Here is a 114,502-nt window from a genome sequence, read left to right on the forward strand (position 1 = left end):
AGGGCTTCCTCAAGACGAGCGACGAGTTCGGCAATGTGCTGCTGCGCGTGAACAGCGACGGTTCGCGGGTGGTTCTGAAGGACGTGGGCCGCGTCGAAGTGGGCGGCGATTCATACGGCATGACCTCGCGCCTGAACGGCAAGCCCGCTGCATCGATGGGCATTCAACTCGCCAGCGGCGCGAATGCGTTGACCGTTGCAAAGGCCGTGAAGGCGGAACTCGCCGTGTTGCAGAAACAGATGCCGGGCGGCGTGAAGGTCACCGTCGCACACGATACGACGCCGTTCATCTCGGCCTCCATCTCCGAAGTGGTGAAGACGCTGATCGAGGCGGTCGTGCTGGTCTTTCTCGTGATGTATCTGTTCCTCGGCAATCTGCGCGCGACGCTGATACCGACCATCGTGGTGCCCGTCGCGCTGCTCGGCACCTTCGCGCTGATGGCAGCGGTGGGCTTCACGATCAACGTGCTCTCGCTGTTCGCGCTGGTGCTCGCCATCGGCTTGCTGGTGGACGATGCAATCGTCGTCGTGGAGAACGTCGAGCGTCTGCTGAGCGCGGGTTCGACGCCGCTCGAGGCCACCGTGCAGGCGATGAGCGAGATCGGCGGCGCGCTGGTCGGCGTGACGGCGGTGCTGACGGCCGTGTTCATTCCGATGGCCTTCATGTCGGGATCCACCGGCGAGATCTATCGGCAGTTCTCGCTGACGATTACCTCGGCGATGCTGCTATCAGTGTTGCTTGCGTTGACGCTCACGCCTGCGCTGTGCGCCACGTTGCTGCGTCCGGTCGATCCCGGGCATCAGCGGCGCGGCTTCTTCGCGTGGTTCGAGCGGACCTTCGAGAAAGGGACGCGCCGCTATGAACGTGCCGTCACGAAGCTCGTGGCCCGGCCCCTGCGTTCGATGCTGCCTTATGCGCTGATATGCGGCGTCGCCGCGCTGCTGTACTGGAACCTGCCGTCGTCGTTCCTGCCGGATGAAGACCAGGGCACGCTGATGACGCTCATCACCCTGCCCGCAGGAAGTTCGAGCGTGCAGACGAACGTCGTGGAGAAGCAGGTCGAGTCGTATTACACGTCTCTCCCGGATGTGGAGGACATCATCATGCTGGACGGTTTCAGTTTCTCCGGCGAAGGTCAGAACATGGCGATGGCCATGGTGCGCCTCAAGAACTGGAGCCAGCGCACGGGCCGGGGCCATACGGCAGCGGAGATCATCGGGGCCGCCAACCGCCACTTCGCGGGCAACCACACCGCACAGGTCTTCGCGATGAATCCGCCCGCCGTGCATGGACTCGGCACCTATAGCGGCGTGGACTTCGAATTGAAGGACATGGCGGGCCTCGGTCACGCTGCATTGACGGCGGCGAAACAGAAGTTGATTGCAATGGCATCGAAAAACCGGAACATTGAAGGCATGCGGGCCGCCGGCATGGCCGACGAACCGCAATACGAAGTGGACATCGACTATCTGAAGGCAGCGGCGCTCGGCGTGAGCGCGCAGAACATCGACAACACGCTGCAGACCGCGTTCGGGTCTTCCTACGTGAACAACTATGTGGATTCAGGCCGTATCCAGAAGGTCTACGTGCAGGCATTGCCACAGTACCGGATGATGCCCGCGGATATCGGCAAGTGGTTCGTGACGTCGGCCAATGCAGCGGCGACCGCAGCCACGACGACCACGACGACCACCACGAGCTATGACGGCCAGATGGTGCCCTTCTCCGCCTTCGCAACCGGACACTGGACCACTGGCGCACCGCAAGTCGAGCGCTACAACCGCAGCCTCTCCATGGAAATGACCGCGCAAAGCCCCGAGGGCATCAGCAGCGGCGACACGATGAAAGCCGTCGAAACGCTTGTGGCGAAGTTGCCGCAGGGTATCGGCATGGAATGGACGGGCGAGTCCTATCAGCAGCAACTCGCGGGAGCGCAGGCCACTTATCTTTACGCACTGTCCCTGATCGTCGTGTTCCTGTGCCTTGCAGGTCTCTATGAAAGCTGGTCCGTGCCGTTCTCTGTGATACTCGTGGTGCCGCTCGGCATCGTGGGCGCGTTGATCGCGGCACATGTGCGCGGCTTCAGCGACGACATCTACTTCAAGGTCGGGCTGCTGACGACCATCGGCCTGGCGACGAAAAACGCGATTCTGATTGTCGAGTATGCGAAGTCCCTGCTCGAGCGCGGTCATGGCTTGCGGCAGGCGGCTATCGAAGCAGCGCACCTTCGCTTGCGGCCAATCGTGATGACGTCCCTGGCTTTCGGCTTCGGCGTGTTGCCGATGGCGCTCGCCAGCGGCGCGGGCGCCGCGAGCCGCGAGAGCCTCGGCACGGGCGTGCTCGGCGGCGTGATCGCGGCGACGCTGCTGGCGATCGTCTTCGTGCCCGTGTTCTTCGTGCTGGTGAAAGGGATGGGGCGCGATGAATAAGCTCTTCACATGCGTTGCGGCCTTTGCACTGTGCCTCTTGAGCGCATGCACGCTCGAACCGCATTACGAGCGCCCTCAGGCGCCGGTGCCGTCAACCTACCCTCATTACGGCACATCCGATGCCACGCAGGCATCCACGGACATCCTCACTGACTGGCGTCTCTTCGTGCAGGACGATCAACTGCGTACGCTGATCGACCTCGCACTGGACAACAATCGCGATCTGCGCCAGGCTGCCTTGCAGGTGGCGCAGTATGAAGCGCAGTACCGCATCGTCCGCGCGGAACTCGGGCCTTCGATCGCCGTGACGGGCGCGCAGAGCGCGTCGCATACAGCGGGCGTGACGACCCACGCAGCGAGCCTGGAGCTCGGCGCGAGCGCGTGGGAGATCGACTTTTTCGGGCGCATTCGAAGCTTGAAGGATCAGGCGCTCGAACAATACCTCTCCACCGATGCAGCCCGGCGCAGCACCGAGCTCAGCCTCATCTCGACCACGGCAACGGACTACCTCACATGGCTCGCCGACCGCGCGTTGCTGGCGAACACTGAACGCACGGTGCAGTCGTATCGCGATACCTACGAAACGACGCTGCATGCCGCGCAGCTCGGCGGCGGTTCGATGGAAGACGTGCAATCGGCGCGTACCTCGCTCACCAGCGCGATGGCAAGCGTCGCGTCCTACACGCGTGCGGTGGAGCAGGATCGCAACAATCTGATTGCGGTGATCGGCTGTCCGCTGCCTGCGGCTTTTTCCGACACACGCCTGCTGCCGGAATCGCCGCTGTTTGCGACGGTGCCGGAGGGTTTGCCGTCGTCCCTGCTCACACAGCGTCCCGATATCGTCGAAGCGGAACACACGTTAAAGGCCGCGAACGCTTATGTCGGCGCGGCGCGCGCGGCGTTTTTCCCGAGCGTATCGCTGACAGCGGCCGGCGGTTCGGCCAGTGCTTCGCTGTCTTCGCTCTTCAAGGCAGGGAGCGGCGCGTGGTCGTTTGCGCCATCGATTACGGTGCCGATCTTCGAATCCGGCAGTCTGCATGCGACGCTCGATGCCGCGCAGATCGCGAAGAACATTCAGGTCGCGGCCTACGAAGGCACGATTCAGACGGCGTTCAAGGAAGTGGCGAACGCGCTGGCCGCGCGCTCGACTTACATCGATCAGACGGCAGCGGATGCGCAATACGTCGATGCCGCGCAACGCTACTATGACATCGCGAATGCGCGTTATCGCGGCGGGCTGGACAGTTTCCTGACGCTGCTGACCGCGCAACGCACGCTCTTCGCCGCGCAGACGCAGATGATCACGGACCGCGCGGCGCAGCAGTCGAACATGGTCACGCTTTATACGGCGCTGGGCGGGGGATGGAGGAAGGACGAATAGCGGGTTCGCCACCGCGCGGGCATACGCGATTAGAATCGCTGTCTTGCCGACGCGCCGCGACGACTTGATGAAGGCGTCGTGCCCACTGAAGCGACCAGAAAAATCGAGACCATGTTCAGAAAAAAAGTCTTACCGCTCGCTTTCACATTTCTTTGTCATGCATTGCCGGCAGCGGCCCAACAACCGCCGAACCGCGACGAATTCTACTGGCTCGGCGAGATCAACAAGGCCAGTGCGGTCATCAATACGCAAGAGGGACTGCTGGACAAGTCACTGGCACCCGGCATCGCGGCGGGCCTCGCCAAGGTCCTTCACGATGGCGATCAACCCGGCGGCAAGCGCCCGTCCACGGTGATCACCTTCGAGCCGCTGATGATCCAGGCGGCCGGCATGGATGTGACGCTCCTGCACGCGGGACGTTCGAGCCAGGACATGCACGCAACTTACCGTGCCGCGATCCTGCGCGACGACATGTTGCGTCTTGCCGCCCAGCTGAACCAGACCTCCACGACACTCGTGGCGCTCGCGCAGAAACACGAACACACCATCGTGCCGAATTACACCAACGGCGTGGCGGCGCAGCCGAACAGCTATGGTCACTATCTGCTGGGCTATGCCGCCGCGCTCGATCGTGACGCGCAACGCATTCGTGAAGCCTACGCGCGCATCGATTTGTCGCCGATGGGGACCACGGTCCTGAACGGCACGAGCTGGCCGCTGGATCGCACGCGCATGGCGGAGTATCTGGGGTTCGCTGGCATCGTCGATAACGCCTACGATGCTCATCAGATCGCCGCAGTCGATCATCCCGTCGAAGCAGGCGCGATCGTCACGAGCATCGCGCTTCATGCGGGCAGCTTCATCGAGGATGTGATGACGCAGTATGCGCAGCCGCGTCCATGGATCCTGTTGCAGGAGGGCGGCAACAATACCTATGTGTCCAGCGCGATGCCGCAGAAGCGCAATCCGGGCTTGTTGAACTCGACCCGCGCCGATGCCTCCACCGCCATCACGCTCGCCATGGGACCGGTGATGCGCGCCCACAATCTGCCGCCAGGCATGCCCGACGCGAAGGAAGTCCGCGACAACAAGGAGATGGTGAACAGCGCGATCACGGTCTTGCGAAAGTGGAATGCAATCCTCAATGCGCTGGTGATCGACCAGGGCCGCGCACTGGAAGAGTTGAACAGCGACTGGACCGCATCGCAGGAAGTCGCCGACGTGCTGATGCGCAAATACAAGCTGCCGTTCAGACTGGGGCATCACTTTGCTTCGGAGGTCGTGGAATACGCGAGAGCGCACGACATCAAGCCCAGCGACTTCCCTTATGACCAGGCACAGAAGATCTATGCGGACACCACGCGCGGCTACGGCAATGGCGCGCTGCCGATGAGCGAAGCGGAATTTCGTGCGACGCTCGATCCGGTTGCCATCGTCAATAACCGGCGGACCGTGGGCGGGCCTCAACCGGCCGAGATGACGCGCATGCTCACCGAGGCGAAAGCAAAACTCGCGCAACAGGATCAATGGATCAAGGAAAAGCGTGCGCGGATCGATGCCTCGCTGAACAAGCTCGACCGGGATTTCGACACGTTGCTGAGCAGCCGCTGAAGCGACTTCAGGATGCTTGACGCCGCCCTGTCAGCGCGAACTCCGTCGTTGTGACGGAGTCGGCCAGATAATCGACGAACGAGGCGATCCGTGCCGAGATCGCCGTATTGCGGTAGTAGACCGCGTTGATCGGCTGCCGCACTTCCTGCGTGTACCGCGCAAGGATCTGCACGAGCTTGCCTTCGCGCCGGTCGCGCAGGGTCATGAAGTCCGACAGGCACACGATGCCCTGACCTTCCAGCGCGAGATGCCGCAGCGTCTCGCCGCTCGACGACGCGATAGCAGGTGTGACCCGATACGGCTCGCTGTCTTGTGCCGAAAGCGGCCACACGTTGAGCGACTCGGGCTGGGTGAAGCCGAGCAGCGTGTGGCCCGCCAGTTCATCGACGCGCTTCGGCTGTCCATGCGCTTCCAGATACCGGGGCGACGCGAGCACACGAATCCGGCTGCTGCCGATCGAGCGGCTGTGGAGCGTCGAATCCTTCAGCCTGCCGATGCGGATCGCCACGTCGGTGCGGCGTTCCAGCAGGTCGATCACGCCTTCATTGCTGTTCAGTTCCAGCTCGACGTGCGGATAGCGTTCACGATAGTCCGCGAGCAGCGGCACGATCACGTGCAGCATGAACGGCGTCGCGGCATCGATGCGCAACAGACCGGAGGGCCGTTCGCGCCGCGCAGCAATCTGCTCTTCCGCGCGCTCGACGGAATCGATAATTTCACGTGCGTTCTGAAGAAAACTCTTGCCTTCGTCCGTCAGTTCCAGCCGGCGCGTGGTTCGCCGCAGAAGCGTGGTCTGGAGTTTTTCTTCCAGCCGGCCCAGGGTACGACTCGCCCCGGAGACGGTTTGATCCAGCTGTTCCGCGGCGGCGGTGATGGATCCGGTGTCGACCACGGCGGCAAAGGTCTGAAGCTCGTCGAGCGTGACTTTCATCATTGATTATTTTTCAAGGATGTTCCGGTTATAGACTAGCTTCCTCGCAAAAGTAAAGCCGGTCCGCACGCCGCCGATTCAGGAAAAAAGCGGAAAATGGCGTTCCACCCGGAAAGCGCCTCGCACGGTACGCTTCGACGGCGGCCCACTCTTCGATCCCGAACATGCTCAAGTCTTTGCTGACGAACCTTGTTTCCGGAACGCACCCGCCCAACGAAGACCGTTTGCTCGATCGCAAGATCACCTGGCGCATCGTGCCATTCCTGTTCGCGTGCTTTGTCGTGCTGTTTCTGGAACGGATCAACGTGGGCTTCGCGCAGCTACAGATGAAGCACGACCTCGGCTTCACCGACGCCATGTACGGGCTCGCGGCCGGCGTCTTCTACCTCGGCTATGTGATCTGCGAAGTGCCGAGCAACATGCTGCTTGCACGCTTCGGTGCCCGCAAGACGTTCTCGCGCATCATGCTGTTTTCCGGAATCATGGCGATGAGCACGATGCTGGCCTCCACGCCATCGGCCTATTTCGCGCTGCGCTTCATGCTCGGCGTGTTCGAGGCAGGATTCTTTCCAGGCATCATCCTGTACATGACGTACTGGTTTCCCCCGCATCGGCGCGCCGGCATCATGTCCGTGTTCATTGCGGGCGTCGCGACCGCCGGCATGCTCGGCGGATTGTTCTCGGGATGGATCATGCGCGACATGAACGGCATGCTCGGACTCTTCGGCTGGCAATGGATGTTCGCGCTCGAAGGCTTGCCGGCGGTGGCGCTCGGCCTCGTCGCGCGGGTATGCCTGGCGGATTCGCCGGCTGAAGCGAAGTGGCTCTCGGAGGCCGAGAAGACGCGTCTGGGCGCGCTGCTTGCCGCGCCGGCGTCAGCCGCGCGTGCGAGCGGCGCACGCGGTACACACTCCATCGCCGCGAATCCGATGGTGTACCTGTTCGCGTTCGTCTACTTCACGCTGACCTGCGCGTCGCTCACGCTCAACTTCTGGCTGCCGCTGATGATTCGTGACTTCGGCGTCGACGACGTCGCGCTCGTCAGCCTGTATTCCGTCGTCCCGAATGCGATCGGCGTCGTCGGCCTGATCGTCATTGCAAAGCATTCGGACCGTACCCGCGAACGCCGCTGGCATTTCCTGCTCTGCACAGCCGGGGGCGCGGTCGCACTCGGTGCACTGACCCTGCATCCGCACAGTCTTGTGGCCTTGCTGGGGTGGCTCACCGTTGCGTGCGTGTCCATCTACGCGGCGTTGCCGGTGTTCTGGGCCGTCCCGCCGACGCATTTCGCGGCACGCGACACGGCGGCAGGCATCGCGCTCGTCAGCAGCATCGGGATTACGAGCGGCATCGTCAATCCGTGGGCGCTTGGTATCGTCCGCAGCAGAACCGGCAGCCTCGATGACGCCATCTACGTCCTCGCCCCGCTGCTCCTGCTGAGCGGCATCGTGCTGCTGGCGGCCGTGAAGCCTGCGCGTCGAAGCGATAAGGCCGCTTGATTCCGGCAGATGCGGCAATGGAATCGGCGTGCGTAGCTGGCCGCTTTTTATCGCGCTTCCATTCCGTTTTTTTTCGGAACCACGCGTCTCTTTGAAAAGCGGAATGCCTGGAAGCTCTTTTCTGACGACTTGCGATAACGCACGGACCCCACGACCCGAGCAGTGAAGCACGCTAGCCTGTACGAAGGCGTCGGGCTTCTGCGGCGCCTGCCATGGATCGCGCGTTCTTGCGCATCGAAGCGGAGGAGCGTCGGATGGAACATCAGCACGAAAATCCTCGGAACCGGCTTCATGGCGGACACGCGCCTCTGAACCATGGCCGGCGCGTGCTGATGATCGCCGCGGCAGGATCGATGTTCACGCGCGTCAAGGCGCAAACGCAAACGCAGAAGCTTCAGACCATCACGCTCGGACAGATATCGCTCAGCTTCTATGCAGTGAGCGGCGGCGTGGTGCAGGAGGTGCTGGAGCGGCTGGGGCATGCCGTCGTGGTTCGGGAAGGTCCGCACGAACGCATGTTTCCCCTGCTCGACGCAGGCGCTATCGACCTGATGGCGGCAGTCTGGCTGCCGGAAGGACACAACGAATACTGGACCGAGTACGGCCGGAACGCACAGGAAGTCGCGGAGCTGTATCAGGGCGCGCGCTTTTTCTGGGCTGTGCCGGACTATGTTCCTGCGACGGAGATCCGCTCCATCGCCGATCTGGCCAAGCCGGACATCATGAAAACCATGAATCCGTCGATACAGGGAATCGGTGCCGGCGCGGCGATCACGAGACTCTCGGAAATCGCCATGGACGAGTACAACCTGGAGGAGCTGGGCTATCGCTTCCAGCCCGGTACCCAAGGCGAATGGATCTCTGCTCACGACACCGCGCTCGCCCAGCGCCAACGTTTCATCTTCCCGACGTGGACGCCGCAGTACCTCAACAACGGTGGCCGCTTGCGGCCGCTCGACGATCCGCTGCACGTGCTGGGCGGCGAGAATCGCGGCTCGCTGGTGGCGCCGCAAGCGCGCTTGCAGACGCTTCCGGCGCGAACGGTGCGTGTGCTTTCACGCATCCGGTTGGGTATCGACGGCGTGACGCACATGGACTGGCTGGTGAACGTTCAGAAAAAAACGCCGCTGGAAGCCGCGCGTGCGTGGATGCGAGCCAACGATGCGCTCGTCTCCTCATGGTTCGCCGCTTGACCAGGAGCACGGACCCAGGCTCACTCTCCCGACCCGGATAACGGCTTCGTCGCCATCGCGCGCGTCAGGCCGTGTACCGGCCGCCGCACGGCGACATCGAACGGATTGATCTGCTGGCCGAGCGCCTGGGCCTGGCGTCGCAGCAGCTCGACCACCATCGGCAGACGGTCTTCGCCCAGCCGCGTGGACAAGGTGCCGACGCTCAATGCGCCGATCGCAAGACCCGAGCGGTCGAGAATCGGCACCGCGACGCCCGCCATGCCGTCGATCAGACCGCTGTTGCGTCCCGCGTAGCCTTGCGTCCGCACGCGCTCGATTTCGGTGCGCAGATAGACTTCGTCGAACACGCCATAGCTGTGCAGACGCGGCACATTGAAACGAATGATCTCTTCACGCTCCGCCTCGGGCTGGAACGCGAGTATCGCGAGGCTGCCCTGTCCCACGCCCAGGGCCACGCGTCCGCCCACGTCGCCCGTGAAGGAGCGGATGGGAAACGGACCTTCGCAGATGTCGAGGCACACCGCATCGAAGCTGCTCTTCACCAGCAGGAAGATGGTTTCGCCGAGTCCCGAACACAACCTCAACAGTGCCGGCCGGCACAGCGCGCGCATGCGGCTCGGGTTGCCTGCCTGCGCCGCGAGCGAAAAAAAATCGACGCTCAACCGATAGCGCTTGCTGCCCTCGTCCTGCTCGACGACCCCCTCAGCAATCAGCGCATGAAGAATCCGATGCACGGTGGCCTGAGTGAGGCCGACGGCTTTTGCAAGCGCCGTGACGCGGCTTCCTTCCACTTGATCGCTGCCGAGCGCCCGGATCACAGCGAACGCCCGCTGCAGCATGCCCACGCCGGGTGTTCCGTTTTCTTCGTCCAATACCCGCATTCTCGCCTCTCACATTCCATTAAACGGAATAACCGCGCCGCTCATCAAGTACACCGATGCAGACGGACAACCAATCCCGAAGCGGCGCTCCGGGATTACCCACATACCGCCCAGCGAAATTTTTTCCAGAACATCGCAATGATAATTTCATCAATCGAAATCCAAACGCAGATTCTAATCAATGGATGGAATTTTAAATTGACCGGGCGAAATTTGGCTGGCTAGAGTCGCTCCATCGCAATCAAACGGATGTCGCCGCGCAGGCGCACCGAAGGGGCTCGCCGTGTCGTTTCTCACCTTGACGGATCTGTCGAAGTCGTTCGGCGATCTGAACGCCGTCGCCGACGTCAACCTGTCGGTCGAGAAAGGCGAATTCGTTTCGCTGCTCGGGCCGTCGGGCTGCGGCAAGACCACGACGCTGCAGATGATCGCCGGCTTCATCGAGGCCACACGCGGACGCATCATGCTCGATGGCCGCGACATCACCCACATGCGGCCGAACCGGCGCGGTCTCGGCATCGTGTTCCAGAGTTATGCGCTGTTCCCGCACATGAGCGTCGAACAGAACGTGAGCTTCGGCCTGGAGATGCGTGGCATCGACCGCGCCGAGCGCCGTGAGCGCGTGAAAGAAGCGCTTTCGCTCGTGCGCCTCGATGCCTTCGCGCACCGCTTCCCCCGCGAACTGTCCGGTGGCCAGCGTCAGCGTGTGGCGATTGCGCGCGCCATCGTGATCGCGCCGCCGGTGCTGCTGCTCGACGAACCCATGTCGAACCTCGACGCCAAGCTGCGCGAGGACATGCAGTTCGAACTGCGCGGCATCCAGCGCAAGATCGGCACGACGACCATCATGGTCACGCACGACCAGTCCGAGGCCTTGTCCATCAGCGATCGGGTGGTGGTGATGGAAGCAGGCCGCATCACGCAGGTGGACTCGCCCTATCGCGCCTACGAACGGCCCGAGACGAGCTTCGTGTCGCAGTTCATCGGCAAGGCAAACATGCTGCACGGAAAGATCATTGCGCGCGATGGCGATGCGATTCGCATCGACCTCGGTCACGATCTCGCGGAAACCGGCACGACCTCTCAATTACCGGAACGCGAGCGCGGCATCGGCGTCGGCGCCGCGGTCACGGTCTGCATCCGTCCGGAAAAGCTCCGGCTTGGCGCGGCGGGCAGCGGACGTCTGCCGGGCCGCGTGACGAGCCGCTTCTTCCTCGGCAGCCAGTGGCTCTACCGTCTCGACAGCCGCGCCGGCGAAATGCTCGTGTGTTGCCAGAACCACGGCGACGACCCGCTCGAGGAAGGCGCGCAGGTCGGCATCGACTGGAACACGGAATCGATCCGCTTCATCCAGCAGGAGGCCGCCCGTGGATAGCACGCTGCGCTCCTCCAACCCCGCCGCCGCGCCCGACCCGCAAACCACGCGACGTGCGCCGTGGCATGCCTATCTGCCCTTGTGGCTGATGAGCGCGCCCGCGCTGCTGCTGTTCTGCGTGCTGGTCATCGTGCCGCTCGGCATGACGCTCGCGCTGACGTTCTATCGTTTCGATCCGTCGCTCGGCCCAGTAGCCGCATTCGATCTGCATAACTACGCCGAGGTGCTCGGCTCGTCTTACTTCCACACGATCTTCCTGCGCACCTTCGGCATCGCGGCCCTCGTGACGGTGCTGTGCATCGCGATCGGCACGCCCGAGGCCTACATCCTGTCGCGCATGGGCGATCCCTGGCGCTCGCTCTTCCTGCTGGTGATCCTTGCGCCGCTGCTCGTTTCGGTGGTCGTGCGCGCGTTCGGCTGGAGCATGTTGCTCAACGTGAACGGTCTCGTGAACCAGTTGCTCGGTGTGTTCGGCATGGGGCCGTACAAGCTGCTCTACACGACCTTCGCCATCGTCATCGCGCTGGTGCACGTGATGTTGCCGTTCATGGTGATTCCGGTCTGGACCGCGCTGCAACGGATCGATCCGCAAACCGAGAACGCTGCGCTCTCGCTGATGGCCTCGCCCGCCGTCACCCTGCGGCGCATCGTGCTGCCGCAATTGGTGCCGGGGATCCTGTCGGGCAGCCTGATGGTGTTCGGTCTCTCCGCGAGCGCGTTTGCGATTCCGGGCCTGCTGGGCGGACGGCGCCTGAAGGTCGCAGCGACCACCGTGTACGACCAGTTCCTCAGCTCGATGAACTGGCCGCTCGGCGCGACCATCGCGGTGCTGCTGCTGATCGCCAATCTGGTCGTGATGCTCACTTATTACCGTGTGCTCGAGCGGCGCTATGCGCGCAGCATGGGCTGAGCGAGACGAATCATCATGCGTAAAAACGGTCCCATCGCCCTGGCGTTCCACACCATCGTCATTCTTTTCGTGCTCGCGCCGCTCGCCGTCGTCGTGCTGGTCGCGTTCACGCCCGAAGAGACGCTCACGCTGCCCACGCATGCGCTGTCGCTGCGCTGGTTCCGCGCGATCCTCGATTATCCGGATTTCATTTCGGCTTTTTTCAACAGCATCAAGCTTGCTTTTGCATCGGCGACGCTTTCGCTCGTCATCGCGTTGCCGGCGGGACTCGCGATTGGCCGCGCGCGCTTTCCGGGCAGAAATTTCCTGAACGCGTTGTTGCTTTCTCCGCTCGTGATTCCCGGACTCGTGCTGGGCATCGCCATGCTGCGTTTCTTCGCGATGATCGGCGCAACCGGTTCGTTCGCGTGGCTGATTCTTGCGCACATGATCGTCATCACGCCGTTCGTCATGCGGCTCGTGCTGGCTTCGGTGACCGGCATGGACCGCAGCGTCGAGCATGCGGCGGCGTCGCTGGGCGCGGGCGCATGGACCACCTTCCGCCGCGTCACCTGGCCGATGATCCTGCCTGGCATCACCGGCGGCTGGCTGCTCGCCTTCATCAACAGCTTCGACGAGCTGACCATGTCCGTTTTCGTCACGTCACCCCAGACCATCACGCTGCCGGTGCGCATGTACATGTACGCGACCGAATCGATCGATCCGATGATGGCCTCCGTGTCCGCGCTGGTGATCTTCATCACCGCCGGAGCCATGCTGATCCTCGATCGCGTGTATGGGCTCAACCGCATTCTGATCGGCCAGCACTGAACGACATTTCATGACTACCCCGACGTCCCGTTGCGCCCCGCAATTCGTCCGTCTGGCGGAAGCCGGACGCGCGCCCGTTCCCTTCATTCTCGACGGCAAGCCGGCGCAAGCCCTCGCGGGCGACACGCTCCTCACCGCGATCCTTGTGCAGCAGCGGCACGTGCGCCACAGCGAGTTCAGCGGCGCGCCGCGTGCGGGCTTCTGCCTGATCGGCGCGTGTCAGGACTGTTGGGTGCGCGGCGAGGACGGCACGCGCATGCGCGCGTGCTCGACACGCATCGAGGCGGGCATGCGCATCGTCACGCACGCACAACGCACCTTGAACCCGGAGGATGCGCAATGAGCGACGAGCGCCGTGTGGTGATCGTCGGCGCGGGCCCAGCGGGGATTCGCGCGGCGCAGACGCTGGTGGGCGCCGGCGTCCGGCCCGTGGTCATCGATGAAAATCCGCGCTGGGGCGGACAGATTTATCGCCAGCCGCCGGCGGACGCGGGCTTCACGCGCGCGAAGTCCACGCTGTACGGTTTCGAAGCCCGCAAGGCCGATGCCGTGCATCGTGCGTTTGCCGCGCTCCTGCCCGAGATCGACTATCGTCCCGGCACGCTGGTCTGGTCATGCGAAGCGAACCGGCTCGATACGCTCCACGCAGGTCGCGAAGCCAGCGTGCCGTTCACGCATCTGCTCATCGCGAGCGGCGCGACCGATCGCGTCATGCCGCTCCCCGGTTGGACCCTCGCAGGCGTCTACACGCTCGGCGGCGCGCAGGTCGCGCTGAAGTCGCAAGGTTGTGCGATCGGCGCGCGCATCGTGCTGGCGGGAACGGGGCCATTGCTCTATCTCGTCGCCTATCAATACATGAAGGCAGGCGCGCAGATCGCCGCCGTGCTCGATACCAGTCCGCTCGCACGGCAGGCCGCCGCAGCGCCGCGCATGCTCAGCCAGCCCGCAACGTTCGCGAAGGGCCTCTATTACGTTGCATGGTTGCAGGCGCGCGGCGTGCGTATCGAGCGCGGCGTGACGCTCGATGCCATCGAAGGCGAAGACGCCGTGCGTGCGATACGCTGGCGCACACCTCGCGGCGAGGCGCGCACGCTGGACTGCGATGCAGTCGGCATCAGTTTCGGTCTGCGTCCGGAGACTCAACTCGCCGATCTCGCCGGTTGCCGCTTCCGTTTCGATGCGCTCAATCGCTGCTGGATTCCGGAACGCGATGCGGCCGGCCGCAGTTCGGTGCGCAACGTGTATCTCGCGGGCGACGGCGCAGGCATCGCCGGGGCGGACGCCGCCGAACTCGCGGGCCAACGTGCGGCGCTCGCGCTGATCGAAGACTCCGGCATCATGACGCATCGTCATAGCCAGCCCGATGCCGCGCGACTCGAACGACAACTCGCGCGCATCGGCGCGTTTCGCGTCGGGATCGAGCAGGCGTTCGCGCCGCCCGATCATGCCGCCCAAAGCTGGCCCGATGATCTCGTGATCTGCCGCTGCGAGGACGTCACCGCGGGCACGCTGCGCGCGTGCGTGCGCAGCGGCCTCGCCACCGAAGTGAACCGGCTGAAGGCGCTTACGCGCATCGGCATGGGCCGCTGCCAGGGGCGCATGTGCGGCGAAGCGGCCGTGGCGCTGCTCGCAGCCGAAACCGGCAAACAGGCTTTCGAAGTCGGCAGATTGCGCAGCCAGGCGCCCATCAAACCCATTCCCATCACGCCGATGCTCTACGACGACGGCGTGCAGGTCCAGCCTGAGGAAGCCCACGATGAGTGATGCGCGTCACTACGATATCGTCATCGCGGGCGGCGGCCTTGTCGGGTCATCCACGGCGCTTGCGTTGGCATTGCAAGGCCTGCGGGTTGCGCTGATCGAACGACGCTTCTGTGGCGCGCAGGCGAGCGGCGTGAACTATGGCGGCGTGCGCACACAAGGCCGCAGTCCCGAGCAGATGCCGCTCGCGGTGCGCGCGCGACGCGTTTATGCCCGCTTGCCCGAGCTGATCGGGATCGATGGCGAGCTGGTGGTGTCGGGTCATCTGCGGCTCGCACGCCGCGAAGCCGATCTCGATGTGCTCGACCAATGGTCCGCGATGGCACGCGAGCACGGCGTCGAATCGCAGGTGTTGCGCGGCGCGGAGTTTCGCAAGCGTTATCCGTGGCTGGGTCCGGCGGCGATCGGCGGATCGCTTTGTCCGAGCGATGGTCATGCGAATCCGCGTCTCGTCTCGCCGGGCTTTGCGCATGCGGCGCGTCGCGCCGGTGTCGACGTGCGCGAGCAGACCGAGCTCGCCGATATCGTCTTCGACGGCACGCGCTTCCAGATGCGCGCGGGCGACCGCCGCATCAGCTCGGACTGGCTCGTCAACAGCGCGGGCGCGTGGGCCAATCGTATTGCGGGCAGCTTCGGCGAGACCGTGCCGATGAAGCCCATCTATCCGAACATGTGGGTGACCGAGCCGCTGCCGCGCTTCATCGGCCACAGTCTCGGCGTAGTAGGCGGCGGGGTGTATGCGCGGCAGGTGGAGCGCGGCAATTGCGTGATCGGCGGCGGCCGCGGTCATGGCGACGGCGAGTATGCCCAGCCCTCCACCGCGACCACGCGCGCTGTCATGCGCGATGCCTGCGCGCTGCTGCCCGCGCTGCGCGATGCGCTGTTGATCCGCACCTGGAGCGGCGTGGAAGGCGAAACGCCGGACAGCAATCCGGTCATCGGCCTGAGCCGCACCACGCCGCGTCTGCTGCATGCATTCGGTTTTTCGGGCGGAGGCTTTTTGCTTGCGCCCGGCGTCGGCGAGGTGCTCGCCGAACTCGTCACGCAAGGCGAGACCCGCACGCCGATCGACGCGTTCTCGATTCAACGCTTCACCCGGATGCCGCTCTCCGCTGCTCACTAACCCCAAACGCAATCGCCATAACAAGGACAATCACGATGAACCTGCCCCGCACACTCGCCTCCGTTGCCGCGCTCGTCGCGTTCGGCGTCACGTCGCAAGCCTGGTCGCAGAGCAAGACGATCTACATCGGCATGAACGGTGGACCGATGGAGAAGGCCTACACCAGCCAGGTGCTGCCCGACTTCGAGAAAGCCAACAACGTCAAGGTCGTGGTGGTGCCCGGCACGTCGTCGGACGTGCTTGCGAAGCTGCTCGCGAACCGCAACAGTCCGCAGATCCACGCCGCGTTCCTCGACGACGGCGTGATGGCGCGCGCGGTCAGCATGGGCGTCTGCCAGAAGCTCGACGACGCGCCCGTGCTCAAGGAACTCTATCCGTTCGCGCGTCTGAAGGATGACATGGGCGCGGGCGTGCAGCTCGGCATGACGGGCATCGGCTACAACACTAAGCTGTTCAAGGAAAAGGGCTGGGCGCCGCCGACTTCGTGGATGGACTTCGCCGATCCGAAATACAAGGGCAAGGTCGTGTTCCAGTCGGCGTCCAGCAGCACGTTCGGCCTGCATGGTTTCCTCGCGATCAACCGTCTGCTCGGCGGAAGCGAGAAGAATGTCGAGCCGGGCTTCAGCAAATGGGCGTCGACGGTCGGCCCGAATGTCGTCGAATACATTCCGAACTCGGCGAAGCTCTCCGAGATGATCACGACGGGCGAAGCGGGATTGTTTCCGCTCACGCCGACCGCCATCGGCGACCTGAAGGACAAGGGCCTGCCGGTGGCCTACGTCGCGCCGAAGGAAGGCGCGGTGTTGCTGCTGGTCGATCTGTGCGTCGTGAAGAACAATCCCGATCCGGCGCTTGCGCAGAAGCTCGCGCAATATCTGCTGTCGGCGCCCGCGCAGACCAAGGCGGCCGAAGCCGGCAAGCAGATCCCCACGAACTCGCACGCGAAGATGACGCCGGATATGGAGAAGAATCTCGGCGACCTGAATACGCTCGTGAAGAAAGTGACGGTGGTGGACTGGGACACCATCAATGCGAACCGCGCGCAGTGGGATCAGCGCTGGAATCAGCAGATCGAGAAGTAAGCAGGTTCGGGCTGGGCGGCGGCGCGGCAGCGCTTTCCCTTCTCGAGTCCTTGCATGATTCAGGACCGAACGGAGGCTGCTGTAGTCGCTCGTCCACGGACTGAAGACGCTTGCGGAACGACCGGTTCCGCTTTTTTTTTGCAACAGCGGGTGCTTCGTGAGCGAGACGTCGCGATCGGGCACGAGCGCCCGTGCTTCGCTCGCCTCTTCCGGCGCGCTTCCGTACCGCCTCAAAGACCTGAGCGGTCAATTCCGATAAAAAGCTGAACGCGTTTCGCGAAATACTCGCGAATTGCGGATCGGTTTCGTAAAGCCCTTATACAGCTGCCGGGGGTTCAAAAGCGCGCCGTCTGATGGGCACGGAGACAGTCGGGTACGCGCGATCCGCCGTGCGCCGTATGCAGAGCGCTTCATTGTGCCCGGCCAACAGCGGCTGAATCCCACCATGCCGCGGTTTCATTGGACGCGATTCTTTCGGCCACCGACAATGAGGCAAAACGCGCCAGAACCTCGCGCATCTGCCTCTCAATCATTCCGAACGCGCCCTCATGAACTTCCAGCACTCCAACCCCTCGCGCGGCACCCGCGGCATGGCTGTCGCGCCGCATTCGCTCGCGACGCAAAGCGCCCTCGCCGTGCTGCGCGAAGGCGGCAATGCAGTCGAAGCGATGATCTCCGCCGCCGCCACCATCGCGGTGGTCTATCCGCACATGAACGGTATCGGCGGGGACGGCTTCTGGCTGATCTCGCGTCCGGGCGAGCCGCCCGTCGGCATCGAAGCGTGCGGGTCCGCCGCCTCGGCCGCGAGCATCGAACGATATCGCGCGCTCGGACTCGACCGCATTCCGCATCGCGGCGCGCTGGCGGCGAACACGATGGCCGGCACCGTATCGGGATGGAAGACCGCATTCGACTGGTCCGCGAACACGCTCGGCGGCCGCCTGCCGGTCGCGCGCCTGCTCGACGACGCCATTTCCTACGCCACCCACGGCGTGCCCGTCACCGACAGCCAGGCGCGCTGCGTCGCGGCCAAGCGCAGCGAACTGGAGAACGTGCCGGGCTTCGCCGAAACCTTCATGCCCGACGCACTCGATAGCGCCCCGCCACGCGCCGGCGCCCGCTTCACGCAGCCGCGCATGGCCGCGACCCTCGCGCAGCTTGTTCGTAACGGTCTCGACGACTTCTATCGCGGCGATCTCGCGCGCACACTCGCGCAGGAACTGGGCGCACTCGGCAGCCCGCTTGCGCTGGAGGACTTCGAGCGGCATCGCGCGCGCCTGGTGACGCCGCTCGCGCTCACGCATTCGCTCGGCACGGTCTACAACATGCCGCCGCCCACACAGGGACTCGTGTCACTGCTCATTGTCGGATTGCTGGACCGCGTGTTGCGCGACGACATGGATCCGCTTGGCCCCGAGTATGTGCATGCGTGCGTCGAAGCGACCAAGCTCGCCTTCAGGATCCGCGATGCGCACATCACCGATCCCGATCACATGGACGTCGATCCGCAGACTCTGCTCGATCCCGCCCGCCTCGACACCCTCGCCGCGCAGATCTCTTCCACGCAGGCCGCGCCGTGGGGCAACGGACGCGGTCCCGCCGATACCGTATGGCTCGGCGTCGTCGATGGTGATGGCGTCGCCGTGAGCTTCATCCAGAGCATCTATCACGAGTTCGGCAGCGGCGTCGTCCTGCCGGGTTCGGGCGTGAACTGGCAGAACCGCGGCTGCAGCTTCTCACTCGACGCTGCCTCGCTCAATCCGCTGATGCCGGGCAGGCGTCCGTTCCACACGCTGAATCCCGCCCTGGCGCGCTTCGCCGATGGACGCGTGATGGTCTACGGCAACATGGGCGGCGATGGCCAGCCGCAATCGCAAAGCGCGGTGTTCACGCGCATCGCGCGGTATGGCTGGAATCCGCAATCGGCCATCGACGCGCCGCGTTGGCTGCTCGGCCGCACTTGGGGACAGGCAAGCGATTCGCTGAAGCTGGAAGCGCGTTTCGGCGATGCAACCGTGGCCGCGCTGCGCCAGCTCGGTCATGAAGTCGATGTCCTGCTGCCCTACGACGAAACCATGGGTCACGCCGGGGCCATCATCCGCTACCCGAACGGCTGCTTCGAAGGCGGCCACGATCCGCGCAGCGACGGCGCGGCGATTGGTTGGTAAGTCTCCAAGCAAGGCAGTGCACCAGTTTCTTCCGGTGCACTGGAGCAAGATGCATCGACAAACCCAAGGCCTCGACTTAATCCCGCTACCTCCGGGTTCGCGGCGGTTGGCAAGGCGTGCCGTCTTCGGATCGTCCTCGCGCCCTTACCCGGTCGCTTGAACCGGTACGCGCCGCACACACATACCCAACACCACAATCAAGCTGTAACGCAATCAGAAAAATTCGATTTCTGAAGCTTCGTTGCACCCTTACAAAGCTTGACATTCTTTGACGTTCACAAAGGACGGATCGTGGGACTCTCGCGCGGGATCGATTCGTCTGAAAACGGAGAAGAAGAGAAAATGGATTTCATCGATGAAGTGAGGACTTTGGCAGCACGCATCGCAACTGCAAAAGATATGGTGCAAACCGAAGAGGCAACCAAGAATGCCATGGTGATGCCGTTCATCCATCTGCTGGGATATAACGTCTTTGATCCTCTTGAGGTGACGCCTGAACTGATCGCTGATGTTGGCACGAAGAAAGGCGAGAAGGTGGACTATGCGATCCTGAAAGACGGCAAACCAATCATGCTGTTCGAGTGCAAAAAATCCGGCGGCGATCTGAACATCAATCATGCGAGCCAGCTTTTCCGCTATTTCCACGTTACGGAAGCACGATTCGGGGTATTGACAAATGGTCTCGTCTATCGGTTCTTCACTGATCTTGAACAGCCGAACAAGATGGACGAGAAGCCGTTTTTCGAATTCAATATCGTTGACTTTCGTGACCAGGATGTCGATGAGCTGAAGAAATTCGCCAAAGCTGCGTTTGACCTCGAAAATATCCTGACCACGGCAAACCACCTCAAATATACGCGTGCAATCAAGAATACCCTGAACGAATGGATGGCTGAGCCTCCCGAGGAATTCGTCCGGCTCGTGTCTGCGGAATTCCTGGCCGGCAAACATTTCAGGACCACAGTGAAGGATCAATTTACGCAGATCACGAAACACGCTTTTCAGCAACTGGTGGCTGACAAGATCAATGGTCGTCTCAAGGGAGCAATGACGCCGGAACCGGCGTTGCTTCCAGCGGCTCCACAGGCAGGGAGCGACACGGCGTCCGGTGATGCATCCGAGCCGACTGCTATCGAGGTCGAGGCATTCCAGATTATCCGGGCAATCCTGCGGCCGGTCATATCGCCAAGGATGGTGGCGATGCGCGGCGCGGCAAGCTATTGCGCGATTCTCTTTGACGATAACAATCGCAAACCCATCTGCAGATTGCGGTTCAAGAATGAAAGCCGGCTTGTGATCGGCGTGTTCGACGACAAGAAGGAAGAGGATCGGGTGCATCTGGAGAATCTGGATGCCATTTTTGAGCTTTCCGATAGATTGAAAGCCTGCGCGAGCTCATACACAAAACCTGCCCGCGAGGACGAAAGCGCTGTCGCATAGTTGTCTCGATGTTTGAGCCGGCGCCGCCGTCGTGCAGGACGATAGCGGGCCGGTGTACAAAAACACCCTCGTCTTCAGGCGTTCGCGCCGCCATCCACCGTGAGCGTCGCGCCGGTGATGTAGCCGGCGTTCGCGCTCGCCAGGAAGACCACCGCCTGCGCGATATCCTCGCCCGTGCCGTAGTCGCCGGTGGCCGTCAGCGCTTTCAGCGTCGGCCCGAACGGACCTTCCACCGGATTCATGTCCGTATTGATTGAGCCGGGCTGCACGAGGTTCGCGGTGATCCGCTGCGGACCGAGTTCTCTCGCCAGGCCCTGCGTGAACGCCACGAGCGCGGACTTCGACGCGGAATAGACGCCAAGCAACGAAGCGGGAACCCGGTCCGCGAAGTAGCTGCCAATCGAAATCACGCGGCCACCCGCCTTCAGGTGCGGAATCGCCGCCTTCGCTGCAAGGATCGGGGCGCGCACGTTCACGTTCAGCGTCGCGTCGATATCTTCGAGCGAAATGTCCTTCACATCGCCCATGCGCAAGATGCCGGCGTTGTTGACCAGGATATCGAGCCCGCCCAGCGCCTCCGCCGTCTTCTGCACCGATGCGTGGATCGCCGCCGCATCCGCGCTGTTCGCCTGAATCGCGACGCCACGGCGGCCTTCCGCCTCGATCGCCTGCACAACCTGCGCGGCCTGTTCCGCCGACTTCTCATACGTGATTGCAACGTCCGCGCCGGCCGCCGCCAGAGCCTTCGCAATTGAAGCGCCGATACCACGGCTTGCGCCGGTCACCAGCGCGCGTTTTCCTTCGAGCATCATGTCCTTCTCCAGAGTGGTTTATTGAATGCAACATCGCGAAGGGCGTGGTTCCGCCCCTGCCGATCCATCAGTTGAACAATCCTTGAATTTCGCCGTACGGCAGGGGCGTGTCGTCGAGCGCCTCGGAACGGCCATGCGCGAGGAAGTCCACGGCCAAGGCCTTCGTCCTGCCGAGCACCACTTGCGCGATGCCGCTGCCCGCGCTGAGCCGTCGCACGCCGAGTGTCCCGAGCGTCGCGGCATCGGGCAGGCCCGGCAGCGCCATCACGTTCAACGGCAGCCGGATGTCCCGCACAACCGTCTCGATGTCGGACGGCCGCGTCAGCGCCGGAACGAACAGGCCGTCCGCACCGGCTGATGCATATAGGCCGCCGCGCGCAATCGCCTCCTGCGGCTGCTTCGCCGGTTCGACGAGGCTCGCAAGAAACACGTCGCTGCGCGCGTTGACGAAGAGGTCCAGGCCGGCGTTCGTCACGGCTGCCTTGATCGCCTCGATCTTCGCGGCCAGCAGCGACGCCGGGTCCGGTCCGTCTTCGATGTTGATGCCCGCAATCCCCAGATCCGCCAGCCGCAGCACGTGTTCCGCGACGGTCTTCGGATCGTCGGCATAGCCGTGTTCGACATCCACCGACAATGGCACCGCGAGGACGCGCACGATCCGTCGAACGGAGGCGAGGACTTCATCGAACGGCAGCATGCGGCCGTCGGGATAACCAAGCGCCCATGCAAATCCCGCGCTGGTCGTTGCAATCGCCGATGCTCCCTGAGCCTCGATGAGCCGCGCGCTGCCCGCATCCCATGCATTCGGCAATAGAAGGGGCGTCGATTGACTGTGCAAGCTGCGAAACGTCTCTACCTTGGACATGACTGTTTCCTCAGAAGTGAATTTTGAATGTCGAATGCAAAGAACTTGATTGAATCTTGAATGCAAAAAACCTGCATGAAAGCGGTGGCCGGATTCAGGCCGCCGCCGTGCACTTTGAACCTGCGAACGATGCGATGCGGCGCGTCGCCAGCCCGGAGACCAGGATCGCGATCACCACCGGAACCGCGGCGAGATAGCCCAGGCTGTGGCTCCCCGTCAGCGGGATCACGGCGGCGCCCAGCGTACCGGCAATCGACACGCCCACATACGTCGCCGACGTGTTGAGGCCGACCAGCACGGCGGTCATCGGCGGGTTGAGGCTTGCGAGGCGGAATTGCTGCGGCACCAGCACGCCCCACGCACAGGCGCCCCACACCGTCACCGCGAGCGCAGCACTCCACAGATGCGCGCTGGTGAACGGCAAAGTGAAGATGACCAGCGCGACGATCGTCAGCTTGATCACCACCACCTTGTGCGAGCCGATCCGGTCCAGCACGCGCCCCGTCAGCAGGTTCGAGAACGTCCCGGCCAGGCCCCAGAGCACCAGCAGCCCGCCCAGCACCAACGGGCTGTGGCCGGTCGCACGGTCGAACACCACCGCGAAGTAGCTGAAGATGATGAAGGTGCCGATCTGCGCCAGTACCGTTGTTGCAAGTGTCAGTCCGACGCGCGCATCGGTCAGCGGCGACAGTCGTTGACGCAGCGAGATGGCCGGCGGTAGCGGCACCTCGGGCATGAACGCGAGAATGCCCACGAATGCCCCGGCGCCGAGCGCAGCGACCAGCACCATCGTCCAGTGCCAGCCCGCCAGGCCGCCGATGACTGCGCCGATCGGCGAGCCGAGTGCGGTCGCCGTGGTCAGGCCCGCCACGATGATCGACAGTGCATAGCCGCGCCGCTCCGGGGGCACCAATGCTGCGGCGGTGCCGCTGGCGGTCGGCGAGAACATCGCCGCGCCGAGTCCCGCCAGCGCGCGCGTGGCCAGTGCCAGCCCCAGGTTCGGTGCCACGATGGTGCCGAGGTTGGCCACGACAAAGAGCCCGATGCCGCTCAGAAGCAGACGTTTGCGGCTGACGTTCGCGGCCAGTGCGGCGATGGTCGGTCCCAGCAGTGCATAGCTAAGCGCATAGACGCTGATGAGCTGTCCCGCCGCGCCGATGCTCACGTCGAACGAACGGGCGATTTCAGGCAGGATGCCCGCGAAGACGAAGCTGTCCGTGCCGAGCGCGAACATGCCGAGCGCGAGCGTAAGTAGACGACGATCCATTTCGATGTCTCCCGAAGGAAGTGAAGCCCTGGAGAAGCGGCTCTTGAATGCATTGCGTTGCGTTGCGTGACGAAACTATAGGAGAGTCGACTGTCCCGCACTACCGCCCCGAAGTGGGAAGCTGTTCCCCATGAGGCGGTGAAGTGCGGGCAATCAGTCCTGCGCGGCCAGCTTCTCTCCCGACGCATCCCAGCCGCCGCCCAGCGCACGGAACGTCCTCACGGCGGCACGCGCCACGTCGGCCCGCGTCGCATCGAGATCGTCACGCGCGACGAGCAGTTGCCGGTCCGCGTCGAGCACGTCGGTGAGCGTGATCGAACCCGCGCGATACGCCTTCTCCGAGAGATCGCGAGCTCGCGTCAGCGCATCGACTTCCTGTTGCACTTCCTGCGCACGAAGGCCGGTTTGCGAGAGCGTCATGAAGGCGTCCTCGACGTCCTCGGTCGCCTTCAGCGCCGCTTCCCGGTATTGCGCCAGCGCTTCCGCATACGCGCCGCGCGCGCTCTTCACTTCGGCGTCCACCTTGCCGAAGTCGAACAGACGCCAGCGCAGCGCGCCCGTGCCCATCGGCTGAAACGCCTTGGCGCTGAGGAAGTGACCGGCCGAGATACTGTCGAAACCGAGTGCGCCGGCCAGCGAGACCTTCGGGTAATACTCGGCCAGCGCCACGCCGATGCCCTCGTTCGACGCGGCCAAATGCCGCTCGGCCGCGATGATGTCGGGACGACGCCGCAACACATCGAGCGGGGCATCGTTGCTGCTGACCGCCGGAACATCGGGAATCGCGCCGGCATGCGCGCCGAGTTCCGCCGCGTAGGTGCCGGGCTGCGCGCCCAACAGCACATCGAGCCGGTTCAATTGCGCTTCAAGCGAAATCCGCAGGCTCGGCACGCGCGCACGCGCCTGTCGCAGCAGCGCTTCCGCCTGCGCCACTTCGCGTTCGTCGGATGCACCGGCCTGCCTGCGCGCCTTCACCAAATCGAGCAAGCGTGCATCCGTGTCCACCTGATCCTGCGTGACCGTCAGTTGCGCCTGCAATCCGCGGATCTGCAAGTAGGCATCGGCGGCATCCGCGGCGACCGTGACGCGGGTGCCAAGCTGCGCGGCTTCGGCGGCCTGTGCTTCGGCCGTGGCGGCCGCATGGGCACGCCGCAGACCGCCCGCGAGATCGATTTCCCAACTTGCGGTCGCGCCCGCGACGTATTGCTTCTGATCGCGGCTATAGTTCGGGAATGCGCTGGCAAGCGTGCCAAGCGGACTCCGTACGCTTTGATGCTCCGCCGTGTACGACGCGTTCAGATCGACGGTCGGCAGCAACTGCGCCCCCGCTGCCTGCGCCGCCGCCCGCGACTGCGCGACGCGCGCCATCGCGGCCTGGATGCTGAGGTTCTGGGCCAGCGCGCGCTGCACCACGGTGACCAGTTCGGGATCGTTGAAGCCGGTCCACCAGCTATCGAGGCTCGGCGCGGGCAGCGTGGTCGGCCGTTCGGCGACGCGCTGCGCGTGATGAAACGGCTCCATGTGCGTGTCCGGCGCGACATAATCCGGACCCACCGCGCAAGCCGCCAGAAACGCGCTGACGAACAGGCTGCCCGCAATCGCCTTGGAGGTTCTCAACGAGAAGCTGTTCATTTCGTTTCTCCACTGCTGAGTTTGCGCGGCAGCGCGCGCACGTCGTGTGCGCCCACCTTGCGTACGAAGGCATAGAACGCGGGCGTGAAGGCAAGACCGAAGAGCGTGACGCCGAGCATGCCGAAAAACACCGTCGTCCCGAGCGACTGCCGCATCTCCGCGCCCGCACCGTGAGCGATGGCGAGCGGCGCCACCCCGGCGATGAACGCAAACGACGTCATCAGGATCGGCCTCAGGCGCACGCGTGCAGCCTGTGTGGCGGCGTCTTCCGCATTGCGACCGTCTTCTTCCTGACGTTGCCGCGCGAACTCGACGATCAGGATCGCGTTCTTCGCCGCGAGTCCCACGAGCACCACGAAACCGATCTGCGCAAGAATGTCGATCGGCATGCCGCGCATGTTCAGACCGATCGCCGCCGCGAGCAGACACATCGGCACGATCAGCACGATTGCAAGCGGCGTCTTCCAGCTTTCGTATTGCGCGGCCAGCACGAGGAACACGAACAGCGCCGACGCGGCGAAAATCACCAGCGGCGACATGGTCTGCTCTTTCTGCTGATGAGCGAGGTCGGTCCATTCATACGTGATGCCGTTCGGCAGTACCTGCTGGGCGAGTTGTTCCATGCGTTCGATGGCATCGCCCGATGACAGCCCCGGACCCGCCGCCCCCATGATTTCCGCTGCCGGATACATGTTGTAGCGCGGCACGCGATACGGCTGCGTGTCACGCTGGAAGGTCGCCACGCTGCTGATCGGAACCATGTCGCCGCTGGCATTGCGCACCTTGAGCCTGCCGATGTCCTCCGGCGTCCGGCGGAACGCCTCGTCGCCCTGCACCCGCACCTGATACGTGCGCCCCATGAAGTTGAAGTCGTTCACATACTGCGAGCCGAGATAGAGCTCCATCGTCGAGAACACGTCTGTCGGCGTCAGGCCGATCTTCTGTGCCTTGAGACGGTCGACATCCGCATAGACCGACGGCGCGCCTGCATCGAACAGCGTGAACACGCCGCCGAAGGTCTTGTCCTTGTTCGCCGCCGCCACCAGCGCATGCGCCGCGTCCGCGAGCGCTTGCGGACCGAGGCCGCCACGGTCTTCCAGCATCAGCTTGAAGCCGCCCGCCGCGCCCAGGCCCTGCACCGGCGGCGGGTTCACCACCACGACCACGGCGTCCTTCACCCCGGCCACGCGCTTGCGCAACTCGACCAGCATCGAGGCCGCATTGACGCCCGGCACATGCTTGCCATACAGCGAAGGCAGACCGTAGAACAGCGTCCCCACGTTCGGCGCGATGGTGCCGGTCGTCACATCGAAACCGGATACCGGCGAGGTGTGCGTGACGCCCTTGAGTCCCGGCGTATCGAGCACGATGTCGTTGATCTCGCGAATCACCTTGTCGGTGCGTTCGAGACTCGCGCCCGGCGGCAGGAACGCAATGACCGCCTGATAACCGATGTCCTGCTCGGGAATGAAGCCCGTCGGCATTCTCGACATCTGCAACCCGGTTGCCGCGATCAGCCCCGCGTAGACGACCAGCATCACCGTGGTCGCACGCACGGCGCGGCCGGTCATCATCCCGTACTTCGACGAGAGCCATTCGAACGATGCGTTGAAGCGGCCGAACACCGCATGATGCAGACGCCCCAGCGCCGTGGAACCACCATGCGTCTTCTCCATCTCATGCGGCCTGAGCAGCACGGCACAGAGCGCCGGGCTCAGCGTCAGCGAGACGAAGCACGAGATGACCGTGGAGGCGGCGATGGTGATCGCGAACTGCTTGAAGAACAGGCCCGAGATGCCGGACATCAGCGCAGTCGGTCCGAACACCGCGCACAACGTCAGCGCGATCGCGATGATCGCCGTCGACACTTCCTTCATCGTCTGGTGCGCGGCTTCGCGCGGACTCATGCCGAGCGCCATGTTGCGCTCGACGTTCTCGACCACCACGATCGCATCATCCACGACGATGCCCACCGCCAGCACCAGTCCGAACAGCGACAGGTTATTGATCGACGCACCGAAGAGGGACAGCACGGTGAAGGTGCCCACGAGCGACACCGGAATGGCGACCACCGGAATGAGCGTGGCGCGCCAGTTCTGCAGGAACAGATACACGACGCCCACGACGAGCAGGATGGCAATGCCGATCGTCACCGCCACTTCGTGAATCGATTGGGACACGAAGGTCGTCGGGTCATAGATCCTGATGTAGTCGACGCCGGGAGGAAAGCTTTTCTTCAACTCGGCCATCTTCGCCCAGACGTCGTGTTCCACTTGCACGACATTCGCATCGGGCGTCGCGATCACGAACCACGGCGTGGATGCATAGCGGTCGGCATAGGCTTTCGAGCCGTAGTCCACGGAACCCAGCTCGACCCGGCCGATGTCGCGAATCCGCGTGACACGTCCCTGTGGATCTGATTTCACCACCACGTCGCCGAACTGCTCAGCCGTGCTCAAGCGGCCCAGCGCCTCGACATTGATCTGATACGCACCCGTGCCCTGGTTCGACACAGGCGGTTGATTCAGCACGCCCGCCGACACGGCGGCGTTCTGCGCACGCAGCGCCGCGAGGATCTCACCCGCGCTGATACGGTATGAAGCGGCCTTGTCCGGATCGATCCAGATGCGCATCGCATACTGCCGCTCCCCGAACAACTGGAAGTCCGACACGCCCGGCAGTCGCGCAATCTGATCGCGCACCTTGAGCATGTAGTTCGACAGATACTCCGGGCTGCGTGAACCATCGGGCGAATAGACGTGGACGCCGAGCAGCAGCGCCTGGATCGTCTTCTTGACCTGGACGCCCTGCAATTGCACATCGGCGGGCAGGCGCGACAGCGTGTCCTCCACGCGGCTGCGCGTGAGCAGCAGCGCCGTGTCCGGATTCGTGCCCACCTTGAAGATCACCGTGATCGTCAGTTGCCCGTTGCTGGTCGACTGGCTCGCGATGTAATCCATGTTCTCGACGCCGTTGATGGACTGCTCCAGCGGCGTGGCGACCGTGCGCGCGATCGTATCCGCCGATGCGCCGGGATACGAGGTCGTGATCTGAATCGTCGTGGGCACGATGTTCGGATACTGCGCGACCGGCAGCTTGAACATCGTCGCGAGGCCGACGAGTACGACGAAGATATTGAGCACCGCTGCAAAGCGCGGATGCTCGATGAAGAAGTGCGTCAGTTTCATGATTTCGCTCCATCGGCATGCGGCTCGGCCGAAAACTGGATCGTCCCCGTGCGCGGGTTGATCTTCGAACCGGGGTGAACGGACGGAATGCCGTCGATCACGACACGGTCGGTCGGCGCCAGCCCGGAACGGATCACGCGCAAGCCGTCGCGCAGGTCGCCGACCTGCACCTTTCTCGGCGTCGCCACGTCGTCCGCGCCGACCACGTACACCATGTGATCAGTCTGATCGTCGAGCACGGCGGCGTCGGGCAAGAGCAAGGCCGGTTGCGGCGCGGTCGTCGCCAGCCGGACCCGCGCGAAGCCGCCGGGCGTCAGCGCGAGATCGCGATTCGGGATCGTCGCGCGCGCGTGAATGGTGCCGCTCGAACGGTCGAGCGCGTTGTCGATGAAGTCGAGCTTGCCGGTGCGCGTGAAGCCGCTGTCGCCGGTGGGAGACAGGCTCACCGTGTCGGACAGCGGCCCTTGCAGATTGCCGCGCGCCCGCTGGAACGCCGCGTAGTCGTTCTCGCTGATGTCGAAGTCCAGATAGACCGGATCGAGCGACACGAGCGTCGCAAGCAGCGTCGTCGGGCCGCTGCCGGCGCGGCTGCCTGAAACCAGATTGCCCGTCGAGACGAGATGCGTGCCCATGCGCCCCGTGAACGGCGCCACGATCCGGCAGCGGTCCAGGTCGAAGCGTGCATCGCGGACCCGCGCGGTGGCGCCGTCCACGGCGGCCTGCGCGGCGCGCTGCTCGGCCACTTTCTGATCGACGTTCTGCGCGGTGCCCGCTTCCGCGCGTTGCAGTTCCTGTGCGCGGGCCAATTCGCGGGTCGCCAGCGCCAGTCGCGCATTCGCTGCGCCGAGTTCGGCGGTCGTCTCCGCGAGCTTGATCTGATACGGCTCGGGATCGATCTCGAACAACAGATCGCCCTGATGCACGACATCGCCGTCCTTGAACAGGATGCGCGTCAGCGTCCCGCCCACCTGCGCACGCAGTTCCACACGATTCACCGCCGAGAACTGCCCGAGAAACCCGAGCCGGCCTTCTATGTCGCGCTGCAACGGCGTGCTGATCGTCACCGAAGGTGGCGGCGCCACCGTGACCGGCGCCGCGCCGGAGCGGTGCAACTGGAACGCCGTCGCGGCCACCGCAACGACCACCAGGCCCGCCACGCCCTTGCCGATCCATCGTATCGAAGGCGGCTTCGGTTTTGCTGTCACGTCTGGAGCGGGAACACCCGCCTCGACCGGATCAATCTGGTTTTCCATGGCTATCCTTGGCTGGTTGTCCACAAAGTTTCGTGACGCAACTATAGGCAAGGCAACCGGCCCACGGTACGGGCTGAAACCGGGAAGCTGTTCCCCGTAAAATGGTTAAGTTGCGTGATGAAACTTGCGATAGGATGGGCGCATCATGTATAGAAAACGCTTCGACGGAATGGATTGCTCGATCGCTCGCGCCCTCGATGAGGTCGGCGAGTGGTGGACGCTGCTGATCGTGCGCGAGTGCACGCAGGGCAGCCGGCGCTTCGACGAATTTCAGAGCGGGCTGGGCATCGCCAGGAATGTGTTGACGGCCCGGCTCGAACGCCTGACCGAACTGGAAATCCTCGAACGCTTCCCGGTTGCGGAACGCGCGAATACCTTTGGCTACCGCCTGACTTCAAAAGGCGAGGACTTGTATCCGGTGCTCGTCGCGCTGATGCAATGGGGCGACAAATGGCTGCGGCCGAATGGCAAGCCGCCTATCGCGCTGGTCGAACATGCGAGCGGCAAGCCGGTCGAGCCGCTGGAAGTGCGCGGGACGAGCGGATGTTCGCTGGGTTATCGTGACGTGCGCTTCGCGGCCGGTCCTGGCGCGACGAGAAAGACGCGTGCCGTCATCGACAACCGCAATGTGCGCGTGCTCGGCGATCCCGAAGAAGAAGGCTGAAGCTCAGCGCCGCTGCTGCTTGCCGAAGCGCGACAGCGACTCCCGCAGCTTCGGCGCGGCAAAGTCGATGAAATGCCGCAGCTTGATCGCCATCAAATTTCTCGACACATGCACCAGATGCACCGGCACCGGTTCTATCTCGAACTGCGGCAGGAGGACTTCGAGTTGTCCGCTGCGCAGCGCTTCGTCGGCGTCGTGCTCGAAGACGAAGGTAATGCCCGCGTCATCGGCGGCGGCGCTGACGGCCGCATCCGGCGACGTCACTTCGAGCCGCGCCTTGACGTCCAGCATGTAGACCTTGTCCGTCGACGGCAGCCGGAAGCGCCACGGCGACAGATAAGGGCTGTTGAAGACGACGCACGCATGCTTCAGGAGTTCGTCGGGTTCAGCGGGCGGCGCAATACGGGCCAGAAAACGCGGACTTGCGCACACCACCGGGCGCAATGAACCGATACGCGTCGCGATCATGTTGCTGTCCGGCAATTCGCCGATGCGCACCGCGAGGTCGGCGTGGGCGTCGATGAGATCGACGTTGCGGTCGGAGAGCAGCAGCCGCACCGTGATGTCCGGATATTGCGCCAGGAACTGGTTGATGACCGGCAGGACGTGAAGGCGCCCCAGTTGCACGGGCGCGGTGACGACCAGTTCACCGCGCGCGGTCGCGAACTCGCCGGTGGCTTCGTGCTCCTGTTCCCGCACCAGTTCGAGGATGCGGCGCGCGGCAGCGACATACGCCGTGCCGGCGTCGGTCAGCGTGAGCTTGCGGGTGGTGCGAATCAGCAGCCGGGTGCCGAGCAGTTCTTCGAGATCGGCGACCTTGCGCGTCAGCGTGCTGACGGGAATCTTCAGTTCACGCGCGGCCGCCGAGAGACTTCCTCCGTCCACGGCGGTCACCAGCATCTGCATGGCTTCGAGTCGGTCCACCGCATGGGCTCACAGGAATGGGGTCGCGGTATTGTAGGGGAAGTGGACCGGGAAGGCTCGTTGCAAACCTCTGTTACGGGAGAACGGCAATGTATGCACGGGCTATCGCGCAGTGCGCGGAAGCAGTCTGGACGATGGACACTTATCTGGACCGCGCCGAACGCTTCGCGCAGGCGAAGAAGTTCGATGTGGCCGTATTGCTCTCTACACGGCTCGCGCCCGACATGGCGGGATTGCTGTATCAGATCCAGAGCGCCTGCGACTATCTCAAGGGCGGCGCCGCTTATCTGTCGGGACAGCAGCCTCCACGGCATGAAGACAACGAACAGACGCTAGCCGAGGCACGCGAACGCATCCGCACAACACTTGCGTTCGTCGGGAGCGTGACGGCAAGTCAATATGATGACGCGGCCCGCCGGATCGTGAAGGTGTCGTGGGTGCCGGGCACGCTGGCAGGCGAGCACTACCTGTTGCAAATCGTGATTCCGAACGTGTACTTCCACGTCGCGATGGCCTATGCCATTTTGCGCGCCAATGGGGTCGATGTCGGCAAGCTGGACTTCATCGGCAAGGTGCATGCGATCGAGGATTGAGCGGCGGCGATAGCGCCCGCGATGCACGCTTCGTATCGGGTTGACTAATGACGGGTTGTGTACCAATACTTCAGAAGCCGTAACCCAGACATAAAGGGCATAAAGGGCGCAAAGTGTGTCCTGACCCGAATCTTCACGCCGGCATCAGATTCGTAGCGGATGAGTGCGAGGGGTCCTCATGGACGATGTCGAATGCGCAACTTCATCGCACGCCCCCTCTTCGCTCGGTGAAAGCACGCTGGAGCAAGTGCGTGCTGCGATCCTTCGACACTGCATCAAGTTCAGCGAGAGTTTCACCCGTGATGGAAGGCTGCTCGACTGGTGCATCGATCTGAGAGAACTGCTGTATCGGCCCGTTTTCAGCGCGCTGACTGGACGGCTGCTCTGGGATCGCATCCGTCAACTGGACCCCGATTTCATCGGCGGCATGACGCTGTCCGCCGAACCGGTGACACTCGGCATCCTGCATGCAGCGCTCGCGGAAGGACGCAACGTCAACGGCTTTTCAGTGCGCAGAAAGCCGAAGGCTTACGGCCGGCGCCGTCAGGTCGAAGGCATGCAACCTGCGCGCAACGCACGGGTCGTCATCGTGGATGACCTGTTCGACGGCGGCCAGACCGTCGCCGATGTCATGTCGGCACTGCAACCGTTCAACGCCGCCGTGATCGGAGCCGCTGCGGTGGTGGACTTCTGCAACCCCGCGTTCGGCAGCCGGGTGAATCACACGATCGCGCGAAGCAGCCTCTTCACACTGGGCGATCTCGGCTTGCAGGCAGCGCCGGCGCCGGCGGCTCAGCCGCTGTTCGTGTTCGGTCCATTGAATCAAGGCGACTACACGGCCCCGCATTCCACGCCGTTCATGGACGAAGCGGGCATCGTCGCGGCCAGCGATACCGGCTATGTGATCGCACTGGACACGCTCGGGAACGAACGCTGGCGCATCCGTATTCGCGAGCACGTCAAAGGCGTGCGCACCGCGCTGTTGCCTTGCGAAGAAAGCATTGTGTTCGGCGGTTATGACGGCTTTTTCTATCGCGTCGACCGGCACACCGGCGCACTGCGCTGGGCCACCTGCCTCGGCGCTTTCATCGGTGCGTCGCCGGTCATCGACATGACGCGCGGCGTCGCTTTCGTGGCCGTGAATAACGGTAATCGCCGCAGCGACGTGGCGGCGATCGATCTCGCGCACGGCGCCGTGATCTGGAGAACACCGGCGGCCGCGGAAAGCTATGCCCGCCCCGCCCTGTGCGAGCCCGATCATGTCATCGTCGCCGCCAACGATGGCGTGGTGCGGAGCCTGTCGCGCACGGACGGATCGGTGCGCTGGGCGGTCACATTGCCCGCGCAGGTCAAGGGCTGGATCACCGTCGACGGTCCGACGTGTTTTGCCGGTTGTTTCGACGGCTGCCTTTATGCCTTGGACGCAATGACCGGCAAGACGCTGTGGCGCAGAAAACTGGCGAACTGGCTGCTGGTGCATCCAGCAGCGGTCCGCGATCAAGTACTCGTATCCAGCACGCAGCATGTGTGCTCGCTGTCCCAGGCAGACGGCTCGATCACCTGGATGGCGCCCGCCGACGGCCGCGTCACCGGCGTCGGCATCGACCCCGAAGGCCGCAGTTGCGTGTGCGCGAGCGACCGCGGCAGCGTCTATTGCATGGACGTTTCATCCGGCCGACGCCGCTGGGAATATCACGCACAAGGCGCGTTTCGCGTCACGCCGGCCATGTCGGGCACGCGCTGCGCGTTGCCCGGCTATGGCGGCGCGCTGTATGCATTCAGCCTTTCAGGCCCGGCTCATCCGGGCGGCGAGGTCGTCGCCGATCGCTGAGCGTCCTGCTTCGACGTTGAGTGAGCGACCCGTCTTCGCCGCGGATAGCCATTGCACGTTTTCCTTCATGGAGAATTCGATGAACAGCCCACATGAATCGCCGATTCTTAGACGTGTTGCGACGGTGCGACGGACGGATGCCCTGTTTCAGGCGATGTCGAATGATTTCCTGCTGCGGCAGCAGTTCATCACCAATCCCTCGCAAGTGCTGCATGAGTATGTCTTTGGAAACGAGCCCCCTGCCGACAACACCTCGGCCAGCAACCAGCTGATCTACGCGGTTCTGTCCGATCGCCCGTTGCTCGCCTGGCTGCACGGCTATGCGGACGAGCATCGTGACGAGGTTCCATCCGGCCCGCAATTCATGCGCGATCTGGCCGAGGCCATCGCGGAAAACGGCAGCCGGCATGCCATCTTCGCGCTGCTGCGGAGTTCACTGGAAGGCAATGCGCTGGTTCGCTTCGACGAAGATCTGCTGCATTTCTTCATCAATCTCCGTGCACTGGCTGAAGTCGCCGGCGGTGACGGTGACGGTGGCGATGGCGGCGATGGCGGCGACGGCGGCACCGGGGATGGCGGGACCGGCAGCACCTTGACGGCGATCACCTGGAAGACCTACCTCATCACGCACCCTCAGATGCAGGTGGATGACCGTTTCTCGGCTGAACAAGCCAGGGAGTTCGCACCGCGTTACGTGATGGTGACGCTCGACGAACTCGCGCAGTATGCAGCCGGACTCCGCAACAGCGGCGCGCTCGATGTGTCGTTTGCGGAGCCTGCGCAACGGCAACGCCCCTGATTGCACCGGTCAGCGAGGCACGGTCGAAAACGTCCGTTCACGGGAGGGTGACATGGATGCACCGCAAGAAGCGTCGGGGCATGGGCCGGCATCGCCGGCCGAAGTCGCGCGATTGCTGCAACTGGCTCGCCGATCGTTCGAGCGTCAGCGCCATGCCGACGCCGAAACGCATCTGACCACGGCGCTGGCGCTCGATGCCGGTCATCCGCTGCTCCAGCATTACCTGGGCAGACTGCGCGAGATGCAAGGCAGGCGCGAGGAAGCCGTGCGTCACTTTCAGGCGGCGCTTGCCGTGGACCCTTCACGCTCCGGCACAAGACAGCAACTCGCCGTGCTGCTCGTTCAACTGGGCCGCGAAGAAGAGAGCCTGCCGCTCTGGCGGGCCGAAGCGGACAGCAAGGAAGGCGTGGCGTGGCTTGCGCAACGGGTCAAGGAAGCCTTGTGCTGCCGCGACCTCACGCTCGCGGGCCGCTATGCGGCGATCGCGGCCGAACTGCGCTGGGGCCGCTCGGGAACCGCAACGCAGGATGGCGCACCGGTCCCGACTTTGCCGCCCATTCCCCTCTCCATACCGAAACTGCGTCACGACATCGCGCAATTTGAGTACTTGCGCGAACAGGGCTTGCTGGAAGCGGACTTCATCCAGACGATTGCCGCCTATCAAGCGGTGGTCGAACGCATGGCGGCGCGCGGCGAAGACATGCGCGCGCCCATCGACGGCGAGGAGCATGACGCCATACGCGACTCGTACAATCGCCTGGTTCACCTGTGTCCGGCCGGCCGCGTGACGCGGGCGCTGTCCGGCGGTTGGGACCGCCGGCACGCCGAACGCCAGTATCTCGAGCATCGGCCGGGCATGACGGTCGTGGACGACTTTCTGTCCCGCGAGGCACTCGACGGATTGCGCAAGTTCTGCCTCGAATCCACGATCTGGTTTCACAATCGCTATGCGCATGGCCGGCTGGGCGCGTTCTTCCAGGACGGCTTCAACTGCCCGCTTCTGCTGCAGATCGCGGAAGAGCTGCGCGATGCGTTGCCGCACGTGATCGGCAGCCGCTATCCGCTGCGCCAGATCTGGGGCTTCAAGAACACGCAGCCGCTTCCTGCCGGCGTCACGACGCACGCGGACTTCGCCGCCGTCAACGTGAACTTCTGGATCACACCGGACGAGTCCAACCTGGACCCGGCGTCAGGCGGCCTTGTCGTGTACGACGTGGATGCGCCCCTGCAGTGGGATTTCGATACCTACAACGGTTCGGACAGGATCGCGCCGTTCCTGCAGCGACAGCAGTCGTCCGCTGTCACCATTCCGTATCGGCAGAACCGCGCGGTCATCTTCAACTCCGATCTGTTCCACGCAACCGCGCAGGTGACGTTCCGCCCCGGCTACGCGCATCACCGCATCAACGTCACCCTGCTCTACGGCGATCGCGAGGACGACGCGCATCATCGGCAGCTGGCCAGGCCCGATGCCGTGGACGGCGGTGCGTCGTCATGGCGCCCCGCTTCGCTCGCCGCCCTGCGCAAGGCCCGCTCCCGGCATGCCTGAACCGATACGAGGCCGCAACGTCAGCGCGGCCGCCATCAGCACGACGAGTGTCGTGTGATAACGGCTCAGAAAACGCCGCCGGGCGGGCGTATCGTCCGCGGCGTGCAGGAAGCTTCCCGCGCCCTCCGGCCCCGCCACCGAGCCGTCCGGCATCTGATGCGCCAGCACCGAAGACAGCAGACGCGTCGACACGTCGGATGCGTCCGGTGCATCCGCTGCGTCGTTTCGGTGCAGACAGGCCGACACCATCGCGAACTCGGCGGTCAGGTCGTCGTCGCCGTCTGCAAGGAATCGCTCTGCCCAATACGGCGTCCATACCCGCAGATAGTCATCGACCTCCGAGTTCTCCAGTCGACGGAAGCCGAAGTCGGTCAGATAGAACACTTCATGGGTGATCGCGTAGGCCACTTCGCCCGACACCACCCACGGCTCCGGCCGCGCTTCGACATACAGATCCAGCGCGCGCCCGCACGGCCATTGGGCCAGTCCGAGCTGCCACAGGTTATAGCGCATCGCAAGCATCGACCACGGCGCCAGCGGCAGCGCGCGCGCCATGTCCGACCGGGCAAGCATCCGCAGCACCGCATCCAGCGCCGCGCACCGGTAGCCGAGTTGATGGAGCGGTACGTAGAGCGCGCAGGCGGGCAGGAAGTCGTTCCGGGCAAGCAGCAAGCGGGTGAGGTCGCGGCCCTGACGGCATTCGCGCCATACCCAGTCAGCGGCGCTGTCGAGAAACGGCACGCGCAGGCCGCATCGCTTGAGCATGGCAAGCGTCAGTGCGAGCTCCGAGACCGGCTTCAGACGCGCGACACTGCGCTTCGACAACGCGCGCTCGCCCTCCTGCGGGTGCGTGACCGCGAATTGATCGAGGTTCTGGCTGATCCATCCGAGGCCCAGCAACAAGCCTTGCGCGATGGCGTCAGCGGGCAGGCACGCTGTCATGCGCCGGCCCGCAGCGCGCTGAGAACGTGCCTCTCATGAAGAAGACGTTCGTCATCGGAGAGCCGCATGAGCATGAGCCACGCGCGTCGGCTCTGCTGCAACAGCCGCGCGCTGGCGCTCGTCCAGTCACGCTCGGCCGACATCGCTCCGAGTACGATACGCCAGCGCATCACGTCGAGCGCCGACGCCGCCGCGACGGCTCGTGCGAGTGCATACATGCATTCGTGGACCGGGTGCGCCAGAACCCACCCGCGCGCGGTCAATCGCGCTGCCATGTACGCATGCGGTGCGAGCGGTGCGAGCGGTGCATGCAGCAGAGCGATGGCCGGTGGCCGGGACCGGTCCACGTCCTCGCACAGCACGGCGGCGTAGAGCCGCGCCGAGGACGCGGACGGCAGTGTCGTCAGGAACGCCAGCCGTTCCTCCATGCCGGCGTCGCTCAGGACGAGACGGTCGGCCGTGCGTTGCGCGGTCTCATCGACGGCCGGTGCGGACACCGTCGCTGCAGGCATCCCGGACGTCACGTGTTGAGGCCGGCGCCCGCATTCGGCAAGGCCTCCAGCTTCACGCAATGCAGACAGAAATCGCACGCGGTGGCGGACAGCACGCCTTGCGTGCCGAGGCGCACGCCAAGCTTGCGGATGCTCTCGAACTCGGCGGGCGTCAGATGCTTGCTCGCGGGGCCTTCCCGGCCTGCTTCGCGCGCGGCCACGTGTTCGCCATCGGCGGCGACGACGACAGGGTTCTGGCTGAAGAGCTTGCGCACGATGGCGTCCTGCTCGGGCGTCATGTCGACCGTGGCGAGATCGAAGGTGAGCGTGGCATTGCCGACGCCGCCCAGCGTGACGAAGTAGGATGTCCGGGTTTGCAGCCGCGCATGCAACGACGATTGCGACAGGGTCTCGCGTTCCATGGAAGCACCTCCATCAGTCTGCTTGCGGTTCCGGGGAGTGGGCCATGCAACAGAGTAACGACGATGCGGCATGGCCGCGTTGATTGAAGCGTTATTCACTATAGGCGCTGTCCAATGAAGCCGCAAACTGCCGGATGACGATTGACGGATGCCGGGCGCAGCGGTCACGTGCGAGTCACACGACACATGACCCTGCCGTGAGCATCGCTGAAGATCCGAATACTTTGTTACAGCAAAACCATCCGGCGATAGGCACACTGCGCACTGGCCCGCGAGTCTCCGCCTTGCGCAGTGCGCGGAACACCGCTTGCGCGCCTTGCACGTTTCGAATGCCACGGCCCACCCCTTCCCCGCCCGATGAACGCCCGCCTGCTCAGTCTCACCCGTATTCCGTTCTTTCTGCCGCTGTCCGCCGCGACGCTGATGCTGGGCATCGCCATGTCGTTCACTGCGCCCTATCTGTCGCTCTTCAGCGTCGAGCAGGCTGGCATGACGCCGCTGCAACTCGGCCTCTTCATGACGATGATCGCGGCAAGCGGCGTCGTGGCGAGCGCCTTCGCGGGCAAATGGACGGATCGTCGCGGACATCATCGCGAGTTGTTGCTGGCGGCGCTCGTCGCCTCGGCGCTCGGCTTCCTGCTGCTGTGCCTGGTGCGCAACTACGCGGGGCTGATGAGCATCGGCATCGCGTTCCTCGGTGCGGGCGGCGCGGCCATGTCGCTGGTGTTCTCCTTCGCGCGCGCCGCGCTGCCCATCGAAGACGCAGCCCAGCGCGCCTTCGCGCTCGCCACGCTGCGCACGATGCTTTCCATGGCATGGGTGTTCGGTCCGTCGGTAGGCGCGCTGGTGCTGGCCGGCGCAGGCTTCTATGGCCTCTTCCTGTTCGCGGCGGCCTGCTTCGCGGCATGCGGCGTGATCGTCTGGCGCATGCACGATTCGCCGAAGGGCGACCCGCACAGCGCCCCCGCGCATTACGCCGGCGACCCTTCGTCGCTGCTGGAAGTCACCGCGCCCGACACGGATACGCTCGCGCCGCCTCATGCCGGCATCTCGCATCCGCGCGCGGACATCTGGCGCGCCACGGTGGCGCTGACGCTCATCGGTCTCGCCGCCAGCGCGACCATGATCGTGCTGCCTCTGTATGTCGTGCATGGCATGCATGGCACGCGCATCGACGTGTCCATCATGCTGGGTCTCGGCGCCTTCCTCGAAATCCCGATGATGCTGGCGCTCGGCGCGCGCGGCTCGCGGCTCGACAAGCAGCGCTGGCTCGCCGCCAGCGCAGCCGTGCACATGGTGTATTTCGTCGCGGTGGCGGCGTCGCCCGGCATTCACATCCTGATTCCGATGCAAGCGTTCAGCGCCTTCGTGGTGTCGGTGACGTCGTGCCTCGGCATGACCTACATGCAGGACCTGATGCCGCGCAGTCCGGGCGCCGCAACGGCGTTGTTTTTCAATGCATCGCGCGTCGGCTCGATCCTGTCCGGCGTGCTCTCGGGTGTGCTGGTCGCGGCGCTGGGCTATCGCGGCACGTTTCTCGTGTGCGGCGCATTGACGCTGGGCGCATGGGTGCTGTTCATCAACCCGCCGTTTGCGGACTACGCAAGGCGCGCGCATGGCCGTTGGAAGGCGAGCCGCAGCGAACGGTTGGTGAAATGAAAGACAGGGGCTCAGACAAAAAAAACGTCGTGCCGCATGACGCGGACACGACGCTGACCAGCAGAAGCGTCATCGCCTCCTCATCAGGCCCATCACCAGCGTGACGAGGAAGATCACGAGGAAGATGAAGAACAGAATCTTCGCGATGCTTGCCGCTCCCGCGGCAATGCCGCCGAAGCCGAGCGCAGCGGCGATGATCGCGATGATGAAGAAGACCAGCGCGTAGTAGAGCATGACGGTATCTCCCGGGTTATCGGATGTTCGTGCTTCGCCTGTCGCACGGAACGTGCCTGTCAGCAAATCATGGACAAGCAAGCAGTATTCCTTACCGGATGGAGCGGACAGTTTTGCCGTGCTATCCTTGCCTCCGCCCTTGCGTACGCCATCGAACCTGCATCGATTTGCGAGCGTGGAGCGCCCGCCTGCGAACGGCCGTTAAATTACGCGGACCGTTTGCCGTTAAATAAAAACAGGACGTTAAATCAACAAGGCGCGGGCCCGCTCCCGTCCCTCGTGCCGTTCCGTGTGTCTGAATGGTCTGCAATACGGGCGCCATTCCGGCGGAGCCTCTCGAACAGGGCATGCCCGCATGGCTGACGATCTGCGGTTCAAGGTCGATCGCCTTGCCCTCTGAAGCGCCCCCGACTCGCGGCGCGCACGGCAGGCATCCCGCCACCGTGAGCACGAGCCCGGCACGCCCGGATGTCTCAGTCCCCGACGAAAGCTTCAAGTGCGGCGCCATCGCGGCCCCATTAGGAACACATTGATGAAACCGGTAAGGAATTCGTTGCGGTCGCGCGTCGGCCGCCTTGTCGCGTGCGGCGTGCTCGCCGCCGCGCTCGTGGCCACCGTGGGCTTTCTCCATTGGCGGCACGAACAGCGCCTCGCAGCGCCCTCGGCCGCAGCCCTGACCGGCGTCGCGCATCAGATGCGGCATGACGCGTCGGCGTGGTCGCATCAGGAAAAAGATGCCTCTGCCATGCTGGCGGATATCCGCGCCGGCCAGGTCAAAGCCATTGGCGTGAGCCGCGAGGCGATCCTTGTCTCCACGCTGAACGGCGCCCAATACTATGTCGCCGATCACAACGGCGCGTTTTCGAATTCCCTGCTGCTCGGCGAGCTGAAGCCCGGCAGCGCCACGCCGTATCAACTGGTCTGGCTGCCGGACGCGGACGTGCGCACCGGCACGGCGCGCTGGGGCGAAATGTTCGACCGTTCGCGCGATGCGCTGAGCCTGCTGCTGCCGCTGCTGATGATCGGCGGCCTGCTGTGGTTCATGCGCCGCGAGATGCGCGGTGGCGCGCAGTTGCTCGGCAAGTCGCCGACGCTGCGTTTCGACGACGTGATCGGCGCCGGCGAAGCGAAAGCCGCGCTCACCGACGTCCGCGCCTTTCTCTCCGAGCCTGCGCAGTTCAGCGGCATGGGTGTGCGCGCGCCGTGCGGCATCCTGATGACGGGCGGTCCGGGCGTCGGCAAGACGCGTCTCGCGCAGGCGCTCGCGGGCGAATGCGGTGCGAACTTCATCGCCATCACGGGCAGCTACTTCAGCGCGAAGTACTACGGCGTCGGCATCCAGAAGGTCAAGCATCTGTTCGAACTGGCGCGCAAGAATGCGCCGACCGTCATCTTCATCGACGAAGCCGACGGCCTCGGCAAGCGCACCGACACGGGCGGCGGCCCGGTCGAAGCGGAAAGCAACCGGATCATCAATCAGCTGCTCGCGGAGATGGACGGTTTCGCGTCGAATGAAGGCGTGATCATCGTCGCGGCGACCAATCATCCGGACAATCTCGACGAAGCGCTGCGCCGTCCCGGCCGCTTCGACCGCACGGTGCAGGTGCGCCTGCCGAGCCTCGAAGACCGTTCGGAAATCCTGCGCTTCTATGCGGACAACCTGAAGAAGAAAAGCGCCGACATCGACTTCGAACAGCTCGCGCGGCTTACCACGGGCCTTTCGCCGGCGTCGCTCTCGATGATCGTCAACCAGGCGGGCCTCGTCGCGCGCAAGGCCGGCACGCGGGAAGTCGCGGCCGCGCACTTTCTGGAAGCGATCAAGATCGCGCGGATCGGCGACATCAACGGCGCGGAGCGCGCGCTCTCCGACGACGAACGCACGCGCATCGCGGTGCACGAGGCGGGTCATGGACTCGTGGCGGCGCTGCTGGGCACCGGCGTGCTGGAGGAAGTCACGATCCTGCCACGCGGCGGCGCGCTCGGCGTCGCGCTGATCACGAAGATGCAGGACAAGCATCTGTATCGCGAGACCGAACTGCGCAACGAGATCCAGGTGCTGCTCGGCGGACGCAATGCCGAACTGCTGATGTTCAACGAAGCCTCGAGCGGCGCCGCGCACGACTTGCAGGAAGCGTCGCGCATCGGGCTCGACATGGTGTCGAAGCACGGCTTCAACAGCGACGGCAACCTCTTCAGTCTCGCGGCGCTGCCGCAGCAGTACGCGGGGCTGCAACTGAAGGACTCCATCGAGCATGCGAACACGCTGCTGCACGAGCTCAGCGCCGCCTGTTTCGCGCTGTTGCAGGCGAACGCGCCGGTCCTGCGGTCGATCGCGGAGCAATTGCTCGACGAGGAGACCGTGCCGGGCGAAACGGTGTACCGGCTGATCCGCGAGCACGCGGACTCGCTCGCGAACCTCGAAACCGACGACGAAGCGCTGGCGGCGTAAGCGCAGCATCGTCGGACGGCTCTCACGGAGCGATGGCACACTAGGCGGCAACGCCGTCGCTCCCGGTCCTCCATGCCCGTCCGCCTGCCTCCGCTTAATGCGCTGCGCCTCTTCGAGTGCGCCGCGCGCCATCGCAGCTTCAAGCTCGCCGCCGCCGAACTGAACGTGACGCCGGGCGCCGTGAGTCATGGCATCGGCGCCCTGGAAGACATGCTCGGCGTCGAGCTGTTCGTGCGCGAGCCGCGCGGCCTGGCGCTCAGCGCGGCCGGCGAGCTTTATCTGCCCTATATCGCCGAGGCGTTTTCGCTGATCGCCATCGGCACCCGTTCGCTGCCCGACCGGCGCAACCGCCGCTCCATCTCCGTCACCTGCGCGCCAACCCTCGCGGCCCGCTGGCTGGTGCCGCGTCTCGCGGACTTCCGCGCGCGCTGGCCGGACATCGACGTGAGCATCGATACGTCGCGGCGGCAGGCCGGCTTTCCCGTCGATGGCTTCGATTTCGGCCTGCGCCTGAGCCGCGGCCCGGTCGACGGCGCCGCGTGGCTGCGCCTGTTCGGCGAGCGGCTCGTGCCGCTGTGCAGCCCTGCCTGCCGCGCAACGCTCGCCATGGGTGGCGATGCACCGGATCTCACGCGCGCGACGCTGATCCACGTCGATACCGCCAGCCAGGACTGGCAGGCGTGGCTGGACGGCGCGGGCGTGGCGCAGCTCGATCTGCGCGGCGGCTTGCGCTTCGACACCGTGCAGCTGGGCTTCGAGGCGGCCGCGGCCGGGCTGGGCGTGGTGATCGGCCGGCTGCCGCTGGTCGAGCGTGAACTGGCGCAGGGCACGCTGGTGCAGGCATCGGAGAAGGTGGTCGAAACGCAGACCGCCTACTGGCTGTGCGACACGCCGCAAGCCCGCGAACGCGCCGATCTCGCCGCGTTCAAGGCCTGGCTGATCGAGCAGGCGGCCGGGTTCGACGTGAGCGAGCCGCCTGCTTGAACGGCGGTTGAACTCCGCTCACCCGCCGACGAAAACTTTTCGTTTGCCAGCACGCCTGTTCGCCTGCGACGATGCCCGGCAAGGAGGAATACCGTGCATGTCGTCACTTTCGTTCGATGGAAACCGCTCACGCATCGCGGCCTGGGCGCTGATCGTTGCGGCCGGGCTGATTCTGAGCGCCGCCATGGGCGTGCGCCAGACCTTCGGGCTGTTCATCGGCCCGTTTTCCTTCGACCGCGGCCTGCCGGTCACGCTGATCGCCTTTGCGATTGCGCTGCACAATCTCGTCTGGGGCTTCGCGCAACCCTTCGCGGGGGCGGCCGCCGACCGCTACGGCGCCGCCCCCGTGGTCGCCTTCGGCGCCGCGACCTTCGCCTGCGGACTGGCCATCGCGGGCGCGGCCACGTCCGGATGGATGCTGATGCTCGGGCTCGGCCTGCTGGTCGGCATCGGCATCAGTTGCACGAGCTTCGGCGTCGTGCTCGCGACGGTGGGACGCGTCGCGTCGCCGGAAACCCGCAGCCTCGCGATGGGTCTCGCCAGCGCGGGCGGCTCGCTCGGACAAGTGCTGATGGTGCCGTTCGCGCAGGCCGTGCGCGTGCACGCGGGCGTGCCGGCATCGCTGTATGCGCTCGCTTTCGTGCTGCTGCTGACCGCGCCGCTGGGCATCGTGCTGGATCGCGCCAGCCGGAAGCGCAAGATGCAGGCTCAGGCGAAGGTTCAAGCGCAGCCCGCGTCTTTGCCGCTGCGCGAGACGCTCGCCTATGCGGCGCGCCATCGCGGCTACCGGCTGCTGACGCTCGGTTTCTTCAGTTGCGGCTTCCAGCTCGCGTTCATCGCGACGCACCTGCCCGGTTATCTGCTCCTTTGTCACATGCCGGTCGGACTCGGCGCGACGGCGCTCGCGCTCATCGGCTTCTTCAACATGATCGGCAGTTGGGGATGCGGCTGGCTCGGCGGACGCTGGCGGCAACATCACATACTGGCCTGGCTTTATCTGATTCGCGGGGGCGCCATCGCGCTGTTCGTGCTGTTGCCGACCACGAGTGTCTCGGTGGTGCTGTTCGCCGCCGTGATGGGCCTGACATGGCTCGGCACCGTGCCGCTCACCAACGGCTTGATCGCGAAGGTGTTCGGCACGCGCCATCTCGGCACGCTGTTCGGCGTCGTGTTCCTGAGCCATCAGCTGGGCTCGTTCCTCGGCGCATGGCTCGGCGGCTATGTGTTCGACACGACCGGCTCCTACTCGCTGATCTGGGGCGCCACCGCCGTCGCGGGACTGGTCGCGGCGCTGCTGCACTTTCCGATCGACGACCGTCCGCTCACCGGTGACTCGCTCGCGGCGGCTTGACGGAACCGCTTACGGGGGAGCGAGGCAACCGCGCACCATCGTCGCGTAGAGCGGATCGGCGACGCGCCGCTCGAAGTATTCGACGAGCGTCGAGCCCGCCTCCTTCCGCACGCTCACGCCGATCGTCACGCCCTTGAAGTAGGTCTCGCCGCGCAGCCGGACCACGCCGTCGTGCTTCACGCGGCTGAACTCGCGCGTGCCGTTCTTCCAGCGCGCAGCGATGCACTCGGCCACCTCCGACACCTTCGCCGCCGTGCGTTCCCTGAACACCGGCGAGCGCGCGAACACGCTGTCGTGCCGCGAGCACGCCGCGATCACCATGCAACCGCCGATCATCGATACGAGATGCCGCGTTTTCATCGCCTGTTTCTCCAAGTTGGCGCGGCGTTGCTGGTCTAGCGGCCGCGAGCCGCGTGCTTCATCAACCAGTTGCGCAGGTTCACGGCATCCTGGACGTGCGCGTGCGCGTCGGGGGCGCCGAGAATCACGAACACGACCTGCCGCCCGTGCACCGGCGCGATCACGATGAGGCAATGCCCCGCCTCGTTCGTGAAGCCGGTCTTCTGCAGGCCGACGCGCCATGCCGCGCTGTACACCAGCGGATCCGTGTTGCGATACATCAGCGGACCGTCGCCGCCGAGCACGAGCTTGTGATGCGAGGTCGCATAGTCGCGGATGGTCGCATAGCGATACGCCGCGCGGGCGAGCTTGGTGAGGTCACGCGCCGTCGAGACGTTGTGCGGCGACAGGCCGGTCGGATCGACGAAATGGCTGCGCTGCATGTGCAGGCGCTTGGCGGTGCGGTTCATCGCGCGCACGAAGCCGGGGCGTCCGCCGGCATAGTCGCGGCTCAGCGCGAACGCCGCCCGGTTCTCCGACGACATCAACGCAATGTGCAGCATCGTCCGGCGCAGCAGCAGCGAGCCCACCGGCAAGCGGGAGCGCGACCATTTGAGGCGGTCGACGTCGGCGTCGGTGATGCGCGCGGGCTTGATGAGGGAACGCTTCGAGTCGAGCACGACCATGGCCGTGAGCAGCTTGGTCAGCGAGGCGATCGGCAGGCGCTGGTCGGCGTGGCGCGCGTAGAGCGTGCGTCCGGTGGCGAGATCGACGGCGATCGCGGCGCGTGCCTGCACGAGCGGTTTCGACACGACGCGCTTCGCGTGCGCAATGAGCGGCACGAGACTCGCGAAGAGGAAGATGAGGAAGACGAGGTGGAATCGGATCATGACGCGTTCAGCTACGCGTCAGATGGGAATGTGGAGGCGAGTGCGGCGGCATAGAGGCAGGAACGGCAAGGGCGACGGCGACAGGCAAGGAAGCCCGCTACCGTAAGGCGCGAGTCTTAAGTGAGACTTAAAGGCGGATGGGGTGCGTGAGCTTGGGGCGGTCAGATTGCCTTCGAGCTGGACGTTCGGCTTGCGTGCCGGTTACGCCCCCGCCGACGCTTCTGATCGATTCACTCGTGCTCCATTCGATTCGTCGCCGCTGGCTCGCAGTGGGCAGGTTCAACGGGAGAAAAGCGTCGGAGTCAACGTTGAGTGAGAGAAAGCAGGCTGCCAGTTGGCATCGTGCGCTCGAAGCCTCGTTGATCGAAGCGATCGAGCCTGCGTCATCCAGCACTGCAACGAAATGATTGATTCCGAAATCTGAAAACAGAGAGCAGAGAGCAGAGAGCAGAGAGCAGAGAGCAGAGAGCAGAAGCGCGGCATTCTGGCGGACAGATCCTTCGGCCATTCGCACGGCCTGACCGATGCCCGGATACCGCCCTGGCCCACTGATTCAAACCGACACTGAAATGGCCGCGCGTCGTGCGGCCGTGTTGCCGGGTTGCGGCGACACGCATCCATTTCCTCGAAAAGGAGAATGTCATGCGCGTTGGTCAGAGCTCTTACCCTCAGCAAACCACTACCGATTACCTCGATCCGGAGAGTCACCAGAATCTGAATCGCATCGTCCAGAATCCAGGCGGCGTCACCACGCAGGACTTCAACGGCCGGGGCAAGGTCGGCGCGACGAATGAATACGATGCATCGGGCAAACCGGTGGGGTCGACTGGTTTCAGTCTTGGCGAAGGCAAAGGCGGCACGCTCACGAAAGTCAGGTTCAACGCCGACGGCAGCCGTACGGTTTCCAAGTTCGGTAGCTCGGGCGTCACGAACTATACCGTGGGCAAGGACGGCGGGGAGTCCAGCGTTCAGAGCCGGCCGATGACGGAAAATGAGTACCGCGAGTTCTTGCAGTGGCAATCGGATGCTGACACGCCGGCAGCGGCGGACAAATCGCAATCGCAGGCCGATCCGGCCCCTCAGGCAGCAGCGCAGCAGCAGCCGGCGAGCGATCAGCAGACCGCAGCACCGCAGCAGCCAGTCACGGCTTGGCAAACGGCATCCCGGCAACCGCCGGCTACGGCCGCGCAAACCGCTCCGCAGTCCGCACCCCAGCAGCAGCCGACGGCGGCCACGCGAGCCGTACCACAACAACAGCCCGCTGCGGCCACGCAAGCCGCACCACTGCAACAGCCCGCTGCGGCCACGCGAGCCGCACCACTGCAACAGCCCGCTGCGGCCACGCAAGCCGCACCACTGCAACAGCCCGCTGCGGCCACGCGAGCCGTAACACAGCAACAGCCCGCTGCGGCCACGCAAGCCGCACCTCAGCAACAGCCCGCTGCGGCCACGCAAGCCGCACCTCAGCAGCAGCCCGTTGCGGCCACGCAAGCCGCACCTCACCAACAGCCCGTTGCGGCCACGCAAGCCGCACCTCAGCAGCAGCCCGTTGCGGCCACGCAAGCCGCGCCTCAGCAGCAGCCCGTTGCGGCCACGCAAGCCGCACCTCACCAACAGCCCGTTGCGGCCACGCAAGCCGCACCACTGCAACAGCCCGTCGCGGCCACGCAAGCCGCACCTCAGCAGCAGGCTCCGGCCACACAGACCGCTCCGCGGCAGCCCGCGACAGCCACGCAAATCGCACCGCAGCCGCAGCCCGCTGCGGCCCAGCAAACCGCACCTCAAGCGTTAAAGCAGACTACCCAGAGCTATTTCGATCCAGATAACGGCCGCGAATTGAACAGGGTTGTCACCCGGCCCGACGGCAGCCGATCCGTCCTCTCGTTCAACGACTATGGCCAGGAAGGCGCCCGGGACGACTATGACAGCAGCGGCCGGCCCACGCGCAACATCGGCTACGATCGGAACGAGGGTCCAGGCGGGACGTTGACGGTTGCCGATCATAAGGGTGACGGCCGCGATGTGACGAAAGCCAGCCAGGCCGGCATGACGAACTACTCCGTCGACGCCAGCGGCGTGGAGTCGAACATTCATGGAGAGCCGCTGACGAAGCAGAACGCCGAGAACTACGCGACATGGCAGCCGCCCGCAACCGCGACACAAAGGCCCGCCAGCGCTCCAACTCCGGCTCCGACGCAGCAGCCAGCAGCAGAGGCACAGTCCCCCGCAACCGCATCCGCACAGGCTGCAAGCAACCCGCAGCCGTCCGCCGGGACGCCGACCACCCAACCTGCGCGTGAGGAACCGCCCGCCACGACCGATACCTCGCCGCAGTCCGGCGACGCCCCGGCTCTGACTAGCGCCGCCCCGGCCACGGAAGCGACAGAACCCTCCGCCGCTTCAGAACCGGCAGCGAACCCCGTCGATACGGCCGCCGACCAGAGCAACTGATCTTCCAAAGCGCCCCCGCGCCCCGCTGGGCGCCGCGCTTCACCGCGTGCGCGCCCAGCGAGCGAGTCCCGCGCACGCGATCAACAGGCTGCCCGTCACAAAGAACACCGAATGCAGGCCGAGCATCACGCCAATCTGCCCGCCGAGCACCGGCCCGATCACCTGTCCGCTGAATTGCGCGGATTGCAGATAGCCGAGCAGCGTGCCGCTGCTGTTCTCGTCGACGGCACTGCGCGCCAGCTTGGCGATCGACGGCAGCAGTCCCGCCAGCGTCATGCCCATCACCACGCGCAGTCCGGCCAGCTGCCACCAGTGGTGCACGAAGGCTTGCGGCAGCATCGCGAGGCCCGTCAACACGAGACAGCCGACGATCACGTTCCAGCTGCCGATCCGGTCCGCCAGCGCGCCCAGCCGCGCCGCCGTCAGCATGCTGCCGAGCGCCGAGCACGCCATCACGAGGCCCGCGATGCGCGTCACGTGATCGCCCGCCACGCCGAGTCCGCTGATGTACACCGTGATGATCGGCTCGATCGACATGTTGGCGAGCAGCACCATCATCGCCGTCGCGAGCAATGCCGCGACCACCACGTAATTCGTGCGCCGGGACGGTTCCGCGGCATGGCGCGCGCCGCGCCGCTTCGCGTCGCCGGGATGAAAGTCCTCCCTGACGAACACGATGCTCAGCAGCGCAGCCACGGCAATCATCCCCGCGCCCGCGAAGAAGGTCCCGCGAATGCCGATCAGCCCCGGCAGGAACCCGCCCACCAGCGGCCCGGCGAGATTGCCGGCGAGCGCGCCTGTCGATAGCACGCCCAGCGCCCAGCCCGCGCGTTCACGCGGGGCCTGCGTGCCGATCAGCACCGTCGAGGCCGACGCATAGCCGCCGATCAGCCCCGCCAGCAGCCGCAGCGCCACCAGTTCATACACCGAATGCGCGACGCCGATCAGCGACATCACGACCGCCATGCCGAGAGCTGCGCGCACGAGCATCGGCTTGCGGCCGTAGCGGTCGGCGAGACGGCCCCAGAGCGGCGCGGTGACGGCGGTGCCGAGGAAGGTCGCGCTGAACGCGACGCCCGACCACTGGATCACGCCCGCCTGCGATTCGACGCCCAGTTGCCGCACATACAGCGGCAGGAACGGCAGCAGCATGCTGAGACTGACGAGCGTCGTGAACGAGCCGAACACGCAGACCGCGAGGTTGCGCCGCCAGTAGTCGGCGTTGCGTTCGGCGTAGCCGGCAGGCGGCACGGCCGCTGACATGATCTGGCTCATCGCGTTTCTCCCCTCGTCGCCGCGAACAGGTCGATGGCGAGCGCCATCACGAGCGCCCCCGCGCCGATGCCGAACAGCAAGCGGTAGTCGCCGCCGCTGTTCGCAAAGAGAAACGACATGCCGTACGCGGCGAGCGCCTGCAGGATGGCGAAGGACGTCGTCGCGGTGCGCCACGCGCCCTTCTGCTCCGCCGGATGATGCGCGAGCAGTTCGTTCACGCGCCCCAGCACCAGCGGCACGATGCCCGGCGTGAACGCGCCGACCACCACGCTCGACACCATCAGCAGCGCCGTGTTCGAGGTCAGCGCGGGAATCGCGACGGCCGCGGCCTGCAGCAGATAGGCCACGCGCAAGGCCGGCCCGAAGCCGGCGCGATCGGCGAGATGACCGGCCAGCAACGGCCCGGCAATCGCGCCGATGCCATACAGCACCCAGAACTCGGCGCCGGCATTGACACCCTTGCCGAGACCGCGCGCGACGAAATCCACCAGGAAGATCATGTGCGGCACCAGGCCGGCCGCATTCAGCGCGTATTCGGCAAAGAGCGCGCGCAACGCGGTCGGCCGTGCGGCTTTCGCGTGACGGCGCGGCGCTGCTTGAGGCGGCAAGGGTGCATCCTGCGCGGGCCAGCCCCGCCACGCCACCACGGTCAGCAGCAGCGACACCGCCGCCAGCCCGAGCCACGTCGCCGTGAGTCCCTGCCGCAGCAGCAACGGCACGATCGTGCCCGATGCCGCAATGCCCAGCCCGATGCCCGTGAAGATCGCCCCGCTCGCGAAGCCGCGCCGCGACGGGGCGACGTGCGCGATGATCGTCGGCGCGGCGAGCACCATCAGCGCGCCGCCTGCGATGCCCGAGAGAAAGCGCCACGCGAAGAACCAGGCGAACGACAGCGGAATCGCACAGGCGACGAATGCGAGCGTGGCGAGCGCCATCATCGCGCGCAGGACCGTCGCGGCGCGGGCATGGCGGGCGAAGACTCCGGCCATCAGCGCGCCAGCGAGATAGCCGCCGAGATTCGCCGCACCGAGATAGGCGGCCGTCGAGGCCGGAAACCAGTGCGCGCCGATGATCGCCGGCAACAGCGGCGTGTACGCAAAACGCGCCAGCCCGATGCCCACCAGACTCGCACTCGCGCCGGCCAGCACGCCGCGCCAGACCTGGAACGTTCCGCCTTCCACCCGATCGACAACTGCATCACTCATACCGCCTCCACGACTGCGGCGGACGCGGTCTACGCATCCTGCCCATGGAGTCAATATATATTCGACCGTTTGTCGAGAGAATCAGCGCTCAATGGAAGACACTGTTCCGAGCAACGGTTGAATTAATCCAGTTGCAGCCGCTTGAAATCGCGGCGCAGGCGGGGCGTCGCGAAATCGACGAATGCGCGCACCTTCGGCACGGCGAGGCGTCCGTGCGGCGTGAGCAGATGCACGGGCAGCGGCGCGTGCTCGCGGTCGTCGAGCACGATCTGGAGCGACGCGTCGCGCACTTCCTTCGCGACGTGATACGAAAACAGCCGCACGAGGCCGTGTCCATCCACCGCCGAGGCAATCGCCGCCCGCACCGTGTTCACGATGAAGCGCGGCGCGAACTGCACAACCTGCGGAATGGCCGCGCCGCCCGAGGTCGGAAAGCTCCACGAATCCAGGCCGAAATGAGTCATCGAGATAATCTCGTGGCGGGCGAGATCGGCGGGCTGGAGAATCGGCGGATGCTTCGCCAGATAGCGCGGCGACGCCGCCACGACGCGCCGCACCTCGCCCACCGGCACGGCCACCAGCGTCGAGTCCGGCAGATGCCCGATGCGCAGCGCGATGTCGATGCCTTCGTCGATCAGGCTCACGGGCCGGTCCAGCAGTTGCAGCCGCACGGAAACCGCCGGAAAGCGCGCGATGAAGTCGTCGAGCATGGGGCGCAGCAGATCTTCGCCCGCGGCGACCGGCGCGGTCAGCGTCAACAGGCCGCGCGGTGCGGAGCGTTCGTGGGCGATCAGGAGATCGGCTTCCTCGAGATCCGTGAGGATGCGGCGGCACGCAGCGGCGTAGCGCTCGCCGGCTTCGGACAGCTTGATCGTGCGCGTCGTGCGATGCAGCAGCGCCGTGCCCGTATGCTCCTCCAGGAACGCGATGGCCCGGCTCACGGCGGCGGGCGAACGGCCGAGCCGCCGTCCCGCGCCCGCCAGGCTGCCTTCGTCCAGCGTGGCGATGAAGACTTTCATCGCGTCGATTCGGTCCATGGGGGATCGGCGGCGCCGGGTCGTTCGAAGAAGCGCCCAGTCTAACGCGGGCGCCCTTCCCGGGCCGCGTCAGACCACGGCGATCGTCACGTCGATATTGCTCTTCAGCGCCTTCGAATACGGACAGGTCTGATGCGCCATCTGCGCGATCTCTTCGGCCAGCGCGCGTTCGATGCCCGGCAGGCTCACATTCAGGCGCGCGCGCAGCAGATAGGCGTCGCCGTTCATGCCGAGATCCACTTCCGCGTCGACGGCCGTCTCGGCGGGCAGGCGCGTCTTCAGTTTCGCGGCGGCCTTGCCCATCGCGCCGATGAAGCACGCGGACCAGCCCGCGGCCAGCATCTGCTCCGGATTCGTGCCCGGGCCGGTCGAACCGGGCGGCGAGAGCTTGACGTCGAGACGGCGGTCGGTGCTGCGCGCGTGGCCTTCGCGGCCGCCGACGACGCGGGTCTTGCCGGTGTACAGCACGGTATCGATCTGGGTGGTCATGATGGATCCTCTTCCTCTACGGGTGAATTGAGTCGGCTTGATTAATGATGAGCGAACAGCCGGGCGGTGTCGCTGACCGCCACGGCGCGCGCGCCAGATTGCGAGCGGGTGTCGTCCATGCCGCCATAGGCCAGCGTCGGCGCGGCTGCGGCTTCCTGCGCGAGGGTCTGGACGCTCACGCCGCGCTGCGAGGCGGGCGCGCCAGCCAGCGGGTCGTAATGCGGCGCGGGGCCGTAGCCGCTGCTGGCGAAGGCGGAACCTGCTGCGGCCGCGCTGGCGGCGATGATGGCGGCGGTAACGAAGTGCTTGATCATGATCGGTGCTCCACACGAGATAGTGACTAGTGATGACGGGTGCGTCGGCTTGAAGTGCTCACTGCGCCCGGGCGCCGGAGTGTTGAATCTGCGGTTCACTCCCGCGCCGTCGGTGGATGCATTTGAATGCCGGGAGGTATCCGGCATGTGTCCGCCAAGCGGGTCCGCTGCAATGTTTTGTATCGGCCACGCGGCAGATACAGTGAGATACGAAGGCCGCGCCCACGCTGGGGATCGCGGCAACACGCGTTGGCAACCTTATGTATCGCCCGGCATGCGGGATACACTGCGATACAAACCCTCCGCCGGGACGCGCTATAACGCATTCATCGACGCAATCGACGCGTCACCCGCCGGAGCTTCCAGCATGAAACGCTTGCTCGCGATGTGCGCCTTCCTCGCAGGCGGCCTCGCCACCGAATTGGCCCATCCGGTCCAGTGCCTGCTCGTCAATCCGGGCCGGATGCAACCCTGGCGTCAACGACCACGGTCCAACGATGGAAACCACTGACCATGTATTGATCGTCGATGACGATCGCGGGATTCGCGAACTCCTCGCGTCCTATCTCGAGAAGAACGGCATGCGCGTATCGCTGGCAGCGAATGGCCGGCAGATGCGCACGGTGCTGGAGCAAGGCGCGCCGGATCTGATCGTGCTCGACCTGATGCTGCCCGGCGAAGACGGTCTCGTGCTCTGCCGGGAGCTGCGCGCGGGCAAGTTCCGCGACGTGCCGGTGCTGATGCTCACCGCGCGCAACGAGGAAGCGGACCGCATTCTCGGCCTCGAAATGGGCGCCGACGACTACTTGCCGAAGCCCTTTGCCGTGCGCGAGTTGCTGGCGCGCATCAAGTCAGTCTTGCGTCGCACGCGCATGCTCCCGCCCGGCATGGAGGTGAGCGAAGCGAGCCCGATGCTCGGCTTCGGCGACTGGAAACTCGATACCACCGCGCGCCATCTGCTCGACGCCGAAGGCACGATGGTCTCGCTGTCCGGCGCGGAGTACCGGCTGCTGCGCGTGTTTCTCGATCATCCGCAGCGCGTGCTGACGCGCGATCAATTGCTGAACCTGACCCAGGGACGCCAGGCCGACGCCTTCGACCGCAGCATCGACCTGCTCGTGTCGCGCGTGCGCCAGAGGCTGCGCGACACGGCGCGCGAGCCGCGTTACATCAAGACGCTGCGCAGCGAAGGCTATGTGTTTTCTGCCGAAGTCAAACCGCTCGGATCAACCGAATGAGCACGCTCTCCACCGCTTCCACACCTGCCGCTGCCGCTCCGGCTTCGGCGCTGCTGCGCGGGCCGCGCACGCTGTTCGCGCGGCTCGCGCTGATTCTCGTCGTCGGGCTGGCGCTCGCGCAGACCTTTTCGTTCCTGCTGACCATGCACGAACGCGACGACTCGATGACCCACATGATGGTCGGCTACGTCGAGCGCGAGGTCGCCACCTCGGTCGCGCTGCTCGATCACCTGCCGCCGGACGAACGCGCGCAATGGCTGCCGCGTCTCGCGCGGCGCAGCTACAGCTTCGTCCTCGGGCCGGGCGAGAGCGGCGCGCCGCCCGCCGCGCCCCTCTCGGCGCGCTTTGCGCAATCGATGGTCGCGGGCGCCGCAGCGGGCCTCGGCACGCATGTTCCGCCGACGGTCAACGCCGTGCCCGGCGACAAGGAACACTTCCAGGTTCATATGAAGCTCTCGGACGGCATGCCGCTCACCATCGACATGCGGCCGATGGTCGGCATGCCGCTGTCCGACTGGCTACCGCTGGTGCTGCTGCTGCAACTCGTCGTGCTGGGCGCGTGTTGCTGGCTCGCGGTGCGCATCGCGACCGGGCCGCTCAAGCAGCTGGCGCGCGCCGCCGACACGCTCGGCCCCGATCTCAAGGCCAGCCGCCTGCCGGAAACCGGTCCGGAGGAAGTGGCGCATGCAGCGAAAGCCTTCAACGCGATGCAGGATCGCGTCGCAATGTACATGACCCAGCGCATGCAGATTCTTGCGGCCATCACGCACGACTTGCAAACCCCGATCACACGCATGCGGCTGCGCGTCGACACGATGGACGACGACGCCACCGGCGCGCGCCTGCGCCAGGACTTGCAGGAAATGGAATCGCTCGTGAAGGAAGGCGTGACCTACGCGCGCACGCTGCATGGCACGCAGGAGGCGCCGCGGCGCATCGACCCGGATGCGCTGTTCGAGAGTATCGCCGACGACTATCGCGACGCCGGGCAGGACGTGACGCTGCGCGGCGGCATCGGCGGCGCGCTGATGGCGCCGCCGCAGGCGCTCAAGCGCGTGGTGGGCAATCTCGTCGATAACGCGCTGAAGTATTCGGGCGCCGCCGAGATCGAAACCGGACGGCAGGACGACGGCCGCGCGTTCATCGCGGTGCTGGATCGCGGGCCGGGGATTCCAGAGGAATCGCTTGCCGCTGTGTTCGAGCCCTTCGTGCGGCTGGAGGAATCGCGCAACCGGCAGACGGGCGGCACCGGACTGGGACTCGCGATTGCCCGTCAGCTCACGCTCGCGATGGACGCCTCGCTGACGCTGCACCAGCGCGAAGGCGGCGGGCTGGAAGCCCGGCTGGTGCTCAGGGCCGCGTAGTCATCGGGCCGTGAGGTCCATTAAGTCTGCGGACGGCCAGTAGCACCGGCGCGAAGGCGGCAGCGTCGAAGCCCGGCTGGTGCTCAGGGCGGCGTAGTCAGCGACCCGCGAGCCGGCGGAAGACGAGCAGCGGCAGCCGCAGCACGAAGCCCACTAGCAGCCGCAGGTGCATCCACGTCAGCAGCAAGTTGTCGCGGCCATACTGGAAGTGCGACACGCCGCCCTCTTCCGCCGTGAAATAACGCACCGGCGCGTCCAGGTTGATCGGACGCACGCCGCGCCAGCACAACCGCACCACCGCCTCGGGATCGAAGTCGAAGCGGCGCATGAACGGCTGCGAGCGCATCACGGCGGCAAGGGGCGCGATCGGATAGACGCGAAAGCCGTACAGCGAATCGCCGATGCCCATCCACAGCGTTTCCAGATTCGCCCAGCCGTTCGAAATGCGCCGGCCCTGCACGCGCAATTGCGGCGCGCTCGCGTCGAAGCGCGGGCGGCCGAGGATCATCGCGTCCGGCGCGGCGCGCGAGCTTTCCATGAAGCGCGGAATCAGCGCGGCGGGATGCTGGCCGTCGGAGTCCATCGTCAGCGCGTGAGTGAAGCCCAGCCGCGCAGCTTCCTCCAGCCCCGCGAGAATCGCCGCGCCCTTGCCGCGGTTCTCCGGCAGCACGATCACGCGCAGGCCCGCATCGGCTTCGGCCATCTGCGTCAGGCGTTCAGCGCTGCCGTCGGTGCTGCCGTCCACCACGACCCACACCGGATTCCATTGCTCGCGCGCACCGCGCACGGTTTCCTCGACTTTCACACCGGGGTTGTAGCTCGGAATGAGGACGAGATGCGTGGGCGATGCGTGTGACGAAGGCATTGAGAAGAAATCGAACGAAACGGGATGCGACGAATTTTAACGGCTGCGGGACATACTGCCGGTCAGCCCCGTGGATGATGTGGGTCCAGCTCGCCCGCATAGAAGCGCTGCAATTCGCCGATGAAGCCTTGCAGCGCGGCGTGATCGCGTCCTGGCGGCGCGAAGCGGCGGCCGAGCGTCACGCGATAGGTGATCGGCAGCGCGGGCTTGCGGAAAATCTGCCAGCCCTTGCCGAGAAAGCCCGAATCCGTCTCGATGATGAGCGTCTGCACCGGCGCCTGCGCACGCGCCGCGATCAGCGCGATACCGCCTTTCAGCGGATTCACCGAACTCGAACCGGCGCCGGTGCGCGTGCCTTCGGGAAACAGCAGCAACGGACTGCCGCGTTGCAATTCGCCGACAGCGGCACGGACCAGCCCGACCGGCGAATCATTGACGATATAACCGGCGAGCAGCGCGCCCGGCCCGAGGAACACGTTGCCCGCGACCTCGCCCTTCATCACGCAGCAGGTATCCGGCACGCGCGACGCGATCAGCAGCGCATCGAGCAGGCACGGATGATTCGGCGCGAGGATCATGGCCGGCTGGCCGGCGAGCGCATCGAGCGCCGAGAGATCGAAACGGCACGCGCCGAGCGAGCGCAGCAAGACGAAATACAGATGCCAGACGCGCTGCACGGCCGCGCGGCCCACGCGCCGCCCGTCAGCGGCGGACAGCACGCGCCGCAGCAGCCACGCGAGCGGGCACCACGTCAGACACACGAGCGCCAGCACCAGCAGCGCGAAATAGAACGCCACGCATTGCCACGCGCATTCGAGCGCGCCGCCCGGCGTGATGCGGCCGCCCGCGCCGCCGATCTTGCGTTGCGCGTCACTCATCGCTCGCCACCATCTTCGACGACTGCCCGAACACCCAGGCCACCGCGATGCCGCCCGACAGCACGCTCTTCTGCCGCACGAGCGGGCTGTCGTCGAAATGCGCGCCCGCGAGATTCGCATAGCGCACGAACGCGCCGACCCAGTAGCGGCTGAAACGCCGCGACATCGATACCAGCGCCTGCGAGCCGGCATAACCGCCGCTGGCGTGGAAGGCCGGACGCGCGGCGGTCGCGTATTGCGGCGCGACGGTGTAGTAGTGGTCGCTGTACTTGCTGTCGGCGAACATCGGGCCGGCGAACACGGCCGCGTGCAATCCGGAGACGTGGCCCACGTCGGTGAAATCGAGATTCAGGTTCGGCGTGAACTGCCAGCCGACCGTCTTCGGCGACGACTCCAGCGTAATGCCGAGCCGCACCGGCATGCGCAGGTCCAACTGCATGTCGCGCGATGCCGAACGCCACAGATGCACCTCCACCGAAGGCCCGACCTCGATGGTCGGCTTCAGGTCCGGCATGCCGGCGCGGGCGTTGTCGTCGCGGCTCGACACGGGCAGCGAACCGAGCACGCTGATGTTGAAGTTCACGCGGTCGGTGTCGAGCAGCTGGCCGCGCACGCCGTCGCGGTCGGCGCGCAGATACTTGCCGCGATACACGATGTACGGAAACGGAAAGACCCACGCGCGCGTCTGGTCCGAGCCGGGATAGTGCGGAAACGCGGCCACGCCCGCGCCGACACCCACTTCCCAGAGCGGCTTGGTGGGCGGCGGCGCTTCGTCGGCTGCGGCGGAGGCGGAGGAGGTCATGAACAGCACGAGCCACGCAAGACGCGCTGGACGGAAAACGGTCGGCGCGATCAATTGGCCGGCCGCTCCATGTGCTCCGCCTCGCTCAGGTTGCGACGCCGCATGCGCCACGCGCGCAGCGAATTGCGCCAGTCGAGTGCCGCGGAAACGTAGTAGACGCCCTTGAACGCGCGCAGCGAACGCCAGACCGGCGTCTTGCCGAAGATGTCGCCCGCCAGCAGCGACAACAGCGCCTCCTTCATGCGCAGCGGATTGCGCGGGCCCATGAAGAGATTGCGCATCGTCGGCGACGTCATGCGATAGATGAACCACGAGAATTCGCGCGGGCCATGCCGCACGTCGCGATCGAACTTCGCGAGCGCGGCCCGTGCGCGCGCCGGATGCGCCAGCGCCGTGTCGATCGCTTCCGCGCCCGCGAAGGCGCTTTGCATCGCCAGCATCACGCCGGAGGAAAACACCGGATCGATGAACGCGAAGGCGTCGCCGAGCAGCAGGAAGTTCGGCCCGTGCGTCATGTCGCCGGTGTACGAATAATTGCCGGTGGCGTGGACTTCGCTGACGAGTTCGGCGTCCTTCAGACGTTCCGCGAGCGGCGCGCACAGCGCGATGGTGTCGCGAAAGAACGCTTCCACCGAGGTGCCCTTCGGCCGCTGCTTGAGATACGCCGGCCACACGACCGCACCGATGCTGGTCGTGCCGTCCACGAGCGGAATGAACCAGAACCAGCCGTGCTCGAACCAGAACACGGTGATGTTGCCTTCGTTCTCGCCAGGGTTGCGGTGCGCGTGGCGGAAGTGCGCGTAGAGCGCCGACGAATTGTGCCGCTCGTTGCGGCGCTTCGTCTTGAAGTGATTGGCGAGCAAGGTGTCGCGGCCGGAGGCATCGACGACGAAACGCGCCTGCACCGTCTCGCTGCGGCCGTCGTCGTGCTCGGCGTGGATGGTTGCGCCCGCGCCGTCCTGCGCGAACACAACTTCGCGGACGCGGCAGCCCTCGGTGACTTCCGCGCCGTGGCGGACCGCGTTGCGCAGCAGGATATCGTCGAGTTCGGAGCGGCGCACCTGATAGGCGCTCGGCATCGACTTGTCCCAGGCGTCGGCGAACAGGAAGCGCTGCATGCGGCCTTCATGCTGCGGCGACACGAATTCCGCCGCCAGCTTGACCATGCCGATCCTGCGGACCTCGTCGGCCACACCGAGTTGCTCGAACAGGCGCAGGTTCGCGGGTAACAGCGACTCGCCGATATGAAAGCGCGGATGCCGCGCCTTCTCCAGCACGCGCACGCGATAGCCGCGCTTGGCGAGCAGCGTCGCCGCTGTCGATCCGGCCGGTCCGCCGCCGATTACGGCCACGTCCCAGGCCTGCGTCGCTTCAGTCATCCACGCTCCTTGTTTTTGTCTCGTTTCGACAGATGCGCCGGTTCAGGCGATTCCGCCATTGATCGACAACACTTGCCCGGTGACATACGCCGCCGCGTCCGACACCAGATACGCGACCATGCCCGCGACTTCCTCCGCCGTGCCCGCGCGCTGCGCCGGCACCAGCTGCTTGATGCGCTCGGGCGGAAACGCGGCACCGAGCATCGGCGAATCGATGACGCCGGGCGCCACCGCGTTCACCGTGATGCCGCGCGACGCCAGTTCCTGCGCGAGCGCCCGCGTCGCGCCGATCAGCCCGGCCTTCGCGGCCGCGTAGTTGACCTGGCCGCGATTGCCCATCAACCCCGCCACTGAAGACAGATTGACGATCCGTCCGTGACGCGTGCGGATCATCGGCAGGAGCAGGGGCTGGGTGACGTTGAAGAAGCCGTCGAGGGTGACGTCGAGGACGCGTTTCCATTGCTGGCGCGTCATGCCGGCCATGGGCGCGTCGTCATGGATGCCGGCGTTGTTCACCAGGATCTGCACCGGCCCGTCCGACAGGATGCGTTCGACGGCCTGCTGGGCGGCGTCGGGATCGGTGACGTCGAAGGCGATGGCGTGCGCCGTGCCGCCCGTCGCGCGAATGGACGCCACGCACGCTTCGGCCCGCTCGATGCCGCCGTTGGCGTGCACCCAGACTTCGTGTCCTGCAGCGGCCAGCGTCCGGCTGATGGCCTGTCCGATGGCGCCGCTGCCGCCCGTCACGAGCGCGCGCATGGCTCGGCTTGTGTCATCGATGCACTCCGCTCGTTGATTGCGCCGTCCGGTCTCGACGCCCTGGATTTCAGCCGCGTGAAGGCGCCCGTGCCAAGGGGCCGGGGGCCGGAGGCCGGGACGGAGACTAGCGCGTGCGATGCGCCGCGACGTGCGCCGCGAGCGCGCCCAGGCTGGCGAAAATCTTCTGGTTGTCGGGATTGTCCGAGCGCAGCTCGAACCCGTATTTTTTCGAGATCAGCAGCGCGATCTCCAGGATGTCGATGGAATCGAGCCCGAAACCTTCTTCATACAGGCGCGTGTCGGCCGATACGGCCTTGGGATCGACGTCCTCGAGATTCAGATCAGCGACGATCAGCTCGGCCAGCTCTCTTTCCAGTTCGTTCATCGTATTGACAGAGCGGCGCGAAAAACGCGCCAAAGGCCGCCCGGCGGTGATGCCTCGCGCGCTTGTGCACGCTTCCTGCGGCCTGATTTCGAGATAATTGCGATTCGCGAAATTCTAGACGAAGCCCCTTGGGACGCCTAGTAGGAAAGGTAACTGCTCGTGCGCCAGGCCCCTACACGAAATTTCCGAGAAGAATCAGTGATTTCCACGCGGGGCCGGGCGCGGATGGCCGTAGGGTAGAATCCGGCCCGTCCGACGGTTGTAAGAGCATCGAACAATCGGTTACAGACCGGGCGCGCACCCGCACGAGAAAATGAGCGTCAGGCAGGCGACTGCCGCATTTTTGTTCAACAAACGGGCGTTTTCGACAACGCCGCAGCCGCAATTCATGGTGCGTACTCTGTTTCTTCCGCGAGCGTGCTCGCTGCCGATGGTGCATCTTCTGCCGGAGGCCGGCCGGTGAAGGCCGCCCGCGTCCTGCGCGCGGCGGGCATCGTCGCCGGCATCGTCGCGTACCAGTGCGCCGCGCATTACGCGGTGTCGACGCCGGGCGCGCACGGCATCGGCCTGGCGCTGGTCCTCGCACCGCTCGCGCTGATTCTGCTCAACGCCGCCGCGCGTTCCACGGCGCGCGCCTGGCTGTTGCCGCTCGGGGCGCTGGCCGGCGCCGTGCTGTGGCTCGGACGCGCACCGCTCGTCGAGCATTTCGGCTGGGGCCTGTGGATCGAGCAAGCGGGCTTCAACCTCGCACTCGCCTGGACCTTCGGACGCACCCTCGCAGCCGGTCGTGAGCCGCTCTGCACCCAGTTCGCCACCCTCGTCCACGGCCGCATCGAGCCGCGCGTCATGCGCTACACGCGCCGCGTCACGCTGGCGTGGACCCTGTTCTTCAGCGCCACCGCGCTGGTCTCCACGATGCTGTTCGTGTGCGCGTCCATCGTCACGTGGTCGACGTTCGCGAACTATCTCGCGCTGCCGCTCGTCGGACTGATGTTCGTCGTCGAATATGCATGCCGGCGCATCGCGCTGCCGGGCATGAAGCCGTCGAGCATCCTGGACGCCGTCCGCGCGTATTCCCAGTCCGCGCAGATGCGCCGCGGCGCGCCATGATCCCGCCGGGCCCGTTATTCATGCAGACCTTTCCGCTGGTTTTCCACGCATCGCCCGATCAGACGCTCGCCTGGCGCGACGGCGCGCCCGTCAGCGTCCGCGCGTTCCTCGCCGATGTGCGGCGCGTGGCCGCCGCGCTGCCCGAAGGCGGGCATGTGTTCAATGTCTGCGCGGACCGCTACCGCTTCACCGTGAGCCTGTGCGCGACGCTGGTCTCGGGCCGCATCAGCCTGTTGCCGTCCACGCACACGCCCGAAATGGTGCGCGCGCTGGCATCGTTCGCACCGGACGCGTTCTGCCTGCACGACAGCGACGACTGCGCGATCGACCTGCCGCGCATGCGCTATCCCGAAGACGCGGCTTCTTCTGACAACGCCGCCAGCGCCGACGACGCCAATGTGCCGATGATCGACGGCGCGCGGGTCGCGGCCTATGTGTTCACGTCGGGCTCGACTGGCGCGCCGGTGCCGCATCGCAAGACCTGGGGCTTCCTGGTGAAGAACGTGCGCGCGGCGGCGGCGCGTCTCGGCCTGCTCGACGGCACGCCCGCCACGCTGGTCGGCACGGTGCCGCCGCAGCACATGTACGGTTTCGAATCGACGGTGCTGCTCGCGCTGCTCGGCGGCCTCGCGTTCAGCAACCGCCAGCCGTTCTATCCCGTCGATATCCGCGCCGAACTCGCCGCCGTGCCCGAACCGCGCGTGCTGGTGAGTTCGCCGATCCACCTGCGCGCGCTGTTTGCCAACGAAGCGCCGCTGCCGCCCGCCGCGCTGGTGCTGTCGGCCACCGCGCCGCTGTCCGAGAAACTGGCGCTGGACGCCGAAGCGCGGCTCGCCGCGCCGCTGATGGAAATCTACGGCAGCACGGAAACCGGCCAGATCGCGACGCGCCGCACCTCGCGCGGGGCGGCGTGGGAACTGTTCCCCGATGTCACACTGACGCTGCGCGCCGACGAAAACGGCGACACCACCATGTGGGCTTCGGGCGGGCACGTCGAGACGCCGGTGCCGATGGGTGACGCGCTGGAAATCATCGACGGCGCGTTTTTCCTGCTGCACGGACGGCGCGCGGACCTGATCAACATCGCGGGCAAGCGCACGTCGCTGGCTTATCTGAATCATCAGCTGAATGCGATTCCGGGCGTCATCGACGGCGTGTTCCACATGCCCGACGACACCCACGCCGACGATGAACCCGTGCGCCGCCTGATGGCGCTCGTCGTCGCGCCGGAGCTCGACGCGACCGAATTGCAGCGCGCGCTGCGCGAACGCATCGACGCCGCGTTCATGCCGCGTCCGCTGCTGTTCTTCGATTCGCTGCCGCGCAACGCCACCGGCAAGCTGCCGCGCGACGTGCTGACGCAACTCGTCGCGCAGGAACGCGAGCGGCGCGCGGCGCTGTCGTTTTCCGTGCCGGCTGGCCATCCGGCGCTTGCCGGGCACTTTCCGGGCCGTCCGATCGTACCGGGCGTCGTGCTGCTCGATCACGCGCTCGACGCACTCGGCATCGCGCTCGGCCGGCGCTTCGACGCCTGCCGGATCGATTCGGCCAAGTTTTTGAGCCCGGTGGCGCCGGGCGAGACGCTGGACGTCGCGTATGAGACGGCGGCGAGCGGCGCGATCCGCTTCACGATCCGCGCGGGCGCGCGTGCGGTAGCGAGCGGCTCGCTCGCGGCACCATCCGCGCCGTCCGCGCCGTGAGCGACATGAAGCGCGCGCGCATGAACCGCGACGACTGGGCCGAGCGCCAGGAACGCAGCAACTTCGCTTTGCTGCGCTTCATGACGTGGATATCGCTGCGCTTCGGCCGCCGCGCCGGGCGCGTGCTGCTGCGGCTCATCACCGCCTATTTCGTGCTGTTTTCGCCGGCGGCGCGGCGCGCGTCGCGCGGCTATCTGAATCGCGCGCTCGGGCGGCATGCGGGCTGGCGCGACGGCTATCGGCATGTGTTTTCGTTTGCCTCGACGATCCACGACCGCATCTACCTGCTCAACGAACGCTTCGATCTGTTCGACATCCGCACGCACGGCGTCGCGGACGTCGAGGCCGCGCTCGCGGACGGCGGCGGCGCGTTCCTGATGGGCGCGCATCTCGGCAGCTTCGAGGTGGTGCGGGCCATCGGCCGGGCGCAGCCGCATATCCGCATCGCCATCACGATGTACGAGGAGAACGCGCGCAAGATCAACGCGATCCTCGCCGCCGTGAATCCCGCCGCGCATCACGACGTGATCGGCCTCGGCAAAGTCGACGCAATGCTCAAGGTGCGCGAACGGCTCGATGCCGGCAGCCTGGTCGGCATCCTGGCGGACCGCACGCTGCGCGAGGCCGGCGACAAGCTCAAGGAACGCGATTTCCTCGGCGCGCCCGCCGCGTTTCCGCTCGGGCCGCTGCACATGGCGGCGGTACTGCGGCGGCCAGTGGTTTTCATGACGGGGCTGTATCTCGGCGGCAACCGCTACGATATCCACTTCGAGACGCTCGCCGATTTCTCCACAGTGGAGCGCGGCGAGCGCGCCGCCGCCGTCGATGCCGCGCTCACGCGTTACGTGACCTTGCTGGAGAAGTATTGCCGGGCGGCGCCCTACAACTGGTTCAACTACTTCGACTTCTGGCAGGCCAATGCGGCGTCCGCGCCGCGACGCGCGGCCAGCGCGGCCAGCGCGGCCAAAGCGGCCGATGCCTGCGTGCCCGAAGTCGCACGGGATTCCTGAGCTTATGCGAGTTTTGATCGCGGCCTTCAGCGCCGCCCTGCTGTGCGGCGCTGCGTCGTTCGCCACGGCAGCCGACGCGCCCTCCTCCGCATGGACGCTCGACCGCCTGATGAACACGCTCGGCGCGAAGAAATCCGGCCGGGCGCATTTCACCGAGACGCGCTATCTGAAGATCGCGCAGGAGCCGCTCGAATCGTCGGGCGAACTGGTGTTCGTCGCGCCGGATCATCTGGAAAAGCATACGGTCAGTCCGAAGCCGGAGAACCTGGTCGTCGATGGCGACATGCTCACCGTCGACCGCAACGGCCATACCATGACCATTCCGCTGCGCAATTACCCGGAACTGGGTGCGTTCATCGAAAGCATCCGCGCGACGCTCGCGGGCAATCGCTTCGCGCTGGAACAGGCGTACCGGGTGTCGGTGACGGGCAAGGGCAACGACTGGACGCTGACGCTCGTGCCGATCGATTCGCGCATGCAGAAGAAAGTCAGCGAGATCACGCTGGCCGGGACCGGCGCGGCGCTGGCGCGGGTCGAGATCAGGCAGGCCGACGGCGATCATTCGTTGATGCGCCTGCAAGACGCCTCCGCCCACTGACGCCGATGTCCTCAGGCGCGCGCGGCCTCGTCGCGGTGTGGCGGGTGCTGCGCCAGCCCGCCGTGATCCTCTGGCTGTGCCTGCTCGCGGCGTGCGCGGGCGTGATTGCGCGCACGCAGTTTTCCGCCGATCTCTCCGCCTTCCTGCCGCGCACGCCGAGCGAACAGCAACGCGTGCTCGTCGAGCAATTGCGCGACGGGCTGGTGTCGCGGCTGATTCTCGTCGGGATCGAGGGCGGCGACGCGGCCGGGCGCGCCGAGGTGTCGCGCAAGCTGGCGGGCACGCTGCGCGCCGACTCGCGCTTCTCCGCGATTCACAACGGCGAGCCGGTCGCGCAGGCGCGCGACGAGCGCTTCGTGTTCGAGCATCGCTATCAATTGAGCCCCGATGTCACGCCCGAACGCTTCAGCGAGGCGGGCCTGAAGGATGCGCTGACGGGCAGCCTCGACCTGCTCGAATCGTCGGCGGGCATGATGGCGAAGGACCTGCTGCCGCACGACCCGACCGGCGAAGTCACCGCGCTCGTGAGTCAGCTCGACAGCGGCGCGCAGCCGCCGTTGCGCGATGGCGCATGGGCGTCGCGCGACGGCCGGCGCGCCGTGCTGCTCGCGCAGACCGCCGCCGCCGGCTCCGACACCGACGCCCAGGCCGCCGCGCTCAGCGCCCTTGGCGACGCCTTCCGGCAGGCCGCGCCGGCGGCATCGCCGTATCGGCTGCTGCTGACGGGACCGGGCGTGTTCGCCGTCGAAACCCGCGACACCATCATGCGCGAGGTGCGTTGGCTGTCGGCGGCGAGCATCGCGCTGATCGTCGTGTTGCTGCTGGCCGTGTATCGCTCGTTGCCTACCCTCTTGCTCGGCCTGATGCCGGTGCTGACGGGCGTCGCGGCCGGGGTCGCCGCCGTGAGCCTCGTGTTCGGCACGGTGCACGGACTGACGCTCGGCTTCGGCACGACGCTGATCGGCGAGGCTGTCGACTATTCCATCTACCTCTTCGTGCAATCGGCCGGCATGCGTTTCGGCGGCCGCCGCGAGTCGCTCAAGGACTGGGTCGCGGGCTTCTGGCCGACCATCCGCCTGGGCGTGCTGACCTCGATCTGCGGCTACGCGTCGATGCTCTTCTCGGGCTTTCCGGGCCTCGTGCAACTCGGGCTGTATTCGATCGTCGGCCTGGCGACGGCGGGCATCGTCACGCGTTTCGTGCTGCCGTATCTGCTCCCGGCGAACTTCGCGATCCGCGATGTCTCGCGCCTCGGCACGCTGCTCGCGCGCGGCGCGGCGCGCGCCTCGACACTGCGCGGCGCGCTCGCGGTGCTGCTGGTCGCCGCGCTCGGCGTGTTGCTGATGCAGCGCCACGGCCTGTGGAGCCAGGAACTCGCGGCGCTGAGTCCGGTGCCGAAGGCCAGCCAGGAGCTCGATGCCCGCCTGCGCGCGGATGTCGGCGCGCCGGATGTGCGCTATCTCGTGGTGGTGGCGGCGGCGACGGAGCAGGCGGCGCTCGAACGCGCGGAGGCGGTCGCACGCCGCTTGCAGCCGCTCGTCGATGCACGCGTGATCGCGGGCTTCGAAAGCCCCGCGCGCTACCTGCCGAGCGAGGCCGCGCAGCGCGCGCGCATCGCGAGCCTGCCACCCGCCGAAAGCTTGCGCACGCGGCTTGCCGCCGCGCTGCGCGAGCAGACCATCCGCATAAAGCCGGAGGTGTTCGAACCGTTCATCGCCGATGTCGACACGGCCCGCGCCCAGCCGCCGTTGCGCCGCGCCGACTTGAAAGGCACGTCGATGGCGCTGGCCGTCGATTCGCTGCTTACTGGAAGCAATGGCCGCTGGACCGCGATGCTGCCGCTGCGCGCCGCCGCCGGAACGGACCTGCAGGCGCAGCAGATTCGCGCGGCGCTGGCGGAGGCGCATGTGCCGGACGCGCTGTTCGTCGATATGAAAGCCGAAGCCGACCGGCTCTACCAGAACTATGTGCACGAAGACATCCGGCTATCGCTGGGCGGCTTCGCGGCGATCGTCGTGCTACTCGTGCTCGCGCTGCGCTCGCCGGTGCGCGCGGCCCGCACGCTGGCGCCGCTGGTGGCGGCGGTGATCGTCGTGATCGCCGGGCTGGCGGCGGCGGGCAAGGCGCTGACGATCCTGCATCTGATCGGCATGTTGTTGATCGTCGCGGTCGGCTCGAACTATGCGCTGTTCTTCAATTACCGCGCTCACGGCGAACGCGGCGCCGTCTCGCCGCAGACGCTCGTCTCGCTGCTGATCGCCAATCTCGCGACGGTGCTCGGCTTCGGCCTGCTCGCGCTGTCCCATGTGCCGATGCTCGAAACCTTCGGACTCACGGTCGGCCCCGGCGCGATTCTCGCGCTGCTGTTCTCGGCGATTCTCGCGCCGCGTACGGAGACCCGGCGATGAGTGCTCCGCTTGAACCGCCTGGGCAGGCGCGCCGCTGGCGGCCTGCGCCGCTCGTCGGCGGCGCGGCGGCCGTGCATGCGGGCGCGCTGGCGATGCTTGCAGCCGCGCCCGCAAGCTGGCCGTGGGCGGCGAGCGGCGTCGTGGCCTCGCATCTGGCGTTGACGGCGGCGGGACTGTGGCCGCGCAGCGCGCTGCTAGGCCACAACTGGACGACGCTGCCGGAACAGGCCGGCGCGTGCGTGGCGATCACCATCGACGACGGTCCTTCTCCCGAGGTCACGCCGCGCGTGCTCGATCTGCTCGACCGGCATCAGGCCCGCGCGACTTTCTTCTGCATCGGCGAGCGGGCGCGCGAGCATCCGGGCATCGTGCGGGAGATCGTCGCGCGCGGGCATGCGGTGGAGAATCACAGCCAGCGGCATCGGCATCATTTTTCGCTGCTGGGGCCGGCAGGGATGCAGCGCGAGATCGAGGCCGCGCAGGATACGCTAGGCGACATCACCGGCACGCGGCCGCTGTTCTTCCGCGCCCCGGCCGGCTTGCGCAATCCGTTCCTGGAGCCGGTGCTGTGCCGGCTCGGCCTGCATCTCGCGAGTTGGACCCGGCGCGGCTTCGACACCCGTACCGCCGATGCGGCGCTCGTCGCGCGCCGGCTGCTGGACGGGTTCGCGCCGCGCGACATTCTCCTGCTGCACGATGGCCACGCCGCCCGCGATGCATCCGGCGCGCCGGTGATCCTCGCCGCGCTCGACACCGTGCTGCAAACGGCCTCTGCGCGCGGCCTAGCGACGGTCACCTTGCGCGAGGCGATCGCGTAGACTGCACGGGCCCATCGTTCATCAGGTCCCGCATGGTCCCGGCCGAGCTCATCGAGACAGCCCGTCGTCCTTTCCGCGCCGCAGGGCGCTTCGCGTGGCATTTCGCGGCCGCCAAGCTGCGGCACGATCCCTTCTTCGGCCACCTGCTTGCGCACGGCCTGATTCCGGACGGCGCGCGCATCCTCGATCTCGGCAGCGGTCAGGGGCTGCTGGCCGCCTGGCTGATGGCCGCGCATGCCTGGCATCGCGACGGCGCTCCCGGCGCATGGCCCGGGCACTGGCCCGCGCCGCCGCTGCTGGGCTCACTGCATGGCATCGAGCTGACGCCGCGCGAAATCGAGCGCGCGCGCATCGGCTTGCGGGCGCATCGGGCGCGCGTGCAGTTTGTCTGCGACGACATTCGCGCCGCGCCGTTTCCGCAAGCGGACGTGATCGTCGCGTGCGACGTGCTGCATTACGTCGATGCCGACGCCCAGGAATCGATCCTGCGCCGCATTCGCACGAGTCTCGCGGCGGACGGCGTGCTGCTGCTGCGCGTCAGCGACGCGGCGGCGGGCTGGCGCGCGGGCCTCGATCGGGCCGTCGATTTCGGCATGCAGATTGCGCGCTCCGGGCGCGCGAACGGCCTGACCTGCCGCAGCGAGGCGCAATGGCTGGCCCTGCTCGACGCGCTGGGTTTTCATGTGACGACGCGTCCGATGGGCGACGGCGCGCACGAGGCCAATCGCCTGATGATCGCCCGTCTCGACCGCTTCGGCCCTTGAGCCCCGCCCGGCTCGCGACAGGGCGTTTGTTACAATTCTTCGAATACTGAATGCCCGAGCCTGTAGTGAACCCTTTTCTGCTGACGCACTTCACCGCCACGAGTTGCGCGGGACGCGGCCTCGACGCGACGCGCGCCGCGCTCGTCGAGGGACGCGGCGGGCTCGCCCCATGCGACTTCGACGGGGCCGATCTCAACACCTATACAGGCCGTGTCGCCGGCATCGAGGACGAACCCGTCCGCGCTGATCTTTCAGCATTCGACTGCCGCAACAACCGGCTCGCGCAGATCGCGCTGACGCAGGACGGTTTCGATGCGCGCGTGCGGGACGCCATCGCGCGGGTGGGCGCGGCGCGCGTCGGCGTGTTCATGGGCACGAGCACGGCGGGCATCCTCGACACCGAGCTCGCCTATCAGCGCCGCGACCCGCTCACCGGCGCGCTGCCCGCCGACTTCAACTACGCGGCCACCCACAATCCGTTTTCCCTCGCCGCCTTCGTGCGCGCGTATTCCGGCGTGCGCGGGCCGGCGGTGTCGGTGTCGTCGGCGTGTTCGTCGGGCGCGAAGGTGTTCGGGTCGGCGCGACGCATGCTCGAGACCGGCCTGATCGACGTGGCCGTGGTCGGCGGCGTCGATACGCTGTGTCTCACCACGCTCTACGGTTTCAATTCGCTCGAACTGCTTGCGCCGGGACCGTGCAGGCCGTTCGATCTGCATCGCAATGGCATCAACATCGGTGAAGCGGCGGCCTTCGGGCTGCTCGAGCGCGACACACCCGAGGCCGGCGCTCAGGCGATCCGCTTCCTGGGCATCGGCGAAACGAGCGATGCGCATCATATGTCGTCGCCGCATCCCGAGGGTCTCGGCGCGCGCATGGCGATGGAACAGGCGCTTTTGAGCGCCGGGCTCGATGCGCGCGAGATCGGCTATGTGAACCTCCACGGCACCGCGACGCCGAGCAACGACGCGGCCGAAAGCCTCGCGCTCAACAGCGTGTTCGACCGCGTGCCGTGCAGTTCCACAAAGGGCGCGACGGGGCATACGCTCGGCGCGGCGGGCGCGCTCGAAGCCGTCATTGCCGCGCTGACGCTCCGGCATCAGATGATCCCGGCAGGCGCGAACACGACCGAACCGGATCCGGCGCTCGGCCTCGATTACGTCACGACGACGCGCCACACGCCATTGCGCGCGGTGCTGTCCAACTCGTTCGGTTTTGGGGGCACCAATTGCAGCCTGGTATTCGGGCTGGGCGCGCGAGAAGGGGCATCGGCATGATTCCGCTGCGCGCGTATATCGAAGGGATCGGGGTGATCGGGCCGGGGCTCGCGGACTGGCCGCAGGCCGCCGACGTGCTGACGTATCGCGCCCCGCTGCACGCCGCCCGGACCGCGTTGCCCGCGCCGGCCGGGCTGCCGTCCGCCGAACGTCGGAGGACGGGACCGGTGGTGCGCGCCGCGCTTGCCGCCGCGCATGAAGCGGTGGCGCAGAGCGGCCGCGACGCGGCGACGCTCGCGGCCGTGTTCGCGGCATCCGGCGGCGATGGCGGCAATTTTCACGCGATCTGCGAAACCCTCGCGAGCGACGAGCCGCAGCTCTCACCGACCCGCTTCCACAACTCGGTACACAACGCGCCGGCCGGCTACTGGAGCATCGCGACGCGCGCGATGGCGGCGTCGAACGTGCTGTGCGCCTATGACGGCAGCTTCGCGGCGGGGCTGCTGGAGAGCCTTGCACAGGTGAGCGTCGATGGCGCGGCGACCCTGCTCGTCGCCTACGACACGGATTACCCGGAACCGTTGCGCAGCGCGCGCCCGATCGACGATGCCTTCGGCGTCGCGCTCGTGCTCGCGCCGCAGCGGAGTGAGCGCTCGCTCGCGTGCATCGAGGCACGGCTGTGCGCGGCGCCTGTGTCCGTCTCCGCGCTCGCCGATGCCGCGCTGGAGGCGCTGCGCGTGTCGAATCCGGCGGCGCGGGCGTTGCCTTTGCTCGAAGCCATCGCTGCCTCGCGGACCGCGAGCGTGGTGCTCGACTATCTCGACGACATGCCGCTTGCCGTGGAGATCGAATCGATATGTTGACCGCTGCTCGAACCTTGAATCGCGACGAAATTGCCGCGCGCATACCCCACGACGGCGCGATGTGCCTGCTGGAATCCGTCGTGGCATGGGATGCGGAGCGCATCCGCTGCACGGCGACGAGCCATCTCGCCGCCGATAACCCTTTGCGCTTCAAGGACCGGCTCGCGTCGGTGTGCGGCATCGAATACGCGGCGCAGGTCATGGCGACGCACGGTGCGCTGGTCGGGACGGAACACGGGCAGCGTCCGCGCGCCGGGTTGCTGACGAGCGTGCGCGGCGTCGACATCTTCGTCGATCGGCTCGACGGGCTGGACGCGCCGCTCGATATCGAGGCCGAGCGTATCGGCGGGGATGAGAACACGGTGCTGTATCGCTTCAGCGTGCAATGCGCCGGGCGGCCGCTGCTGAGCGGCCGCGCCGCCGTGATTCTCGATGCGGGTCAGTCCGCCGGGTTCACTGCGCCTGGCTTGACGGCGCAATAGGCTGAGAAGATGCCGAGTTCCACCTCGCGGCGCACCTCGATGAAACCCGCGCCGCGGATCGCTGCCAGCACGGTCGCCGGCGGCACGCAGGCTTCGATGCTGTCCCAGTAGTAGCGCATCAGCTCGACGCTCTCCCCTTTCTTTCCTACCACTCGCGCAATCAGCGGCACCACGCCGCGCATGTAGAGCTTCAACGCCGCGAGACCCAGGCCGTGTTCGGGCCGCGTGATTTCGAGCACGCACACACGGCCGCCCGGCGCGAGCACGCGAAAGTATTCATCGAACACGCGGGTGAGGTCGCTGACGTGGCGCAGCGCGAAGCCCATGCTCAGGAAGTCGTACGAGGCGTCATCGCAGGGCAGTTGCTCGGCACTGCCGATGCGCGTATCCACGCCACCCGGCAACTGCGCCTGTCCGACCATGCCCGGGCTGGGATCGACACCGGTGACGAGCGCAGCGTTGCCGGTGATCGCGACGGCCTCCTTCGTGACGAGACCCGTTCCCATCCCGACATCGAGCACGCGCATGCCGCGCGTCAGGCCCGCCGAGCGCAACGCACGGTTGCGGTACCACGGGCCGGAGCCCAGAGCCATCGCGCGTTCGATCGCGTCGTAGTCGCTCGCGGTGCGGTCGAACATGCCGCGCAGCCAGGTGCGGCGGTTGGATTCGTCCGGGTAGTAGGCGGTCAGGGGTTCGTGCGGGACCTCGGGGCGGATTGGTTCACGCATGATGTTGGGGGTTCGGTGTGACGTTCCTTGCGTTGGCCGACGTGGAGAAGGCCGCGCACGGTTGATGATCATGCAGTTGCAGCGATTGAGTCATGAAAATCATGAAGGGAGATCCGCTGTAAGGTCGACAACGGAGTATCGCGGGTGGAGCGGTTTGCGTAAACGGGTCCTTTGGCGGGTGACGGCGGATCGGGGTCCGCCAGTGCGCCTGCTTGCGCATTCCAGTTCGACGCCATGGGCAAGCAGTCATCGCCCGCTTGCGAGCGCTCATGGTCGAGATGGAATTGGCCTGAACGGCGTCTGAGATGCGCCTTAGACGCGGAGTTCGAGCGAGAGGCGAATGGCAGATTGTCGGATCGAATTCAACAGGCTGCTGACCGGGTTCCGGCTCGCGGTGTTGCAGGCCTTCGCCGACTTTTGGCGCCTTCAGCGCCCGCGAGCCCGGGATAATCTCCTGTGATTCGGGTCCGCTTGGATGCGAGTTTGCATCGACGAGATCTGTCGTGATCCGCGAAGCGAGTAGAGATTCGCGGTGGGCGTGCCGCGTTCGAAGCGCTTTCGGCACGCTGCAATGCTGCCGCGCTGAAACCCCGTGACGCTATCGCGCTGTAACGCTGCATGCAAAACGCAAAATGCCCTTTGGCATTTGGTATGCAAAAGGCTTTATGCCAAATCTCAAACGACGTGAACGACGAGACGTCAGTCGGCCACGCCCGCTGCAAGCAGTGGTTCGTTTGCAGCGCCGCCAACGACGATCGCTGCCACCACCGCATTCATCGCCTCCGCGCCCATCGCCGACCGATCCACCGCCGCCCCCACTGGCGCCGGGGCCGGGGCCGGCGCAGGCAACGCCAGCGTGATCGCGCGCTGTGCGCGGCGCATCGAATTGCGCACACGCCGTTCCGGCCGGCTCAGCATGCCGCCGCCCACCAGCGCCACGAACGAAGCAACCAGCGGCACGGCAAGCAGCATCGTCGCGAACTTGAAGAGCCCGAGCCGCAGCGGGCTGCGCGCCGCCCACGCCGACCAGCCGATTGCAAAACAAACATAGGCGATGCCAGCAGGCGCGCCGGCAAGATCGGGCGCACCGATGAACTGCGCGAAAGGCAAAGGAAAGACGAATACGAAGAGCGCGACGCTCGCGAGCGCATGCACCAGCAGAGCCCGCCGGCGCCTTACCAGACCGCTCAGCGACCAGAACGCGAGCACCAGCACGAACGGCGGACACGCGGCCACGACGATAGCCAGCGTCAGATAGACCAGCACGCCTGCCAGCAGATTGCGCGAGTAGCCCGCCGACGACGCGTACCACACCAGATACGCCGCCGCGCCCGCTCCCACGCAGACGAAGTACGCCGCCATGCCGCTCTGCCCGTCGGGCGCGACGACGAGCCTCAGCAACAGCAGGCTCGTGAAAGCGATGAGATAGACCAGAAAACGCAAGACCGAAAAACGTTGCCGCATGCCACACCCCAGTTCCCCTGACGGTCTTGCGGTCCTGATTCGGCTGATATGCCGGGGAGACCGTCTGCGTCCGTCTGTCACCTGCGTCCGCGTTCGGGTGGCGGATCGCGAGGCTCAAGATGTCGCCGCCAGTAGCCAGTGAGGCGTCCGCGATCGACTTTTATTTATCGACTGAGGAATGGCAAATCTTTAGCGCGCCATGAAAACGCGCCGGCAACTCAGCGCGGCAGCGCCTTGGCCTTCTTCATCGCGGACGCACTCACGAAATTACCTGCGCCGAGATGGTGCTGCGTGTGCAGCGGCTCATTGGACTCGTCGAGGTGCCAGTGGCCTTCGGAGAACACAGACGGATCCGCGGCCGCCGCCACGACTTCCGCGAAACACGTGTCGTAAGCATCCTCGGTGTGCTTTTCGTCGATGAGCTTGCACTCGAGCCACGCCGCACAGTGCTTCTCGATGAGCGGCAGCCCGAGCACCGGTCCCTCCACCGTTTCGATGCCGAAGGCTTTGAACTTGTCGAGTGCGCGTCCGTCCGTCGTGCCGACCGCGTAGGTCATGTCCATCGCGGCCGCGCCCGGCACGATCACGCCGAAGGTTCCGCTCGCAGCAGCGAGTTCGCGTGTGAATGTGCGCTTGTCGATGACGATGGCAATGCGCGGCGGCGTGAACTCCACCGGCATCGACCAGGCAGCGGCCATCACGTTGCGACGGCCGCCGTGTGCGCTCGTGACTAGCACTGTCGGGCCATGGTTGATGAGGCGGCTCGCGTGTTCCAGCTTGACGGGAAGAAAGTGGCTCATGGGGTTTCCGAAAAAAAATGGAACGATTTCGTGATTTTAGGGGGCGACCGGCGCGCTCGCCGGCATCCGCTCGAAGCCGATATTTCACCTTGACAAACGCTCTTACGATATATATCTTTAGATATGTTTTACGACATATCTGGAGCGTACCTCATGAAATCCCGTCACTTTCAGCACGCACGTGAAGCCGGCTTCCGTGCATTTGATTTCGATTTTCCGTTCAGCGCGCCCGAATGGTTCGAGCGTTTCGCCAGCGAGCGCCGCAGCATGATCGGTCGGCACGGCCATGGCCGTGGAGGCGGACGCTTCGGCGGCGGCCCTGGCGGTCCCGGAGGCATGGGTGGAATGGGCGGCATGGGCGGGTTCGGCGAGGACGGCATGCCGCGCGGCCGCAAGTTCTCGTCCGACGACCTGCAACTGCTTCTCCTCGCGCTACTGGCCGAGGCGCCGCGTCACGGCTACGAGCTCATCAAGGCGCTGGAAGACCGCTCCAACGGCTTCTACGCGCCCAGTCCCGGCATGGTGTATCCGGCGCTCACCTACCTCGAAGAACTCGGCTACACGACCGTCGAGCTGGAAGGCAACCGCAAGCGTTACGCGCTGTCCGAGAGCGGCCGCGAGTACCTCGCGGCGAATCGCGAACGCGTGGACATCATGCTCGCGAAGCTCACGCATTTCGCACGCAAGATGGATCTCGTGCGCCGCGCCTACATGGGCGAGGACGTCGAAGACCCGAGCGGCGACACCGGCTGGGTGCCCGAGCTGATCGCCGCGCGGCGCGCGCTGAAGAAAGCCATGCTGCTGCGCACGAACGCATCGGCGGACGAACAGCGCCGCATTGCCGCGATCCTCGCCCGCGCCACGGCCGAGATCGAACAGAATCCCGCGCCGCAGCAGGCGTAATCAGGACGCTAGAAAAAACGGAACAAAGGAAACCGCATACGATGACCGATTCCATCCTGCAACACCGGCCCGACCTCGAAGTCACGCGTGTCCGTCACCCGCTCAAGTTTCGCCTGGTGCAAGTGCAGCGCGTGCAGACGCTCAACCCTTACTTCGTGCGCGTGACCTTCACTGGCGACGATCTCGCGGACTTCGTCAGCGCCTCGTTCGACGATCACGTCAAGCTGTTCCTCCCCGCACCGGGCGAGTCCATGCCCGCGCTGCCGGAGTCCACTCCGAACGGTCCGGTCTTCGATCCGTCGAAGCCGCGTCCGATCGCGCGCGACTTCACACCGCGCCGTTTCGACCCGGCCGCACGTGAACTCGACATCGACTTCGCGCTGCATGAAGCGGGTCCCGCCACTGACTGGGCGTCGCAAGCCGCGTCGGGTCAGTATCTCGGCATCGGCGGGCCGCGCGGATCATTCGTGATTCCAGCGCGGTTCGACTGGCATCTGCTGATCGGCGACGAAACCGCCCTGCCCGCCATCGCACGACGCGTCGAAGAGCTGCCTGCCGGCACGCGCGTCGCTGCGTTGATCGAGGTGGCCGAGCCAGCGGCGCGCATCGAACTCGACACGCGCGCGGACCTTTACGCGCAATGGCGTTATCGAAACGAAAGCGATCATCCCGGCGGCGCGCTGCTGCTTGCCTTACGGGAAACCTACATGCCCGACGGCGAAGGCTATGTGTGGGCCGCAGGCGAGGCCACGCTGATGCGCGCAGTGCGCCAGTTACTGACCACCGAGCGCGGCATCGACAAGCGGCGCATCCGTGCTTCAGCCTACTGGAAGCGCGGCGAGCAAGGCGTGCACGGCAGCATCGAGGACTAAGCGCGGACAACCGGACTCAAAGCCACGATAATCGCGTCATGGAGACAACCGGCAACCGGACATGACCGACGACACCAGCAACACACCACGCGGCCTGCGCAAATCGCTGACGAGCTATGGAGACAACGGCTTTTCGCTCTTTCTGCGCAAGGCTTTCATCAAGGGCGCGGGCTATACCGACAGCGCGCTCGACCGCCCGGTCATCGGCATCGTCAACACCGGCAGCGCGTACAACCCCTGTCACGGCAACGCGCCGCAGCTGATCGAAGCGGTCAAGCGCGGCGTGATGCTGGCAGGCGGCCTGCCGATGGACTTCCCCACCATCTCCATCGCCGAATCGTTCTCGCAACCGACGAGCATGTATCTGCGCAATCTGATGTCGATCGACACGGAAGAGATGATCCGCGCGCAGCCCATGGACGCCGTGGTGCTGATCGGCGGCTGCGACAAGACCGTGCCTGCGCAGTTGATGGGCGCGGCATCGGCGGGCATTCCGTCCATTCAATTGATCACCGGTTCGATGCTCACCGGCGCGCATCGCGGCGAACGCGTCGGCGCCTGCACCGATTGCCGGCGCTACTGGGGCCGCTTTCGCGCCGAGGAAATCGACGCCGAAGAAATCGCCGCGGTCAACAATCAACTCGTCGCAAGCGTGGGCACCTGCTCCGTGATGGGCACCGCGAGCACCATGGCATGCATCGCCGAGGCGCTCGGCATGACGGTGCCCGGTGGCGCAGCGCCGCCGGCGGTGACGTCGGACCGCATGCGCATCGCCGAACTCACGGGCACGCAAGCCGTGAAGATGGCGCACGAGCAACTCACCATCGACAAGATCCTCACGGCCGAGGCCTTCGAGAACGCGATGCGCGTGCTGCTCGCGATTGGCGGCTCGACGAACGGCATCGTGCATCTGACGGCCATCGCGGGACGCATGGGCTATGACGTCGACCTGAAGGCGCTCGACCGCATGGGACGCGAGACGCCCGTGCTCGTCGACCTCAAGCCTTCCGGCGCGCATTACATGGAAGACTTCCACAAGGCCGGCGGCATGGCGACCTTGCTGCGCGAACTCAGGCCCCTGCTGAACCTCGATGCCTTGACCGTGACGGGCCGCACGCTCGGAGAAGAGATCGACGCGGCGGGCCCGGCGTTCGTGCAGGACGTCGTGCGTCCCTTCGACAGACCGGTCTACCCGCAGGGCGGCATCGCGGTGCTCGAAGGCAATCTCGCGCCGGGCGGCGCGATCATCAAGCAATCGGCGGCTGATGCGCGGTTGATGGAACACGAAGGCCGCGCAGTCGTGTTCGAGAATGGCGCGGACCTCGCGGCGCGCATCGATGCCGACGACCTCGACGTCACGCCGGACGACGTGCTCGTGCTGAAGAACATCGGGCCCAAGGGCGCGCCGGGCATGCCGGAAGCCGGCTATATCCCGATCCCGCGCAAGCTCGCGGTGCAGGGCGTCAAAGACATCGTGCGCATCTCGGACGGCCGCATGAGCGGCACCGCGTTCGGCACCATCGTGCTGCACGTGACGCCGGAGTCGGCCATCGGTGGACCGCTCGCGCATGTGCGCAGCGGCGACCGCATTCGCCTGAGCGTGTCGAAACGGGAGTTGAGCCTGCTGATCAGCGATGAAGAACTGACGGCGCGCGCGCAGGCATCGCCCGTGACGGAGCCAAGCGCGGACCGTGGCTATCGCAAGCTCTTTTATGACACCGTGACGCAGGCGGACAAGGGCGTCGATTTCGACTTCCTGCGCGCCGCGCGCATGCGTGGCGTGACGCCGCGCGGCTGATCAGTTGCCATGCGTGAGATGTCGCTGCCACGCCAGGAACAGCATGTTCACCAGCGTCGCGAACACGAACAGCATCAGCGCGAGCGCCATGATCGTGCTGGTCTCGTTGCGGTTCATCGCGATCATCAGCAGGCGTCCGATGCCGCTCTGCGACGCGAACATCTCACCGATCAGCGTGCCCAGCAACGTCAGCGAGAAGCCAATGCGCAGGCCCGCGACCACTTCGGGCACGCACGCGGGCAACAACACGAAGCGCGCGAAATCGCCCGGGCTCATGCGATAGGTTCGCGCCGCCCGCGCGTAAATGGGCGGCATGTTGCGCACGGCGTTCATCGTGAACAAGGCGATCGGCACGATGCCGTGCATCACGCCGAATACGATCTTGGCCCATAGGCCAAGGCCGCATGCCAGCAGCACCACAGGATAGAGCGTCACCTTCGGGATCGAATAGAAGCCCATCATCAAGGGCTCCATCACGTCCCCGGCAAGACGGCGCGCACCCAGCAGCAAGCCGATGCTCACGCCCGCCACAGCCGAGATCGCAAACGCCGACGCGAATGCGAGCGACGTCACATAGAGACTCTGCGGGAAGTCCACATCGCTCACGATATGCACGGCGCGCTGCACGGTACGCAGGGGCGTCGTCAGCACATCGGGGCCGAGCCACTCGCTCAGGACCTGCCACAACGCGACGAGCACGACAATCAACACGAGCGCATCCATCCAGCGCTGTGCGGCGCGCGGCTTGGCGACAGTCGATGCAAGCGCCGTGCTCATGCCGCCTCCCTGCGGATACGCCGGTACAGCCGCTTCTCCGCTTGCCGCAGCAAGCCGTTGATCGTCGTGACGAAGACCAGCATCAGCACCATGAGGCCATACATGACGGCGTTGTCGAACGCGTTGTAGGCGAACGCGATCTGATAGCCGAACCCCGAACCCGACAACACGAATTCACCGGCCACGACCGCGATGAACGCATACACCACGGTCAGCTTGATCCCCCTGAAGACGAACGGCAGGCTGGCGGGCAGCGTGATCAAACGAATCTCATCGAACGTGCTCAAACGGCACACGCGCGCGGTGCGCAACAAGACACGCGGCACGCGTTCGAGACCGTTGAGCGTGTTGACGGCCATCGCGACCACCGCGAACAGGAAGCCGATGCCCACCAGCGGCCAGCGATTGAGCCCGAAGATCACGATCAGGATCGGATACAGCACGAACACGGGCACCGCATAATACGAGAGCAGCAAAGGGTCGAGCACGCGGCGCAGACGCGGCAGCCTGAACAGCGCCACGCCGCCGATGAAACCGGCGATCACCGCGAGCACCACGGCCAGCATGGCGCTGCTCAAGGTCTGCACGATGTCGAGGGTGAATTGCCCCGAGGCGAGAATCTGCCACGCGCTGAGCGCCATGCGCGAAGGCGGAATGAACGACACCGGGTTGATCCACGCGAGACGCGTCGCCACTTCAAGCAAGGCAAGCAGCGCGACGACAAGCCCGATGCGCCAGCGCGCCGCTTCATTCATGGCCGGCTCCCGAGCGCCTTCAATGCCTCGTCGCGCAGCAGCCCCCACACTTGCGCGGTCAGTTCGCCGAAGCGCGGATCGAGTGCGATGGTGCTGTCGCGCATACGCGACCAGCCCGTCTCGATGGTCGCAATGAAACGCCCCGGACACGCCGACATCACGCCGATACGGTCCGACAGCAGCACCGCTTCATCGATCGAATGCGTGATCAGCATCACGGTTGCGCCGGTATCGCGCCACAGCTTCAGGGTTTCGTCGCCCATCAGGAGGCGGGTCTGCTGATCGAGCGCGCCGAACGGCTCGTCGAGCAGCATGAGACGCGGCCGGACCACCATGGCCCGCGCGATGCACACGCGCTGCCGCATGCCGCCCGACAGTTGCGCGGGGTAGGCGCGCGCAAACGATGCGAGGCCCATGAACGAGAGCGCATGCTGCACGCGCTCGCACACTTCGTTTTCCGGAACGCCCGCACGGCGCGCGGCGAACGCGGCGTTATCGAATACATTGAGCCACGGGAAGCTCGCGTCTTCCTGGAACACGACCGCCACGCCATCGGGCACCTGTCGCCCGACCGCTTGCCCTTCGAACTCGACGGTGCCGCCGCTGGCGGGATTCAGGCCCGCGAGCACGTCGAGCAAGGTGGATTTGCCGCAACCCGAAGGGCCGACGACGGAGAAGAATTCGCCCGCGCGCAAGTCGAGGCTCACGGGTCCGAGCGCATGAAAGGGTGGCTTGCCTGCCGTGCCGGGATAGATACGCGTGACGTCCGACAGGCGCGCCTGAATGCGCTGCTCGCCGGACCCGGCGGCTTCATTCGACACCACCGAGATCTTCGTGCGACGGGGCAGCACGCTCATTGCGGCCTCACTTCGCCGCGCGCAGGTCGGCGGGCAACTGCGATTCGTCGATGATCTTCGACCAGTCGAACGCGCCGTCGGGAATGGCCTTGACGAGAATCAGGCCCTTCAGTACTTCGTCCATGCTCTTGCGATCGAAGCCGCCCTCGCTCCAGTATTTCGGATCGGCGTCGAGCACGTTGTTGATCGCCGAGGCCGCGACGGCCGGGTCCATCTTGTACTGCTTCGCAAGAATCTGCGCGGACTCTTCGCGATGCGCGGCGATGTACTGCACGGCCTTGCGGCGCGCCTTGATGATGCCGCGTATCACTTCCGGATGCTGCTTCAGGTAGTCCGTACGCACGATGCCGACGGTCTGCGTTTCGTTGGGCACGATATCGCTCGAACGGAACGCGATGCGCAACTGATCCTTCTTCGCGCTATAGGACGGCTCGGTCATGTAGGCCACGTCCACGGCGCCCTGCTGCAGCGAGGTCAGCATGCCGCTCGAACTGCCGACCGGCTTGCGCTGCACCTGCCCCGTCAGACCGGCGCGATCCAGCGCGATGGTGACGATGGTATCGGTCGTGGACTTCGGACTGCTATAGCCGATGGTCTTGCCCTTCATTTGCTGGATGTTGGTGATCGTGCCGTTCTTCAGTTCGACCCACACGAGATCCGCAAGGCTTTGCACGCCGCCATGCACGATGGTCAGGTCGACGCCCTGCTTGACCGCCGAGATCGCCGCGGGCAGTGCAACTTCACCATAGGGAATCTCGGACGCCATGGCGTTGCGCACTGTCGTGCCGCCGCCTTCGGAGGTGATGAAGCCCGTAACGTCGACGCCCTCTTCCTTGAAGAAACCCTTGTCCATGGCTACTGCGAAGGGCACGCCATACATGCCGTCGCCCCAGTGCGTGACGGTGAGCGGCGCGGCCTGCACGCGCGCGGCGCCTGACATGAGTGCGGCGGCCGCCATGAAGGACAACAGACCGGCTCTCCCAAGCTTTCCAAGGGCAAACATGTACGCGTCTCCATGCATGAGCGGCGGCGGCTTCCGTGGTGCGCGAAACGGTGCACAGGCGCCCGCCTTGTGATTTTGAATACGGTCATCGCGGATAACCGTGCAAGTTAATGTATGCATTAACTTCGTGAAAGTCCAGTTTGACGCAGGGCGTATATACCCTTGTCTCGCGCCCTTCAGGCGATGTCTCAGGCCTGCTGAATACCGTATTGCTGCAGTACGGCGGTCTGGTCGCGCCAGCCCCGTTCACGATGAGCGCGATACAGTGCACTTGCCTTCGCTGCATCGCCGCAGCGCAAAGCGTCGATGATCGTGCGATGTTCCTCTATCGACTTCGCGGGCTGCGGATGCGGCTGGACCCGTTGCGTGAAGCGCCTGACGCGATGCACCTGGTCGCGGCAATTCATCACGATGCTCCGCAATCGTGCGTTGCCGCTGAGCGCCACGAGCGTTTCGTGAAAGATCTCGTCCGCTTCGGCCCAGGTCAGCATGTCGCCAGCTTCGAGCGCGCGGCTCATCGTGTCGCACGCCTCGGCGAGCGGCGTCAGATCGACGTCCGGCTGCGCGGCCACGAGCCCCGCGGCCGTGGATTCGAGGCTGATCAAGACCTGATAGATGTGCCTGATGTCGGAGATCGACGTGGGAACGATGCGAATGCCGTGACGCGGCACGATCTGCACGAGCCCTTCCCCCTGAAGTCGCAACGCGGCCTCGCGGATGGGCGTGCGGCTGAAGCCCAACATCAGGCCAAGCTCCTGTTCGAGCAGATAGGACCCGGGCGTGAGTTCGCTCTCGATGATGCGGCGGCGCAGTTCGCCATAGGCGAGGTCGGCTGTGTTGAGGCGGGCCGGCTTCGCGGTGTCGACGGGATGATCGTTCGACATGACCTTCACGCGCCTCGCTGGATGCGGCGCGACCGTGCTGCGCGATGCGGCCATGCTGGACTCCCTGAAGGAAACTCGGCGTTGAGCCGATGGTACTGCATCGGGCCCGTCGGCATCGACCCCATCAGGCGCGCGCAAGATGGGCGACCAGTTTCCGGCATGCCTCGGGCAAGGCATCGGGCGAGCGGATGCCGATCAGCAGTTCGCGCATCGCCCAGGCATCCGTGAGCGGCACGAAGCCCAGCCCGTGTTGCCGCGCCACCGCCTCGGGCATCACCCCGAAACCGAGACCCGCTTCGATCATCAGGCACTGAGCGTCGTAACTCGACACCTGCATGCGCACGCGCACCGAGCGCCCGATATCGTTGGACGCCCGCGTGAGGCTGAGCGTGATGGCGGCATCGACAGGCAGCGTGATGAACTCGTGCTCGAGCACATCGGCAAAGGCAATCGCTTGCCGCTGAAGCAGCGCGTGCCCTGGCGGCGCGACGAGTACGAGATGATCCTCGCGATAGGGAGTCGTATGGATCGCGTAACCATGCGGAAGGGACGTGAAGATACCGATATCGGCCGCATTGCCGGCCACGGCACGCACGACCTGCACGCTCGGCTTCTCGTCGAGCTCGATGCGCACATGCGGATGCAGCACCGCGAACGACTGGAGATCGCGCGGCAGGAACTGCACGATCGACGAGACATTCGCCACGATGCGCACGACGCCGCTGGTCCCGCCCGAGTACTCGCGCATCTGCACGACGATATCGTCGATCTGATGCAGCGCACGATGCGCGAGCGTTCTGAGCCGCTCGCCCGCTTCGGTGGCCACCACGCCCTTGTTCGTGCGGCGCAACAAGCGCACACCGATCGACGATTCGATCTCGCTGATGCGACGGCTGACGGCAGCGGCCGCGATGTGTTCGCGCTGCGCGGCGGCGGCTATCGTGCCGGCCTCGACCACGGCAAGGAAGAGTCTCAGCGAGAGCGGATCGAGCGTCTGCATGAACGATGTCCTCGTTTCGGCCAGCAGTTCGCGACGTTTTTTTAGAGGCGCTGGCCATCGCATGCGGCGATGGCGGCATGACGAAGCGTTGCTTTGCCGTCATCGTCGCATCGCGCAGAATGCGCGCAAACGTTACCGTCTGAGGGAAAGACATGCAATAGGCATCTTTTGACGACATTCTTTCCCACGCGACTTCATATCGCCATCACGCTCGGCCGCTTATCGGCGGCAATCGGCCTCGGGGGCTTGTCGTTGCCGCAAGTAGTTTGAGGTGTGATCGGCCTCTCTCCCGATCGCGCGGCCGCGCGCAAGTCCGTTTCAGCCGCTCCTTCGGGGGCGGCTCTTTTTTGTACGCAAAATCCCCGACGCCGTATTGTCCAATGCATACATTAAACAATGCGGCGAGTTTCTTTTCTTATAATGAAGACAGCCTGTCGCCCGATGGATCAGCGGGCCGACCTGTCCTCCGTGCATCGACGGCAACGTTATCGGAAAGCCCAGCATGGCTCCAGCCCGACCCGTTGAAGCAATCAGCAAGCCACGCGAGAAATCCACCGACACGGTCTATTTCGCGCTGCGCGAGCAGATCCTCAGCAATGCGCTGCGGCCCGGCACCCAAATGCTGGAACAGGAACTGGTGCAGTGGTTCGGGGTCAGCCGCACGCCGGTGCGCGAGGCGCTGATCCGCTTGCAGAACGAGAGACTCGTGCAGATCATTCCGCGTCACGGCATGCGCATACGCAATGTGTCGCTGACGGACATCGAGGAAGTCTTCCAGGTGCAGACGAGTCTCGAAGCCACGGCGGCCGCCGCCGTCGCCGCGCGCAAACCCGGGGTGAAGGAGTTCACGCCGCTCGAAAAGGCGTGCGCGGACATGGACCGCGCGCTGGACAAGAATGACCGCGATGCCTGGTCGACGGCGCATGACGCGTTCTATGCGCGGCTCATCGAGTTGAGCGGCAATCCGCGTCTCATGCAGATCGTCGGCGAATGCGTGGATCAGGTGCGCCGCGTGCGCGAACTGACCTTGCGGCTGATCGCGCCGGATGCATCTCAGGCGCAGACCTTGCGCGGCGTGATCGAAGCCTTGCGCCGGGGCGATGCCGAGGCGGCCCAGGCGCTGTGCCGAAACAATCGCTTGCTCAATCTTCAGACGCAGGTCGAGGCCCTGCAACGCTACCGGATCCTCGACGTCTGAGCGTTGTCCCACGCTACGCACATTGCAAGGAGCGCGTTGACGGTGCATGCGCGATCAGCACGTTACGGCCGGTGCGGCGGCGCACGATATTGCGCACATGATGCATGCCGATGCCACCGAATGACGACCTGCCCGCACCCAGCACGACGACATCGACATCCAGACGGTTCGCCTCGAGTGCAATCACGCCGCCGATGCTATGGCCGTCCTCGGGAAGCCTGCGCGTTTCCCAATCCGCCTCCATGCCCGCGCGTGCGAGCATCTTTTCGCTGTGGCCGCGAATCGCCAGCGCGAGTTGATCGACGAGTTCGGGCACGTTGCAGAACGTCTCGACCGACCAGCCTGCCCACCACGGGGCGGATTCGATCACGTGCAGAAGGGTGATGCGGGCAGGATTGTCGCGCGCCAGTTCAATGGCCTTCGACAAGGCGGCCTCGCTGAAGCCGGGGCCCACGGCGACGAGAATATGCGGGTACATGGCGCTGCCTCCGTTCGTTGTACGGCACGCTTTCGAGTGACCGTCGTTGTTTGCATGAAGACATGATGGCCACGCAAAGTTAGGAAAGACTGAGCCTGCATCCTGCCGATGCTGCTCCGAGCGATAAATTAAACTGATGGCATCGACCTGCATGCCGGATACCCATGGACTCACGCGACCTTCTCAACCTCGCCTATCTGCGCGCGTTCCGCCTCGTGGCCGAGACCGGCAGCGCCACGCGCGCCGCCGCCGCGCTGTTCCGCGCGCAGTCGGCGGTCACGCGTTCATTGCAGGAACTGGAGGCGGCCGTCGGCGAAACCCTGCTGGAACGCCGGCCATCGGGCATGTTGCCCACGCCTGCGGGACGCGCCGTGCTGCTGCGCTGCCAGCGCATCTTCGCGGAACTGGAGGAACTCGCGCAGTGGTGCGCGGCGCGGCAGTCGCGCCGCAGGACGGCGGCGGCCAGCACGCTGCCGGCGTTCCTGCTCAACACGCGGCGGCTGCAACTGTTCTCGGCGCTCGCGCGCCACCGGCACATGCCGAGCGCCGCGCAAACCTTGGGGCTCAGCCAACCCGCGGTCAGCAGCGCCATCCGCATCATGGAAACGGGCGCGGGCATGCAACTGTTCTATCGCGGCCCGCGCGGCCTGCTGTTGACAAGCGAAGGCGAGACCTTCGTGCTGCACGTGCGCCGCGCATTGAACGAGCTGCGCCATATCCCCGACGATCTCGCTGCCCTGCGCGGCACCATTCAGGGCGTGGTGACCGTCGGCGCGCTGCCGCTCGGTCGGACGCTCATCCTGCCGGGCGCTATCGCACGCGTGGCCGCGCAGTATCCGGGCGTGCGCATCGTGACCGATGAAAGCGCGTACGAAACGCTCGTAGCGGGACTGCGCGCAGGAGACATCGATTTCGTGCTCGGCGCACTGCGCCCGAACGATGCATCGAGCGGACTGGTGAACGAGCGCTTCATGTCGGAGGATATTGTCGTGATCGCGCGCAGCGGGCATCCGCTTGCTCAATCTCGCGGCCTGGCACTCGCCGACCTCACCGCCGCGCAATGGATCCTGCCGCGCAATCAGGCCCCCGCGCGTGGCATGTTCGAAGCACAGTTCAAGCGCAGCAAGCTCAAGCCGCCGATGCCCACCGTCGAAACCGCGGATCTCGCGGTGATCCGCGGCTTGCTGCTGCATACCGACATGCTCGCGGCAGTCTCGGCGCAGCAATTGCATTACGAGCGCGAATCGGGGCAACTTGCCGTGCTCGACATCGCGATGCAAAACACCCGGCGCGACATCGGACTCACGCTGCGTGCGGGCGGCACACCCTCGCCAGCCGCGCGCGCGATGATCGACGCACTGCGTCTCACCGTCGATCAACTGGGCCACGACATGCGCCGCGATGCACAAGCGGCCGTCATGTCACGCGCATGACAAGCACAAGGTGCAATCTGAATCATTTATCGGGCAAGCGGCTTTTGTGCCGCGTACTTGCGGTGCTGTATGGTGACCGTTGCATATGACGTGAAACCGCAGGACATCCCAGCGAATAACGAGGAGTTGGCATGAACGAACAGCAGTGGATCGCAATGGACGAATACCTTTGCGAGCGAACTCAGGCGCCGGACCCAGTGCTCGATGCCGCTCTGCGCGACAGCGTGAATGCAGGATTGCCCGCCATCAACGTCGCGCCCAACCAGGGCAAGATGCTGCACATGCTGGCGAAGCTGCGCGGCGCGCGGCGCATTCTCGAACTCGGCACGCTGGGCGGCTACAGCACGATATGGCTCGCGCGCGCACTGCCTGCGGACGGCACGCTGCTGACACTCGAAGCCGTCGAAGCGCATGCGGACGTGGCACGCGGCAACCTGACGCGAGCGGGACTGTCGAGCGTGGCGTCGGTGATCGTCGGCGATGCGGTGCACACGCTGCGGTCCTTCGTGCGCGACGGCATTCCACCGTTCGATTTCATCTTCCTCGACGCGGACAAGAAAAGCTACCCGGCTTATCTCGATCTTGTCCTGCGCCTCAGCCGTGCGGGAACGGTGATCGTCGCGGACAACGTGATTCGTCGTGGCAGGGTGCTGGAAACCCATAGCAACGACCCCGACGTGACCGGCGTGCGGACCTTCTTCGATATGCTCGCCAACCATCCCCGCCTCGACTCCACCGCCATCCAGACAGTCGGAAGCAAGGGATGGGACGGCTTCTCGATGTCCATCGTGACCGACTGAGCCTGTGAGCTTATCGGACGCGTCTTGCGCGATACGCCGCGCAAGACGCGCTTCGAGCACTACTCCGATGCGGTACCCGGTCTTGCCTGACCGAACCAGCGGCTCCGGACCGGCGTGAACGTTTCCTCCTCCACACGCGGCATGTTCCGGCATTCGACATGCATGTTCCGCGCAGGCGCCGCGGCCACGAACTTGTCGATCTCTTCGCGCACGTCCGGGTCGACATAGTCGGCTCTCGACGCATCGAGAATCACGACGGCGCCGTCCGGGATCGCAGCGAGTTGACGCTTGAGCGTCACCTTGAAAAGAAACGACACGTCCTTGCGGAACGACAGAAGGTAATGGTCATCGTGCTGCGCCATCGTGATCGGGCGGCGCAGGTTGGCACGCACGGCGAGAAACAGACTGCATCCAATGCCGATGACGATGCCGATCAACAGGTCGGTGAGCAGGACGCCCGCAATGGTGGCGATGAACGGTGCGAAGCGTTCGAAGCCTTCCTTTGCAACGGCCGCGAAGAGCGACGGCTTGGCGAGTTTCAGCCCCGTGAAGATCAGAATCGCGGCAAGACACGAGAGCGGAATCAGGTTGATCACACTCGTCAGGCCGAACACGCTCACGAGCAGCAGCACGCCATGCACGAACGCCGACCAGCGGCTCTGCGCGCCCGCCGTCACGTTTGCCGAGCTACGCACGATCACGGAGGTGATCGGCAGCGCGCCGATAGCGCCGGCCAGCATGTTGCCGATACCCTGCGCCTTCAGTTCACGATCCGGATTCGCGGTGCGCTTCCGCGGATCGATCTGCTCGACCGCTTCGAGGCTGAGCAGCGTCTCGAGACTTGCGACGATCGCGAGCGTCATCGCAAGCCGCCAGACCCCGGGATTAAATAGCTGAGTGAAGTCGGGCAGTTCGAGCGCCTTCGTCAAGGCCGCGAACGATTCGAGCGAAGGCAATGCCACGCGATACTGCTCAGGCGGCGCGAAACCCGGCGCAAGACGCTCGATCAGCAGCGTGGCGCCCACACCGAAGGCGACCACCGCAAGCGGACCCGGCACCAGCCGCACGAGCGCGAAGCGGCGCAGCGCGGCGGTTTCCCAGGCTGCGAGCATGCCGAGCGAAACAAGCGCGATGAAGCAGGCCGCGAGCGAAATATGACCATAGGACGTGGACAGCAAGCCTTCGCCGCCCGACACATGGACACCATCGTTCGCGAAGCCCGCGGCCAGCGGAATCTGTTTGATGATCAACAGCAGGCCGATGGCCGCCAGCATGCCCTTGATGACCGACGAGGGCACATAGGCGGCAAAGCGTCCCGCCCGGAGCATGCCGAAGCCAAACTGGATCACGCCCGACAGCAGTACCGCGAGCAGGAATGCGGAGAAGCTGCCCAGTCCCGCGATGCCGCCGACGACGATCACGATCAAGCCCGCCGCCGGGCCGCTGACGCTCAATTGCGAGCCGCTCAGCAAGGCCACGACGAGACCGCCGATGATGCCCGCCATCAAGCCGGCAATCGGCTCGACACCCGAGGCATTGGCAATGCCGAGACATAATGGCAATGCGACGAGAAAAACGACAATGCCCGCGAATAAATCGCGTGGCAGATTGGCTAAACGATTAGCTGCTTTCATGTGTCATTCCGTTTGCGCGAGTAAATGCCTGCGAGCGTCGCTTTCGCGACATCGCATAAGATTCAACGGCTGAATTGAGTGCTTAGACTGTTTCGAGCAGAGCAGCGCCTACTTGTCTGCCGCCTTGATGACCGGATTCGTTTTCATAACCTGAGGCCAGCACGTTGAGATGTCCGTCATGCAGACCGAAGATCCACCCATGCACGAGCGGAGGGGTCTCGCGTTCACGGATGATCGCGTTCTCGCGCAGCAGGCGCACTTGTTCGAACACGCTCAGTTCGGCAAGCCGGTTGGCGCGGCTATCGAGGTCCGCAAAGGTCGCGAGATGGTCGCGATGCGCCTCGCCCAATGCGCATAGCGGCGCAATACGGCGATTGACATGCGGCAGATCGTTCGACAACGGCAGCAGGGACGCACGCACGCCGCCACAGCCGTAATGGCCGCAGACGATGACGTGATCCACCTTCAGCACGCGCACTGCATATTCCAGCACGCTCAACGTGTTGTCGTCGGATGGACAGAACAGATTGGCGATGTTGCGATGAACGAAGAGATCGCCGGGATCGGCATTCGTGACCGTTTCGGCCGGCACGCGGCTGTCCGAGCAACCGATCCACAACACGCGGGGGCTCTGACCTTGCGCCAGGCGAGGGAAGAAGTCCGCATTGGCATGCGCGGTTTCACGCGCCCAGGCAATGTTTTCCAGCAACATTCGTTTAGGTCGTTTCATCCACACTCTCCATAAGCGACGTTCAAAAAAAAGGGCCAATGTTTAACGCAGCATTGCGTGCATTCTTACGAATGACTTTCGCAGAAAAAGTTCAGGCGAGTCCAGAGAAAAAAATCAAATGCGCTGATATACCTGATTTTTCTGTGGAGCTCGCGATTCAATAGCTTTATTCATTACCTTGCATGCACTCTTCCGATGCATGCTCGCAAAGGAGGTTCGCATAACCGCCTGACGGCGTCTGTTAATCTTTGTGCTCTTATCTTGTCGATCTTCCAACATGACATTTCAGACAGGCCAGTCTGTTTCTTTTGCCGATTTGAACGGCGGCGCGTATCCCGTACGTATCGAATACGAATGGCTCAATGCCGAACGCGGCGACGCGCCCATCGCCGTGTTCCTGCATGAGGGACTGGGATCGGTCAGGTTATGGAAGCGTTGGCCACACATGTTGTGTGACCGGCTGCACTGTCGCGGACTGGTCTTTTCGCGTCCGGGCTATGGCCGCTCGACTTCGCGCCGGCCTGGCGAGAGCTGGCCGGTGAGCTTCCTGCATCAGCAGGCGCAGGTCGTGTTGCCCGGCTTGCTCGACGCATTGCGCATCGATTCCAGGGAACGTGCGCGCATGTGGCTCATCGGTCATAGCGACGGCGGCACGATCGCCCTGCTCTATGCCAGCGCATTTCCCGATGCCCTGGCCGGCGCCGCGATCATGGCGCCGCATGTGTTCGTGGAATCGATGACGGTGCGGGCGATCAGGGAAACACGCGCGGTCTACGAAACAAGTGCGCTTCGAGACAAGCTGAGCGCCTATCACGATGACGTGGACTCGGCTTTTTACGGCTGGAACGACGCATGGCTCAATCCCGAGTTCCTGCATTGGGACATCACCGCCGAGATAGCCGCGATACGACGGCCGCTGCTTGCCATTCAGGGACACGATGACGAATATGCATCGATGCTGCAGCTCGACAGGATCCAGGATGCCGTGCCGCACGCGCGCCTCGTGAAGCTGTCGCAGTGCAGGCATTCACCGCATCGCGATGCCGCCGATGCCGTGAACGAAGCGATTGCCGCTTGCGTCGAGGAACATCGCGAATGACGCTGGCGTGAACGCACGCTGGACCGACATGTGCTGCGGGCCGTGATAACGTGAACCTTATCCGCAGGGAGAACATCCATGTTGCTGTCCGACGAAGAACTGGCGCGTCTGCAGGACGTCGCCCCTTTTCTGATCAGCGAGGCACGCGGCGCGCTGGAGGCTGAAGCGCCTTATAAGGTGAGCGCCGAGCTGGCGTCGCATCTGCAGCCCGGCTTGCGCATACGTGCGCCCGGTTCGCCGCAAACCGCTGCGGACCCTGATGTGCCGCCTTATGCGATCGATCTGTTCGTGGGCTTGCCGTTGAGTGAACTGCGCGCGCTCTCGCATGCCGATGAAGCCGCGCGCAACGACGCCCTTGCACGTTTCGGCGCGGGCTTCTCGCCACGCCTGCTGCGCGCCATTGCAAAGATGGCGCCGCACGAGATCGATCTCGCTGTGGGCGTGCAGAGTGCAGCCGGCACGCTCTCGGTCATGCTTGACGAGGCGTAGTGCGCAGGCGGGTGACGCGTTCAGCCGTTTCCGGCATGGCGATGGTCAGGAACCCGGGCGCGATCGTGCCCGGTGAGAAGAAACAAGCCGTGATGGTGCATCGAACGCAGGCTCGATCGCGGCGTTCCGGCTTGCATGCGAGGCCGCTCAGGCCTCCTGTGCCTTGCCCGAAGCCTCGTGCGCACGACGCAAGCGCTCGCGGCTGTTCGACAGATGCATGCGCATCGCGGCGCGTGCGGCTTCGGGATCACGACGCTCGATGGCGTCGAAGATATCTTCATGCTCGCGGTTCACGCGATCGAGATAGCTGCCGGGATCGTGATGAGCGAGCGCCGCGGAGTTGACCCGTGTGCGCGGAATGATGGTGTTGCCGAGCTGGCTCAGGATGCTGTGGAAATAGCGGTTGCCCGTGGCCTTCGCGAGTTCGAGATGGAAGGCGACATCGGCGGTGACCGCGCTGCTCTCGCCCGCTTCGATCAGCCGTTCGAACTCGTCAAGCGCGCGACGCATCTGCGCCAGATTCTCGTCCGTGCGACGCATCGCGGCGAGGCCGGCCGCTTCGGCTTCAAGGCTGATGCGCAATTCGAGAATGGCCATCACGTCCCGCACGGTGAGATCGCCCGCGGCCTCGATCTGGAACCGGTCGTGATCGCTTGCCTCCAGTACGAAGGTGCCGATGCCATGCCGCGTCTGCACGAGACGCGCGGCCTGCAAGCGCGAGATCGATTCACGCACGACCGTGCGGCTGACGCCGAGCTGCGCCATGATCTCCGATTCCGTCGGCAGTTTGTCACCGGGCTGAAGTGCGCCGCTGCTGATGCGCTCTGACAGTTCAGCGACGACTTCCTCGGTCAGATTGCGGGAGCGGCGCAGCGCGCCGGACGACAGTGCTTGTGACATGGATGGGCCGGTCATGAATATGCTCGATCGCTCATTATAGGGCGCAAGACAGCTTGTACGATGACTGATCGCTCACGCGGTTTTTGTATGCATCGTGCAGCATGCCAACCTTGCGACCGTTCCCTGGCCTGCGACAAATCGCCCATAAAAACCTTGTGTTTCAAGCGATTAGGGCCGCATCAAACCGTTGATAATCGGCCCTTTGCGGCGTAAAGTTCATGTGCCGCATGAAGTGAACGCGCGTTGGATCGCTGTAGGCGAATCCGGGTTTTGGTCGTGCCGGCCCACGACCATCGGCCCTTGCGTTCATTCGGTCGTCAGGCTCGCCTATCCCGGTCCGCATCCGTTGGATTTGCCATCTCCTCGCGCTCCAGCGAGCCCGAAAACGGTTTTTCCGGCGTGTTGCGGCTGCGCCCTTGTGCGCGGCGCCCTGTGCCTCTCGCACTTTTCCTGATCCCTCAGGGCGACAACCGGTATGAACCCGTGTTCACAACCGCTCGCTTCACGGCGATACTGAATTCGTGGCACCGAGGCAGCAGCAAGGAGACAAGTAATGATGCGAGAAGTAACCGGAGCGTTTTTCGGCTCCCGCAAGCTCGACGAGGCACTCGAGGACCTCCGCGCAGAAGGCATTGCGGGTGACCGCGTCCGCGTGGCCAGCATGACCGGCTTTGCGGACTTCCACAGTTCGGTGGTGCAAAGTGCGGCGGCGCAAAACCAGTGGATCTCAGCCGAATACGCCGGTCACGGCGAACATCTCGGCGTGGTCGATACGCATGAGTACCCGTTCGGTCTCGACATTACCGGCGACGACATTCTTCCGTCGTTCGGCGCGGACGGCGGCGACGCCGATACGCTGTGCGGCTTGACGCGCGTGATCGTCAGCATTCGCGATGAGGCCGAGATGCGCGCCGTCTGCGACATCTTCTCGCGCCTCGGGACCGACGACATCGATATCGAAGGCGTCGCAGCAGCCTGAATCATTCCGCCCGGACGCACGCCCTGCGGTGCTCCACCGGGCCCATTACTGCGCGTTCGACGGCGCGGGCCTGGCCTTCTTCTTGTGCTTGAAGTGCAAGCCCTGCCGCGTACTGCCCGGCATGGACGTATTGTCGCCTCCGGCCGTGGGTCCGGCAGTCGCCGCGCCATGCGCATTGCCGCCGCCTGAGCCGCCATTGCCGTTCCCGCCCGATTGCGCCATCGCAGCGCTCGACACGCCCATGGCCAGACTCGCCGTCAGCGTGAGCAGGATCTTCAATCCGCTTGTCTCTGATTTCATGCCTTTGCCCCTCTGATCAGTTCATCACTGTCCTCAACGAGCGACGACGTCCACGCCATCCACGCGCGACATTCCCGCGCGCATTCTGCATTCAACATGCATAACGCAAAATGCCATCCGGCATATGGCATGCTGCATGCAATCAATTCGCGGCTTCGCCGCGTTCACAGCGTTTGCCTCGAAATCAACATCACTTTCGCCATGGATGTTCGCAAAGCCAACCACGCTGTCGCCACGCGCGACGCCGCCGCCGATATGTCCAAAGCAGGTTTCGTGCGCGTTCGCGGCGCGCGTGAGCACAACCTGAAAAACGTCGATGTCGACGTCCCCCGCGATGCCCTCGTGGTCTTCACCGGCGTATCGGGTTCTGGAAAGTCCTCGCTGGCATTCGGCACGCTTTACGCCGAAGCACAGCGCCGCTACTTCGAATCAGTCGCGCCGTACGCGCGTCGGCTCATCGAACAGGTCGGCGTGCCGCAGGTCGATTCGATCGAGGGCCTGCCGCCGGCTGTCGCGCTACAGCAGCAGCGTGGCGCGCCGAATGCGCGTTCGTCGGTAGGCAGCGTGACGACCCTGTCCAGTCTCGTGCGCATGCTGTACTCGCGCACAGGCAGCTATCCGCCGAAGCAGCCCATGCTCTACGCGGAGGACTTCTCGCCGAACACCGTGCAAGGCGCATGTCCCGTCTGCCATGGTCTCGGACGCGTGTACGAGGTCACGGAGAAGTCGATGGTCCCCGACGATACCCTCACCATTCGCGAGCGCGCCATCGCCGCGTGGCCGCCCGCCTGGCACGGCCAGAACCTGCGCGATATCCTCGTGACGCTCGGCTATGACGTCGACACGCCCTGGCGCGATCTGCCCAAGAAGGACCGTGACTGGATCCTCTTCACCGAAGAGCAGCCGACCGCACCGGTCTATGCCGGCCTCACACCGAAGGAAACCCGCGCGGCGTTGAAGCGCGGCGCGGAGCCGAGCTATCAGGGCACCTTCACCGGCGCGCGTCGCTACATCCTGCATACCTTCGCCCACACACAAAGCGCGCTGATGAAGAAGCGCGTCTCGCGCTTCATGGTGGGCAGCGACTGTTCTTCGTGTCACGGCAAGCGGCTGAAGAAGGAAGCGCTCTCCGTCACCTTCGCGGGACTGGACATCGCCGACTTCGCGCATCTGCCGATGAACCGTCTCGCCGACCTGCTCGCGCCCATCGCGCGCGGCGACTGGTCCGCGCAGGCGCAGCCGCATGGCGAGACATTGGGCAAGGCCGCCCGCAGCGCAGCGACCGCCCGGCGCGTTTCGGCCGGCGGTTCGGCGCACAAGGCGGCGCCCGATGTGCGCCGCACCGCGAATCTCTCGGACGAAAAGCGTGCCGCTGCTGAACGCATCGCCGACGAGTTGCTGGAGCGGTTGCGGACCTTGATCGATCTCGGTCTCGGTTATTTGTCGCTCGACCGTGCGACTCCAACGCTCTCGTCTGGCGAGCTGCAACGGCTGCGGCTGGCCACGCAACTGGCATCGCAGCTGTTCGGCGTCGTGTATGTGCTCGACGAACCCTCGGCGGGACTTCACCCTGCGGACAACGAGGCGCTCTTCGTCGCCTTGCAGCGTCTCAAGGCCGCGGGCAATTCGCTGTTCGTCATCGAGCACGATCTGAACACGATGCGCCGTGCCGACTGGCTCGTCGATGTCGGCCCGGCGGCGGGCGAAGGCGGCGGTCACGTGCTGTACAGCGGACCGCCTGAAGGCCTTGCAGCAGTCGATGCCTCACAGACCCGCGAGCATCTGTTCGCGCAGCATCGTGCAGTCGAACGCGAGCCGCGCCGGCCGCGTGGCTGGCTCAAGCTTGCGCGCATCGAGCGCAATAACCTCAACGGTGCCGATGCCGCCTTCCCGCTCGGCGCCTTCACGACGGTCACCGGCATCTCGGGCTCGGGCAAATCGAGCCTCGTCAGTCAGGCATTGCCTGAACTCGTCGCCGAACACCTCGGACGCGCCCTCGACGACGCCACCGAAGACGAAGCCGACCCATTGCTCGCCGCACCGGACACGCCCGCCGGCGGAAGCATCGTCGAAGGCATGGAGACGATCCGGCGTCTCGTGCGCGTCGACCAAAAGCCCATCGGCCGCACGCCGCGTTCGAATCTCGCGACCTATACCGGCCTGTTCGATCACGTCCGCAAGCTCTTTGCGGACACCCCGAGCGCGCGCAAGCGCCGCTATGGCGCAGGCCGCTTCTCCTTCAATGTCGCCCAGGGACGCTGCCCCACCTGCGAAGGCGAAGGCTTCGTCAGTGTCGAGCTTCTGTTTCTGCCGAGCGTGTACACGTCATGCTCGACCTGCCACGGTTCGCGCTATAACCCGCAGACGCTGGAGATCGAATGGCACGGCAAGAACATCGCGCAAGTGCTGGACATGAGCGTCGACGCCGCATGCGCTTTCTTCGCCGATGAACCGGGCATCATGCGCGCCCTCGCGGTGCTGCGCGACATCGGACTCGGCTATCTGCGCCTCGGTCAGCCGGCCACTGAACTATCGGGCGGTGAAGCGCAACGCATCAAGCTCGCCACGGAACTGCAGCGCGCCCATCGCGGCGACACGCTCTACATCCTCGACGAACCCACCACCGGCCTGCATCCCGCCGACGTGGACCGCCTGATGCGCCAACTACAAGGCCTGGTCGATGCGGGCAACACGGTGGTCGTCGTCGAACATGACATGCGCGTAGCCGCGCATTCTGACTGGGTCATCGACATGGGCCCGGGTGCGGGCGAGGACGGCGGCAACGTGGTCACGACGGGCGTTCCCGACGAAGTCGCCCGGCATGCCGAAAGCCGCACTGCGCACTATCTGAAAGAAGCGCTTCAACGCTGAGCGCCGGGCTGCACTCCCGGATACAGCCCGATCCAGTGCCACAGGTGAAAGCGCACGATCCCGATCAACTCATGCAGCGCAAAGTTCGAATCGATCCATCCTTCAGGATGCGGCACCCACCATGATTTGGGATTTCGTATGAAGGCCACGCCGGGCTGCGGATCGATGCCGAACACCTGAAAAGCCAGCAGCGCGCGCTGCATGTGCAGGGATGACGTGATGAGAATCGACGTGTCGTATCGTCGCGACCGTAGGATTTTCTCCGTATTGCGCGCGTTGGCATAAGTGTCGAGACTCGTGTTTTCGAGGATCAGGTCGCGGCGCTCAACGCCCCGTTCAAGCAGCAAAGGTCCGATGACATCCGCTTCGCTTTGCTCGTGACGCTGCGGATTGCCGCCGCTCACGATCACAAGGCAGTCCGTTTCGAGTGCGCGGCAGCGTCGGTACAGCGATGCGCCCAAATCCACGCGGGTGATGCTGTCGCCTTTCGGAATCAACTGCCGATTGCGGTCGTAGTCTGTCCCGCCGCCAAGCACGATGATGACCGTGCGCGGGCCGAGACGCGGTTCGGTCATGACGGCATGCCCGTCGTTTGCAAGCCTCACCAACGGTCCGGCCAGCCAGCTCCCGAGCAGCCAGAAGAATGCGCATGCCGCCAGCAGGATAGCTATGCGGCGTTTCTTCCACACGACAAAAAGTGCGACGAAACCCACCAAAAAGGAGAACAGTACCAATTACCTTTACCCCGTAGTCATGTTTTCAAATGCCTTGCAGTCTCGCATAGTTTTTGCAAGGCGCATGTCAGCGGAACCTGCAGGACTTACCTGAAGTACGGCAGGGGCCAGTCTGAAGGATTCACGCGAATCGCTGCGTGCTGGATATCGCACATAGCACGCTGTTGCTCTTGAAGGTCCACCGTGCGCCATCGCACGGACGTCCCGGCCTCGTAATTCGTTAAATACGATCAAACGACAAACAAGAAGGTGAGTGCGAGGGCTCTCGTGAAATCGTCTTCACGAAAGTGAACAACACCACCCCGACTTCGCTCCGGAGCGAAGGCGACATTCGACCACCACGCTACGTCGCCGTCCGGATTTAATGCACCGTTGGCCGGGTACAAGGGAAAACACAGACAATGAAAACTGAATTGCGCCGCATCCTCGCCGAGTCCGCTCGGCTCGACGTGCCTGTCGACACGCTCTCCGACAGCGACGACCTCTACGCCGCCGGTCTCTCATCGCTCGCCACGGTTCACGTGATGCTCGCGATTGAAGACGAGTTCGGGATCGAGATTCCCGATCACATGCTCACGCGCCGGCTCTTCTCGAGCGTCGATTCACTCGCGGCCGCCGTCGAGGAGTTGCGCCGCTCGCAGGCGGACGCATGAACGCGCCCGCTCAGGAGCTCGAGGCGGCGCAACTGGCACAGAGCATGAACGCACGTAGCGAAAGCGCGTTGATCGATGCTGCAAAGCGTGTCGCCGCAGTCGCGGCCCGGCACGCCGACGCAGTGGATCGTGAAGCGCGCTTTCCTGCGGAAGCGGTCGCTGCGATGCGCGAGGAGCGTCTCTTCTCCGCGATGGTGCCGACGGAACACGGCGGCGACGGACTCTCGCTGACCGGCGTGGCCCGCCTGTGCGAAGCCCTTGCCCAAGGCTGCGCCTCATCCGCGATGATCTATGCGATGCATCAGAGCCAGGTCGTGTGCATCGTCGATCATGGCGCGAACGTGCCGTGGCAGCGCGCGTTTCTCGCACGCATGGTGAACGAGCAACTGCTGCTCGCGTCGGCCACGTCCGAAGAGAACATCGGCGGCAACATGCGGACGAGCGCATGCGCGGTCGATCTCGTCGACAACGCGTTCCAGATCGAGAAGATGGCGCCGACCATTTCGTACGGCACCTACGCGGACTGCATTCTCGTGACGGCGCGCCGTCATCCGGATGCGCCGCCTTCGGATCAGGTGCTGATCGTCGCGCCGCGTGAAACGTTCACGCTCGAACAGCGCGGCACGTGGGACACGCTGGGCATGCGCGGCACGTGCAGCCAGGGCCACCGGCTCACGGCAAGCGGCATCGCCGAGCAGATCCTGCCCGCGCCGTTCTCGAAGATCGCCGACGAAAGCATGCTGCCGGTATCGCACACGTTGTGGTCGTCGGTATGGTGCGGCATTGCCTGCGACGCGGCGAACCGCACGCACCAGTTCTTCCGCAACCAGGCGCGCGGCAAGCCCGCCCTGCCTCCGTCGGCGGCGCGGCTCTCGCAGATCATCACGCTCATCAAGATGATGCAGGCGCGTCTGCGCGAATCGCTCGCGAACGTCGAGGCCGCGAGCGCCGAGCGCGCCATTCGCCGGGCCACGCAAGGTAATGACGACGACGCGCCGCTCACGGCGTCGATCGGCATCAACGCGGACCTCAACATGCTCAAGCTGGCGATTTCGCAGTCGGCGCTGCAAGTGGTGCAGGAGACGCTGATGATCTGCGGCATGGCCGGCTACAAGAACGACACGCCGTTCAGCGTGGGACGCCATCTGCGCGATCTGCACTCGGCGCCCCTCATGATCAGCAACGACCGCATTGAATTGAACACGGCGAACCTGCTGCTTGCGCAGCGCGCCGCAACGGGAACCCTTTGACGCTATGAACATGCCGACAGAACAGGCCGCCATGATGCAGGCCGAAGCACAAGCTCAAACACAAGAGACGCAGGCACCGTACGACAAATCGGACCTGACCTTGCGGGATCGTTTGATGGAAGCCGGGATCCTCATCGATACCGGCGAAGACGGCCTCTACGGCCGCAGCGAAGTATTCGAGGACATCGTCGAACGTCTGAACCAGGCGATCACGCTGCTCGGCGCCGACCAGCACGCCGAAGTGCTGCGCTTCCCGCCGGCCATGCGCCGCCGCGACTTCGAAGACAGCGAGTACCTCAAGAGCTTCCCGAACCTCGCCGGCACGATCCATTCGTTCCAGGGCAACGATCGCGGGCATCATCGCCTGCTCGAAGCGCTGGACAAGATCGTGCATGTCGGCGAAGAAGAAGAACGCTCCGACGACTGGATGGATCAGCAGAAGCCCACGCGCCTCGTGCTCACGCCGGCCGCATGCTATCCGATCTATCCGCTGGTCGCGAAGCGCGGCAAGCTCGCCGCCGACGGCGCGATCTTCGACGCCTTCTCGTACTGCTTCCGTCACGAGCCGTCCATCGATCCGGGCCGCATGCAGATGTTCCGCATGCGTGAATACATCCGCGTGGGCAGCCCCGAGCAGGTGATGGCGTTCCGTCAGAAGTGGATCGAGCGCGGCTCGCTGCTGATCGAACTGCTGGGCCTGCCGTATGAGATCGATCTCGCCAATGACCCGTTCTTCGGCCGGGGCGGCAAGATCGTTGCGGACAGCCAGCGCGAGCAGCAACTCAAGTTCGAACTGCTGGTGCCCGTCGCGACGCCCGACCGTCCCACCGCGTGTCTGTCGTTCAATTATCACCAGGACCACTTCGGCGAGCTGTGGCACATCAGCCAGGCCGACGAGCAGGTCGCGCACACGGCCTGCGTGGGCTTCGGCATGGAACGCACGACGCTTGCGCTGTTCCGCCATCACGGCCTCGATGTCAACGCCTGGCCGGAGCAGGTGCGCCAGCTGCTGTGGGGCGACAAGGCCGCGCTCATCGCCCAGGGTCTCGACAAACTGGGTAGCCGGGCATGAACGCACGCTCGCCGGCTGATGCCGTGACGGACACGTCCGCGCCCGCGCCTGGCGAATATCGCCAGCACGCGCTGCATCGCGACGAGCGCGTGTGGCTGGAGACGAACTGCTACGTCGATTTGTGGATCGAGCTGCTGCATCACTACGGCTGCGATCCGCACGCGGCGCTCAGTTTCACCGTGACGCAGGACTTCGAGGGCGATCAGTTCACGTTCCCGAAGTTCTCGCTCGACGATATCGCGCGGCTCTACGGCCTCCAGGCCCAGGAGCTCGCGATCTACGACACGGTCGAGGCGCACGTGCAGGAGCAGACGAAGCGCGGCCAGATCGTGGTCGCGGAGATGGATTCGTACTGGCTGCCGGATACGCGCGCAACCGCCTACCGGCAGACGCATACGAAGACGACCATCGCCATCGACGCCATCGACGCGCAGGCGAAGCACATCACGTACTTCCACAACGCGGGGTATTTCTCGCTGTCCGGCGAGGATTACGACGGCGTCTTCCGTCTGACGCCCGGTCTCGCGGGCGACGTCCAGGCGCTGTTCCCTTATGTCGAGTTCGTGAAGCGCGCGCGCGATCCGCTGCAAGGCGAGGCGCTCGTGCAGCGTTCGGTGGAACTGCTCAAGCTGCGTTTGCAAGACCGGCCCGCGTCGAATCCGGTGGCGCAATGGCGTGCGGCGTTCCCCGAGCACATGCGTGCGATGCTCGAACGCGACCCGTCTTACTACCACCTCTACACGTTCAACATGATGCGTCAGATCGGCTCGAACTTCGAGTTGCTGTCGAAGTATCTCGGCTGGCTGAATGCACATGGCGTGGACGTGCCGGGCGAGATCCAGGCAAGCGCCCAGGCGCTTGCGAGCGAAGCGATGGTCATGCAGTTCCGTCTCGCGCGCGCCCGCATGCGCTCGCGCACCGACCTGTGCGAAGACTGCCTCGAATCGATGCAGACCTCCTACGACAGGGTCATCGAGCCGCTCGCCGCGCGCTTTCTCTGAAGACCGAAGCCGCGTCGCGATGACGCGGCTTCGTCATCGTTCTCTCATTCCATTCACGAGGAAGAGTCATGCACGTCTCGCTCGCGCTCGCGCACGCGCCGCGACGCCTCGCCGACGGCTGGCAATGCGTGAGCACGCCCGCGAGTGCATGCGCGACGCCGGCTTCGCTCGACACGCAAACACACTGGATCGACGCGCCAGTGCCGGGCACGGTGGCTTCCGCATTGCGCGCGACCGGCGTGAAGGACGAAGCGCTGGCGCAGCCGTTCGCGCATGCGGACCATTGGTATCGGCTGAAGCTGAGCGGTCACGGCCGCCGCCGGCTGCGCTTCAATGGCCTCGCAACCATCGCCGAAGTCTGGCTCGATGACGTCAAGCTGCTCGACTCGGATTCAATGTTCATCGCGCATGATCTCGATGTCGAACTGAAGGGCGAGCATGTGCTTCATCTGTGCTTCCGCTCCATCGCCCCCGCGCTTGCCGCGAAACGGGGCCGTGCGCGCTGGCGTCCGAAGCTCGCACAACCGGCCACCTTGCGCAACGTGCGCACCACGCTGCTCGGTCACATGGCGGGCTGGTGCCCGACGATCCAGCCTGCCGGACCGTGGCGCGCGGTGGAACTGATCGGGGAAGCGCAGGGCTGTATCGAGTCGATCGACATGCGCTCCCGCGTGGAAGGCAGCGACGGCGTGCTCGATGTCACCGTCCGCTTCTTTCATGCGCAGGAGGCCGCGCCCGTGCGGCTCGAATGCGGCGAGGCCCATGCGGTCATGCAATGGCAGGACGCGCATACGCTGACCGGCCGCGTGCAGATACCGAACGTGCGCCTGTGGTATCCGCATACGCATGGCGAACCCTTTCTCCATGCAGTGAAACTTGGCGACATCGCGCTGGGCGAGATCGGCTTTCGCACGATGCATGTGGATCGCGGCGCGGATGGCCAGGGCTTTCAGCCGGTCGTGAACGGCGTGCCCGTGTTCGTGCGCGGTGCGTGCTGGACCTCGGCGGATATCGTCGCGCTCGATGCGCCGCGCGAAAAACTCGAAGCCCTCTTCGCGCTGGTTCGCGACGCGGGTCTCAACATGATTCGCGTGAGCGGCATCACGCTGTACGAGTCAGACGCGTTCTACGAACTCGCGGACCGTTACGGCGTGCTCGTCTGGCAGGACTTCGCGTTCGCCAACTTCGACTATCCCGATGACGAAGCCTTTCGCCTGAGCGTGCAGCGTGAAGCCCGCCAGTTCCTGGCGCGCACGCGGCGCTTTGCTGCACTGGCCGTGCTGTGCGGCGGAAGCGAGGTGCATCAGCAGGCCGCGATGCTCGGTCTGCCCTTCGACGCCTATCAGCAACGCCTGTTCACCGAGTGGTTACCCGAGGCAATTGCCACGGAGCGGCCCGACGTCGCCTATGTCGTGAACTCGCCGAGCGCCGCACCCGGTGATACCGAGTCGATGCCCTTCGGCACGCGCGGCGGCATCACGCATTACTACGGCGTGCCCGCGTATCAGCGTTCATTCGACGACATTCGCCGGGCGCAAGTCCGCTTCGCCTCGGAGTGTCTGGCATTCGCCAATGTGCCCGACGATGTCGCGTTGCGCGCACTGCCGAATCCGCGCGCGCACGAGCCGCGCTGGAAAGCCGGCGTGCCGCGCGATCCGGGTTCCGCCTGGGACTTCGACGATGTGCGCGAGTACTACATGCAGTCGCTCTATCGGCAGGACGTGCCGCGCTTGCGTTATGAGAATCCGGAGCGCTATCTGGAGTTGTCGCGCGCGGTAGTCGCCGATGTGATCGGCGCCGTGTTCTCCGAATGGCGCCGGCAAGGCTCGACCTGTGCGGGCGGCATCGTGTGGAATCTGCTCGATGTGAGACCCGGCGCGGGCTGGGGTGTCATCGACGTGCTCGGCGCGCCCAAGAGCGCGTTGCATGGCCTCGCGCGCGTGCTGCAACCCGTGCAGGCGCTGCTGCTCGACGAAGGGCTCGAAGGCCTCGACGTGCATCTCGTCAACGAGACGGCGCACGAGATTCGCGGGCGTGTGGAACTGGCGTGTCTGCGTGAAGGGTCGGTCAAGGTTGCGGGCGGTGCGTGCGATGTCGTGCTGCCCGCGCGCAGCGTCCAGCGCATGTCATCGAACCGGCTGATTGGCGCCTTCTTCGACAGCGCGTATGCGTATCGCTTCGGCCCGCGTGCGCATGATGTCACGCACGTGATCCTGCGCGATGCCGACACCGGCGAAACCTTGTCCGAAGCCTTCCATTTCCCGGATCCTTCAATCGGCGAGCGGCGCGACATCGGCCTCAAGGCGAGCGTGGAGAAAGACGGGGACGGCTGGAGTCTCGTGATTGAAACCGCGCAGCTGGCGCGCTGGGTACACATTGATGACCCGGACTATCGCGCGCGCACCGACTGGTTTCATCTCGCGCCGGGCCAGCCGCGACGCATTCCGCTCGTGGCGCGGCACGCGAATGTGCGCGCCGCGCCGGAGGGCGATGTGTGCGCGGTCAATGCTTCGCGGAGCGCGCCTTATCGGGCGTCATGAACGCCCGAAAGCCTCGGTGCCGACGATGCGCCCATTCAGGAACGCATCGGCGACGAGACGCAGCGGGCGCACGTCCACGTCGCTCGTATTCGTCGCGATGAGTTCATGAAAGCGCTCGTACAGCGCGGGATATTCGCGCTCCGGTCCCACCTCGATCTCCTTGCCCGCAATGGCGAGCCGCTTGCCGCCCTCACGCAGCGACAGACGGCCGCCCTCCGTGTCGATATCGATGTCCCATTCCTCGACAGGCCCATGACGCCAGTCGAACACCGCGCGCACCGGTGCGCCATTGCTCGCGACGCAATCGAGTTCGGCCGCGATGGGCGTGGCGGTATCGGCGGGCGTGGTCAGCGTCGCCCCGCGCAATGCGACCTCATGCGGCAGGATGCCGGTCACGATGGAGAGCGCGTTGATGCCGGGATCGAACACGCCGAGACCGCCCGGCTCCCAGATCCATTCTTGTCCCGGATGCCAGCGCCGCACGTCCTCTTTCCAGCGCACTTCCACTGAACGCAGCGCACCCGCTTCCCGCGAAGCGAGCCATGCACGCGCCGGTTCCACGGCCGGGGCCGCGCGAGAATGCCACGTCGCGAACAAGGTACGGCCGCGCGCCCGGGCGATCTCATGCAAGGCCTCGACCTCGCTCACGCTCGCGCCCGGCGGCTTCTCCAGCATCACATGCTTGCCGGCTTCGAGCGCGGCGCGCGCCTGTTCATAGCGCACTTGCGGCGGCGCGCACAGCGACACCGCATCGATCTCCGGCTCGGCAGCCAGCAACTCGCCGATATCCCGATAGTTCCGCACGCCATCCACGCTTGCATGACGGCTGGCGCACGCGACGAGCTCGAACCCTGGCTGGGCGGCAATGGCGGGCAGATGCTGATCGCGCGCGATCTTGCCGATGCCGACGACACCAAGCCGAACGACTGCATTCATATCCTGTCTCCTATGCTGAAGGCGTCACGATACCCTAGCGGGCCCAGCGCAACACCAGCGGATCGAGACGGCGCGCGATGGCGATGAGTTCGTCGCGCGTTTCGCGTCCCATCGCAGACAGCGGATGACGCGGCGCATCGCACGCGATCACGCCGCCTTCCTTCATCAGCGCCTTGGTCGCCAGCAAGCCGGCCTGACGGTTCTCGTGATTGATGAGCGGCAGCCAGCGCTGATAGAGATCGAAGGCATCGTCGGTGCGCCCCTCGCGATGCGCGTCGATGATCGGCCGAATACCGTCTGCGAAGCCGCCGCCCGTCATCGATCCGGTCGCGCCCGCGTTCAGATCGGCGAGCAGCGTGATGGCTTCCTCACCGTCCCACGGACCTTCGATGGCTTCGCCGCCGAGGCCGATCAGCTCGCGCAGCTTGTTCGCCGCGCCCGGCGTTTCGATCTTGAAGTACGACACCTGCTCGATCTCGCGCGCCATGCGCGCCAGGAAGGCCGCTGAGAGCGGCGTGCCGGCGGCGGGCGCGTCCTGGATCATCACGGGGATCGTCAGCGCATCCGAGAGGCGCGCATAGAACGCGTAGATGGCGCTCTCGGGCACGCGGAAGGTCGCGCCGTGATACGGCGGCATGGCCATGATCATTGCCGCGCCAAGCGCTTGCGCGCGGCGGCTGCGCTCCACGCACACGCGCGTGCCGTAGTGCGACGTAGTGACGATCACCGGCACGCGCCCCGCCACATGCTCGAGGATCGTGCGCGTGAGGACGTCGCGCTCGTCGTCGGCCAGCGAGAACTGCTCGGAGAAGTTGGCAAGGATCGCCAGACCATCCGAGCCCGCGTCGATCATGAAATCCACCGCGCGCTTCTGGCTCTCCAGATCCAGTTCGCCGCTTTCGGTGAAGGTTGTCGGCACGACCGGAAAGATGCCGCGATAACGTGGGTTCGCGTGACGGCTCATGCTGGCGTCCTCATGGTCTCGGGTTCTTCAAACGCACTCAAACGCACTCAGTGTGAATGTCTCGGCACCGCCGCGCCGCGCATGCCGACGAGGAAGTCGAGGTCGCAGCCCTCGTCCGCCTGCAGCACGTGATCCACATACAGCCGCTGATAACCGCCTTCGCCATGCGAGCGCGGCGGCTTCCGGTCGCTCATGCGACGCGCCAGTTCCTCTTCAGCGATGTCCAGATGCAGCGTGCCGGCGTCGCAATCGAGTTCGATCCAGTCGCCGTCGCGCACGGCTGCCAACGGCCCGCCTGCCGCCGCTTCAGGCGCCACGTGCAGCACCACGGTGCCATAGGCCGTGCCGCTCATGCGGGCGTCGGAGATGCGCACCATGTCCTTGATGCCCTGACGCAGCAGCTTCGGCGGCAAGCCCATGTTGCCCACTTCGGCCATGCCCGGATAACCCTTCGGTCCGCAGTTCTTCAGCACGAGCACGGAGTCCTTGTCGACATCGAGCGATTCATCGACGATGCGTTCCTTGTAGTGCTCCAGGTCCTCGAACACGACGGCGCGGCCGCGATGCTTCAGCAGTTCCGGCGTGGCGGCCGAAGGCTTCAGCACCGCGCCGCGCGGCGCGAGATTGCCGCGCAGCACGCGGATGCCGCCGTCCGCGATCAGCGGATGATCCAGCGTGCGGATCACTTCGTCATTGGTGATGGGCGCGGTCTTGACGTTGTCCCACAGGGACTTGCCGTTGACGGTCAGCGCGTCCGGATGCGGAATGAGCCCGGCTTCGCCCAGTCGCCGCAGCACGGCGGGCAATCCGCCCGCGTAATAGAACTCTTCCATCAGGAAGCGCCCTGACGGCATCAGATCGACGATGGTCGGCGTATCGCGGCCAATGCGCGTCCAGTCCTCGAGTTCCAGCGGCACGCCGATGCGCCCCGCGATCGCCTTCAGGTGAATCACCGCATTGGTCGAACCGCCGATCGCCGCGTTGGTGCGGATCGCGTTCTCGAACGCCTCGCGCGTCAGGATCTTCGAGAGTGTGAGACCTTCCAGCGCCATCTCCACGATGCGGATGCCCGACATGTGCGCGAGCACGTAACGGCGCGCATCGACAGCGGGGATCGCCGCGTTGTGCGGCAGCGAGGTGCCGAGCGCTTCGGCCATGCACGCCATGGTCGAGGCGGTGCCCATGGTGTTGCAGGTGCCCGCCGAGCGCGACATGCCCGCTTCCGCCGACAAGAACTGATGCAGGTCGATCTCACCCGCCTTCAACGATTCGTGCAGTTGCCACACCGCCGTGCCCGAGCCGATGTTCTTGCCATCGAGCTTGCCGTTGAGCATCGGACCGCCGGTCACGACGATCGCCGGAACGTCGCAGCTGGCCGCGCCCATCAGCAGCGCCGGCGTGGTCTTGTCGCAACCCGTGAGCAGCACGACGGCATCGATGGGATTGCCGCGGATCGCTTCTTCCACGTCCATCGCGGCGAGGTTGCGCGTGAGCATCGCGGTCGGGCGCAGGTTCGATTCGCCGTTCGAGAACACCGGAAACTCCACCGGGAAGCCGCCCGCCTCGTAGACGCCGCGTTTCACATGCTCCGCGACCTTGCGGAAGTGCGCATTGCACGGGGTGAGTTCGGACCAGGTATTGCAGATGCCGATGATCGGCCTGCCGTCGAATTCATGGTCCGGAATACCTTGGTTCTTCATCCAGCTTCGGTACATGAAGCCGTTCTTGTCATTGGTGCCGAACCATTGCGCGGAGCGCAGCTTGGGCTTGGGGGCGGACATGTGTCTCTTCCGTGTCAGTTCGTTATGCGCCCGAGTGTATGCCTGCGGGTGATAATCTACTAATGAAAAGATGGACTTCATCGATAACCATCCCGGCATTAGTAATAACCCGAATTCATTCATGAACACGAGTGTCTCGAACGTCCGCAACCACCTGAAGACGCGCCAGCTTTTATTGATCGCGGCGCTTGCGGAGGAAGGCAATATTCATCGCGCGGCGGCGGCGCTCAACATGACGCAGCCGGCGGCATCCAAGACCCTGCGCGAGCTGGAAGAAGCGCTCGGCGTCACGCTGTTCGACCGCGAGCCGCGCGGCGTGCGGCCCACCCTGTATGGCGAAGCGATCATCCGCCACGCACGCGCCGTGCTCGGCAGTCTCGACCAGGCACAGGAAGAACTGCTCGCGTTGCAGTCGGGACGGCTCGGGCATGTGAGCATCGGCGCGATCACGTCGCCCGGCGTGCGGCTGCTACCGGCCGCCGTTGCGGCGGTCAAGCGCCTGCACGCGGACATTCGCGTGTCGGTCGAGATCGACGGCAGCAATGCGCTGCTCGAACGTCTCGCACAGGACAAGCTCGACATCGTGATCGGGCGCCTTTCGGCCGAGCATGACAACGTGCAGTTGCGCTATGCGCCGCTCGCGGGCGAACCGGCGCGCGCCGTGGTGCGCGCGGGGCATCCGTTGCTCAAGAGAAAGACGCTGGCGCTCGCCGACGTGCAGCAGGCCGCGTGGCTCGTGCCGCCGGCCGGCAGCGTGCTGCGGCATCGCTTCGACCTGATGTTCCAGCGCGCCAGCCTCGCGCCGCCGTCGAACGTGGTCGAAACGGCAGCAATCCTGTTCGTCACGCAACTGCTCGAACAGAGCGACATGATTGCCGTGCTGGCGGAAGACGTGGCGCGCTATTACGCGCGCCATCGGATCGTCGAGATCCTGAACTTGTCGATGGATTGCCGCATGGATGACTATGGCATCGTCACGCGGGCCGACCGCCTGCTCACGCCCGCCACTGAAACCATGGTGCGCGCGCTGAAGGCGGCCGCGCTCGACGTGTATGGCGCTCAGGCCGTCGCTCTGGACTCCGCCGGCGTGCGATAGCCTGCGAGCAGCCGCTCGCGCTTGACCTGCACCGCTGCCATGTTGCGCTCCTTCACATGGCCGAAGCCGCGAACTTCATCCGGCAGCTTTGCGAGTTGCAAAGCCGTATCGAAGCGCGCTTCGTCGAGCGTTGCGCAGAGTTCATCGGCCAGCGCGACGTAGTCCGCGATCAACCGGCGTTCGGCGCGGCGTTCAGCGGTCTTGCCAAAGACATCGAACGGCGTGCCGCGTACACCTTTGAGCCGCGCGAGCGCCCGGAACGCATGCAGCGTCCATCCGCCGAAGCGCCGCTTGACGAGATGACCGTGCTCGTCGCGCTTCGCGAACAGCGGCGGCGCGAGATGGAACGACAACGCGTAGTCGCGGCCCGGCTCGCCTTCAAACTGGTCGCGCAGCTTATCGAGCCATGCCGGGTCCGCATAGAGGCGCGCCACTTCGTATTCGTCCTTGTACGCCATCAGCTTCGCGAGGTTGACCGCGACCGCGCGCGTCAGCGGCAGCTTGGCATGGCCGCCCAGGCGTTGCTCCTTGTCGCGGATACGTTCGACCACATCGCGATAAGCGCGCGCATACGCCGCGTTCTGATACGCCGTCAGCAGGGCTTCGCGCGTGGCGATCACGTGTTCCAGCGACTCCGGCATCTTCAGCACGATGGTCTGCTGGCCCGCATCGAGCAAGCTGCCCACGCCGTGTTGCGCCACGTAGCGCCCCCAGCCGAACGCCAGCCCGTTCTTCTCCACCGCCACGCCGTTCAGTTCGATGGCCCGCTTCAGGCTCGCCAGTTCCAGCGGCAGCCAGCCCTTCTGCCACGCGAAGCCCAGCAACAGCGGATTCGCATAGAGCGTGTCGCCGAGCAGCTTCAAGGCGAGTGCATTGGCGTCGATGAACGCGCAGCCCTCGCCCATGCTTTCCGACAACGCCTGTTCCGTCTGCGCGCCCGGGAAGCGCCAGTTCGCGTCAGTGATGAAATCGGCCGTCGGCGTTGCGCCGCTGTTGATCGCTGCATGCGTGATGCCGTGCCGCGTGCGCGACAGCACGTCCTTCGACGCCGACACCACCGCGTCGCAACCGATCACGAGCCGCGCTTCGCCGGTCGCAATGCGCGTCGCGTGCAGCGCCTGCGGCGTGGGCGCGATCTGCACATGGCTCAGCACCGCGCCGCCTTTCTGCGCGAGGCCGGCCATGTCGAGCACGGTCACGCCCTTGCGTTCGAGATGCGCGGCCATGCCGATCAATCCGCCAATGGTCACCACGCCCGTCCCGCCGACGCCCGTCACGAGCACGCCATACGGCTTCGCCAACTCGGGCAGCGCAGGCAAGGGCAGCGCATCGAAGTCGGGCGTCGCGCCCTTCGCTGCGCGCGGCTTCCTGACCTGCGCGCCCTCGGCGGTCACGAAGCTCGGGCAGAAGCCCTTCACGCACGAGAAGTCCTTGTTGCACGCCGACTGATTGATCTTGCGCTTGGTGCCGAGCGGCGTGTCCAGCGGCTCGACCGAGAGACAGTTCGACTGCACCGAGCAATCGCCGCAGCCTTCGCACACGGCGTCGTTGATGAACGCGCGACGGGCCGGATCCGGATAGGTACCGCGCTTGCGACGCCGGCGTTTTTCGGTGGCGCAGGTCTGGTCGTAGATGAGGATCGTGGTGCCCGGCGTGTCGCGCAATTCGCGCTGGATGCGGTCCAGTTCATCGCGATGATGCACGTTCACGCCTTGCGGCAGCACGACGGTCGCATCGTACTTCTCCGGCTCGTCCGTCACGATGACGATGCGCTTCGCCCCCTCCGCAAACACTTGATGCGCGATCTGCGGCACCGTCAGCACGCCATCGACGGGCTGGCCGCCGGTCATCGCCACCGCATCGTTATAGAGAATCTTGTAGGTGATGCTCGCGTTCGCCGCAATCGCCGCGCGCACCGCCAGCAGGCCCGAATGAAAATACGTACCGTCGCCGAGATTGACGAAGACGTGCTTGTCGCCCGAGAAATGCATCTGGCCGATCCACGCCACGCCCTCGCCGCCCATCTGGCTGAAGGTTTCCGTGTTGCGGTCCATCCACATCGACATGTAGTGACAGCCGATCCCCGCCAGCGCGCGCGATCCCTCGGGCACGCGCGTCGAGGTGTTATGCGGACAACCCGAGCAGAACCACGGCTTGCGTTCGGCCTCCACGCGCGGCTTGCTTGCTTCGCGCTCCTTCGCCTCGATGGTCGCGACCCGCGCCAGCATGCGCGCGCGCACATCGGCGGGAAGGTCGAGATGCGCAAGACGCCGCGCGACCGCCTTCGCGATCAGCGCCGGCGAGAGTTCGTGATGCGCCGGCAATAGCCAGTCGCCACGCGGCACCGACCATTCGCCGCCTTCGTTGTTGCGTTCGTCGAACTTGCCGTAGATGCGCGGACGCACATCCTCGCGCCAGTTATAAAGCTCTTCCTTCAGCGCGTATTCGAGGATCTGCCGCTTTTCCTCGACCACGAGAATCTCTTCCAGACCCGTAGCGAACGCGCGCGCGTCCTGCGCGTCGAGCGGCCACACGCAGCCCACTTTCAGCACGCGCAGGCCGATCTGCGCGCAGGTCGCGTCGTCGAGGCCGAGGTCGATCAGCGCCTGGCGCACGTCGAGATAAGCCTTGCCCGCCGTAATGATGCCGAAGCGCGGCGTGGGTGAATCGATCACCACGCGGTTCAGCTTGTTCGCGCGCACGTAGGCGAGCGCCGCATACCATTTCTCGTCGAGCAGGCGGGCTTCCTGCGCGAGCGGCGCATCGGGCCAGCGGATGTTGAGACCACCTTCCGGCATCGAGTAATCGACGGGCGTGACGATTTGCACGCGGTCCGGATCGAGATCGATCGACGCAGTGGACTCCACCACGTCGGTCACGCATTTCATCGCCACCCAGAGGCCCGAGTAGCGGCTCATGGCCCAGCCATGCAGACCGTAGTCGAGGTATTCCTGCACGTTCGACGGATACAGCACCGGCATGCCCGCCGCAATGAACGCGTGATCCGACTGATGCGCGACCGACGACGACTTCGCCGCATGATCGTCGCCCGCGAGCACTAGCACGCCGCCGTGCGGGTCCGTGCCGGCCGAGTTCGCATGCTTGAAGACGTCGCCGGTGCGGTCCACGCCCGGCCCCTTGCCGTACCACATGCCGAACACGCCGTCGCGCGTGGCGCCTGGCCACAGGTTGATCTGCTGCGTGCCCCAGATTGCGGTAGCCGCGAGATCCTCGTTCACGCCCGGCTGGAACACGATGTCGCGTTCCTTCAAATGCGCTTTTGCCTTCCAGAGCGACTGATCGAGCGCGCCCAGCGGCGATCCTCGATAACCCGAGACGAAGCCCGCCGTATTCAGCCCTGCCCGCCGGTCGCGCGCTTTCTGGAGCATCGGCAGACGCACCAGCGCCTGCGTGCCGCTCAGGTAGACACGGCCCTGCTCCAGGGTGTATTTGTCGTCCAGTGAAACGTCGGCCAGGGCCAGCGCAGCGTGATCGGGTGCATTCATGGGGGTTCGTCTCCAGATTCTCGGGATTTTTGATTTTTCCCGAGTATAGGAAGCGGCCTCGTTATCGTAAAATCATGAATAAACAACTCTGGTATCTGAAAATCAGATGACGTTCGACCTCACCCTGCGCCAATTGCGCTATTTCGTGGCCGCCGCGCAAACCGGCCAATTCTCGATGGCGGCCGCCAACCAGCACGTGTCGCAATCGGCGATCACCCACGCGGTGCAGGCGCTCGAAGACGCGCTCGGCACGAAGCTGTTCGAACGCCTGCCGCAAGGCGTCGCGCTGACGCCCGACGGTCAGGACTTCCACAATCACGCCCGCCGCGTGCTCGACGCCGCCCGCGACGCCATGCACAAGCCGCCATTCCGTTCGCACGACATGCGCGGCGTCGCGCGCATCGCGGCCTCGTATACGCTGCTTGGCTACTTCCTGCCGGAATTGCTGGCGCGTTTTCGCGCGACCTATCCGTTCATCGAGTTCGATCTCCGCGACATGGAGCGGGCCGACATCGAAACCGCGGTGGCGAACGGGGAGATCGATATCGGCGTCGTGCTGCTCTCCAATCTGCAACGCGCCAGCCGCTTTCACACGCAGGTGCTGATGCGCTCGCGCCGGCAGTTGTGGGTCGCGCCTTCGCATCCGCTGGCGCAGCAGGAGGCGGTGTCGCTCAAGGACATCGCCGCGCATCCGTACATCATGATCACCGTCGACGAAGGCGAGCACTCCACGATGCGTTACTGGCGCAAGAAGCGCATCGAGCCGGCGGTCGCCTTCCGCACGAGTTCGATGGAAGCGCTGCGCGGACTCGTGGCCCATGGCTTCGGCGTCACGGTGCTGTCCGACATGGTGTTCCGGCCATGGTCGCTGGAGGGCAAGCGCATCGAGGCGCGCCCCGTGCACGACGTGATTCCCCACATGGAAGCCGGCATGATCTGGCGCAAGGGCGCCGCGCTGAGCGGCCCCGCTACCGCATTGCAGCAGTTCCTGATCCATGCGTGCGGCGGCTGAAGTTCGCCCGGACTCACCTGCATTCCACTTTTTTTTCGCAAGCGACGCCATTAAAAAGCCGCAGTAGAATCTGAGCAGTGCCGGAAATCTCGCATCGCCCGTTCCATCCGAAATTTGACATGCAATCTGATTGACATGCAAACCATGGAGGTTTGGAGATGAAGAAGAGTTCGTCCGCCGTCTGGATCCTGGTCGCCATGGTTATCGGCATCGGGCTTGGCTATATGGTCTTCACCAGCTTTCCAGACAAGAAAGCCGCGACCGAGATTGCCGGTTACATCTCCCTCGTCTCCGATGTCTTTCTGCGGCTGATCAAGATGCTGATCGGTCCACTCGTCTTCTCCACACTGGTCGTGGGCATCGCGCACATGGGCGACGCCGCCTCGGTCGGACGCGTGTTCACCAAGGCGCTCGCGTGGTTCGTCACCGCCTCGCTGGTCTCGCTGCTGCTCGGCCTGCTGATGTCCAACTTGCTGCGGCCCGGCGATAACCTCGGTCTGCCGCTGCCCGACATCGGTGCATCCGCCAATCTCGCCACTTCGAAATTCACGCTGAAGGACTTCGTCGGCCACATGGTGCCGCGTTCGTTCGCCGAATCGATGGCGAACAACGAGATCCTGCAGATCGTCGTGTTCTCGATGTTCTTCGGCGTCGCGCTCGCCGCACTCGGCGAGAAAGGCAAGGTGCTGCTGGACGCCATCGACCAGCTCTCGCACGTGATGCTCAAGATCACCGGCTACGTGATGAAACTCGCGCCGCTCGCGGTACTCGCCGCGATGGCCGCGACCGTCGCGGTGAACGGGCTGTCCATCCTGATGAAGTTCGCCGTCTTCATGGCGGACTTCTATCTGAGCCTGTTCATCCTGTGGGGGCTGCTCGCGCTCGCGGGCTTCTTCTTCCTGGGGCGGCGCGTGCTGAAGCTGCTCTCGCTCATCAAGGAAGCGTTCATGCTGTCGTTCGCGACGGCAAGTTCGGAAGCCGCCTATCCGAAGATTCTCGACGCGCTGGACCGCTTCGGCGTGCGCCGCAAGATCTCGAGCTTCGTCATGCCGATGGGCTACTCGTTCAATCTCGACGGCTCGATGATGTACTGCACCTTCGCGTCGTTGTTCATCGCGCAGGCCTACAACATCCATCTCTCGCTGACCACGCAGCTCACCATGCTGCTGATCCTGATGCTGACGTCGAAGGGCATGGCGGGCGTGCCGCGCGCGTCGCTGGTCGTGATCGCCGCGACGCTCAATCAGTTCAACATTCCGGAAGCGGGCTTGCTGCTGATCCTGGGCGTCGATACCTTCCTCGACATGGGCCGCTCCGCGACCAATGCCGTGGGCAATTCCATCGCCAGCGCGGTAGTGGCGAAGTGGGAAGGCGAGTTGCTGTCGGAGCGGGACGCGGACGCCAATGCCGCGCGCATCGAAGCGGAGCAGGACGCCTCGCTGGCGCATCCCGCACAGGTCTGAAGAGGAGCGTCTCATGAAGATGCCGCGCTTCTGGATGGGCGTGGCGTGGGCTGCGCTCACGCTGTCCTTCGCTGCCACCACCGCCTACGCCGCCGATGACGACGTGCAGCCCCCGCGTCCCGTCAACGATCCCTACGCGCCCGCCACGCTGACCGGCACGCTCGCGAAGGTGCGCGACTCCGGCACCATCGCGATCGGCTATCGCGATGCGTCGGTGCCGTTCTCGTATCTCGATGCGCGCCGCGCGCCCATCGGTTATTCCATCGAACTGTGCAAGTCGCTCGTTGCGGCCATCGAAACGTCCATTCACCGCACCTTGACGATCCGCTGGGTGCCGGTCACGCCCGACACGCGCATCGATGCCGTCGCCAGCGGCAAGGTGGACCTCGAATGCGGCTCGACCACCAGCAATCTCGCGCGCCAGAAGCGCGTGGCCTTTTCGCCGGTCATCTTCGTCGCCGGCACCAAGGTGATGGTCCGCAAGGATGCGCCGATGAACTCGTTCCGCGATCTCGCAGGCAAGCGCGTCGCGGTGACGTCCGGCACCACCAACGAAGCGGCGCTGCGCGAACTGGACAAGAAGTTCCAGCTCGGCATTCATA

At 65.3% G+C, this 114,502-nt stretch carries 101 protein-coding genes (2 of these 101 cut by a window edge); 56 read left to right on the forward strand and 45 right to left on the reverse strand.

Annotation, left to right across the window (positions count from 1 at the left end):
- The 3 genes from QCE63_RS23665 to QCE63_RS23675 all read left to right on the forward strand — a co-directional run.
- A protein-coding gene (locus QCE63_RS23665) for an efflux RND transporter permease subunit (protein WP_309836401.1) crosses the window boundary here: on the forward strand, positions 1–2,429 show its 3' portion. Its footprint begins 712 nt before the window's first position; 2,429 of the gene's 3,141 nt are visible here — the last part of the coding sequence; its start codon lies off the left edge, out of view; it ends in the stop codon at positions 2,427–2,429.
- Entirely contained in the window at positions 2,422–3,810 is a 1,389-nt protein-coding gene (locus QCE63_RS23670; protein WP_309836402.1) for an efflux transporter outer membrane subunit, read from the forward strand. The genes QCE63_RS23665 and QCE63_RS23670 overlap by 8 nt, the downstream gene beginning before the upstream one ends.
- Positions 3,811–3,921: 111 nt before the next feature.
- Positions 3,922–5,421: an argininosuccinate lyase gene (locus tag QCE63_RS23675; RefSeq protein WP_309836403.1), complete on the forward strand. Its 1,500-nt coding sequence runs from the start codon at positions 3,922–3,924 to the stop codon at positions 5,419–5,421.
- Between the two features lie 7 nt (positions 5,422–5,428).
- Here QCE63_RS23675 and QCE63_RS23680 read toward each other — a convergent pair whose 3' ends face one another.
- Positions 5,429–6,352: a LysR family transcriptional regulator gene (locus QCE63_RS23680; protein WP_309837318.1), complete on the reverse strand. Its 924-nt coding sequence runs from the start codon at positions 6,350–6,352 to the stop codon at positions 5,429–5,431.
- Positions 6,353–6,516: 164 nt separating this feature from the next.
- On the opposite strand from QCE63_RS23680, the gene QCE63_RS23685 reads away from it, so the two are divergent.
- Positions 6,517–7,851 carry an MFS transporter gene (locus QCE63_RS23685; RefSeq protein ID WP_309836404.1) on the forward strand — a complete coding sequence of 445 codons (1,335 nt, stop codon included), beginning with the start codon at positions 6,517–6,519 and terminating at the stop codon, positions 7,849–7,851.
- A 254-nt stretch (positions 7,852–8,105) separates the two neighbouring features.
- Positions 8,106–9,044 carry a glycine betaine ABC transporter substrate-binding protein gene (locus QCE63_RS23690; protein WP_309836405.1) on the forward strand — a complete coding sequence of 313 codons (939 nt, stop codon included), beginning with the start codon at positions 8,106–8,108 and terminating at the stop codon, positions 9,042–9,044.
- Between the two features lie 20 nt (positions 9,045–9,064).
- Here QCE63_RS23690 and QCE63_RS23695 read toward each other — a convergent pair whose 3' ends face one another.
- Positions 9,065–9,925, reverse strand: coding sequence for an IclR family transcriptional regulator (locus QCE63_RS23695; RefSeq protein WP_309836407.1), 861 nt, complete (start codon positions 9,923–9,925; stop codon positions 9,065–9,067).
- A gap of 283 nt (positions 9,926–10,208) precedes the next feature.
- Between QCE63_RS23695 and QCE63_RS23700 the strand changes: the two genes are divergently transcribed.
- The 9 genes from QCE63_RS23700 (at position 10,209) to QCE63_RS23740 (ending at position 20,594) form a co-directional block, all read left to right on the forward strand.
- Positions 10,209–11,300: an ABC transporter ATP-binding protein gene (locus QCE63_RS23700; protein ID WP_309836409.1), complete on the forward strand. Its 1,092-nt coding sequence runs from the start codon at positions 10,209–10,211 to the stop codon at positions 11,298–11,300.
- Complete coding sequence (locus tag QCE63_RS23705; RefSeq protein WP_404990172.1) at positions 11,293–12,210, forward strand: ABC transporter permease; 918 nt, start codon at positions 11,293–11,295, stop codon at positions 12,208–12,210. Before QCE63_RS23700 ends, QCE63_RS23705 begins: the two co-directional genes overlap by 8 nt.
- Before the next feature lie 15 nt (positions 12,211–12,225).
- Complete coding sequence (locus QCE63_RS23710; protein WP_309836410.1) at positions 12,226–13,020, forward strand: ABC transporter permease; 795 nt, start codon at positions 12,226–12,228, stop codon at positions 13,018–13,020.
- 10 nt (positions 13,021–13,030) lie between these two features.
- On the forward strand, positions 13,031–13,363 hold the full coding sequence (locus QCE63_RS23715; RefSeq protein ID WP_309836411.1) for a (2Fe-2S)-binding protein: 333 nt from the start codon (positions 13,031–13,033) through the stop codon (positions 13,361–13,363).
- Positions 13,360–14,784 (forward strand): NAD(P)/FAD-dependent oxidoreductase, encoded by a 1,425-nt coding sequence (locus QCE63_RS23720; protein WP_309836412.1) that lies wholly within the window; start codon positions 13,360–13,362, stop codon positions 14,782–14,784. Before QCE63_RS23715 ends, QCE63_RS23720 begins: the two co-directional genes overlap by 4 nt.
- Positions 14,777–15,904, forward strand: coding sequence for an FAD-binding oxidoreductase (locus QCE63_RS23725; protein WP_309836414.1), 1,128 nt, complete (start codon positions 14,777–14,779; stop codon positions 15,902–15,904). Before QCE63_RS23720 ends, QCE63_RS23725 begins: the two co-directional genes overlap by 8 nt.
- A gap of 35 nt (positions 15,905–15,939) precedes the next feature.
- The gene (locus QCE63_RS23730) at positions 15,940–16,986 is read left to right on the forward strand and encodes an ABC transporter substrate-binding protein (RefSeq protein WP_309836416.1); all 1,047 of its coding nucleotides are present in this window, start codon (positions 15,940–15,942) and stop codon (positions 16,984–16,986) included.
- A gap of 548 nt (positions 16,987–17,534) precedes the next feature.
- Positions 17,535–19,154 (forward strand): gamma-glutamyltransferase family protein, encoded by a 1,620-nt coding sequence (locus QCE63_RS23735; protein ID WP_309836418.1) that lies wholly within the window; start codon positions 17,535–17,537, stop codon positions 19,152–19,154.
- Positions 19,155–19,445: 291 nt separating this feature from the next.
- Positions 19,446–20,594 (forward strand): type I restriction endonuclease, encoded by a 1,149-nt coding sequence (locus QCE63_RS23740; protein WP_309836419.1) that lies wholly within the window; start codon positions 19,446–19,448, stop codon positions 20,592–20,594.
- A 74-nt stretch (positions 20,595–20,668) separates the two neighbouring features.
- Here QCE63_RS23740 and QCE63_RS23745 read toward each other — a convergent pair whose 3' ends face one another.
- The 6 genes from QCE63_RS23745 to QCE63_RS23770 all read right to left on the reverse strand — a co-directional run bounded on the left by QCE63_RS23745 (position 20,669) and on the right by QCE63_RS23770 (position 29,611).
- Complete coding sequence (locus tag QCE63_RS23745; RefSeq protein WP_309836420.1) at positions 20,669–21,406, reverse strand: SDR family oxidoreductase; 738 nt, start codon at positions 21,404–21,406, stop codon at positions 20,669–20,671.
- A 67-nt stretch (positions 21,407–21,473) separates the two neighbouring features.
- Entirely contained in the window at positions 21,474–22,271 is a 798-nt protein-coding gene (locus QCE63_RS23750) for an isocitrate lyase/phosphoenolpyruvate mutase family protein (RefSeq protein ID WP_309836422.1), read from the reverse strand.
- A 94-nt stretch (positions 22,272–22,365) separates the two neighbouring features.
- Positions 22,366–23,538: an MFS transporter gene (locus tag QCE63_RS23755; protein ID WP_309836423.1), complete on the reverse strand. Its 1,173-nt coding sequence runs from the start codon at positions 23,536–23,538 to the stop codon at positions 22,366–22,368.
- Between the two features lie 153 nt (positions 23,539–23,691).
- Positions 23,692–25,170: an efflux transporter outer membrane subunit gene (locus QCE63_RS23760; RefSeq protein WP_309836425.1), complete on the reverse strand. Its 1,479-nt coding sequence runs from the start codon at positions 25,168–25,170 to the stop codon at positions 23,692–23,694.
- Complete coding sequence (locus QCE63_RS23765; RefSeq protein WP_309836427.1) at positions 25,167–28,358, reverse strand: efflux RND transporter permease subunit; 3,192 nt, start codon at positions 28,356–28,358, stop codon at positions 25,167–25,169. Before QCE63_RS23765 ends, QCE63_RS23760 begins: the two co-directional genes overlap by 4 nt.
- Positions 28,355–29,611: an efflux RND transporter periplasmic adaptor subunit gene (locus QCE63_RS23770; RefSeq protein ID WP_309836430.1), complete on the reverse strand. Its 1,257-nt coding sequence runs from the start codon at positions 29,609–29,611 to the stop codon at positions 28,355–28,357. Before QCE63_RS23770 ends, QCE63_RS23765 begins: the two co-directional genes overlap by 4 nt.
- 145 nt (positions 29,612–29,756) lie before the next feature.
- On the opposite strand from QCE63_RS23770, the gene QCE63_RS23775 reads away from it, so the two are divergent.
- A complete protein-coding gene (locus tag QCE63_RS23775; protein WP_309836431.1) occupies positions 29,757–30,275 on the forward strand; it encodes a helix-turn-helix domain-containing protein in 519 nt (172 codons plus the stop codon).
- Positions 30,276–30,278: 3 nt separating this feature from the next.
- Here the strand turns inward: QCE63_RS23775 and QCE63_RS23780 are convergent, their stop codons facing one another.
- Complete coding sequence (locus QCE63_RS23780; RefSeq protein WP_309836432.1) at positions 30,279–31,199, reverse strand: LysR family transcriptional regulator; 921 nt, start codon at positions 31,197–31,199, stop codon at positions 30,279–30,281.
- Between the two features lie 89 nt (positions 31,200–31,288).
- On the opposite strand from QCE63_RS23780, the gene QCE63_RS23785 reads away from it, so the two are divergent.
- The 4 genes from QCE63_RS23785 (at position 31,289) to QCE63_RS23800 (ending at position 35,971) form a co-directional block, all read left to right on the forward strand.
- Positions 31,289–31,792 carry a DUF1993 domain-containing protein gene (locus QCE63_RS23785; RefSeq protein ID WP_309836433.1) on the forward strand — a complete coding sequence of 168 codons (504 nt, stop codon included), beginning with the start codon at positions 31,289–31,291 and terminating at the stop codon, positions 31,790–31,792.
- A gap of 178 nt (positions 31,793–31,970) precedes the next feature.
- On the forward strand, positions 31,971–33,623 hold the full coding sequence (locus QCE63_RS23790) for a PQQ-binding-like beta-propeller repeat protein (RefSeq protein WP_309836435.1): 1,653 nt from the start codon (positions 31,971–31,973) through the stop codon (positions 33,621–33,623).
- Between the two features lie 79 nt (positions 33,624–33,702).
- On the forward strand, positions 33,703–34,422 hold the full coding sequence (locus QCE63_RS23795; protein ID WP_309836437.1) for a hypothetical protein: 720 nt from the start codon (positions 33,703–33,705) through the stop codon (positions 34,420–34,422).
- A 52-nt stretch (positions 34,423–34,474) separates the two neighbouring features.
- Positions 34,475–35,971 carry a hypothetical protein gene (locus QCE63_RS23800; protein ID WP_309836439.1) on the forward strand — a complete coding sequence of 499 codons (1,497 nt, stop codon included), beginning with the start codon at positions 34,475–34,477 and terminating at the stop codon, positions 35,969–35,971.
- On the opposite strand, the gene QCE63_RS23805 is transcribed toward QCE63_RS23800, so the two are convergent.
- From QCE63_RS23805 to QCE63_RS23815, 3 genes are read right to left on the reverse strand one after another with little or no spacing between them, the layout of a single operon-like run.
- Positions 35,915–36,913 (reverse strand): DUF6895 family protein, encoded by a 999-nt coding sequence (locus tag QCE63_RS23805; protein ID WP_309836441.1) that lies wholly within the window; start codon positions 36,911–36,913, stop codon positions 35,915–35,917. The genes QCE63_RS23800 and QCE63_RS23805 overlap by 57 nt on opposite strands.
- Positions 36,910–37,410 carry a hypothetical protein gene (locus QCE63_RS23810; RefSeq protein WP_309836442.1) on the reverse strand — a complete coding sequence of 167 codons (501 nt, stop codon included), beginning with the start codon at positions 37,408–37,410 and terminating at the stop codon, positions 36,910–36,912. Before QCE63_RS23810 ends, QCE63_RS23805 begins: the two co-directional genes overlap by 4 nt.
- A 23-nt stretch (positions 37,411–37,433) precedes the next feature.
- The gene (locus tag QCE63_RS23815; protein WP_309836444.1) at positions 37,434–37,826 is read right to left on the reverse strand and encodes a hypothetical protein; all 393 of its coding nucleotides are present in this window, start codon (positions 37,824–37,826) and stop codon (positions 37,434–37,436) included.
- A 357-nt stretch (positions 37,827–38,183) separates the two neighbouring features.
- Between QCE63_RS23815 and QCE63_RS23820 the strand changes: the two genes are divergently transcribed.
- Positions 38,184–39,485 carry a sugar efflux transporter gene (locus QCE63_RS23820; protein WP_309836445.1) on the forward strand — a complete coding sequence of 434 codons (1,302 nt, stop codon included), beginning with the start codon at positions 38,184–38,186 and terminating at the stop codon, positions 39,483–39,485.
- A 69-nt stretch (positions 39,486–39,554) separates the two neighbouring features.
- On the opposite strand, the gene QCE63_RS23825 is transcribed toward QCE63_RS23820, so the two are convergent.
- Positions 39,555–39,719 carry a DUF1328 family protein gene (locus QCE63_RS23825; RefSeq protein WP_309836447.1) on the reverse strand — a complete coding sequence of 55 codons (165 nt, stop codon included), beginning with the start codon at positions 39,717–39,719 and terminating at the stop codon, positions 39,555–39,557.
- Positions 39,720–40,251: 532 nt separating this feature from the next.
- On the opposite strand from QCE63_RS23825, the gene QCE63_RS23830 reads away from it, so the two are divergent.
- The 3 genes from QCE63_RS23830 (at position 40,252) to QCE63_RS23840 (ending at position 44,503) form a co-directional block, all read left to right on the forward strand.
- A complete protein-coding gene (locus QCE63_RS23830; protein WP_309836449.1) occupies positions 40,252–42,168 on the forward strand; it encodes an AAA family ATPase in 1,917 nt (638 codons plus the stop codon).
- Positions 42,169–42,240: 72 nt separating this feature from the next.
- On the forward strand, positions 42,241–43,152 hold the full coding sequence (locus tag QCE63_RS23835) for a LysR substrate-binding domain-containing protein (RefSeq protein WP_309836451.1): 912 nt from the start codon (positions 42,241–42,243) through the stop codon (positions 43,150–43,152).
- A gap of 97 nt (positions 43,153–43,249) precedes the next feature.
- Entirely contained in the window at positions 43,250–44,503 is a 1,254-nt protein-coding gene (locus tag QCE63_RS23840; RefSeq protein ID WP_309836453.1) for an MFS transporter, read from the forward strand.
- A gap of 9 nt (positions 44,504–44,512) precedes the next feature.
- Here the strand turns inward: QCE63_RS23840 and QCE63_RS23845 are convergent, their stop codons facing one another.
- A complete protein-coding gene (locus QCE63_RS23845) occupies positions 44,513–44,863 on the reverse strand; it encodes a hypothetical protein (RefSeq protein ID WP_309836454.1) in 351 nt (116 codons plus the stop codon).
- Positions 44,864–44,898: 35 nt separating this feature from the next.
- Positions 44,899–45,732: a serine hydrolase gene (locus QCE63_RS23850; protein WP_309836455.1), complete on the reverse strand. Its 834-nt coding sequence runs from the start codon at positions 45,730–45,732 to the stop codon at positions 44,899–44,901.
- A gap of 642 nt (positions 45,733–46,374) precedes the next feature.
- Between QCE63_RS23850 and QCE63_RS23855 the strand changes: the two genes are divergently transcribed.
- Complete coding sequence (locus QCE63_RS23855) at positions 46,375–48,183, forward strand: hypothetical protein (RefSeq protein WP_309836457.1); 1,809 nt, start codon at positions 46,375–46,377, stop codon at positions 48,181–48,183.
- Between the two features lie 39 nt (positions 48,184–48,222).
- Here the strand turns inward: QCE63_RS23855 and QCE63_RS23860 are convergent, their stop codons facing one another.
- From QCE63_RS23860 to QCE63_RS23880, 5 genes are all read right to left on the reverse strand, one after another.
- Positions 48,223–49,458 carry an MFS transporter gene (locus tag QCE63_RS23860; protein ID WP_309836459.1) on the reverse strand — a complete coding sequence of 412 codons (1,236 nt, stop codon included), beginning with the start codon at positions 49,456–49,458 and terminating at the stop codon, positions 48,223–48,225.
- On the reverse strand, positions 49,455–50,663 hold the full coding sequence (locus QCE63_RS23865; RefSeq protein WP_309836460.1) for a YbfB/YjiJ family MFS transporter: 1,209 nt from the start codon (positions 50,661–50,663) through the stop codon (positions 49,455–49,457). Before QCE63_RS23865 ends, QCE63_RS23860 begins: the two co-directional genes overlap by 4 nt.
- 122 nt (positions 50,664–50,785) lie before the next feature.
- A complete protein-coding gene (locus QCE63_RS23870) occupies positions 50,786–51,700 on the reverse strand; it encodes a LysR family transcriptional regulator (RefSeq protein ID WP_309836462.1) in 915 nt (304 codons plus the stop codon).
- 69 nt (positions 51,701–51,769) lie between these two features.
- Positions 51,770–52,189, reverse strand: coding sequence for an organic hydroperoxide resistance protein (locus QCE63_RS23875; RefSeq protein ID WP_309836464.1), 420 nt, complete (start codon positions 52,187–52,189; stop codon positions 51,770–51,772).
- A gap of 41 nt (positions 52,190–52,230) precedes the next feature.
- Entirely contained in the window at positions 52,231–52,503 is a 273-nt protein-coding gene (locus tag QCE63_RS23880) for a hypothetical protein (protein ID WP_309836465.1), read from the reverse strand.
- 367 nt (positions 52,504–52,870) lie between these two features.
- Between QCE63_RS23880 and QCE63_RS23885 the strand changes: the two genes are divergently transcribed.
- From QCE63_RS23885 to QCE63_RS23895, 3 genes are read left to right on the forward strand one after another with little or no spacing between them, the layout of a single operon-like run.
- Positions 52,871–53,014: a hypothetical protein gene (locus QCE63_RS23885; protein WP_309836466.1), complete on the forward strand. Its 144-nt coding sequence runs from the start codon at positions 52,871–52,873 to the stop codon at positions 53,012–53,014.
- Entirely contained in the window at positions 53,001–53,741 is a 741-nt protein-coding gene (locus tag QCE63_RS23890; RefSeq protein WP_309836468.1) for a response regulator, read from the forward strand. The genes QCE63_RS23885 and QCE63_RS23890 overlap by 14 nt, the downstream gene beginning before the upstream one ends.
- Positions 53,738–55,105: a HAMP domain-containing sensor histidine kinase gene (locus tag QCE63_RS23895; protein WP_309836469.1), complete on the forward strand. Its 1,368-nt coding sequence runs from the start codon at positions 53,738–53,740 to the stop codon at positions 55,103–55,105. The genes QCE63_RS23890 and QCE63_RS23895 overlap by 4 nt, the downstream gene beginning before the upstream one ends.
- 97 nt (positions 55,106–55,202) lie before the next feature.
- Here QCE63_RS23895 and QCE63_RS23900 read toward each other — a convergent pair whose 3' ends face one another.
- From QCE63_RS23900 to QCE63_RS23925, 6 genes are all read right to left on the reverse strand, one after another.
- A complete protein-coding gene (locus QCE63_RS23900; protein WP_309836470.1) occupies positions 55,203–55,970 on the reverse strand; it encodes a glycosyltransferase family 2 protein in 768 nt (255 codons plus the stop codon).
- A gap of 62 nt (positions 55,971–56,032) precedes the next feature.
- Complete coding sequence (locus QCE63_RS23905; protein ID WP_309836471.1) at positions 56,033–56,848, reverse strand: lysophospholipid acyltransferase family protein; 816 nt, start codon at positions 56,846–56,848, stop codon at positions 56,033–56,035.
- Positions 56,841–57,650, reverse strand: coding sequence for a MipA/OmpV family protein (locus tag QCE63_RS23910; RefSeq protein ID WP_309836474.1), 810 nt, complete (start codon positions 57,648–57,650; stop codon positions 56,841–56,843). Before QCE63_RS23910 ends, QCE63_RS23905 begins: the two co-directional genes overlap by 8 nt.
- A 50-nt stretch (positions 57,651–57,700) precedes the next feature.
- On the reverse strand, positions 57,701–59,029 hold the full coding sequence (locus tag QCE63_RS23915; protein ID WP_309836476.1) for an NAD(P)/FAD-dependent oxidoreductase: 1,329 nt from the start codon (positions 59,027–59,029) through the stop codon (positions 57,701–57,703).
- A gap of 42 nt (positions 59,030–59,071) precedes the next feature.
- Positions 59,072–59,788, reverse strand: coding sequence for a 3-oxoacyl-ACP reductase FabG (fabG, locus tag QCE63_RS23920; protein WP_309836477.1), 717 nt, complete (start codon positions 59,786–59,788; stop codon positions 59,072–59,074).
- A 124-nt stretch (positions 59,789–59,912) separates the two neighbouring features.
- On the reverse strand, positions 59,913–60,206 hold the full coding sequence (locus tag QCE63_RS23925; RefSeq protein WP_309816890.1) for a phosphopantetheine-binding protein: 294 nt from the start codon (positions 60,204–60,206) through the stop codon (positions 59,913–59,915).
- Between the two features lie 426 nt (positions 60,207–60,632).
- On the opposite strand from QCE63_RS23925, the gene QCE63_RS23930 reads away from it, so the two are divergent.
- The 10 genes from QCE63_RS23930 (at position 60,633) to QCE63_RS23975 (ending at position 71,140) form a co-directional block, all read left to right on the forward strand.
- Positions 60,633–61,283, forward strand: coding sequence for a hypothetical protein (locus QCE63_RS23930; protein ID WP_309836479.1), 651 nt, complete (start codon positions 60,633–60,635; stop codon positions 61,281–61,283).
- Positions 61,284–61,303: 20 nt separating this feature from the next.
- Complete coding sequence (locus QCE63_RS23935) at positions 61,304–62,983, forward strand: AMP-binding protein (RefSeq protein ID WP_309836481.1); 1,680 nt, start codon at positions 61,304–61,306, stop codon at positions 62,981–62,983.
- Positions 62,984–63,003: 20 nt separating this feature from the next.
- A complete protein-coding gene (locus tag QCE63_RS23940) occupies positions 63,004–63,993 on the forward strand; it encodes an acyl-CoA synthetase (RefSeq protein ID WP_309836483.1) in 990 nt (329 codons plus the stop codon).
- 4 nt (positions 63,994–63,997) lie between these two features.
- Positions 63,998–64,591, forward strand: a complete 594-nt coding sequence (locus QCE63_RS23945) for a LolA-related protein (protein WP_309836484.1) — start codon at positions 63,998–64,000, stop codon at positions 64,589–64,591.
- Positions 64,592–64,596: 5 nt separating this feature from the next.
- Entirely contained in the window at positions 64,597–66,999 is a 2,403-nt protein-coding gene (locus QCE63_RS23950) for an MMPL family transporter (protein ID WP_309836485.1), read from the forward strand.
- On the forward strand, positions 66,996–67,817 hold the full coding sequence (locus QCE63_RS23955) for a polysaccharide deacetylase family protein (protein WP_309836487.1): 822 nt from the start codon (positions 66,996–66,998) through the stop codon (positions 67,815–67,817). The genes QCE63_RS23950 and QCE63_RS23955 overlap by 4 nt, the downstream gene beginning before the upstream one ends.
- A 32-nt stretch (positions 67,818–67,849) precedes the next feature.
- Positions 67,850–68,581 carry a class I SAM-dependent methyltransferase gene (locus QCE63_RS23960; protein WP_309836488.1) on the forward strand — a complete coding sequence of 244 codons (732 nt, stop codon included), beginning with the start codon at positions 67,850–67,852 and terminating at the stop codon, positions 68,579–68,581.
- 65 nt (positions 68,582–68,646) lie between these two features.
- Positions 68,647–69,855 carry a beta-ketoacyl-[acyl-carrier-protein] synthase family protein gene (locus QCE63_RS23965; protein ID WP_309836489.1) on the forward strand — a complete coding sequence of 403 codons (1,209 nt, stop codon included), beginning with the start codon at positions 68,647–68,649 and terminating at the stop codon, positions 69,853–69,855.
- A complete protein-coding gene (locus QCE63_RS23970) occupies positions 69,852–70,658 on the forward strand; it encodes a beta-ketoacyl synthase chain length factor (RefSeq protein ID WP_309836490.1) in 807 nt (268 codons plus the stop codon). The genes QCE63_RS23965 and QCE63_RS23970 overlap by 4 nt, the downstream gene beginning before the upstream one ends.
- Positions 70,652–71,140, forward strand: a complete 489-nt coding sequence (locus QCE63_RS23975) for a hydroxymyristoyl-ACP dehydratase (RefSeq protein WP_309836491.1) — start codon at positions 70,652–70,654, stop codon at positions 71,138–71,140. The genes QCE63_RS23970 and QCE63_RS23975 overlap by 7 nt, the downstream gene beginning before the upstream one ends.
- Here the strand turns inward: QCE63_RS23975 and QCE63_RS23980 are convergent.
- From QCE63_RS23980 to QCE63_RS23990, 3 genes are all read right to left on the reverse strand, one after another.
- On the reverse strand, positions 71,098–71,868 hold the full coding sequence (locus QCE63_RS23980; RefSeq protein WP_309836492.1) for a class I SAM-dependent methyltransferase: 771 nt from the start codon (positions 71,866–71,868) through the stop codon (positions 71,098–71,100). The genes QCE63_RS23975 and QCE63_RS23980 overlap by 43 nt on opposite strands.
- A gap of 699 nt (positions 71,869–72,567) precedes the next feature.
- Positions 72,568–73,332, reverse strand: coding sequence for a hypothetical protein (locus QCE63_RS23985; RefSeq protein WP_309836493.1), 765 nt, complete (start codon positions 73,330–73,332; stop codon positions 72,568–72,570).
- A gap of 218 nt (positions 73,333–73,550) precedes the next feature.
- On the reverse strand, positions 73,551–74,132 hold the full coding sequence (locus QCE63_RS23990) for a flavin reductase family protein (protein WP_309836494.1): 582 nt from the start codon (positions 74,130–74,132) through the stop codon (positions 73,551–73,553).
- A gap of 153 nt (positions 74,133–74,285) precedes the next feature.
- On the opposite strand from QCE63_RS23990, the gene QCE63_RS23995 reads away from it, so the two are divergent.
- The 3 genes from QCE63_RS23995 (at position 74,286) to QCE63_RS24005 (ending at position 77,705) form a co-directional block, all read left to right on the forward strand.
- Positions 74,286–75,035 (forward strand): PadR family transcriptional regulator, encoded by a 750-nt coding sequence (locus tag QCE63_RS23995; protein ID WP_309836495.1) that lies wholly within the window; start codon positions 74,286–74,288, stop codon positions 75,033–75,035.
- A 41-nt stretch (positions 75,036–75,076) separates the two neighbouring features.
- Positions 75,077–75,907: a siderophore-interacting protein gene (locus tag QCE63_RS24000; protein WP_309836497.1), complete on the forward strand. Its 831-nt coding sequence runs from the start codon at positions 75,077–75,079 to the stop codon at positions 75,905–75,907.
- A 61-nt stretch (positions 75,908–75,968) separates the two neighbouring features.
- On the forward strand, positions 75,969–77,705 hold the full coding sequence (locus QCE63_RS24005; protein WP_309836499.1) for an IlvD/Edd family dehydratase: 1,737 nt from the start codon (positions 75,969–75,971) through the stop codon (positions 77,703–77,705).
- Here the strand turns inward: QCE63_RS24005 and QCE63_RS24010 are convergent, their stop codons facing one another.
- From QCE63_RS24010 to QCE63_RS24035, 6 genes are all read right to left on the reverse strand, one after another.
- A complete protein-coding gene (locus QCE63_RS24010) occupies positions 77,706–78,482 on the reverse strand; it encodes an ABC transporter permease subunit (RefSeq protein WP_309836501.1) in 777 nt (258 codons plus the stop codon).
- Positions 78,479–79,237 carry an ABC transporter permease subunit gene (locus tag QCE63_RS24015; protein WP_309836503.1) on the reverse strand — a complete coding sequence of 253 codons (759 nt, stop codon included), beginning with the start codon at positions 79,235–79,237 and terminating at the stop codon, positions 78,479–78,481. The genes QCE63_RS24010 and QCE63_RS24015 overlap by 4 nt, the downstream gene beginning before the upstream one ends.
- Positions 79,234–80,094, reverse strand: coding sequence for an ABC transporter ATP-binding protein (locus tag QCE63_RS24020; RefSeq protein ID WP_309836506.1), 861 nt, complete (start codon positions 80,092–80,094; stop codon positions 79,234–79,236). The genes QCE63_RS24015 and QCE63_RS24020 overlap by 4 nt, the downstream gene beginning before the upstream one ends.
- A gap of 7 nt (positions 80,095–80,101) precedes the next feature.
- Entirely contained in the window at positions 80,102–81,097 is a 996-nt protein-coding gene (locus tag QCE63_RS24025; protein WP_309836507.1) for an ABC transporter substrate-binding protein, read from the reverse strand.
- Between the two features lie 188 nt (positions 81,098–81,285).
- Positions 81,286–82,035 carry a GntR family transcriptional regulator gene (locus tag QCE63_RS24030; protein ID WP_309836508.1) on the reverse strand — a complete coding sequence of 250 codons (750 nt, stop codon included), beginning with the start codon at positions 82,033–82,035 and terminating at the stop codon, positions 81,286–81,288.
- A gap of 70 nt (positions 82,036–82,105) precedes the next feature.
- Positions 82,106–82,981 carry a LysR family transcriptional regulator gene (locus tag QCE63_RS24035; RefSeq protein ID WP_309836510.1) on the reverse strand — a complete coding sequence of 292 codons (876 nt, stop codon included), beginning with the start codon at positions 82,979–82,981 and terminating at the stop codon, positions 82,106–82,108.
- Positions 82,982–83,483: 502 nt separating this feature from the next.
- Here QCE63_RS24035 and QCE63_RS24040 point away from each other — a divergent pair.
- Positions 83,484–84,179: a GntR family transcriptional regulator gene (locus tag QCE63_RS24040; protein WP_309836511.1), complete on the forward strand. Its 696-nt coding sequence runs from the start codon at positions 83,484–83,486 to the stop codon at positions 84,177–84,179.
- Positions 84,180–84,192: 13 nt separating this feature from the next.
- Here the strand turns inward: QCE63_RS24040 and QCE63_RS24045 are convergent, their stop codons facing one another.
- Positions 84,193–84,657 carry a universal stress protein gene (locus QCE63_RS24045; RefSeq protein WP_309836512.1) on the reverse strand — a complete coding sequence of 155 codons (465 nt, stop codon included), beginning with the start codon at positions 84,655–84,657 and terminating at the stop codon, positions 84,193–84,195.
- Between the two features lie 164 nt (positions 84,658–84,821).
- On the opposite strand from QCE63_RS24045, the gene QCE63_RS24050 reads away from it, so the two are divergent.
- Positions 84,822–86,090 (forward strand): LysR family transcriptional regulator, encoded by a 1,269-nt coding sequence (locus QCE63_RS24050; protein WP_309836514.1) that lies wholly within the window; start codon positions 84,822–84,824, stop codon positions 86,088–86,090.
- A gap of 131 nt (positions 86,091–86,221) precedes the next feature.
- Entirely contained in the window at positions 86,222–86,890 is a 669-nt protein-coding gene (locus tag QCE63_RS24055; protein WP_309836516.1) for an O-methyltransferase, read from the forward strand.
- A gap of 59 nt (positions 86,891–86,949) precedes the next feature.
- Here QCE63_RS24055 and QCE63_RS24060 read toward each other — a convergent pair whose 3' ends face one another.
- Positions 86,950–88,524, reverse strand: a complete 1,575-nt coding sequence (locus QCE63_RS24060; RefSeq protein WP_309836517.1) for a SulP family inorganic anion transporter — start codon at positions 88,522–88,524, stop codon at positions 86,950–86,952.
- 82 nt (positions 88,525–88,606) lie between these two features.
- Positions 88,607–89,254 carry a carbonic anhydrase gene (locus tag QCE63_RS24065; protein ID WP_309836520.1) on the reverse strand — a complete coding sequence of 216 codons (648 nt, stop codon included), beginning with the start codon at positions 89,252–89,254 and terminating at the stop codon, positions 88,607–88,609.
- A gap of 277 nt (positions 89,255–89,531) precedes the next feature.
- On the opposite strand from QCE63_RS24065, the gene QCE63_RS24070 reads away from it, so the two are divergent.
- Positions 89,532–90,353 (forward strand): alpha/beta hydrolase, encoded by an 822-nt coding sequence (locus tag QCE63_RS24070; RefSeq protein ID WP_309836522.1) that lies wholly within the window; start codon positions 89,532–89,534, stop codon positions 90,351–90,353.
- A 78-nt stretch (positions 90,354–90,431) separates the two neighbouring features.
- Positions 90,432–90,842 (forward strand): hypothetical protein, encoded by a 411-nt coding sequence (locus tag QCE63_RS24075; RefSeq protein ID WP_309836523.1) that lies wholly within the window; start codon positions 90,432–90,434, stop codon positions 90,840–90,842.
- A 147-nt stretch (positions 90,843–90,989) separates the two neighbouring features.
- Here QCE63_RS24075 and QCE63_RS24080 read toward each other — a convergent pair whose 3' ends face one another.
- Positions 90,990–91,742: a FadR/GntR family transcriptional regulator gene (locus QCE63_RS24080; RefSeq protein WP_309837320.1), complete on the reverse strand. Its 753-nt coding sequence runs from the start codon at positions 91,740–91,742 to the stop codon at positions 90,990–90,992.
- A 553-nt stretch (positions 91,743–92,295) separates the two neighbouring features.
- Between QCE63_RS24080 and QCE63_RS24085 the strand changes: the two genes are divergently transcribed.
- Positions 92,296–92,721, forward strand: coding sequence for a hypothetical protein (locus QCE63_RS24085; protein ID WP_309836524.1), 426 nt, complete (start codon positions 92,296–92,298; stop codon positions 92,719–92,721).
- A 45-nt stretch (positions 92,722–92,766) separates the two neighbouring features.
- Here QCE63_RS24085 and QCE63_RS24090 read toward each other — a convergent pair whose 3' ends face one another.
- Positions 92,767–93,021, reverse strand: a complete 255-nt coding sequence (locus tag QCE63_RS24090) for a hypothetical protein (protein ID WP_309836525.1) — start codon at positions 93,019–93,021, stop codon at positions 92,767–92,769.
- A 255-nt stretch (positions 93,022–93,276) separates the two neighbouring features.
- Between QCE63_RS24090 and QCE63_RS24095 the strand changes: the two genes are divergently transcribed.
- Positions 93,277–95,892, forward strand: a complete 2,616-nt coding sequence (locus tag QCE63_RS24095) for an excinuclease ABC subunit UvrA (RefSeq protein WP_309837321.1) — start codon at positions 93,277–93,279, stop codon at positions 95,890–95,892.
- On the opposite strand, the gene QCE63_RS24100 is transcribed toward QCE63_RS24095, so the two are convergent.
- On the reverse strand, positions 95,883–96,467 hold the full coding sequence (locus QCE63_RS24100) for a YdcF family protein (protein ID WP_309836527.1): 585 nt from the start codon (positions 96,465–96,467) through the stop codon (positions 95,883–95,885). The genes QCE63_RS24095 and QCE63_RS24100 overlap by 10 nt on opposite strands.
- Positions 96,468–97,027: 560 nt before the next feature.
- On the opposite strand from QCE63_RS24100, the gene QCE63_RS24105 reads away from it, so the two are divergent.
- From QCE63_RS24105 to QCE63_RS24125, 5 genes are all read left to right on the forward strand, one after another.
- The gene (locus QCE63_RS24105) at positions 97,028–97,279 is read left to right on the forward strand and encodes an acyl carrier protein (RefSeq protein ID WP_309836528.1); all 252 of its coding nucleotides are present in this window, start codon (positions 97,028–97,030) and stop codon (positions 97,277–97,279) included.
- Positions 97,276–98,529: an acyl-CoA dehydrogenase family protein gene (locus QCE63_RS24110; RefSeq protein ID WP_309836529.1), complete on the forward strand. Its 1,254-nt coding sequence runs from the start codon at positions 97,276–97,278 to the stop codon at positions 98,527–98,529. Before QCE63_RS24105 ends, QCE63_RS24110 begins: the two co-directional genes overlap by 4 nt.
- Positions 98,530–98,533: 4 nt before the next feature.
- On the forward strand, positions 98,534–99,601 hold the full coding sequence (locus QCE63_RS24115) for an amino acid--[acyl-carrier-protein] ligase (RefSeq protein WP_309836531.1): 1,068 nt from the start codon (positions 98,534–98,536) through the stop codon (positions 99,599–99,601).
- Positions 99,598–100,602: a DUF1839 family protein gene (locus QCE63_RS24120; protein WP_309836533.1), complete on the forward strand. Its 1,005-nt coding sequence runs from the start codon at positions 99,598–99,600 to the stop codon at positions 100,600–100,602. The genes QCE63_RS24115 and QCE63_RS24120 overlap by 4 nt, the downstream gene beginning before the upstream one ends.
- 68 nt (positions 100,603–100,670) lie before the next feature.
- On the forward strand, positions 100,671–103,142 hold the full coding sequence (locus QCE63_RS24125) for a glycosyl hydrolase 2 galactose-binding domain-containing protein (RefSeq protein ID WP_309836534.1): 2,472 nt from the start codon (positions 100,671–100,673) through the stop codon (positions 103,140–103,142).
- Here QCE63_RS24125 and QCE63_RS24130 read toward each other — a convergent pair.
- Genes QCE63_RS24130 through QCE63_RS24140 form a run of 3 tightly spaced genes read right to left on the reverse strand, consistent with a single transcriptional unit; the run spans position 103,137 to position 106,823 of the window.
- Positions 103,137–104,078, reverse strand: a complete 942-nt coding sequence (locus QCE63_RS24130; protein WP_309836535.1) for a Gfo/Idh/MocA family oxidoreductase — start codon at positions 104,076–104,078, stop codon at positions 103,137–103,139. The genes QCE63_RS24125 and QCE63_RS24130 overlap by 6 nt on opposite strands.
- 34 nt (positions 104,079–104,112) lie before the next feature.
- Positions 104,113–105,042: a dihydrodipicolinate synthase family protein gene (locus QCE63_RS24135; RefSeq protein WP_309836536.1), complete on the reverse strand. Its 930-nt coding sequence runs from the start codon at positions 105,040–105,042 to the stop codon at positions 104,113–104,115.
- Between the two features lie 47 nt (positions 105,043–105,089).
- Complete coding sequence (locus QCE63_RS24140) at positions 105,090–106,823, reverse strand: IlvD/Edd family dehydratase (RefSeq protein WP_309836537.1); 1,734 nt, start codon at positions 106,821–106,823, stop codon at positions 105,090–105,092.
- Between the two features lie 121 nt (positions 106,824–106,944).
- Between QCE63_RS24140 and QCE63_RS24145 the strand changes: the two genes are divergently transcribed.
- Positions 106,945–107,919, forward strand: a complete 975-nt coding sequence (locus tag QCE63_RS24145; RefSeq protein WP_309837322.1) for a LysR family transcriptional regulator — start codon at positions 106,945–106,947, stop codon at positions 107,917–107,919.
- Here the strand turns inward: QCE63_RS24145 and QCE63_RS24150 are convergent.
- Complete coding sequence (locus QCE63_RS24150; protein WP_309836538.1) at positions 107,883–111,425, reverse strand: indolepyruvate ferredoxin oxidoreductase family protein; 3,543 nt, start codon at positions 111,423–111,425, stop codon at positions 107,883–107,885. The two genes, QCE63_RS24145 and QCE63_RS24150, sit on opposite strands and share 37 nt — an antisense overlap.
- Before the next feature lie 106 nt (positions 111,426–111,531).
- Here QCE63_RS24150 and QCE63_RS24155 point away from each other — a divergent pair, with 106 nt between their 5' ends.
- The 3 genes from QCE63_RS24155 to QCE63_RS24165 all read left to right on the forward strand — a co-directional run.
- Positions 111,532–112,437, forward strand: a complete 906-nt coding sequence (locus tag QCE63_RS24155) for a LysR family transcriptional regulator (RefSeq protein ID WP_309836539.1) — start codon at positions 111,532–111,534, stop codon at positions 112,435–112,437.
- A 158-nt stretch (positions 112,438–112,595) separates the two neighbouring features.
- A complete protein-coding gene (locus QCE63_RS24160; RefSeq protein WP_309836541.1) occupies positions 112,596–113,900 on the forward strand; it encodes a dicarboxylate/amino acid:cation symporter in 1,305 nt (434 codons plus the stop codon).
- Positions 113,901–113,913: 13 nt separating this feature from the next.
- A protein-coding gene (locus tag QCE63_RS24165) for an amino acid ABC transporter substrate-binding protein (protein WP_309836542.1) crosses the window boundary here: on the forward strand, positions 113,914–114,502 show its 5' portion. 368 nt of this gene lie beyond the right edge of the window; 589 of the gene's 957 nt are visible here — the first part of the coding sequence; its start codon is at positions 113,914–113,916; its stop codon lies off the right edge, out of view.

Origin of the sequence: Caballeronia sp. LZ065, assembly GCF_031450975.1 — a bacterium.
In the GTDB taxonomy this organism is placed as follows: domain Bacteria; phylum Pseudomonadota; class Gammaproteobacteria; order Burkholderiales; family Burkholderiaceae; genus Caballeronia.

What these genes read in the sequence shown, in the direction of transcription:
- QCE63_RS23805 (WP_309836441.1), bottom strand. Translation starts at nt 36,913, where the DNA reads ATGACAGCGTGCCTGCCCGCTGACGCCATCGCGCAAGGCTTGTTGCTG.
- QCE63_RS24160 (WP_309836541.1), top strand. Translation starts at nt 112,596, where the DNA reads ATGAAGAAGAGTTCGTCCGCCGTCTGGATCCTGGTCGCCATGGTTATC.
- QCE63_RS24075 (WP_309836523.1), top strand. Translation starts at nt 90,432, where the DNA reads ATGTTGCTGTCCGACGAAGAACTGGCGCGTCTGCAGGACGTCGCCCCT.
- QCE63_RS23800 (WP_309836439.1), top strand. Translation starts at nt 34,475, where the DNA reads ATGGATGCACCGCAAGAAGCGTCGGGGCATGGGCCGGCATCGCCGGCC.
- QCE63_RS24055 (WP_309836516.1), top strand. Translation starts at nt 86,222, where the DNA reads ATGAACGAACAGCAGTGGATCGCAATGGACGAATACCTTTGCGAGCGA.
- QCE63_RS24045 (WP_309836512.1), bottom strand. Translation starts at nt 84,657, where the DNA reads ATGTACCCGCATATTCTCGTCGCCGTGGGCCCCGGCTTCAGCGAGGCC.
- QCE63_RS23880 (WP_309836465.1), bottom strand. Translation starts at nt 52,503, where the DNA reads ATGATCAAGCACTTCGTTACCGCCGCCATCATCGCCGCCAGCGCGGCC.
- QCE63_RS24100 (WP_309836527.1), bottom strand. Translation starts at nt 96,467, where the DNA reads ATGACCGAACCGCGTCTCGGCCCGCGCACGGTCATCATCGTGCTTGGC.
- QCE63_RS23670 (WP_309836402.1), top strand. Translation starts at nt 2,422, where the DNA reads ATGAATAAGCTCTTCACATGCGTTGCGGCCTTTGCACTGTGCCTCTTG.
- QCE63_RS23760 (WP_309836425.1), bottom strand. Translation starts at nt 25,170, where the DNA reads ATGAACAGCTTCTCGTTGAGAACCTCCAAGGCGATTGCGGGCAGCCTG.
- QCE63_RS24080 (WP_309837320.1), bottom strand. Translation starts at nt 91,742, where the DNA reads ATGTCACAAGCACTGTCGTCCGGCGCGCTGCGCCGCTCCCGCAATCTG.
- QCE63_RS23975 (WP_309836491.1), top strand. Translation starts at nt 70,652, where the DNA reads ATGTTGACCGCTGCTCGAACCTTGAATCGCGACGAAATTGCCGCGCGC.
- QCE63_RS23830 (WP_309836449.1), top strand. Translation starts at nt 40,252, where the DNA reads ATGAAACCGGTAAGGAATTCGTTGCGGTCGCGCGTCGGCCGCCTTGTC.
- QCE63_RS24025 (WP_309836507.1), bottom strand. Translation starts at nt 81,097, where the DNA reads ATGTTTGCCCTTGGAAAGCTTGGGAGAGCCGGTCTGTTGTCCTTCATG.
- QCE63_RS23725 (WP_309836414.1), top strand. Translation starts at nt 14,777, where the DNA reads ATGAGTGATGCGCGTCACTACGATATCGTCATCGCGGGCGGCGGCCTT.
- QCE63_RS24065 (WP_309836520.1), bottom strand. Translation starts at nt 89,254, where the DNA reads ATGAAACGACCTAAACGAATGTTGCTGGAAAACATTGCCTGGGCGCGT.
- QCE63_RS23785 (WP_309836433.1), top strand. Translation starts at nt 31,289, where the DNA reads ATGTATGCACGGGCTATCGCGCAGTGCGCGGAAGCAGTCTGGACGATG.
- QCE63_RS23985 (WP_309836493.1), bottom strand. Translation starts at nt 73,332, where the DNA reads ATGCGGCAACGTTTTTCGGTCTTGCGTTTTCTGGTCTATCTCATCGCT.
- QCE63_RS23915 (WP_309836476.1), bottom strand. Translation starts at nt 59,029, where the DNA reads ATGACTGAAGCGACGCAGGCCTGGGACGTGGCCGTAATCGGCGGCGGA.
- QCE63_RS23750 (WP_309836422.1), bottom strand. Translation starts at nt 22,271, where the DNA reads ATGTCCAAGGTAGAGACGTTTCGCAGCTTGCACAGTCAATCGACGCCC.
- QCE63_RS23680 (WP_309837318.1), bottom strand. Translation starts at nt 6,352, where the DNA reads ATGAAAGTCACGCTCGACGAGCTTCAGACCTTTGCCGCCGTGGTCGAC.
- QCE63_RS23730 (WP_309836416.1), top strand. Translation starts at nt 15,940, where the DNA reads ATGAACCTGCCCCGCACACTCGCCTCCGTTGCCGCGCTCGTCGCGTTC.
- QCE63_RS24145 (WP_309837322.1), top strand. Translation starts at nt 106,945, where the DNA reads ATGAACACGAGTGTCTCGAACGTCCGCAACCACCTGAAGACGCGCCAG.
- QCE63_RS24105 (WP_309836528.1), top strand. Translation starts at nt 97,028, where the DNA reads ATGAAAACTGAATTGCGCCGCATCCTCGCCGAGTCCGCTCGGCTCGAC.
- QCE63_RS23845 (WP_309836454.1), bottom strand. Translation starts at nt 44,863, where the DNA reads ATGAAAACGCGGCATCTCGTATCGATGATCGGCGGTTGCATGGTGATC.
- QCE63_RS24135 (WP_309836536.1), bottom strand. Translation starts at nt 105,042, where the DNA reads ATGAGCCGTCACGCGAACCCACGTTATCGCGGCATCTTTCCGGTCGTG.
- QCE63_RS24010 (WP_309836501.1), bottom strand. Translation starts at nt 78,482, where the DNA reads ATGAGCACGGCGCTTGCATCGACTGTCGCCAAGCCGCGCGCCGCACAG.
- QCE63_RS24060 (WP_309836517.1), bottom strand. Translation starts at nt 88,524, where the DNA reads ATGAAAGCAGCTAATCGTTTAGCCAATCTGCCACGCGATTTATTCGCG.
- QCE63_RS23735 (WP_309836418.1), top strand. Translation starts at nt 17,535, where the DNA reads ATGAACTTCCAGCACTCCAACCCCTCGCGCGGCACCCGCGGCATGGCT.
- QCE63_RS23710 (WP_309836410.1), top strand. Translation starts at nt 12,226, where the DNA reads ATGCGTAAAAACGGTCCCATCGCCCTGGCGTTCCACACCATCGTCATT.
- QCE63_RS24130 (WP_309836535.1), bottom strand. Translation starts at nt 104,078, where the DNA reads ATGAATGCAGTCGTTCGGCTTGGTGTCGTCGGCATCGGCAAGATCGCG.
- QCE63_RS24150 (WP_309836538.1), bottom strand. Translation starts at nt 111,425, where the DNA reads ATGAATGCACCCGATCACGCTGCGCTGGCCCTGGCCGACGTTTCACTG.
- QCE63_RS23895 (WP_309836469.1), top strand. Translation starts at nt 53,738, where the DNA reads ATGAGCACGCTCTCCACCGCTTCCACACCTGCCGCTGCCGCTCCGGCT.
- QCE63_RS23950 (WP_309836485.1), top strand. Translation starts at nt 64,597, where the DNA reads ATGTCCTCAGGCGCGCGCGGCCTCGTCGCGGTGTGGCGGGTGCTGCGC.
- QCE63_RS23755 (WP_309836423.1), bottom strand. Translation starts at nt 23,538, where the DNA reads ATGGATCGTCGTCTACTTACGCTCGCGCTCGGCATGTTCGCGCTCGGC.
- QCE63_RS23820 (WP_309836445.1), top strand. Translation starts at nt 38,184, where the DNA reads ATGAACGCCCGCCTGCTCAGTCTCACCCGTATTCCGTTCTTTCTGCCG.
- QCE63_RS23775 (WP_309836431.1), top strand. Translation starts at nt 29,757, where the DNA reads ATGTATAGAAAACGCTTCGACGGAATGGATTGCTCGATCGCTCGCGCC.
- QCE63_RS23795 (WP_309836437.1), top strand. Translation starts at nt 33,703, where the DNA reads ATGAACAGCCCACATGAATCGCCGATTCTTAGACGTGTTGCGACGGTG.
- QCE63_RS24050 (WP_309836514.1), top strand. Translation starts at nt 84,822, where the DNA reads ATGGACTCACGCGACCTTCTCAACCTCGCCTATCTGCGCGCGTTCCGC.
- QCE63_RS23905 (WP_309836471.1), bottom strand. Translation starts at nt 56,848, where the DNA reads ATGAGTGACGCGCAACGCAAGATCGGCGGCGCGGGCGGCCGCATCACG.
- QCE63_RS23685 (WP_309836404.1), top strand. Translation starts at nt 6,517, where the DNA reads ATGCTCAAGTCTTTGCTGACGAACCTTGTTTCCGGAACGCACCCGCCC.
- QCE63_RS23815 (WP_309836444.1), bottom strand. Translation starts at nt 37,826, where the DNA reads ATGGAACGCGAGACCCTGTCGCAATCGTCGTTGCATGCGCGGCTGCAA.
- QCE63_RS23935 (WP_309836481.1), top strand. Translation starts at nt 61,304, where the DNA reads ATGCAGACCTTTCCGCTGGTTTTCCACGCATCGCCCGATCAGACGCTC.
- QCE63_RS24090 (WP_309836525.1), bottom strand. Translation starts at nt 93,021, where the DNA reads ATGAAATCAGAGACAAGCGGATTGAAGATCCTGCTCACGCTGACGGCG.
- QCE63_RS24040 (WP_309836511.1), top strand. Translation starts at nt 83,484, where the DNA reads ATGGCTCCAGCCCGACCCGTTGAAGCAATCAGCAAGCCACGCGAGAAA.
- QCE63_RS24140 (WP_309836537.1), bottom strand. Translation starts at nt 106,823, where the DNA reads ATGTCCGCCCCCAAGCCCAAGCTGCGCTCCGCGCAATGGTTCGGCACC.
- QCE63_RS23865 (WP_309836460.1), bottom strand. Translation starts at nt 50,663, where the DNA reads ATGAGTGATGCAGTTGTCGATCGGGTGGAAGGCGGAACGTTCCAGGTC.
- QCE63_RS24125 (WP_309836534.1), top strand. Translation starts at nt 100,671, where the DNA reads ATGCACGTCTCGCTCGCGCTCGCGCACGCGCCGCGACGCCTCGCCGAC.
- QCE63_RS23675 (WP_309836403.1), top strand. Translation starts at nt 3,922, where the DNA reads ATGTTCAGAAAAAAAGTCTTACCGCTCGCTTTCACATTTCTTTGTCAT.
- QCE63_RS23900 (WP_309836470.1), bottom strand. Translation starts at nt 55,970, where the DNA reads ATGCCTTCGTCACACGCATCGCCCACGCATCTCGTCCTCATTCCGAGC.
- QCE63_RS24005 (WP_309836499.1), top strand. Translation starts at nt 75,969, where the DNA reads ATGACCGACGACACCAGCAACACACCACGCGGCCTGCGCAAATCGCTG.
- QCE63_RS24035 (WP_309836510.1), bottom strand. Translation starts at nt 82,981, where the DNA reads ATGCAGACGCTCGATCCGCTCTCGCTGAGACTCTTCCTTGCCGTGGTC.
- QCE63_RS23960 (WP_309836488.1), top strand. Translation starts at nt 67,850, where the DNA reads ATGGTCCCGGCCGAGCTCATCGAGACAGCCCGTCGTCCTTTCCGCGCC.
- QCE63_RS23885 (WP_309836466.1), top strand. Translation starts at nt 52,871, where the DNA reads ATGAAACGCTTGCTCGCGATGTGCGCCTTCCTCGCAGGCGGCCTCGCC.
- QCE63_RS23940 (WP_309836483.1), top strand. Translation starts at nt 63,004, where the DNA reads ATGAACCGCGACGACTGGGCCGAGCGCCAGGAACGCAGCAACTTCGCT.
- QCE63_RS24020 (WP_309836506.1), bottom strand. Translation starts at nt 80,094, where the DNA reads ATGAGCGTGCTGCCCCGTCGCACGAAGATCTCGGTGGTGTCGAATGAA.
- QCE63_RS23770 (WP_309836430.1), bottom strand. Translation starts at nt 29,611, where the DNA reads ATGGAAAACCAGATTGATCCGGTCGAGGCGGGTGTTCCCGCTCCAGAC.
- QCE63_RS23890 (WP_309836468.1), top strand. Translation starts at nt 53,001, where the DNA reads ATGGAAACCACTGACCATGTATTGATCGTCGATGACGATCGCGGGATT.
- QCE63_RS23850 (WP_309836455.1), bottom strand. Translation starts at nt 45,732, where the DNA reads ATGATCCGATTCCACCTCGTCTTCCTCATCTTCCTCTTCGCGAGTCTC.
- QCE63_RS23875 (WP_309836464.1), bottom strand. Translation starts at nt 52,189, where the DNA reads ATGACCACCCAGATCGATACCGTGCTGTACACCGGCAAGACCCGCGTC.
- QCE63_RS23835 (WP_309836451.1), top strand. Translation starts at nt 42,241, where the DNA reads ATGCCCGTCCGCCTGCCTCCGCTTAATGCGCTGCGCCTCTTCGAGTGC.
- QCE63_RS23990 (WP_309836494.1), bottom strand. Translation starts at nt 74,132, where the DNA reads ATGAGCCACTTTCTTCCCGTCAAGCTGGAACACGCGAGCCGCCTCATC.
- QCE63_RS23790 (WP_309836435.1), top strand. Translation starts at nt 31,971, where the DNA reads ATGGACGATGTCGAATGCGCAACTTCATCGCACGCCCCCTCTTCGCTC.
- QCE63_RS24095 (WP_309837321.1), top strand. Translation starts at nt 93,277, where the DNA reads ATGTCCAAAGCAGGTTTCGTGCGCGTTCGCGGCGCGCGTGAGCACAAC.
- QCE63_RS24155 (WP_309836539.1), top strand. Translation starts at nt 111,532, where the DNA reads ATGACGTTCGACCTCACCCTGCGCCAATTGCGCTATTTCGTGGCCGCC.
- QCE63_RS24015 (WP_309836503.1), bottom strand. Translation starts at nt 79,237, where the DNA reads ATGAATGAAGCGGCGCGCTGGCGCATCGGGCTTGTCGTCGCGCTGCTT.
- QCE63_RS23840 (WP_309836453.1), top strand. Translation starts at nt 43,250, where the DNA reads ATGTCGTCACTTTCGTTCGATGGAAACCGCTCACGCATCGCGGCCTGG.
- QCE63_RS23980 (WP_309836492.1), bottom strand. Translation starts at nt 71,868, where the DNA reads ATGCGTGAACCAATCCGCCCCGAGGTCCCGCACGAACCCCTGACCGCC.
- QCE63_RS24030 (WP_309836508.1), bottom strand. Translation starts at nt 82,035, where the DNA reads ATGGCCGCATCGCGCAGCACGGTCGCGCCGCATCCAGCGAGGCGCGTG.
- QCE63_RS23910 (WP_309836474.1), bottom strand. Translation starts at nt 57,650, where the DNA reads ATGACCTCCTCCGCCTCCGCCGCAGCCGACGAAGCGCCGCCGCCCACC.
- QCE63_RS23720 (WP_309836412.1), top strand. Translation starts at nt 13,360, where the DNA reads ATGAGCGACGAGCGCCGTGTGGTGATCGTCGGCGCGGGCCCAGCGGGG.
- QCE63_RS24085 (WP_309836524.1), top strand. Translation starts at nt 92,296, where the DNA reads ATGATGCGAGAAGTAACCGGAGCGTTTTTCGGCTCCCGCAAGCTCGAC.
- QCE63_RS23945 (WP_309836484.1), top strand. Translation starts at nt 63,998, where the DNA reads ATGCGAGTTTTGATCGCGGCCTTCAGCGCCGCCCTGCTGTGCGGCGCT.
- QCE63_RS23765 (WP_309836427.1), bottom strand. Translation starts at nt 28,358, where the DNA reads ATGAAACTGACGCACTTCTTCATCGAGCATCCGCGCTTTGCAGCGGTG.
- QCE63_RS23995 (WP_309836495.1), top strand. Translation starts at nt 74,286, where the DNA reads ATGAAATCCCGTCACTTTCAGCACGCACGTGAAGCCGGCTTCCGTGCA.
- QCE63_RS24120 (WP_309836533.1), top strand. Translation starts at nt 99,598, where the DNA reads ATGAACGCACGCTCGCCGGCTGATGCCGTGACGGACACGTCCGCGCCC.
- QCE63_RS23745 (WP_309836420.1), bottom strand. Translation starts at nt 21,406, where the DNA reads ATGATGCTCGAAGGAAAACGCGCGCTGGTGACCGGCGCAAGCCGTGGT.
- QCE63_RS23860 (WP_309836459.1), bottom strand. Translation starts at nt 49,458, where the DNA reads ATGAGCCAGATCATGTCAGCGGCCGTGCCGCCTGCCGGCTACGCCGAA.
- QCE63_RS23825 (WP_309836447.1), bottom strand. Translation starts at nt 39,719, where the DNA reads ATGCTCTACTACGCGCTGGTCTTCTTCATCATCGCGATCATCGCCGCT.
- QCE63_RS23695 (WP_309836407.1), bottom strand. Translation starts at nt 9,925, where the DNA reads ATGCGGGTATTGGACGAAGAAAACGGAACACCCGGCGTGGGCATGCTG.
- QCE63_RS23970 (WP_309836490.1), top strand. Translation starts at nt 69,852, where the DNA reads ATGATTCCGCTGCGCGCGTATATCGAAGGGATCGGGGTGATCGGGCCG.
- fabG (WP_309836477.1), bottom strand. Translation starts at nt 59,788, where the DNA reads ATGCGCGCGCTCGTGACGGGCGGCAGCGGCGCCATCGGACAGGCCATC.
- QCE63_RS23715 (WP_309836411.1), top strand. Translation starts at nt 13,031, where the DNA reads ATGACTACCCCGACGTCCCGTTGCGCCCCGCAATTCGTCCGTCTGGCG.
- QCE63_RS24070 (WP_309836522.1), top strand. Translation starts at nt 89,532, where the DNA reads ATGACATTTCAGACAGGCCAGTCTGTTTCTTTTGCCGATTTGAACGGC.
- QCE63_RS23955 (WP_309836487.1), top strand. Translation starts at nt 66,996, where the DNA reads ATGAGTGCTCCGCTTGAACCGCCTGGGCAGGCGCGCCGCTGGCGGCCT.
- QCE63_RS24110 (WP_309836529.1), top strand. Translation starts at nt 97,276, where the DNA reads ATGAACGCGCCCGCTCAGGAGCTCGAGGCGGCGCAACTGGCACAGAGC.
- QCE63_RS23870 (WP_309836462.1), bottom strand. Translation starts at nt 51,700, where the DNA reads ATGGACCGAATCGACGCGATGAAAGTCTTCATCGCCACGCTGGACGAA.
- QCE63_RS23855 (WP_309836457.1), top strand. Translation starts at nt 46,375, where the DNA reads ATGCGCGTTGGTCAGAGCTCTTACCCTCAGCAAACCACTACCGATTAC.
- QCE63_RS23690 (WP_309836405.1), top strand. Translation starts at nt 8,106, where the DNA reads ATGGAACATCAGCACGAAAATCCTCGGAACCGGCTTCATGGCGGACAC.
- QCE63_RS24115 (WP_309836531.1), top strand. Translation starts at nt 98,534, where the DNA reads ATGAACATGCCGACAGAACAGGCCGCCATGATGCAGGCCGAAGCACAA.
- QCE63_RS24000 (WP_309836497.1), top strand. Translation starts at nt 75,077, where the DNA reads ATGACCGATTCCATCCTGCAACACCGGCCCGACCTCGAAGTCACGCGT.